The sequence below is a fragment of the Pseudescherichia sp. genome, from assembly GCF_032052675.1.
Classification (GTDB): Bacteria; Pseudomonadota; Gammaproteobacteria; order Enterobacterales; family Enterobacteriaceae; genus Pseudescherichia.
Window position 1 is genome coordinate 75648 of the sequence record NZ_DAMBWA010000006.1, and the last position, 115343, is coordinate 190990.

The 115343-nt window shown below is 58.2% G+C and carries 98 protein-coding genes and 1 tRNA gene (1 of these 99 only partly in view); 63 read left to right on the forward strand and 36 right to left on the reverse strand.

All coding sequences use genetic code 11. The annotated features are described in order from the left end of the window. Positions 1 to 109: 109 nt before the first annotated feature. The 5 genes from infA to trxB form a co-directional block, all read right to left on the reverse strand. Positions 110 to 328: a translation initiation factor IF-1 gene (gene infA / locus RTX96_RS10225; RefSeq protein WP_001040187.1), complete on the reverse strand. Its 219-nt coding sequence runs from the start codon at positions 326 to 328 to the stop codon at positions 110 to 112. A gap of 285 nt (positions 329 to 613) precedes the next feature. Continuing rightward, a complete protein-coding gene (gene aat, locus RTX96_RS10230; protein ID WP_312670900.1) occupies positions 614 to 1318 on the reverse strand; it encodes a leucyl/phenylalanyl-tRNA--protein transferase in 705 nt (234 codons plus the stop codon). A gap of 69 nt (positions 1319 to 1387) precedes the next feature. After that, positions 1388 to 3109 (reverse strand): heme ABC transporter ATP-binding protein/permease CydC, encoded by a 1722-nt coding sequence (cydC, locus tag RTX96_RS10235; protein WP_312670901.1) that lies wholly within the window; start codon positions 3107 to 3109, stop codon positions 1388 to 1390. After that, on the reverse strand, positions 3110 to 4876 hold the full coding sequence (cydD, locus tag RTX96_RS10240) for a heme ABC transporter permease/ATP-binding protein CydD (protein WP_312269021.1): 1767 nt from the start codon (positions 4874 to 4876) through the stop codon (positions 3110 to 3112). A 113-nt stretch (positions 4877 to 4989) separates the two neighbouring features. Further along, a complete protein-coding gene (gene trxB, locus RTX96_RS10245) occupies positions 4990 to 5958 on the reverse strand; it encodes a thioredoxin-disulfide reductase (protein WP_312670902.1) in 969 nt (322 codons plus the stop codon). A gap of 562 nt (positions 5959 to 6520) precedes the next feature. On the opposite strand from trxB, the gene lrp reads away from it, so the two are divergent. The 9 genes from lrp to RTX96_RS10290 all read left to right on the forward strand — a co-directional run bounded on the left by lrp (position 6521) and on the right by RTX96_RS10290 (position 19997). Next, on the forward strand, positions 6521 to 7015 hold the full coding sequence (gene lrp, locus RTX96_RS10250; RefSeq protein WP_000228469.1) for a leucine-responsive transcriptional regulator Lrp: 495 nt from the start codon (positions 6521 to 6523) through the stop codon (positions 7013 to 7015). 120 nt (positions 7016 to 7135) lie between these two features. Further along, on the forward strand, positions 7136 to 10966 hold the full coding sequence (gene ftsK, locus RTX96_RS10255) for a DNA translocase FtsK (RefSeq protein WP_312670903.1): 3831 nt from the start codon (positions 7136 to 7138) through the stop codon (positions 10964 to 10966). Positions 10967 to 11106: 140 nt separating this feature from the next. Continuing rightward, positions 11107 to 11718 (forward strand): outer membrane lipoprotein chaperone LolA, encoded by a 612-nt coding sequence (gene lolA, locus RTX96_RS10260; protein ID WP_103819661.1) that lies wholly within the window; start codon positions 11107 to 11109, stop codon positions 11716 to 11718. An 8-nt stretch (positions 11719 to 11726) separates the two neighbouring features. Continuing rightward, complete coding sequence (locus RTX96_RS10265; protein ID WP_312670904.1) at positions 11727 to 13070, forward strand: replication-associated recombination protein A; 1344 nt, start codon at positions 11727 to 11729, stop codon at positions 13068 to 13070. 91 nt (positions 13071 to 13161) lie between these two features. Next, positions 13162 to 14454, forward strand: coding sequence for a serine--tRNA ligase (gene serS / locus RTX96_RS10270; RefSeq protein WP_268108521.1), 1293 nt, complete (start codon positions 13162 to 13164; stop codon positions 14452 to 14454). Between the two features lie 209 nt (positions 14455 to 14663). Further along, on the forward strand, positions 14664 to 17102 hold the full coding sequence (dmsA, locus tag RTX96_RS10275; RefSeq protein WP_312670905.1) for a dimethylsulfoxide reductase subunit A: 2439 nt from the start codon (positions 14664 to 14666) through the stop codon (positions 17100 to 17102). Between the two features lie 10 nt (positions 17103 to 17112). Then, the gene (locus RTX96_RS10280; RefSeq protein ID WP_103819657.1) at positions 17113 to 17730 is read left to right on the forward strand and encodes a DMSO/selenate family reductase complex B subunit; all 618 of its coding nucleotides are present in this window, start codon (positions 17113 to 17115) and stop codon (positions 17728 to 17730) included. Position 17731: 1 nt separating this feature from the next. Continuing rightward, positions 17732 to 18595 (forward strand): dimethyl sulfoxide reductase anchor subunit family protein, encoded by an 864-nt coding sequence (locus tag RTX96_RS10285; RefSeq protein WP_312670906.1) that lies wholly within the window; start codon positions 17732 to 17734, stop codon positions 18593 to 18595. Between the two features lie 253 nt (positions 18596 to 18848). Further along, the gene (locus tag RTX96_RS10290; protein ID WP_312670907.1) at positions 18849 to 19997 is read left to right on the forward strand and encodes an MFS transporter; all 1149 of its coding nucleotides are present in this window, start codon (positions 18849 to 18851) and stop codon (positions 19995 to 19997) included. Positions 19998 to 20150: 153 nt separating this feature from the next. Here the strand turns inward: RTX96_RS10290 and pflA are convergent, their stop codons facing one another. From pflA to ycaO, 4 genes are all read right to left on the reverse strand, one after another. Continuing rightward, entirely contained in the window at positions 20151 to 20891 is a 741-nt protein-coding gene (gene pflA / locus RTX96_RS10295) for a pyruvate formate lyase 1-activating protein (RefSeq protein ID WP_103819654.1), read from the reverse strand. Positions 20892 to 21077: 186 nt separating this feature from the next. Next, positions 21078 to 23360 carry a formate C-acetyltransferase gene (gene pflB / locus RTX96_RS10300; RefSeq protein ID WP_103819653.1) on the reverse strand — a complete coding sequence of 761 codons (2283 nt, stop codon included), beginning with the start codon at positions 23358 to 23360 and terminating at the stop codon, positions 21078 to 21080. 51 nt (positions 23361 to 23411) lie between these two features. Continuing rightward, positions 23412 to 24269, reverse strand: a complete 858-nt coding sequence (focA, locus tag RTX96_RS10305; protein WP_141092946.1) for a formate transporter FocA — start codon at positions 24267 to 24269, stop codon at positions 23412 to 23414. 398 nt (positions 24270 to 24667) lie between these two features. Next, complete coding sequence (ycaO, locus tag RTX96_RS10310) at positions 24668 to 26434, reverse strand: 30S ribosomal protein S12 methylthiotransferase accessory factor YcaO (protein WP_312670908.1); 1767 nt, start codon at positions 26432 to 26434, stop codon at positions 24668 to 24670. Between the two features lie 138 nt (positions 26435 to 26572). Here ycaO and RTX96_RS10315 point away from each other — a divergent pair, with 138 nt between their 5' ends. The 13 genes from RTX96_RS10315 (at position 26573) to RTX96_RS10375 (ending at position 41445) form a co-directional block, all read left to right on the forward strand. Further along, the gene (locus RTX96_RS10315; RefSeq protein ID WP_103819651.1) at positions 26573 to 27265 is read left to right on the forward strand and encodes a DUF421 domain-containing protein; all 693 of its coding nucleotides are present in this window, start codon (positions 26573 to 26575) and stop codon (positions 27263 to 27265) included. 161 nt (positions 27266 to 27426) lie between these two features. Next, a complete protein-coding gene (serC, locus tag RTX96_RS10320; RefSeq protein ID WP_312670909.1) occupies positions 27427 to 28515 on the forward strand; it encodes a 3-phosphoserine/phosphohydroxythreonine transaminase in 1089 nt (362 codons plus the stop codon). 69 nt (positions 28516 to 28584) lie between these two features. After that, positions 28585 to 29868, forward strand: coding sequence for a 3-phosphoshikimate 1-carboxyvinyltransferase (aroA, locus tag RTX96_RS10325; protein ID WP_312670910.1), 1284 nt, complete (start codon positions 28585 to 28587; stop codon positions 29866 to 29868). Between the two features lie 197 nt (positions 29869 to 30065). After that, the gene (cmk, locus tag RTX96_RS10330; RefSeq protein ID WP_103819648.1) at positions 30066 to 30749 is read left to right on the forward strand and encodes a (d)CMP kinase; all 684 of its coding nucleotides are present in this window, start codon (positions 30066 to 30068) and stop codon (positions 30747 to 30749) included. A 125-nt stretch (positions 30750 to 30874) separates the two neighbouring features. Further along, positions 30875 to 32548, forward strand: a complete 1674-nt coding sequence (gene rpsA / locus RTX96_RS10335) for a 30S ribosomal protein S1 (RefSeq protein WP_103819647.1) — start codon at positions 30875 to 30877, stop codon at positions 32546 to 32548. A 125-nt stretch (positions 32549 to 32673) separates the two neighbouring features. Next, the gene (gene ihfB / locus RTX96_RS10340) at positions 32674 to 32961 is read left to right on the forward strand and encodes an integration host factor subunit beta (protein ID WP_103819646.1); all 288 of its coding nucleotides are present in this window, start codon (positions 32674 to 32676) and stop codon (positions 32959 to 32961) included. Between the two features lie 174 nt (positions 32962 to 33135). Further along, positions 33136 to 35400, forward strand: coding sequence for a ComEC family protein (locus RTX96_RS10345; protein ID WP_312670911.1), 2265 nt, complete (start codon positions 33136 to 33138; stop codon positions 35398 to 35400). A 36-nt stretch (positions 35401 to 35436) separates the two neighbouring features. Continuing rightward, positions 35437 to 37185, forward strand: coding sequence for a lipid A ABC transporter ATP-binding protein/permease MsbA (gene msbA, locus RTX96_RS10350; RefSeq protein WP_312670912.1), 1749 nt, complete (start codon positions 35437 to 35439; stop codon positions 37183 to 37185). After that, positions 37182 to 38159 (forward strand): tetraacyldisaccharide 4'-kinase, encoded by a 978-nt coding sequence (gene lpxK, locus RTX96_RS10355; RefSeq protein WP_312670913.1) that lies wholly within the window; start codon positions 37182 to 37184, stop codon positions 38157 to 38159. The genes msbA and lpxK overlap by 4 nt, the downstream gene beginning before the upstream one ends. Before the next feature lie 42 nt (positions 38160 to 38201). After that, on the forward strand, positions 38202 to 39434 hold the full coding sequence (locus tag RTX96_RS10360; protein WP_312670914.1) for a winged helix-turn-helix domain-containing protein: 1233 nt from the start codon (positions 38202 to 38204) through the stop codon (positions 39432 to 39434). A gap of 52 nt (positions 39435 to 39486) precedes the next feature. Further along, the gene (ycaR, locus tag RTX96_RS10365; RefSeq protein ID WP_103819641.1) at positions 39487 to 39669 is read left to right on the forward strand and encodes a protein YcaR; all 183 of its coding nucleotides are present in this window, start codon (positions 39487 to 39489) and stop codon (positions 39667 to 39669) included. Further along, a complete protein-coding gene (gene kdsB, locus RTX96_RS10370) occupies positions 39666 to 40412 on the forward strand; it encodes a 3-deoxy-manno-octulosonate cytidylyltransferase (RefSeq protein ID WP_312269005.1) in 747 nt (248 codons plus the stop codon). Before ycaR ends, kdsB begins: the two co-directional genes overlap by 4 nt. Positions 40413 to 40551: 139 nt before the next feature. After that, positions 40552 to 41445, forward strand: a complete 894-nt coding sequence (locus RTX96_RS10375) for a YcbJ family phosphotransferase (protein WP_103819639.1) — start codon at positions 40552 to 40554, stop codon at positions 41443 to 41445. Here the strand turns inward: RTX96_RS10375 and elyC are convergent. After that, positions 41422 to 42201 carry an envelope biogenesis factor ElyC gene (gene elyC / locus RTX96_RS10380; RefSeq protein ID WP_312670915.1) on the reverse strand — a complete coding sequence of 260 codons (780 nt, stop codon included), beginning with the start codon at positions 42199 to 42201 and terminating at the stop codon, positions 41422 to 41424. The two genes, RTX96_RS10375 and elyC, sit on opposite strands and share 24 nt — an antisense overlap. A gap of 118 nt (positions 42202 to 42319) precedes the next feature. Here elyC and cmoM point away from each other — a divergent pair, with 118 nt between their 5' ends. From cmoM to RTX96_RS10415, 7 genes are all read left to right on the forward strand, one after another. Then, entirely contained in the window at positions 42320 to 43114 is a 795-nt protein-coding gene (cmoM, locus tag RTX96_RS10385) for a tRNA uridine 5-oxyacetic acid(34) methyltransferase CmoM (protein WP_103819638.1), read from the forward strand. After that, entirely contained in the window at positions 43107 to 44429 is a 1323-nt protein-coding gene (gene mukF, locus RTX96_RS10390; RefSeq protein WP_312670916.1) for a chromosome partition protein MukF, read from the forward strand. Before cmoM ends, mukF begins: the two co-directional genes overlap by 8 nt. Further along, positions 44410 to 45114: a chromosome partition protein MukE gene (mukE, locus tag RTX96_RS10395; RefSeq protein WP_103819636.1), complete on the forward strand. Its 705-nt coding sequence runs from the start codon at positions 44410 to 44412 to the stop codon at positions 45112 to 45114. The genes mukF and mukE overlap by 20 nt, the downstream gene beginning before the upstream one ends. Then, on the forward strand, positions 45114 to 49568 hold the full coding sequence (gene mukB / locus RTX96_RS10400; RefSeq protein WP_312670917.1) for a chromosome partition protein MukB: 4455 nt from the start codon (positions 45114 to 45116) through the stop codon (positions 49566 to 49568). The genes mukE and mukB overlap by 1 nt, the downstream gene beginning before the upstream one ends. 178 nt (positions 49569 to 49746) lie before the next feature. Next, positions 49747 to 51525 carry a L,D-transpeptidase gene (gene ldtD / locus RTX96_RS10405; RefSeq protein WP_312670918.1) on the forward strand — a complete coding sequence of 593 codons (1779 nt, stop codon included), beginning with the start codon at positions 49747 to 49749 and terminating at the stop codon, positions 51523 to 51525. A gap of 183 nt (positions 51526 to 51708) precedes the next feature. Beyond that, complete coding sequence (locus tag RTX96_RS10410) at positions 51709 to 52257, forward strand: YcbK family protein (RefSeq protein ID WP_103819633.1); 549 nt, start codon at positions 51709 to 51711, stop codon at positions 52255 to 52257. Between the two features lie 24 nt (positions 52258 to 52281). Further along, positions 52282 to 52929, forward strand: coding sequence for an MBL fold metallo-hydrolase (locus RTX96_RS10415; protein WP_103819632.1), 648 nt, complete (start codon positions 52282 to 52284; stop codon positions 52927 to 52929). A gap of 99 nt (positions 52930 to 53028) precedes the next feature. Here RTX96_RS10415 and aspC read toward each other — a convergent pair whose 3' ends face one another. The 4 genes from aspC to pncB all read right to left on the reverse strand — a co-directional run bounded on the left by aspC (position 53029) and on the right by pncB (position 58901). After that, entirely contained in the window at positions 53029 to 54219 is a 1191-nt protein-coding gene (gene aspC, locus RTX96_RS10420; protein WP_268108492.1) for an aspartate transaminase, read from the reverse strand. 186 nt (positions 54220 to 54405) lie between these two features. Continuing rightward, positions 54406 to 55551, reverse strand: a complete 1146-nt coding sequence (locus RTX96_RS10425) for a porin (protein ID WP_312670919.1) — start codon at positions 55549 to 55551, stop codon at positions 54406 to 54408. Between the two features lie 582 nt (positions 55552 to 56133). Further along, positions 56134 to 57534 (reverse strand): asparagine--tRNA ligase, encoded by a 1401-nt coding sequence (gene asnS, locus RTX96_RS10430; RefSeq protein WP_312670920.1) that lies wholly within the window; start codon positions 57532 to 57534, stop codon positions 56134 to 56136. Positions 57535 to 57698: 164 nt separating this feature from the next. After that, positions 57699 to 58901 carry a nicotinate phosphoribosyltransferase gene (gene pncB, locus RTX96_RS10435; protein WP_312670921.1) on the reverse strand — a complete coding sequence of 401 codons (1203 nt, stop codon included), beginning with the start codon at positions 58899 to 58901 and terminating at the stop codon, positions 57699 to 57701. Positions 58902 to 59163: 262 nt separating this feature from the next. Here pncB and pepN point away from each other — a divergent pair, with 262 nt between their 5' ends. The 3 genes from pepN (at position 59164) to zapC (ending at position 63665) form a co-directional block, all read left to right on the forward strand. Next, on the forward strand, positions 59164 to 61776 hold the full coding sequence (gene pepN / locus RTX96_RS10440; protein WP_312670922.1) for an aminopeptidase N: 2613 nt from the start codon (positions 59164 to 59166) through the stop codon (positions 61774 to 61776). A 173-nt stretch (positions 61777 to 61949) separates the two neighbouring features. Beyond that, positions 61950 to 62960 carry a quinone-dependent dihydroorotate dehydrogenase gene (pyrD, locus tag RTX96_RS10445; protein WP_312670923.1) on the forward strand — a complete coding sequence of 337 codons (1011 nt, stop codon included), beginning with the start codon at positions 61950 to 61952 and terminating at the stop codon, positions 62958 to 62960. A gap of 168 nt (positions 62961 to 63128) precedes the next feature. Beyond that, positions 63129 to 63665, forward strand: a complete 537-nt coding sequence (gene zapC, locus RTX96_RS10450; RefSeq protein WP_103819620.1) for a cell division protein ZapC — start codon at positions 63129 to 63131, stop codon at positions 63663 to 63665. Here the strand turns inward: zapC and RTX96_RS10455 are convergent. Beyond that, positions 63662 to 64771, reverse strand: a complete 1110-nt coding sequence (locus RTX96_RS10455) for a YcbX family protein (RefSeq protein WP_312670924.1) — start codon at positions 64769 to 64771, stop codon at positions 63662 to 63664. The genes zapC and RTX96_RS10455 overlap by 4 nt on opposite strands. Positions 64772 to 64870: 99 nt before the next feature. On the opposite strand from RTX96_RS10455, the gene rlmKL reads away from it, so the two are divergent. The 6 genes from rlmKL to rmf all read left to right on the forward strand — a co-directional run bounded on the left by rlmKL (position 64871) and on the right by rmf (position 72831). Further along, positions 64871 to 66979, forward strand: coding sequence for a bifunctional 23S rRNA (guanine(2069)-N(7))-methyltransferase RlmK/23S rRNA (guanine(2445)-N(2))-methyltransferase RlmL (gene rlmKL, locus RTX96_RS10460; protein WP_312670925.1), 2109 nt, complete (start codon positions 64871 to 64873; stop codon positions 66977 to 66979). A gap of 15 nt (positions 66980 to 66994) precedes the next feature. Then, on the forward strand, positions 66995 to 68902 hold the full coding sequence (locus RTX96_RS10465) for an ABC transporter ATP-binding protein (RefSeq protein WP_103819617.1): 1908 nt from the start codon (positions 66995 to 66997) through the stop codon (positions 68900 to 68902). A gap of 14 nt (positions 68903 to 68916) precedes the next feature. Next, complete coding sequence (pqiA, locus tag RTX96_RS10470) at positions 68917 to 70170, forward strand: membrane integrity-associated transporter subunit PqiA (RefSeq protein WP_103819616.1); 1254 nt, start codon at positions 68917 to 68919, stop codon at positions 70168 to 70170. A gap of 3 nt (positions 70171 to 70173) precedes the next feature. Further along, positions 70174 to 71814 (forward strand): intermembrane transport protein PqiB, encoded by a 1641-nt coding sequence (gene pqiB / locus RTX96_RS10475; RefSeq protein WP_312670926.1) that lies wholly within the window; start codon positions 70174 to 70176, stop codon positions 71812 to 71814. Continuing rightward, positions 71811 to 72395: a membrane integrity-associated transporter subunit PqiC gene (pqiC, locus tag RTX96_RS10480; RefSeq protein ID WP_103819614.1), complete on the forward strand. Its 585-nt coding sequence runs from the start codon at positions 71811 to 71813 to the stop codon at positions 72393 to 72395. The genes pqiB and pqiC overlap by 4 nt, the downstream gene beginning before the upstream one ends. A gap of 268 nt (positions 72396 to 72663) precedes the next feature. Next, positions 72664 to 72831: a ribosome modulation factor gene (rmf, locus tag RTX96_RS10485; protein WP_103819613.1), complete on the forward strand. Its 168-nt coding sequence runs from the start codon at positions 72664 to 72666 to the stop codon at positions 72829 to 72831. A gap of 55 nt (positions 72832 to 72886) precedes the next feature. Here the strand turns inward: rmf and fabA are convergent, their stop codons facing one another. Together fabA and RTX96_RS10495 are read right to left on the reverse strand one after the other, a co-directional pair. Beyond that, on the reverse strand, positions 72887 to 73405 hold the full coding sequence (gene fabA, locus RTX96_RS10490; RefSeq protein ID WP_141092945.1) for a bifunctional 3-hydroxydecanoyl-ACP dehydratase/trans-2-decenoyl-ACP isomerase: 519 nt from the start codon (positions 73403 to 73405) through the stop codon (positions 72887 to 72889). 68 nt (positions 73406 to 73473) lie between these two features. Beyond that, entirely contained in the window at positions 73474 to 75234 is a 1761-nt protein-coding gene (locus tag RTX96_RS10495; RefSeq protein ID WP_312670927.1) for a Lon protease family protein, read from the reverse strand. A 185-nt stretch (positions 75235 to 75419) separates the two neighbouring features. Between RTX96_RS10495 and matP the strand changes: the two genes are divergently transcribed. Then, a complete protein-coding gene (gene matP, locus RTX96_RS10500) occupies positions 75420 to 75872 on the forward strand; it encodes a macrodomain Ter protein MatP (RefSeq protein ID WP_103819610.1) in 453 nt (150 codons plus the stop codon). Positions 75873 to 75940: 68 nt separating this feature from the next. Here the strand turns inward: matP and ompA are convergent, their stop codons facing one another. Further along, the gene (gene ompA / locus RTX96_RS10505) at positions 75941 to 76999 is read right to left on the reverse strand and encodes a porin OmpA (protein ID WP_312670928.1); all 1059 of its coding nucleotides are present in this window, start codon (positions 76997 to 76999) and stop codon (positions 75941 to 75943) included. A gap of 354 nt (positions 77000 to 77353) precedes the next feature. Next, positions 77354 to 77863 carry an SOS-induced cell division inhibitor SulA gene (gene sulA, locus RTX96_RS10510; RefSeq protein WP_103819608.1) on the reverse strand — a complete coding sequence of 170 codons (510 nt, stop codon included), beginning with the start codon at positions 77861 to 77863 and terminating at the stop codon, positions 77354 to 77356. 217 nt (positions 77864 to 78080) lie between these two features. Here sulA and RTX96_RS10515 point away from each other — a divergent pair, with 217 nt between their 5' ends. Continuing rightward, positions 78081 to 78710, forward strand: coding sequence for a TfoX/Sxy family DNA transformation protein (locus RTX96_RS10515; RefSeq protein ID WP_103819607.1), 630 nt, complete (start codon positions 78081 to 78083; stop codon positions 78708 to 78710). Here the strand turns inward: RTX96_RS10515 and yccS are convergent. Both yccS and RTX96_RS10525 read right to left on the reverse strand, forming a co-directional pair. Further along, on the reverse strand, positions 78695 to 80827 hold the full coding sequence (yccS, locus tag RTX96_RS10520; protein WP_103819606.1) for a YccS family putative transporter: 2133 nt from the start codon (positions 80825 to 80827) through the stop codon (positions 78695 to 78697). The two genes, RTX96_RS10515 and yccS, sit on opposite strands and share 16 nt — an antisense overlap. A 17-nt stretch (positions 80828 to 80844) precedes the next feature. Further along, a complete protein-coding gene (locus RTX96_RS10525; protein WP_312268985.1) occupies positions 80845 to 81291 on the reverse strand; it encodes a YccF domain-containing protein in 447 nt (148 codons plus the stop codon). A gap of 123 nt (positions 81292 to 81414) precedes the next feature. Here RTX96_RS10525 and helD point away from each other — a divergent pair, with 123 nt between their 5' ends. Beyond that, complete coding sequence (gene helD / locus RTX96_RS10530) at positions 81415 to 83469, forward strand: DNA helicase IV (RefSeq protein WP_312670929.1); 2055 nt, start codon at positions 81415 to 81417, stop codon at positions 83467 to 83469. An 81-nt stretch (positions 83470 to 83550) separates the two neighbouring features. Here helD and mgsA read toward each other — a convergent pair whose 3' ends face one another. Together mgsA and csgI are read right to left on the reverse strand one after the other, a co-directional pair. Then, on the reverse strand, positions 83551 to 84009 hold the full coding sequence (gene mgsA, locus RTX96_RS10535; protein WP_103819603.1) for a methylglyoxal synthase: 459 nt from the start codon (positions 84007 to 84009) through the stop codon (positions 83551 to 83553). A 110-nt stretch (positions 84010 to 84119) separates the two neighbouring features. Further along, on the reverse strand, positions 84120 to 84776 hold the full coding sequence (csgI, locus tag RTX96_RS10540; protein ID WP_103819602.1) for a curli synthesis inhibitor: 657 nt from the start codon (positions 84774 to 84776) through the stop codon (positions 84120 to 84122). Positions 84777 to 84942: 166 nt separating this feature from the next. Here csgI and RTX96_RS10545 point away from each other — a divergent pair, with 166 nt between their 5' ends. After that, on the forward strand, positions 84943 to 85356 hold the full coding sequence (locus RTX96_RS10545; RefSeq protein WP_103819601.1) for a CoA-binding protein: 414 nt from the start codon (positions 84943 to 84945) through the stop codon (positions 85354 to 85356). Positions 85357 to 85384: 28 nt separating this feature from the next. Here RTX96_RS10545 and hspQ read toward each other — a convergent pair whose 3' ends face one another. Both hspQ and rlmI read right to left on the reverse strand, forming a co-directional pair. Beyond that, a complete protein-coding gene (gene hspQ, locus RTX96_RS10550) occupies positions 85385 to 85702 on the reverse strand; it encodes a heat shock protein HspQ (protein ID WP_103819600.1) in 318 nt (105 codons plus the stop codon). A gap of 59 nt (positions 85703 to 85761) precedes the next feature. Then, positions 85762 to 86952, reverse strand: a complete 1191-nt coding sequence (rlmI, locus tag RTX96_RS10555; RefSeq protein WP_103819919.1) for a 23S rRNA (cytosine(1962)-C(5))-methyltransferase RlmI — start codon at positions 86950 to 86952, stop codon at positions 85762 to 85764. Positions 86953 to 87221: 269 nt separating this feature from the next. Here rlmI and RTX96_RS10560 point away from each other — a divergent pair, with 269 nt between their 5' ends. Beyond that, complete coding sequence (locus RTX96_RS10560; protein ID WP_312670930.1) at positions 87222 to 87887, forward strand: EAL domain-containing protein; 666 nt, start codon at positions 87222 to 87224, stop codon at positions 87885 to 87887. A 53-nt stretch (positions 87888 to 87940) separates the two neighbouring features. After that, the gene (gene yccX, locus RTX96_RS10565) at positions 87941 to 88249 is read left to right on the forward strand and encodes an acylphosphatase (protein ID WP_312670931.1); all 309 of its coding nucleotides are present in this window, start codon (positions 87941 to 87943) and stop codon (positions 88247 to 88249) included. Here the strand turns inward: yccX and tusE are convergent. Next, positions 88246 to 88575: a sulfurtransferase TusE gene (gene tusE / locus RTX96_RS10570; RefSeq protein WP_268108461.1), complete on the reverse strand. Its 330-nt coding sequence runs from the start codon at positions 88573 to 88575 to the stop codon at positions 88246 to 88248. The genes yccX and tusE overlap by 4 nt on opposite strands. Positions 88576 to 88662: 87 nt before the next feature. Continuing rightward, on the reverse strand, positions 88663 to 89322 hold the full coding sequence (gene yccA / locus RTX96_RS10575) for an FtsH protease modulator YccA (RefSeq protein WP_103819596.1): 660 nt from the start codon (positions 89320 to 89322) through the stop codon (positions 88663 to 88665). Between the two features lie 270 nt (positions 89323 to 89592). Between yccA and RTX96_RS10580 the strand changes: the two genes are divergently transcribed. The 6 genes from RTX96_RS10580 (at position 89593) to RTX96_RS10605 (ending at position 94305) form a co-directional block, all read left to right on the forward strand. Next, positions 89593 to 91221, forward strand: a complete 1629-nt coding sequence (locus RTX96_RS10580) for an ABC transporter substrate-binding protein (RefSeq protein ID WP_312670932.1) — start codon at positions 89593 to 89595, stop codon at positions 91219 to 91221. Positions 91222 to 91352: 131 nt separating this feature from the next. Next, positions 91353 to 91440 (forward strand) — tRNA-Ser (locus tag RTX96_RS10585). A 129-nt stretch (positions 91441 to 91569) separates the two neighbouring features. Further along, positions 91570 to 92430, forward strand: a complete 861-nt coding sequence (locus RTX96_RS10590; protein WP_312670933.1) for an aldo/keto reductase family oxidoreductase — start codon at positions 91570 to 91572, stop codon at positions 92428 to 92430. A gap of 24 nt (positions 92431 to 92454) precedes the next feature. Continuing rightward, positions 92455 to 93285, forward strand: a complete 831-nt coding sequence (locus RTX96_RS10595) for a DMT family transporter (RefSeq protein ID WP_312670934.1) — start codon at positions 92455 to 92457, stop codon at positions 93283 to 93285. A gap of 150 nt (positions 93286 to 93435) precedes the next feature. Then, complete coding sequence (locus tag RTX96_RS10600; protein WP_312670968.1) at positions 93436 to 93975, forward strand: hypothetical protein; 540 nt, start codon at positions 93436 to 93438, stop codon at positions 93973 to 93975. A 156-nt stretch (positions 93976 to 94131) separates the two neighbouring features. After that, positions 94132 to 94305 carry a hypothetical protein gene (locus RTX96_RS10605; protein ID WP_312670935.1) on the forward strand — a complete coding sequence of 58 codons (174 nt, stop codon included), beginning with the start codon at positions 94132 to 94134 and terminating at the stop codon, positions 94303 to 94305. 179 nt (positions 94306 to 94484) lie between these two features. Here the strand turns inward: RTX96_RS10605 and RTX96_RS10610 are convergent, their stop codons facing one another. From RTX96_RS10610 to hpxO, 3 genes are read right to left on the reverse strand one after another with little or no spacing between them, the layout of a single operon-like run. After that, the gene (locus tag RTX96_RS10610) at positions 94485 to 95453 is read right to left on the reverse strand and encodes a PDR/VanB family oxidoreductase (RefSeq protein WP_312670936.1); all 969 of its coding nucleotides are present in this window, start codon (positions 95451 to 95453) and stop codon (positions 94485 to 94487) included. 13 nt (positions 95454 to 95466) lie between these two features. Beyond that, a complete protein-coding gene (gene hpxD, locus RTX96_RS10615) occupies positions 95467 to 96504 on the reverse strand; it encodes a molybdenum cofactor-independent xanthine hydroxylase subunit HpxD (RefSeq protein WP_312670937.1) in 1038 nt (345 codons plus the stop codon). A 38-nt stretch (positions 96505 to 96542) separates the two neighbouring features. Next, positions 96543 to 97697, reverse strand: a complete 1155-nt coding sequence (hpxO, locus tag RTX96_RS10620; RefSeq protein ID WP_312670938.1) for an FAD-dependent urate hydroxylase HpxO — start codon at positions 97695 to 97697, stop codon at positions 96543 to 96545. Positions 97698 to 97977: 280 nt separating this feature from the next. Between hpxO and RTX96_RS10625 the strand changes: the two genes are divergently transcribed. From RTX96_RS10625 to uraH, 3 genes are read left to right on the forward strand one after another with little or no spacing between them, the layout of a single operon-like run. Further along, on the forward strand, positions 97978 to 99357 hold the full coding sequence (locus tag RTX96_RS10625) for a nucleobase:cation symporter-2 family protein (protein WP_312670939.1): 1380 nt from the start codon (positions 97978 to 97980) through the stop codon (positions 99355 to 99357). Further along, positions 99335 to 99835, forward strand: coding sequence for a 2-oxo-4-hydroxy-4-carboxy-5-ureidoimidazoline decarboxylase (gene uraD / locus RTX96_RS10630; protein WP_312670940.1), 501 nt, complete (start codon positions 99335 to 99337; stop codon positions 99833 to 99835). Before RTX96_RS10625 ends, uraD begins: the two co-directional genes overlap by 23 nt. Continuing rightward, positions 99832 to 100158 carry a hydroxyisourate hydrolase gene (gene uraH / locus RTX96_RS10635; RefSeq protein WP_312670941.1) on the forward strand — a complete coding sequence of 109 codons (327 nt, stop codon included), beginning with the start codon at positions 99832 to 99834 and terminating at the stop codon, positions 100156 to 100158. Before uraD ends, uraH begins: the two co-directional genes overlap by 4 nt. Here the strand turns inward: uraH and guaD are convergent. Then, positions 100138 to 101463 (reverse strand): guanine deaminase, encoded by a 1326-nt coding sequence (gene guaD, locus RTX96_RS10640; protein ID WP_312670942.1) that lies wholly within the window; start codon positions 101461 to 101463, stop codon positions 100138 to 100140. The two genes, uraH and guaD, sit on opposite strands and share 21 nt — an antisense overlap. Before the next feature lie 98 nt (positions 101464 to 101561). After that, entirely contained in the window at positions 101562 to 103058 is a 1497-nt protein-coding gene (locus RTX96_RS10645) for an NCS1 family nucleobase:cation symporter-1 (RefSeq protein ID WP_312670943.1), read from the reverse strand. A 144-nt stretch (positions 103059 to 103202) separates the two neighbouring features. On the opposite strand from RTX96_RS10645, the gene RTX96_RS10650 reads away from it, so the two are divergent. The 3 genes from RTX96_RS10650 to puuE are packed head-to-tail and all read left to right on the forward strand — an operon-like array spanning position 103203 to position 105609. After that, positions 103203 to 103919 (forward strand): GntR family transcriptional regulator, encoded by a 717-nt coding sequence (locus RTX96_RS10650; protein ID WP_312670944.1) that lies wholly within the window; start codon positions 103203 to 103205, stop codon positions 103917 to 103919. After that, the gene (gene hpxA, locus RTX96_RS10655; RefSeq protein ID WP_103819583.1) at positions 103919 to 104662 is read left to right on the forward strand and encodes an allantoin racemase; all 744 of its coding nucleotides are present in this window, start codon (positions 103919 to 103921) and stop codon (positions 104660 to 104662) included. The genes RTX96_RS10650 and hpxA overlap by 1 nt, the downstream gene beginning before the upstream one ends. Positions 104663 to 104676: 14 nt before the next feature. Beyond that, positions 104677 to 105609, forward strand: a complete 933-nt coding sequence (gene puuE / locus RTX96_RS10660; protein ID WP_103819582.1) for an allantoinase PuuE — start codon at positions 104677 to 104679, stop codon at positions 105607 to 105609. A gap of 71 nt (positions 105610 to 105680) precedes the next feature. Here the strand turns inward: puuE and hpxZ are convergent, their stop codons facing one another. From hpxZ to hpxW, 4 genes are read right to left on the reverse strand one after another with little or no spacing between them, the layout of a single operon-like run. Further along, positions 105681 to 106067, reverse strand: a complete 387-nt coding sequence (gene hpxZ, locus RTX96_RS10665; RefSeq protein WP_103819581.1) for an oxalurate catabolism protein HpxZ — start codon at positions 106065 to 106067, stop codon at positions 105681 to 105683. After that, complete coding sequence (locus RTX96_RS10670; protein ID WP_312670945.1) at positions 106064 to 107458, reverse strand: AtzE family amidohydrolase; 1395 nt, start codon at positions 107456 to 107458, stop codon at positions 106064 to 106066. Before RTX96_RS10670 ends, hpxZ begins: the two co-directional genes overlap by 4 nt. After that, complete coding sequence (hpxX, locus tag RTX96_RS10675; protein WP_312670946.1) at positions 107455 to 107643, reverse strand: oxalurate catabolism protein HpxX; 189 nt, start codon at positions 107641 to 107643, stop codon at positions 107455 to 107457. The genes RTX96_RS10670 and hpxX overlap by 4 nt, the downstream gene beginning before the upstream one ends. A gap of 10 nt (positions 107644 to 107653) precedes the next feature. Next, positions 107654 to 109210, reverse strand: a complete 1557-nt coding sequence (hpxW, locus tag RTX96_RS10680; RefSeq protein WP_312670969.1) for an oxamate amidohydrolase — start codon at positions 109208 to 109210, stop codon at positions 107654 to 107656. A 192-nt stretch (positions 109211 to 109402) separates the two neighbouring features. Here hpxW and hpxU point away from each other — a divergent pair, with 192 nt between their 5' ends. The 7 genes from hpxU to hpxK form a co-directional block, all read left to right on the forward strand. Continuing rightward, positions 109403 to 110242 (forward strand): MurR/RpiR family transcriptional regulator HpxU, encoded by an 840-nt coding sequence (hpxU, locus tag RTX96_RS10685; protein ID WP_103819577.1) that lies wholly within the window; start codon positions 109403 to 109405, stop codon positions 110240 to 110242. A gap of 180 nt (positions 110243 to 110422) precedes the next feature. Beyond that, entirely contained in the window at positions 110423 to 111208 is a 786-nt protein-coding gene (locus tag RTX96_RS10690; protein WP_103819576.1) for a transporter substrate-binding domain-containing protein, read from the forward strand. Positions 111209 to 111217: 9 nt separating this feature from the next. Further along, on the forward strand, positions 111218 to 111883 hold the full coding sequence (locus tag RTX96_RS10695; RefSeq protein ID WP_312670947.1) for an amino acid ABC transporter permease: 666 nt from the start codon (positions 111218 to 111220) through the stop codon (positions 111881 to 111883). Then, positions 111883 to 112539: an amino acid ABC transporter permease gene (locus tag RTX96_RS10700; RefSeq protein WP_312670970.1), complete on the forward strand. Its 657-nt coding sequence runs from the start codon at positions 111883 to 111885 to the stop codon at positions 112537 to 112539. The genes RTX96_RS10695 and RTX96_RS10700 overlap by 1 nt, the downstream gene beginning before the upstream one ends. After that, a complete protein-coding gene (locus tag RTX96_RS10705; RefSeq protein ID WP_312670948.1) occupies positions 112520 to 113257 on the forward strand; it encodes an amino acid ABC transporter ATP-binding protein in 738 nt (245 codons plus the stop codon). Before RTX96_RS10700 ends, RTX96_RS10705 begins: the two co-directional genes overlap by 20 nt. Positions 113258 to 113272: 15 nt before the next feature. After that, a complete protein-coding gene (locus RTX96_RS10710; protein WP_312670949.1) occupies positions 113273 to 114514 on the forward strand; it encodes an alanine--glyoxylate aminotransferase family protein in 1242 nt (413 codons plus the stop codon). Beyond that, positions 114511 to 115343, forward strand: the 5' portion of a protein-coding gene (hpxK, locus tag RTX96_RS10715) for an allantoate amidohydrolase (protein WP_312670950.1). The gene runs 409 nt beyond the window's last position; the window shows 833 of its 1242 coding nt (coding positions 1-833); the start codon lies at positions 114511 to 114513; the stop codon falls past the right edge of the window. The genes RTX96_RS10710 and hpxK overlap by 4 nt, the downstream gene beginning before the upstream one ends.

Sequence of the window (115343 nt, forward strand, 5' to 3'; positions counted from 1 at the left end):
CTACGAAGAACCATGTGCCACTGGATATAACGCCAATAAAAAAGGCCGGGATAATTCCCGGCCTTTTACTATTCATAATCTGTGCGATTAGCGCACAGCAGCGATGCGATTAGCGACTACGGAAGACAATGCGGCCTTTGCTCAGGTCGTACGGGGTCAGCTCAACAGTCACTTTGTCGCCCGTCAGAATGCGGATATAGTTTTTACGCATTTTACCGGAGATATGCGCAGTTACCACGTGACCGTTTTCCAGTTCTACGCGAAACATGGTATTAGGTAACGTTTCAAGAACGGTACCCTGCATTTCAATATTGTCTTCTTTGGCCATCTAGTCCTCGGGGGTATCACTACCAAAATTTTTGAACCGGCAAGATAATGCCGAAGTTCGTCTGTTAAGTAAAGATTTGTGCTGATAAAACGCAGCAAAGTAACCTTGGCGTATTACCCTCGCGCCAGCGAAGCGGCGCAAAAAAGCGCAAACCTAAAGGGGAGCGATAAGATAAACGATGGGCGTTACCTGATTCGAGCTATTCCCAAGCGGCGGCGGGGCAACAGGCAGAAGCTACTCTGCGCCGCTATTATAGCACTCTGAAAGAAAATATGCCGAAAACATTCATAGGGCTGGCGTAAATAAGGTACGCGGCAGCCAGCAACGCGGGGAGAGCGGCTGATGGCGGAGGCGCTCCAGATGCTGAAGGTATTCCCGGCGCGGCATTTCACCCACGCCCAGCGAGGCGGTATGCTCGTTCAACACCTGACAGTCGATCAGCTCGCCCCCCTGACGTAAAAACTCGGCGCAAAACACCAGCAAGGCAGTCTTAGAGGCGTTGACCCGGCGGCTAAACATCGATTCGCCGCAGAACAGCCCCCCCTGGGCGACGCCGTACATACCGCCAACCAGCTCGTCTCCCTCCCAAACTTCAATGGAGTGAGCATGGCCCAGCTCGTGCAGGCGATGGTAGGCCAGCATGACGGCCGGCGTGATCCAGGTGCCTTCATAGCGGTCGGTCGCGCAGCCTTTAATCACCTGGTCAAAATCATGATTTAACGTCACGCGATAGGGCGAGTTTTTATGGAAGCGTTTCAAGCTGCGGCTAACGTGAAAGCGGTCAGGCCACAGCACCGCCCGGGGATCGGGGGACCACCAGAGGATCGGATCGCCAGTTGAAAACCAGGGAAAGATGCCCTGCTGATAGGCCATCAGCAGGCGAGCCGGACTGAGATCGCCTCCCAGCGCCAGCAGTCCGTTGGGTTCACGCAGCGCTCCCTCAGGGGAGGGAAAAGCAAGAGAGTGATGAGATAGCTGAACCAGGCGCATGGCGACAACGCTCCGCAACGCAACAAATAGGGATCCATAAAACCAGGCACCTCGTGCCTGGCCACTCTTTTACAGCCGTTGCTTAAACTGGTAATAACGACCCTGTTTGGCCAGTAACGCTGTGTGATTACCTTGCTCAATTATTTGACCATTGTCCATCACAATAATGCGATCGAAGCGTGATAATCCACGCAGGCGGTGGGTGACCATCAGCACGGTTTTGCCCTGGGTAACACGTTCAAGTAAATCAAGGATTTGGCTCTCGGTCGTCGCATCCAGCCCTTCCGTAGGCTCGTCCAGCAGCAGCAGTGGGGCATCATGCAGCAGCGCCCGCGCCACCGCCAGCCGCCGCAGCTCGCCGCCGGAGAGCTGACGACCGCCTTCACCCAGCCAGCTGTTCAGCCCGCCCTCATCAAGCAGCTTCTCCAGCCCCACCTGCGTGAGTACCGCCGCCAGGGTGTCATCCGTCGCCGTCGGCGAGGCCAGCAGCAGGTTGTCGCGCAGGGTGGCGCTAAACAGATGCACCCGCTGGGGCACAACGCTAATCGTTGCCCGCAGGGCTGGCTCGCTCAGGGAGGCAAGCGGCTCGCCGTTAATGGCGATCTCCCCCGCAGCAGGATCCCAGGCGCGGGTCAGCAGCTGCAAAAGGGTAGATTTGCCGCAGCCGGTGCGGCCCAGAATAGCAACGTGCTCGCCGGCAGTAATCTGTAGTGAGATGCCGTCCAGCGCCTTCTGCGGCTGCTGGGGATAGCTAAAGCTGACGTTGTCGAGGGTCAGCGCCGCCTGCGCAGGCGGTGGCGTCTGATTGTCGTTAAAGCGCACCTCGGGCGGATACTGGGTAATTTGCGTGATCCGCACCGCCGAGGCGATGACCTGGCCCAGATGCTGGAAGGCCCCCGTCACCGGTGCCAGCGCCTCAAAGGCGGCCAGCGCACAGAAAACAAACAGGGCGATCAGTGCCCCCGGCTGGGTATCGCTACCCACGCCACCCGCCGCAAGCCACAGCATGGCGAGCACGGCAACCGCGTTGATCAGCAGCATTACCGCCTGCGACAGCGCGGTAAGCTCAGACTGACGGCGCTGCGCATCGTGCCAGCTCAGCTCGGTGTTCTCCATCTGCGCACGGTAGCGCTCGCTTGCGCCGAAGATCGTCAGCTCCGCCTGGCCCTGAAGCCAGCTGGTGACCTGCTGGCGATACTCACCGCGCAGGGTGGTGAGCTTCTCACCGGTGGGCTTACCGGCGCGATAGAACAGAGGAGGGAGCAGCAACAGCGTTAGCAGCATAATGCCGCCAAGAGTTAACGCCAGCGTGACATCGAGAATGCTCAGGCCGATGGTGACCACCACGATAGTGATCAGCGCCCCCACCAGCGGGGAGATCACCCGCAGGTAGAGGTGATCCAGGGTATCAACGTCCGCCACGATGCGGTTAAGCAGCTCTCCCTGACGAAAGCGCGCCAGCCCGGCGGGGGAGAGGGGCAGCAGCTTGCTGAAGGTCGAGACGCGCAGATGCTGCAGCACCCGGAAGGTGGCGTCATGGCTAACCAGCCGTTCAAAGTAGCGTCCCGCCGTACGGGTAATCGCTGCCCCGCGCACCCCGGCGGCGGGTAGCATGTAGTTAAAACTGTATAGCCCGCTCACGCCCACCACCGCCGAGGCGGAGAGGAACCAGCCCGAGAGCGTGATCAGACCAATGCTCGCCAGCAGGGTGACGATCGCCAGTACGACGCCCAGCGTCAGCAGCCAGAAATGGCGCTTGTAGAGGGCAAGAAAAGGGATAAGCGCACGCATTTAAATCTCCTCCTGACGATGAGCGAGCAGGGCGGCAAAGGCCCCGTTGGCGGCGGAAAGCTCGGTATACGTTCCCTGTTCGACGATAGATCCACTCTGCATCACCCAGACGGCGTCCCAGTCTGCAAGCCCTTCCAACTGGTGGGTAACCATCAGCGTGGTCTGGCGTAGGGAGGCGGCGTTCAACGCCTGCATCACGCGCTGTTCGCTGTGGGCGTCGAGGCTGGCGGCAGGTTCATCCAGCAGCAGCAGCTGGCAAGGGTTGAGCAGGGCACGCGCCACCGCCACCCGCTGGGCCTGGCCAACGGAGAGCCGTGCGGCCTGGTCGCCTACGGGCGTATCGATACCCTGCGGCAGCAGCGGCAGAAACTCACTGACCCAGGCGCTGTCCAGCGCGGCATTTAGCTCCGCTTCGCTGGCATCGGGACGCGCCAGCAGCACGTTTTCACGCAGCGTGGCTGCCGGAAGCTGCGGGTTTTGTCCCACCCAGCTCAGGCGCTGACGCCAGGCCTCCGGGTTGAGATCGCGCAGCTCGGTACCGTTAATCTGCAGCGAACCCCGGTAGGAGAGGAAGCCGGAGAGGGTATTAATCAGCGAGCTTTTACCTGAGCCGCTCTGACCCACCAGCACCACGCGTTGCCCGGCGGCAAGGGTAAAGTTGAGCGGACCCGCCAGCACGGCACCTTCCGGCGAGGTGATCCAGAGATCGCGAGCGCAGAGGCTAATGCCGTTGCTGTCATCAGGCACCGCTTCACCATGCTCTGGGTGAGCGAGCGGCGTCTCCAGGAAGGTTTTCAGGCTATCCGCCGCGCCGACGGCCTGCGCTTTCGCATGGTAGAAGGTGCCTAAATCGCGCAGCGGCTGGAAAAACTCCGGGGCCAGGATCAGGGCCAGGAAGCCGGCGAACAGCGTTACGCCGGTACCGTAGTGGCCGAAGTTGAGCTCGCCCAGGTAGGAGAAGCCAAAGTAGACCGCCACCAGTGCAATAGAGAGCGAGGTGAAAAATTCCAGCACGCCGGAGGAGAGAAAGGCGAGGCGTAGCACGTCCATCGTACGGCTGCGAAAATCTTCCGACGCTTTACGGATATTGTCCGTCTCAGCCGCGCCGCGGCCAAAAATGCGCAGCGTCTCCATCCCCCGCAGGCGATCGAGAAAGTGACCGCTCAGGCGGGCCAGCGCCTTGAAGTTGCGACGGTTAGCATCGGCGGCGCCCATGCCCACCATCGCCATAAAGGTGGGGATCAGTGGAGCCGTCGCCAGCAGGATCAGCGCGGCGGCCCAGTTAAAGGGGAAAATCACAATCACGATCAGCAGCGGCACGCTCACCGCCAGCGCCATCTGCGGCAGGTAACGGGCGTAGTAGTCGTGCATATCGTCAATCTGCTCAAGGATCAGCGTAGCCCAGCTGCCCGCTGGCCGCCCTTGAATCCACGCTGGCCCGGCCTGCTGCAGGCGGTCAAGCACCTGGCGGCGAATTTCATACCGAATGTGCAGGCCCGCGTGAAAGCCGACGCGCTCGCGCAGCCAGACTACCCAGGCGCGCAGCACAAACACCAGCACCAGCTGGACAAACGGCAGCAGCAGCGCCTCGCGCGGAATATTTTCCACGATCAGGTGGTTGAGTATGCGCGCCAGCAGCCAGGCCTGGGCGACAATCAGCAGACCGCTCGCCAGACCGAGCAGGCGTGACACCAGCAGCCAACGGCGGGAGAAAATACTTTGCTGTTTTAACCAGCGGGTTAATTCTTGTTGACGGGTTTTATTCATGGCGCGCTTAGCAGGTGGCTTGTCAGATTTTTGAGCTGCGCAATGTTACAACGGGACAAAAATAAAGGCGACTTATAGTCGCCTTTTTTACCTTTGTTACTGACTTGTAAAGATTATTTAGAAAGTTCAGCCAGTCCGTCAAGGTAGCGCTCTGCATCGAGCGCGGCCATGCAGCCAGTGCCCGCGGAGGTGATCGCCTGACGGTAGATATGATCCATAACGTCACCCGCAGCAAACACGCCTGGGATGCTGGTCTGGGTGGCATTGCCATGAATACCGGACTGCACCTTGATGTAGCCGTTTTCCAGCTCCAGCTGGCCGTCAAAAATCGCCGTGTTCGGGCTGTGGCCGATAGCCACGAACAGTCCCGCAACCTCTAACGACTCGACGTTGTCGGCATTCTGCGTATCACGCAGGCGCAGGCCGCTCACGCCCATCTGGTCGCCGGTCACCTCTTCCAGGGTACGATGGGTGTGCAGGACGATGTTGCCGCTGGCCACTTTGTCCATCAGACGTTTGATCAGGATCTTCTCCGCGCGGAAGGTGTCGCGACGGTGGATCAGGTGCACCTCAGAGGCGATGTTCGCCAGGTAGAGCGCTTCCTCAACCGCCGTGTTGCCGCCGCCGATGACCGCCACTTTCTGGTTACGGTAGAAGAAACCGTCGCAGGTGGCGCAGGCGGAGACGCCGCGGCCCTTAAACGCCTCTTCCGAAGGCAGGCCCAGGTAGCGGGCAGACGCGCCGGTCGCCACGATCAGCGCATCGCAGGTGTACTCGCCGCTGTCGCCGATCAGGCGGAACGGACGGTTCTGCAGATCGACCTTGCTGATGTGGTCAAACAGAATTTCGGTCTCAAACTTCGCGGCGTGCTCGTGCATACGCTCCATCAGCAGCGGACCGGTCAGGTCATGCGGGTCGCCCGGCCAGTTTTCCACTTCAGTAGTGGTAGTAAGCTGACCGCCCTTTTCCATACCGGTAATCAGTACCGGCTGAAGGTTAGCGCGTGCGGCATAGACCGCAGCGGTGTAGCCGGCAGGTCCAGAACCAAGAATAAGCAGCTTAGAATGTTTAGCTGTGCCCATGAGATCCCCATTGTTGGTGGCAGAGACTGCTGTTGGCAGACAATGGGCAGGATTGTAGGGAATTTACGGCGGTAAAAAAAGGGTATGGCAGTTTTGTTAACGATATGTGCAATAGGCGCGGCCAATAACGTAGACCCTTTTCCTCGCTGTGCCTATAACAAAATCTACTGAAATTGGTAGTGTTATAAGAAGATTCCATGAGGTTTAGGGAGGGTCGATGATGAATATCTGGCATGTTGTACTAAAAAACGATGTTTTACTTTGACAATCCGCTGCGCATTTGCGAAAACATTCGAGGAAGACAACGGCAGCGTTTCGCGCGTGGGACAACATCACGCATAAAGATGCCCCTCACAGGGCCAGTGAAATAGTACAGGGCGTGGACAGACACTCTTTGCAATCTTACTGGCTGCGCCTGGCAACCGTCTTCTTAATGCAGGCCCCGTTATGCTCCGCGCAAATAATGATAATGCGGAACGTATAGCGACGGGCAAAGACTCTGAACAGTGAAGTGCACAGGGTCAAGACAGGAGTAGGGAAGGAATACAGAGAGACAATAATAATGGTAGATAGCAAAAAGCGCCCTGGCAAAGATCTCGACCGCATCGATCGTAACATTCTGAATGAATTGCAGAAGGATGGGCGTATCTCTAACGTCGAGCTTTCAAAGCGAGTGGGACTTTCTCCGACGCCGTGCCTTGAGCGCGTGCGCCGACTGGAAAGACAGGGTTTCATTCAGGGCTATACAGCGCTGCTGAACCCGCATTATCTGGATGCATCACTTCTGGTATTTGTTGAGATTACTCTGAATCGCGGCGCGCCGGATGTGTTTGAGCAATTTAACGCCGCAGTACAGAAACTTGAAGAAATTCAAGAGTGTCATCTGGTTTCCGGTGATTTCGACTACCTGTTGAAAACCCGCGTGCCGGATATGTCGGCCTACCGCAAACTGCTGGGTGAAACCCTGCTGCGTCTGCCGGGCGTCAACGACACGCGTACCTACGTGGTGATGGAAGAGGTCAAACAGAGCAATCGTCTGGTGATTAAAACCCGCTAACACGGAACAGGTGCAAAATCGACGCAGTTTGATTACACTCCTGGTAATCCATACAGCAGCAGTGTCGGGGTAACCTGACACTGTTCTCCGTTTTAGCATCAAGGACCTGGAGAGCCTTTCTTGAGCCAGGAATATACTGAAGACAAAGAAGTCACATTAACCAAGTTAAGCAGCGGACGCCGGCTCCTTGAGGCGTTACTGATACTTGTCGCCCTTTTTGCAGTCTGGCTGATGGTCGCACTGCTCAGCTTCAACCCTTCCGATCCCAGCTGGTCACAAACCGCATGGCATGAGCCTATCCATAATCTGGGTGGCGCGCCGGGCGCGTGGCTTGCCGATACGCTATTTTTCATCTTTGGCGTCATGGCCTACACCATCCCGGTGATGATTGTGGGCGGCTGCTGGTTCGCCTGGCGGCACCGCGCTAATGAAGACTATATCGACTACTTCGCCGTCTCGCTGCGGCTGATTGGCGTGCTGGCCCTGATCCTCACCTCCTGCGGGCTAGCGGCCATCAACGCCGACGATATCTGGTACTTTGCCTCTGGCGGGGTGATCGGCAGCCTGCTGAGCACCACCATGATGCCGCTGCTGCACAGCAGCGGGGGCACCATTGCGCTACTCTGCGTCTGGGCTGCTGGACTCACGCTGTTCACCGGCTGGTCGTGGGTCAGCATCGCCGAGAAAATCGGCAGCGTGCTGCTCAACATTCTCACCTTCGCCAGCAACCGTACCCGTCGGGATGACACCTGGGTCGATGACGAAGAGTACGAAGACGAAGAGGAGTACGACGAGGAGCCCGCTGCGCAACGGCGTGAATCTCGCCGTACCCGCATTATGCGTGGCGTGCTGGCGCGTCGTAAGCGTGTGGCAGAGAAGTTTGCCAACCCGCTCGGCCGTAAAACCGATGAAGCGCTCTTCTCGGGGCGTCGCATGGACGATGAAGAAGAGGTGCAGTACAGCGCTCGTGGCGTCGCTGCCGATCCTAACGACGTGCTCTTCTCCGGCCACCGAGCCACCCAGGGCGAACAGTATGATGAGTACGATCCGCTGCTGAATGGCCCGAGCGTGGCTGAACCGCTTACCGCCGCCGCGCTGGCGACCGCCGATGCTCAGGCGCACGTTGCACCATCTCAGCCGGTTATGCCTACGCCGCCGGTGACCCAGACGGCCCCGATCCCGACCGCTGCAACGCTGTCTGAGCCTCTACCTGAAGCCCAGTGGCAGCCTGCCGCTCCTGAGCCGCAGCAGCACTATGTTCCGCCGATGCAGGCGCAGAATCCACCCGAGATGCACGTTGCCAGCGTTGCGCCACAGCCGGATCCGGTCTGGTCACCGGAGCCTGTCTGGCAGCAGGAGCCCGCCGCCGCTGCGCTAGTTGCTATGTCCGAGCCGGCTGTAACAGCGCCAGAGCCGGAGCCAGAGGAAGAGGTTAAGCATACCCGTCCGCCGCTCTACTATTTTGAAGAGGTTGAGGAGCGACGCGCCCGGGAGCGCGAGCAGCTTGCTGCCTGGTACCAGCCGGTTCCCGAACCCGCAGCGCCAGAGCCGGTGGCACCTGCACCTGCCGCGCCGGCAATGACGCCGCCGGTAGTAGAGCCGACCTTTGCGCCAGCCGTACCTGATGTTAAACAGGCTGCGGCGGTCGTGACTACCGTTGCCGCCTCCGCCGCTGCGGCACCCGCGTTCGGCCTGGCCGACGGCGGTGCGCCGCGTCCGCAGGTTAAAGAGGGCATTGGTCCTCAGCTGCCGCGCCCGAACCGGGTACGCGTGCCGACCCGCCGCGAGCTGGCCTCCTATGGTATTAAGCTCCCATCGCAGCGTATCGCTGAGGAGCGCGCCGCTCGTGAAGCGGAGCGTCAGCAGCCTGAGCCGTTTAGCGATGACGAGGCGGATACGCTGCATCAGGACGAACTGGCGCGCCAGTTTGCCGCCTCCCAGCAGTCGCGCTATGGAGAGGAGTATCAGCACGAAGCCCATACCGACACAGGACATGATAACGCTTGGCAGGACGAGGAAGACGATGCCGCTGAAGCGGAGCTGGCCCGCCAGTTCGCCGCCTCACAGCAGCAGCGCTATTCAACAGAGCAGCCGCCGTCGGCAAACCCGTTCTCGCTGGCCGACTTTGAGTTTTCGCCAATGAAAACGCTGGTGGACGACGGCCCGAGCGAGCCGCTCTTTACGCTACCGCCGGAAGAGCCTGCTCAACCGTCAGCTCCTGTACAGCAGCCACAGCAGCACTATCAGCAGCCCGCCGCGCCCGCGCCGGTGCAGCAGCACTACCAGCAGCCCGCCTCGCCTGCACCGGTACAGCAACAGCACCACCAGCAGCCTGCTGCGCCGGTGCAGCCACAGCAGCAGTATCAGCCCGCCGCCGCGCCCGTCGCGCCGCAGCCCGCTGTGCAGGAGAGCCTGATCCATCCGCTGCTGATGCGCAACGGCGACAGCCGTCCAGCACAGCGGCCGACAACGCCGCTGCCGTCGCTGGATCTGTTAACCCAGCCGCCGTCGGAAGTGGAGCCGGTAGACACCTTTGCCCTTGAGCAGATGGCGCGCCTGGTTGAGGCTCGTCTGAACGACTTCCGCATTAAGGCTGACGTGGTGAACTACTCTCCAGGTCCGGTGATCACCCGCTTTGAGCTTAATCTTGCGCCGGGCGTGAAAGCGGCGCGTATCTCTAACCTCTCCCGCGATCTGGCCCGTTCTCTGTCAACGGTGGCCGTCCGCGTGGTGGAGGTGATCCCCGGTAAGCCTTACGTGGGACTTGAGCTGCCGAATAAAAAGCGCCAGACCGTCTACCTGCGTGAGGTGCTGGACTGCGCCAAGTTCCGCGAAAGCCCGTCGCCGTTAACCGTGGTGCTGGGGAAAGATATCGCGGGCGATCCGATTATTGCCGATCTGGCTAAAATGCCGCACCTGCTGGTTGCCGGTACTACCGGATCGGGTAAATCGGTGGGGGTCAACGCCATGATCCTCAGCATGCTCTATAAAGCACGGCCGGAAGACGTGAGATTCATCATGATCGACCCGAAAATGCTGGAGCTATCGGTCTATGAGGGCATTCCACATCTGTTGACCGAGGTGGTGACCGACATGAAGGACGCTGCCAACGCCCTGCGCTGGAGCGTCAACGAGATGGAGCGTCGTTACAAGCTAATGTCCGCGCTCGGCGTGCGTAACCTTGCGGGCTACAACGAGAAGATCGCTGAAGCCGCACGTATGGGCCGCCCAATTCCGGATCCCTACTGGAAGCCGGGCGACAGCATGGACGCCACCCATCCGGTTCTGGAGAAGCTGCCGTATATCGTGGTGCTGGTAGACGAATTTGCTGACCTGATGATGACGGTAGGTAAAAAGGTCGAAGAGCTTATTGCCCGTCTGGCGCAGAAGGCGCGTGCTGCCGGTATCCACCTGGTGCTGGCTACCCAGCGTCCGTCGGTAGATGTCATCACCGGCCTGATCAAGGCCAACATCCCGACGCGTATCGCCTTCACCGTATCGAGCAAAATCGACTCCCGCACCATTCTCGATCAGGGCGGCGCCGAGTCGCTGCTGGGCATGGGGGATATGCTCTACTCCGGGCCTAACTCCTCCTCAGCGCCCGTACGCGTGCACGGTGCCTTTGTCCGTGATGAAGAGGTTCATGCCGTGGTGCAGGATTGGAAAGCGCGCGGTCGCCCGCAGTATGTCGATGGGATCACCTCCGACAGCGAAAGCGAAGGTGGCGGCGGTGGGCTGGAGTCCGGTGAAGAGCTGGATCCGCTGTTCGACCAGGCGGTCAACTTCGTTACCGAGAAGCGTAAGGCCTCGATCTCCGGCGTTCAGCGTCAGTTCCGCATCGGCTACAACCGCGCGGCGCGTATCATCGAGCAGATGGAAGCTCAGGGCATCGTCAGCGAGGCGGGCCACAACGGCAACCGTGAGGTGCTGGCTCCGCCGCCGTTCGAGTAGCGCGTCCAAGTGCAAATTTGGGTAAATTCGTCAAAAATCAGCTTTTTCCTCTTTCACTCTTTGCCGGTTTAGCCTGCAATGAGTGTCAGAGGTTCTCCCGGATCGGGAGCGACGTAACAGACGTAGCAAAAGGAATAACAATGAAAAAAATCGCAATGACCTGTGCATTACTCTCTTCACTGGTAGCGAGCAGCGTCTGGGCTGATGCCGCCAGCGATCTGAAAAGCCGCCTCGATAAAGTGAGCAGCTTCCACGCCAGCTTCACGCAAAAAGTGACCGACGGCAGCGGCGCGGCAGTGCAGGAAGGTCAGGGGGATTTATGGGTTAAGCGTCCGAACCTGTTCAACTGGCACATGACGCAGCCGGATGAAAGCATCCTGGTCTCCGACGGCAAAACCCTGTGGTTCTACAACCCGTTCGTTGAGCAGGCAACGGCGACCAATCTCAGCTCGGCGACCAGCAATACGCCGTTCATGCTGATTGCCCGTAACCAGACCAGCGACTGGCAGCAGTATAATATTAAGCAAACCGGTAACGACTTCGTGCTCACGCCGAAAAGCAAAAATGGTAACCTGAAGCAGTTCACCATTAACGTGAGTCAGAACGGCACCATTAACCAGTTCAGCGCCGTTGAGCAGGACGATCAGCGCAGTACATATCAGCTGCAGTCTCAGCAGAATGGCGCTGTTGATCCCTCTAAATTTACCTTTACCCCGCCGCAGGGCGTAACGGTGGACGATCAACGCAAGTAGAGGCCTGAGTGAGCAATCTGTCGCTCGATTTTTCAGACAACGCGTTTCAACCTCTGGCCGCCCGTATGCGGCCAGAAAACTTAGCGCAGTACATCGGCCAGCAGCATCTGCTGGCACCGGGTAAGCCGCTGCCGCGCGCGATCGAAGCCGGGCAGCTGCACTCGATGATCCTCTGGGGGCCACCCGGCACCGGCAAGACGACCCTTGCTGAAGTCATCGCTCATTACGCTAACGCCGATGTTGAACGCATCTCGGCGGTGACCTCCGGCGTGAAAGAGATCCGCGAGGCCATCGAGCGTGCCCGCCAGCGCCGCAATGCCGGTCGCCGCACCATTCTGTTTGTGGATGAGGTCCATCGCTTTAACAAAAGCCAGCAGGATGCTTTCCTGCCGCATATTGAAGACGGCACGATCACCTTCATCGGGGCCACCACCGAAAACCCATCGTTCGAGCTGAACTCGGCGCTGCTCTCCCGCGCCCGCGTCTATCTGCTGAAATCCCTCTCCGTTGAGGATATCGAGCAGGTGCTGGATCAGGCCATCAGCGACAAAACGCGCGGCTACGGCGGACAGAATATCGTCCTGCCGGACGAGACCCGGCTGGCCATCGCCCAGCTGGTCAATGGCGATGCCCGGCGCGCGCTCAACACGCTGGAGATGATGGCCGACATGGCCGAGGTCGACGAGAGCGGCAAGCGGGTGCTTAAGCCAGAGCTGCTCACCGAAATCGCCGGGGAGCGCAGCGCGCGTTTCGATAACAAAGGCGATCGCTTTTACGACCTCATCTCGGCTCTGCACAAATCCGTACGCGGCAGCTCGCCGGATGCGGCGCTCTACTGGTATGCGCGGATCATTACTGCCGGGGGCGACCCGCTGTATGTCGCGCGCCGCTGTCTGGCGATCGCCTCTGAAGACGTAGGCAACGCCGATCCTCGCGCGATGCAGGTGGCGCTTTCGGCCTGGGACTGCTTTACCCGCGTTGGGCCCGCAGAGGGGGAGCGCGCCATTGCTCAGGCGATTGTCTACCTTGCCTGTGCGCCAAAAAGCAACGCCGTCTATACCGCCTTTAAAGCGGCGATGGCCGACGCGCGTGACAAGCCGGACTATGACGTGCCGGATCATCTGCGTAATGCGCCAACCAAGCTGATGAAGGAGATGGGCTACGGTCAGCAGTATCGCTATGCCCACGACGAGCCTAACGCCTATGCGGCGGGCGAGGAGTACTTCCCCCCTGAAATAGCACAAACGCGCTATTATCATCCCACCAGCAGAGGTCTTGAGGGCAAGATTGGCGAAAAGCTCGCCTGGCTGGCCGATCAGGACAATAAAAGCCCCACAAAACGCTATCGCTAATTGAGGCGTTGCGGTAAGGTTACCTGTGAATTCTTGTGGCTGCGTCTGCGGCCACTCCCTCTAATATCAATTCGATAAGCACAGGATAAGCATGCTCGATCCCAATCTGCTGCGTACCGAGCCAGACGCAGTCGCAGAAAAACTGGCACGCCGGGGCTTTAAGCTGGATGTAGATAAACTGCGCGCTCTTGAAGAGCGTCGTAAAGTTTTGCAGGTCAACACTGAAAACCTGCAGGCGGAGCGTAACTCGCGATCGAAATCCATTGGCCAGGCGAAAGCGCGTGGGGAAGACATTGAGCCGTTACGTCTGGAAGTGAACAAGCTGGGCGAAGAGCTGGATGCAGCCAAAGCCGAGCTTGAGACGCTGCTGGCGGAGATCCGTGACATCGCGCTGACCCTGCCTAACCTGCCGGACGACTGTGTGCCGCTGGGTAAAGACGACAGCGAAAACGTGGAGGTGAGCCGCTGGGGCGAGCCACGTAAGTTTGATTTTGAAGTCCGCGATCACGTCACGCTGGGCGAAATGGCTAAAGGCCTCGACTTTGCCGCGGCGGTTAAGCTGACCGGCTCCCGCTTTGTGGTGATGCAGGGGCAGATCGCCCGCCTGCACCGCGCCCTGAGCCAGTTTATGATCGATCTGCATACCGAACAGCACGGCTATATCGAGAACTACGTGCCGTACCTGGTCAACCAGGACACGCTGTACGGCACCGGCCAGCTGCCTAAATTCGGTGGCGATCTCTTCCATACGCGCCCTCTGGACGAAGAGGCAGAGAGCAGCAACTACTCGCTGATCCCGACGGCGGAAGTGCCGCTGACCAATCTGGTGCGTGACGAGATCCTCGAAGAAGAGGCGCTGCCGTTGAAGATGACGGCCCATACGCCGTGCTTCCGCTCTGAAGCGGGCTCTTATGGACGTGACACCCGCGGCCTGATCCGTATGCACCAGTTTGATAAAGTTGAGATGGTGCAGATCGTGCGTCCGGAAGACTCTATGGACGCGCTGGAAGAGATGACCGGCCACGCTGAAAAGGTGCTGCAGCTGTTAGGCCTGCCGTACCGTAAAGTGCTGCTGTGCAGCGGCGATATGGGCTTTGGCGCGCGCAAAACCTACGACCTGGAAGTGTGGCTGCCGGCGCAGGATACCTACCGTGAGATCTCCTCCTGCTCCAACATGTGGGATTTCCAGGCGCGCCGCATGCAGGCTCGCTGCCGTAGCAAAGCCGACAAGAAAACCCGTCTGGTGCATACCCTGAACGGCTCTGGTCTGGCAGTAGGGCGTACGCTGGTGGCGGTGCTGGAGAACTACCAGCAGGCCGACGGTCGCATCGAGATCCCTGCGGTGCTGCGTCCGTACATGAAAGGTCTGGAGTACATCGGCTAATTCACGCCACACCCCCTCCTAAAAAAGCGCCTACGGGCGCTTTTTTTATGCATTTTTGACATCAAACAACAATTCATACCTCTTTCGGGGTAATACTGCCTTCGTATGAAGGTCAGAGTTTGCTACTGACATCACCAAAATTCTCTCTATAAAAAACTACATAACGGCAGTTTGCTTTTTATTTACTACAGGCAGCAAAGTGAGTCCCTATGAAAAAGAAGATCTCCGATGCAGTACTGGCAGCAGAGGTAAGCCGACGCAGTTTAGTCAAAACCACGGCATTGGGCGGGCTGGCCCTTGCCAGCACTACATTTACCGCGCCTTTTACCCGCATAGCGAATGCCGCTGAAAGCCTCAGCCCGAGCCGTGAAAAAATTATCTGGAGCGCCTGTACCGTCAACTGCGGCAGCCGCTGCCCGCTGCGTATGCACGTTGTCGACGGCGTGATCAAATATGTTGAGACCGATAATACCGGTGACGACAACTATGAAGGGTTTCACCAGGTACGCGCCTGCCTGCGCGGTCGCTCTATGCGCCGCCGCGTCTATAACCCGGATCGCCTGAAGTACCCGATGAAGCGCGTCGGCCTGCGCGGCGAGGGCAAGTTCGAACGCATCAGCTGGGATGAAGCCTTCGACATCGTCGCCGACAATATGAAACGCCTTATTAAAGATTACGGCAATGAATCTATCTACCTGAACTACGGCACAGGCACCCTCGGCGGTACCATGACGCGCTCATGGCCGCCGGGAAAGACACTGATTGCACGCCTGATGAACTGCTGTGGCGGCTACCTGAATCATTACGGAGACTACTCCTCGGCGCAAATTGCGGCGGGCCTGAACTACACCTACGGCGGCTGGGCCGATGGCAATAGCCCGTCAGATATTGAAAACAGCAAGCTGGTGGTGTTGTTTGGCAATAATCCAGGCGAAACGCGGATGAGCGGCGGCGGTGTAACCTACTATCTTGAGCAGGCCCGCGAGAAGTCAAACGCACGCATGATCATCATCGATCCACGCTATACCGATACCGGTGCGGGACGTGAGGATGAGTGGATCCCTATTAAGCCAGGGACGGATGCTGCGCTGGTCAACGGCCTGGCATGGGTGTTGATCACTGAAAATCTGGTCGATCAGCCATTTCTCGATCGGTACTGCATCGGCTACGATGAAAAAACCCTTCCCGCCAGCGCGCCAAAAAACGGTCACTATAAAGCCTATATTCTCGGCCAGGGAAGGGACGGGGTCGCGAAAACGCCCGCGTGGGCCGCGCAGATCACCGGTATTCCCGCCGATCGTATCATCAAGCTAGCCCGTGAAATTGCCAGCGCTAAACCCGCCTACATCAGCCAGGGCTGGGGGCCGCAGCGTCGCGCTAATGGTGAAATAACGACCCGAGCTATCTCAATGCTGGCCATTCTCACCGGCAACGTCGGCATTCACGGCGGCAACAGCGGGGCGCGTGAAGGCTCCTATGAGCTCCCCTTTGAGCGTATGCCGACCCTGGAGAACCCGGTCGCGACCAGTATCTCCATGTTCATGTGGACGGATGCCATAGAACGCGGGCCGGAGATGACCGCCCTGCGCGACGGGGTACGTGGAAAGGAGAAGCTTGACGTTCCTATCAAAATGATCTGGAACTATGCAGGTAACTGCCTGGTTAACCAGCATTCAGACATTAACCGCACCCATCAGATCCTACAGGATGATAAAAAGTGCGAGATGATCGTGGTTATCGACTGCCATATGACCTCTTCAGCAAAATATGCCGATATTTTGCTGCCGGACTGTACTGCATCGGAGCAGATGGACTTCGCGCTGGATGCCTCCTGCGGCAACATGTCCTACGTCATCTTCACCGAGCAGGCGGTCAAGCCGCGCTTTGAGTGCAAGACAATCTATGAGATGACCTCGCAGCTGGCAAAACGGATGGGCGTAGAACAGCAGTTTACCGAGGGGCGCACGCAGGAGGGGTGGCTGCGTTACCTCTATGAAGCGTCGCGAAAAGCCATACCTGAACTGCCAACCTTCGAGGCGTTTCGCCAGCAGGGGATCTTTAAAAAACGCGATCCTGACGGGCATCACGTCGCCTACCGGGCGTTTCGGGAAGATCCGCAGGCCAATCCGCTCTCTACTCCCTCCGGTAAAATTGAGATCTACTCCGAGGCCTTAGCAGAGATAGCAGCAACATGGGATTTGACGGATGGAGACGTTATCGATCCGCTGCCCATCTTTACCCCAGGGTTTGAAAGCTATGACGATCCGTTAATAGAAAAATATCCGCTCCAGCTCACCGGCTTTCACTATAAATCCCGCGTTCACTCTACCTACGGCGACGTTGATGTGTTGAAGGCCGCCTGTCGCCAGGAGATGTGGATCAACCCCATCGATGCGCAAAAACGACAAATTAGCAACGGAGACAAGGTGCGCATCTTTAACGGGCGCGGCGAGGTGCATATTGAGGCGAAGGTGACGCCGCGAATGATGCCCGGCGTCGTTGCGTTAGGTGAGGGGGCCTGGTACGACCCGGATGGCAAAGGCGTGGATCGGGGCGGATGCATTAATGTGCTGACTACCCAGCGTCCCTCTCCGCTTGCTAAGGGAAATCCCTCCCATACCAACCTCGTTCAGGTGGAAAAGGTTTAAGGAGTAACCGATGGCAACCCAGTATGGATTTTTTATTGATTCCAGCCGCTGCACCGGGTGCAAAACCTGTGAGCTGGCCTGTAAAGACTATAAAGATTTGACGCCGGAGGTGAGCTTCCGCCGTATCTATGAGTACGCAGGGGGCGATTGGCAGGAAGATAATGGCGTCTGGCACCAGAATGTCTTCGCCTACTATTTGTCCATTTCGTGCAACCACTGCGAAGATCCTGCCTGTACCAAGGTGTGTCCAAGCGGGGCGATGCATAAGCGTGAAGATGGTTTTGTCGTGGTCAACGAAGAGGTCTGCATCGGCTGCCGTTACTGCCATATGGCCTGTCCCTATGGCGCACCGCAGTACAATGCCAGTAAGGGCCATATGACCAAATGCGATGGCTGCTACGAGCGCGTTACGCAGGGGGAGAAGCCGATCTGCGTTGAATCCTGCCCACTGCGTGCGCTGGATTTCGGACCTATCGAGACGCTGCGTAAAAAGCACGGTGAGCTGGCCGCCGTTGCCCCATTGCCAGGCGCGCATTTCACGAAACCCAGCATCGTTATTAAACCCAATGCCAACTGCCGCCCGATTGGCGATACCACGGGCTATCTGGCAAATCCGGAGGAGGTGTGAGATGGGAAGCGGGTGGCATGAATGGCCGTTAATGATCTTTACGGTTTTCGGGCAGTGCGTGGTCGGGGGTTTTATCGTTCTGGCCTTTGCCTTGCTAAAAGGGGTGCTATCCCCTGAGTCGCAGCAGCGGATTATCGTCGGCATGCTGGGCCTGTGGGTGCTGATGGGAATTGGTTTTATCGCTTCTATGCTGCATCTGGGCTCGCCGATGCGCGCTTTTAACTCGCTTAACCGGGTAGGCGCGTCCCCCTTAAGCAATGAGATTGCCAGCGGGTCGATCTTCTTTGCCTTTGGCGGGATTGGCTGGCTGCTGGCGGTAGTACGTAAGCTGCCTTCAGGATTACGTAATGTCTGGCTAGTGGTCACGATGATACTGGGCGTAATGTTCGTCTGGATGATGGTGCGCGTTTATAACAGTATTGATACGGTGCCCACCTGGTACAGCATCTGGACCCCGCTGAGCTTCTTCCTGACCTTGCTGACAGGAGGGCCGCTATTGGGCTACCTGCTTCTGCGTACTGCCGGTATTCATGGCTGGGCGATGCGCCTGCTGCCAGCGGTGTCTGTACTGGCTCTGGTTGCCAGCGCTATCGTGGCCATGATGCAGGGTGCGGAGCTGGCAACGATCCATAGCGCCGTGCAGCAGGCGTCCGCTCTGATACCTGACTACGGCGCTCTGATGGCCTGGCGTACCGTCGTGCTGGCGGTGGCGCTAAGCTGCTGGATTGTGCCGCAGGTGGCAGGAAAAGTGCCTACGGTGCCGCTGCTCTCAATGGCATTCATGCTGCTGCTGGTGGGTGAGCTAATCGGTCGCGGCGTATTTTATGGTCTGCATATGACCGTGGGTATGGCGGTTGCTGGCTGAAGCTGAGGAAGCCGCAAAAAAGTGGCGGCTTCTACCATGAAATTTTTCTACTAAACGCAGGTGCGGGATATTTCATTATCTATAATATTATCATATATTTAACGATAATATCCCGCTGCGTTTTACCTTTGATAATCAGTATTTCAAATCGATCGTTAAAAAAGGGCGTAAGGCGGCCATTCAGGCCGATTGACAATGTTTTTGCCGGTGGCATGATGCGCTCGAAATCAGAACTTCCTCACGGTTTATATCCATGCCTATCTATACCCGCCCAGTGCTTCTGCTGCTCTGTGGCCTGTTGTTGTTGACCCTGTCGATCGCGACGCTAAATACGCTCGTGCCGCTTTGGCTCGCCCATGAAAACTTGCCAACATGGCAGGTAGGTATGGTTGGCTCCGCCTTTTTTACCGGTAACCTGCTGGGCACGCTGCTCTGCGGCCGCCTGATCAAACGCTTCGGTTTTAACCGCAGCTACTACATCGCCTCGCTGCTTTTTGCCGCTGGCTGTGTCGGGATGGGGCTGATGGTGGGTTTCTGGAGCTGGATGGTATGGCGTTTCATTGCTGGCGTCGGCTGTGCAATGATCTGGGTGGTGGTTGAGAGCGGCCTGATGTGCAGCGGCACCTCCCGCAACCGCGGCCGCCTGCTGGCTGCCTATATGATGATCTACTACGTCGGTACAGTGCTGGGCCAGCTGATGGTCAGCAAGCTGCCGACCGGGCTGATGCAGGTTCTGCCGTGGGTTACCGGCCTGATCCTGGCTGCAATCCTGCCGCTGCTCTTCACCCGTATCGTCAACGAGCATAGCGAGCATCAGGAGGCGACGACGATGTGGCCGATGCTGAGACTGCGCCAGGCGCGTCTGGGCATTAACGGCTGCGTCATCTCAGGGATTATTCTTGGCTCGCTGTATGGCCTGATGCCGCTGTGGCTGAACCATCACGGGGTCAGCGACGCCGGAATCGGTTTCTGGATGGCAGTGCTGATCAGCGCGGGTATTTTCGGTCAGTGGCCGGTGGGCAAGCTGGCAGATCGCTTTGGCCGCCTGCTGGTACTGCGCGTGCAGGTGTTTGTAGTGATCGTCGGCTGTCTGGCGATGCTCGGCAACGCCGCGATGGCACCAGCGCTGTTCGTGCTGGGGGCGGCGGGCTTCACGCTCTACCCGGTAGCGATGGCCTGGGCCTGTGAGAAAGTGGAGCCGCATCAGCTGGTGGCGATGAACCAGGCGCTGCTGCTCAGCTACACCGTGGGTAGCCTGCTGGGGCCAACGCTGACCTCAATGCTGATGCAGAGCTACTCTGATAATCTGCTCTTTGTCATGATCGCCAGCGTGTCGTTTATCTACCTGATGATGCTGCTGCGAAAAGCGGGCCAGCATCCGACCCCAGTGGCACATGCCTAAACTCTTTTGCCCGGCGGCGCTCTGCTTGCCGGGCCTACTAACCGCACCGTGCTTACCGTAGGCTGGGCAAACGTAGTGCCGCCCGGCATTGCAGCGTTATCATATTAACGCCCGGTGGCGCTACGCTTACCGGGCCTACATGGCATGACGGTGTTAATACATCACCTTGTGACCGTACTGCTCCAGGATGCCTTTCACGCGATCCATCGTCTCTTTTTTCGGCGGGTGAATGCCATCAAGCTTGTACTCTTCGCCCATCGCCACCCATTTGTGCTTGCCCAGCTCGTGATAGGGCAGTAGCTCAATCTTCTCAACGTTGCCCATATCGCGGGTAAATTCACCCAGGCGGTGCGCGGAGTCGTCGTCATCTGACCAGCCCGGTACCACCACGTAGCGGATCCAGACCTTAACATTCTTCTGCGACAGATACTGAGCAAACTCCAGCGTGCGGTGGTTCGAGACGCCGACCAGGTTCTGGTGGATCTCATCGTTCATCTGTTTGAGATCGAGCATCACCAGATCGGTGACCTCCAGCAGTTCGTCGATCACCGGATCGTAGCGGCGTACGAAGCCGTTGGTGTCCAGACAGGTGTGAATGCCCTCCTGATGGCAGGCGCGGAACCAGTCGCGCACAAACTCAGCCTGCAGGATAGCTTCCCCGCCGGACGCCGTTACGCCGCCGCCGGAGGCGTTCATAAAGTGGCGATAGGTCACGACCTCTTTCATCAGCTCCTCAACGGTGATCTCTTTGCCGCCGTGGGTATCCCAGGTGTCACGGTTGTGGCAGTAGAGGCAGCGCATCAGGCAGCCCTGAAAGAAGGTAATAAAGCGGATCCCCGGGCCATCAACTGTGCCACAGGATTCAAAGGAGTGAATGCGACCGATAACTGACATTGCGAGGTTCTCCGGATATGGCCCATCCCGGGCCTGTTTTTGCACAGCTTTCCGCTGTGTTTAAGTCTGTTTTGCCAGATGCCCGCAGGCAGGACAGTTGGCAAAGCAGGCTCGTAGGAGAGGGCGCGTTTACTAAAAAGGCCCCACGATCGTGGAGCCTTTATTGTACGCTTTTTCAGTCAACCATTACATGGTTTGCGTGAAGGTACGGGTGATAACGTCCTGCTGCTGTTCTTTGGTCAGGGAGTTAAAACGTACCGCGTAACCGGAAACACGGATGGTCAGCTGCGGATATTTTTCCGGGTGCTCCATCGCATCAAGCAGCATTTCACGGTTCATTACGTTGACGTTGAGGTGCTGACCGCCTTCGATGGAAGACTCGTGATGGAAGTAACCATCCATCAGGCCTGCCAGGTTGGTTTTACGCACTTCATCATCTTTACCCAGCGCGTTCGGCACGATAGAGAAGGTATAGGAGATACCATCTTTCGCGTAGGCGAACGGCAGTTTCGCAACGGAGGTCAGAGAGGCAACGGCACCTTTCTGGTCACGACCGTGCATCGGGTTAGCACCTGGGCCAAACGGCGCGCCAGCGCGACGACCGTCCGGGGTGTTACCGGTTTTCTTACCATACACGACGTTAGAGGTGATGGTCAGAACGGACTGGGTCGGGATAGCGTTACGGTAGGTGGTCAGTTTCTGAATTTTCTTCATGAAACGTTCAACCAGGTCAACCGCCAGGTCATCGACGCGTGAGTCGTTGTTACCAAACTGCGGGTATTCACCTTCGATTTCGAAGTCAGTCGCCAGACCGTCTTCGTCGCGAATCGGTTTAACTTTTGCATATTTGATAGCGGACAGGGAGTCAGCCGCAACGGACAGACCCGCGATACCACAGGCCATAGTGCGGATAACGTCACGGTCGTGCAGCGCCATCAGCGAGGCTTCGTAGCTGTACTTGTCATGCATGTAGTGGATGATGTTCAGCGCAGTCACATACTGCTTAGCCAGCCAGTCCATGAAGTGATCCATGCGATCCATCACTTCGTCGAAGTTCAGCACATCACCTTTGATCGGTTCAGACTTCGGACCCACCTGCATTTTCAGTTTTTCATCCACGCCGCCGTTGATTGCATACAGCATGGTTTTCGCCAGGTTAGCACGGGCACCGAAGAACTGCATTTGCTTACCAACAACCATCGGGCTTACGCAGCAAGCGATAGCGTAGTCGTCGTTGTTGAAGTCAGGACGCATCAGGTCATCGTTTTCATACTGCAGGGAAGAGGTGTCGATAGAGACCTTCGCTGCGTATTTTTTGAAGCCCAGCGGCAGTTTTTCAGACCACAGTACGGTGATGTTCGGCTCCGGAGACGGCCCCATAGTGTACAGGGTGTTCAGGAAGCGGAAGCTGTTTTTAGTGACCAGCGTACGGCCATCAACGCCCATACCGCCGATGGATTCAGTTGCCCAAATCGGGTCACCAGAGAAGAGCTCATCGTACTCAGGGGTACGCAGGAAGCGAACCATACGCAGTTTCATGACCAGGTGGTCAATCATCTCCTGCGCGTCCTGCTCGGTGATTTTACCGGCTTTCAGGTCACGTTCGATGTAAACGTCAAGGAAGGTAGAGACGCGGCCAAAGGACATGGCTGCACCGTTCTGGGATTTCACCGCGGCCAGGTAGCCGAAGTAGGTCCACTGAACCGCTTCCTGAGCAGTGGTCGCCGGACCGGAGATATCGCAGCCATATTTCGCTGCCATCTCTTTGATCTGGCCCAGTGCACGGTGCTGTTCGGAGATCTCTTCACGCAGACGGATGGTCGCTTCCAGATCTTCGCCGTTTTCCAGTTTCTCTTGCAGAGAGAGGAACTGCGCGTATTTATCTTTCATCAGGAAGTCGATACCGTACAGTGCAACGCGACGGTAGTCACCGATGATACGGCCACGGCCGTAGGCATCCGGCAGGCCGGTCAGCACGCCAGACTTACGGCAGTTCAGGATGTCTTTGGTGTAGACATCAAATACGCCCTGGTTATGGGTCTTGCGGTATTCAGTGAAGATCTTTTTCAGCATCGGGTCCAGCTCGCGGTTGTACGCTTTGCAGGAACCTTCAACCATTTTGATACCACCGAACGGGATAATCGCACGTTTCAGCGGCGCTTCAGTTTGCAGACCAACGATTTTCTCCAGCGCTTTATTGATGTAGCCAGCGTCGTGAGAGGTGATGGTGGAAGCAACAGAGGTGTCGAAATCAACTGGCGCATGGGTGCGGTTTTCCAGTTTGACGCCTTCCATCACTTTGTCCCACAGCGTGGTGGTAGCTTCAGTGGCACCGGCCAGGAAAGATTCGTCGCCCTCGTAAGGAGCGTAGTTTTTCTGGATGAAGTCACGGACGTTGACCGCTTTCTGCCAGTCACCTTCAACGAAACCTTCCCATGCTGTGGCTAACTTTTCATTAAGCTCGGACATGTTACACCTACCTTCTTAAGTGGATTTTTTATTTACTGCCTGGGATACCCATCAATGATGGTTATCGCCACGCAGGTAAATGACCCAGTATGTCAACCCAACCAGTAAACCCCCACCAATAATGTTCCCGATTGTTACGGGGATCAGATTATCGGTGATGAAGTTCATCACGGTCAGATGAGAAAAATTGTCTGGAGATGAACCGACTGCGGTCCAAAACTCCGGAGTAGCAAAATCACGGATTACGATACCCAGCGGGATCAAAAACATGTTTGCGATGCTGTGCTCAAAGCCGCTGGCAACAAACATGGCGACCGGCAGAACCATAATCATGGCTTTGTCCATCAGGCTGCGGCCTGAGTAGCTCATCCACACGGCCAGACAGACCATCAGGTTTGCCAGAATGCCAAGTGCGACGGCTTCAATAAAAGTATGGTGCATCTTGTGGTCAGCGGTTTGCAGGACGTTAAGCCCCCAGCCGCCGTTAGCGGTCATGTACTCACCGGAGAGCCACATCAGCAGGACAAAGAGCAGACAGCCAACCAGGTTGCCAACGTAAACGTTGATCCAGTTGCGCGCCAGCTGGCCCCAGGTGATTTTGCCGCTGGCCTTTGCCACTACGATAAGGACCGTCGAGGTAAAGAGATCCGCGCCGCAGATCACGCACAAAATCAGACCCAGTGAGAAGCAGATACCGCCGATCAGCTTGGCCACGCCGTACGGCATCGCGGCTGTGCCGGTGGTAGAGGTAATATAGAAAACAAAGGCGATGGAGATGAACACCCCGGCGGTAATTGCCAGGAAGAACGTCGTCATCGGACGCTTTGTGGCTTTATAGACACCCGCCTCTTCGGCAACTTTTGCCATCGCAGGGGGAAGTATCAAATCAAAAGGGTTGTCAGCTTTCACACTAACTCTCTCTTTATTAAGTCGGCGAGGAGATACTAACAAAGCATTATAGAAGAGAACTTGATATGGATCATATCTCGCCCGTCTTATAGGCCTTAAGACCCTGTGGTTTTAGCTGTTTTTATTGCTAACTTATTGATTACTGTTGAATAAATAAAGTTTAAAATTTATAAAATGTTTTGAATATTTTTTTGTTCACTCTGCTGGCGCGTTAATTACAATGGAGTAATTCTTCTAAAAAGTAACAATATGCCTGAGTATCAATAAAGAATATTACTTGTAAGTAACCTAATTATTACATTTATAGTTCATTGCATATCTATATAAAAAACGGGGCAATGAAATTGCCCCGTAATATAGCCTGGCTGTGCAAATACGCCTACAGCTTATAGTGTTATTTACGCTTCTTTTGGCCAAAAAGCCTGTTTCGCCCGCTGCAGCTTCTCGTAGGCCGCCAGCAGGGACTGGTGAGCAGGGAAGGCCGCCAGCGTGCCGTCAGCCGCCTGCAGGCCATAGAACGGCGCTTCGCCGCTCATTGCTGCACTGGCGGCTTCCACCGCTTCCGCGCCGTACATGCGGACAAAGGCGTTGAGATACTGCAGCGGCTGGCGATCCTCTTCCTGAGCCAGCAGCAGGAGGGTCTGCAGGCAGCGGTAGTAGTTCGCACGCGCTGGTGTAAAGACGGAGGCATTGAACTCCATTGTCCATTCGGTCCAGATCAGGGCCTGATCGAGATCGCCCCCGGCCAGGGCCAGCATCGCTTTCAGCTCGCCAATGCGCAGGGTATACCAGCCGTTGTCTTTACCGGTAGCAATGCCTAACAGCTCACGCACGCGGGTAAAGTCATCGTGACCCTCATCATCCAGCTGGGCGATGAGATCAAGGTAGGCCTCTTTCTCCCACTCGCTGCCCGGCAGAGCAAGAATGGTTTCACGCAGGTGGCTGCCCATGCTGTTGTTCGCCAGCCAGAGATCCTCTGCCGGATAGATATCCGACATGCCCGGCACGATAATGCGGCAGGCGTAGACGCTCAGGTGCTCGTAGTCGGCGATGTAGACCTCTTTGTCCTCGGCACGGAAGATCGCCATCAGGGTCGCGAACTCCTCTTCGGTGGTGCCGGCGAAGCTCCAGTCCACGAACGGGTAGTCGGCATCCTGCTTGAACATATCCCAGGAGATCAGGCCGCTGGAGTCGATAAAGTGAGTCTCCAGGTTGGCATGCTCGGCCACCTCTTCATCGTCAAAGGTCGGCGGGGTAAAGACGTCGAGATCCTTCAGGCCACGACCCTGCAGCAGCTCGGTCACGGTACGCTCCAGCGCCACGCCAAAGTCCGGATGCGCGCCGAAGGAGGCGAAGCAGGTGCCGTTCGCCGGGTTAAACAGCACGACGCAGATCACCGGGTATTTGCCGCCCAGCGAGGCGTCATAGGCAAAGATCGGGAAACCTTCCGCTTCCAGGGTAGCAATTGACTCCACCACGCCCGGGTAGCGGGCCAGCACCGCCTGCGGGATCTCCGGCAGGCTAATGCTTTCGGCAATGATGCGGTTCTTGATGTGGCGCTCAAACACCTCCGACAGGCCCTGCACCCGGGCTTCGTTGCGGGTGTTACCGGCGGACATGCCGTTAGAGACATACAGGTTGCCGACGATGTTCATCGGGATGTAGACCGTCTGCTGGTCGGACTGACGGGTAAACGGCAGGCCGCAGATGCCGCGCGCTTCGTTGCCGGACTGCAGGTCAATCAGCATGCCAGCAGCGAGTTCGCCTTCCGGATCGTAGAACGCGCGCAGGCGCGCGTCGAGAATACCTTCCGGCAGGGAGTCATCTTCCGGCAGCGGGAACCACTTCTCATTCGGATAGTGGACAAACGGGCCGTTAGCGATCTCATCGCCCAGCCAGAAGTCGGCAAAGAAGTAGTTGGTAGAGAGACGCTCAAAGTATTCGCCGAGGGCGGAGGCCAGCGCTGCTTTTTTGGTTGCGCCTTTACCGTTGGTAAAGCAGAGCGCACAGGCTTTATCGCGAATATGCACTGACCAGACGTTAGGGACCGGATTCAGCCAGGAGGCCTCTTCGATATCGAAGCCAAGATCGAGCAGTTTCTGCTGGAAGCGGGCGATGGAGTCTTCCAGAGCGGCATCTTTGCCGGGGATAAATGTTTGCGTCATGAGCGTCACTTTATTCGTACGGAAAGCGCGCAATGATACGGGTTTTAGGTGAACGACGCTATCTTCCTGCACCGGAGGACGAAAATAAAAGCGCGAGCTATGCTTGTAGAAAGTAACGTCCTGTTTAGGCAAAAGAAAATGAAAGCATTCGATTTGCATCGTATGATGCTGGACAAGGCGCCGCTCGACTTCCTGGGAGAGGTCGCGCTGCGGAGTCTCTACACCTTTATCCTCGTTTTTCTGTTCCTGAAGATCGCCGGACGTCGCGGCGTGCGGCAGATGTCGCTCTTCGAGGTACTGATCATTCTAACCCTCGGCTCGGCGGCGGGGGACGTTGCCTTCTATGACGACGTGCCGATGCTGCCGGTGCTGGTGGTGTTTATCTCGCTGGCGCTGTTCTACCGGCTGGTGATGTGGCTGATGGCCCACAGTGAACGGCTTGAGGATCTGCTTGAAGGCAAGCCGATTATCATTGTGGAGGAGGGCGAGCTGGCATGGGACAAGCTTAGAGCGGCCAACCTGACCGAGGTCGAGTTCTATATGGAGCTGCGGGTAAATGGCGTGGAGCAACTGGGGCAGATTCGGCTGGCCATCATGGAGACCAACGGGCAGATCAGTACCTACTACTACCGTGATGAGGACGTGCGCCCTGGGCTTTCACTGCTGCCGGCAGGACTTGTGCCGCGCTTTATCGTCGCGCCGGAGACGGGCGACTATGCCTGCGTAAAATGCAGCGAGGTGATCGCGATGCAGGCAGGAGATAAACAACCCTGTCCGCGCTGCAAAAATCCAGAATGGACGAAGGCCAGCCGGGCGATTCGCATCACCTGACAGGGTTTTCCGCCACCGTCACAGAACGCTACAAAATAATCTGCTATGTGACTGAGTGCACATTTCTTCCCGTCGTCGGAATACCCGTTGCGGCGCGTGACGCGCAATGGTACAACCGATGTCACAGGAATAACTTATTGCTTTCAGCGTGGTGAGAGGAAATGACACAGGTCTTTAATTTTAGTTCTGGTCCGGCGATGTTGCCGACAGAGGTGCTTAAACAGGCTCAGCAGGAGCTCTGCGATTGGCAGGGTCTTGGCACGTCGGTCATGGAGATTAGTCACCGCGGTAAGCCATTTATCCAGTGCGCAGAAGAGGCGGAGCAGGATTTTCGCGATCTGTTAAACATCCCTGAGAACTATAAAGTTCTGTTCTGCCACGGCGGCGGTCGCGGCCAGTTCGCGGGCATTCCGCTGAACCTGCTGGGCGACAAAACCACGGCGGATTATGTTGATGCCGGTTACTGGGCCGCCAGCGCGGTAAAAGAGGCGCATAAATACTGTACGCCGAACGTAATTGATGCCAAAACGACCGTTGACGGCCTGCGCGCTGTTAAGCCGATGAGCGACTGGCAGCTCTCCAGCGATGCAGCCTATCTGCACTACTGCCCGAACGAGACCATCGACGGTATCGCCATCCATGAAGAGCCGAACTTTGACGAGAGCGTCATCGTCACGGCGGATCTCTCCTCTACTATTCTCTCAGCGCCGCTTGACGTCAGCCGCTACGGCGTGATTTATGCCGGTGCGCAGAAAAACATTGGCCCGGCAGGCCTGACGCTGGTGATCGTTCGTGACGATCTGCTGGGTAAAGCCCACAAATCCTGCCCGTCGATTCTGGATTACAGCGTACTGAACGACAACGACTCCATGTTCAACACCCCGCCGACCTTCGCCTGGTACCTGTCAGGCCTGGTGTTCAAGTGGCTGAAGCAAAACGGCGGCGTTGCGGCAATGAATGCCATCAACCAGCAGAAAGCCGAGCTGCTGTACGGCGTTATCGACGGCAGCGACTTCTACCGTAACGACGTGGCGGTAGCGAACCGTTCGCGCATGAACGTACCGTTCCAGCTGGCTGACAGCAAGCTCGACAGCCTCTTCCTGGACGAATCCTTCGCCGCCGGTCTGCACGCGCTGAAAGGCCACCGCGTGGTAGGCGGGATGCGCGCCTCTATCTATAACGCCATGCCGCTGGCAGGCGTGAAAGCGCTGACCGATTTCATGGTCGACTTCGAACGCCGCCACGGTTAATCGCGCTGTTTTTCACCCCCGCACGCCTGCTGCGGGGTTTTTATTATGTTGAGTTGAGAGTTGAGTTTCATGGAATCCCTGACGTTACAACCTATTGCGCGCGTAGACGGCACCATTAATCTGCCTGGTTCTAAGAGTGTCTCGAACCGCGCTCTGCTGCTGGCAGCGCTGGCAAACGGCACCACCGTCCTCACTAACCTGCTGGACAGCGATGACGTGCGCCATATGCTCAATGCGCTGAAAGCGTTAGGCGTTCATTACACGCTCTCTGACGATCGTACCCGCTGTGAAGTGACCGGCAACGGCGGCGCGTTACGCTCTGCAGAAGAAGTTGAATTGTTCCTCGGCAATGCCGGTACGGCGATGCGTCCGTTAGCCGCCGCGCTGTGTCTCGGCAGCAGCAACATTGTGCTGACCGGCGAACCGCGCATGAAAGAGCGTCCGATTGGCCATTTGGTAGATGCGCTGCGTCAGGGCGGCGCCCGGATCGACTATCTTGAGCAAGAGAACTATCCGCCGCTGCGCCTGCGCGGTGGCTTTACCGGCGGTCAGGTGGCGGTAGACGGCAGCGTCTCCAGCCAGTTTCTTACCGCCCTGCTGATGACCGCGCCGCTGGCCTCCCAGGACACCGAAATCTCTATCAAAGGCGATCTGGTTTCGAAGCCCTATATCGATATCACCCTGCATCTGATGAAAACCTTTGGCGTTGAGGTAGAGAACCAGCACTACCAGCGCTTTGTGGTACGCGGCGGGCAGGAGTATCGCTCTCCGGGTCACTACCTGGTTGAGGGCGATGCCTCATCAGCCTCCTATTTCCTGGCGGCGGCGGCCATTAAAGGCGGCACGGTGAAGGTGACCGGTATCGGGCGCAACAGCGTGCAGGGCGATATTCGCTTTGCCGATGTACTGGAGAAGATGGGGGCAACCGTGACCTGGGGCGAGGATTACATCGCCTGCACCCGCGGCGAGCTGAACGCTATCGATATGGATATGAACCATATCCCCGATGCGGCGATGACAATTGCCACTGCCGCGCTCTTTGCCCGCGGAACCACCACGTTGCGCAACATCTATAACTGGCGGGTGAAAGAGACCGATCGCCTGTTTGCGATGGCCACCGAGCTGCGCAAGGTTGGCGCAGAGGTAGAGGAGGGCGAAGACTTTATTCGCGTCACGCCGCCTGCAGAACTGCAGTTTGCGGAAATTGGGACCTATAACGATCATCGGATGGCGATGTGCTTCTCGCTGGTGGCGCTGTCGGCTACGCCGGTCACCATCCTTGACCCGAAGTGTACCGCGAAAACCTTCCCGGACTACTTCGATCAGCTGGCGCGTATTAGCACCTTAGCATGATAAAGAGTATGATAAATCCCTGCCGCATCCTCTGATGCGGCATTTCCTTACGCTTTCTCACACTCATCTCTGACCATTTCTTCTACACTCTGTCTCATTAATTCCGTAATTTACACGCAAAGATAACAGTTGCGTACGTTGGCGCGTATAATGCGCGGCGTTTACGTTCATAGTAAGCCTTTAATAAGGAGAAAAAGATGGCGGCAACTGCCCCGGTAATCACCATTGATGGGCCAAGCGGTGCGGGCAAAGGGACGCTGTGCAAGGCGATGGCTGAAGCACTGCAGTGGCATCTTCTTGACTCGGGTGCGATCTATCGTGTGCTGGCGCTGGCCGCGCTGCATCACCATGTTGACGTTACCTCGGAAGAGATCCTGGTCCCGCTGGCTGCACATCTCGACGTACGCTTTGTATCGACCGATGGCAGGCTGGAGGTGATCCTTGAAGGCGAAGACGTAAGCGGTGAAATCCGCACCCAGGAGGTGGCGAATGCGGCATCCCAGGTGGCAGCATTTCCTCGCGTGCGTGAAGCGCTGCTGCGCCGTCAGCGTGGGTTCCGCGAGCTGCCCGGCCTGATTGCCGACGGTCGCGACATGGGGACCGTGGTGTTCCCGGACGCGCCGGTGAAGATTTTTCTTGACGCCTCCTCGGAAGAGCGCGCGCATCGCCGCATGCTGCAGTTGCAGGAGAAGGGCTTTAGTGTTAACTTTGAACGCCTTTTGGCCGAGATCAAAGAACGTGACGATCGCGATCGTAATCGCCCCGTCGCGCCGCTGGTCCCCGCTGCCGATGCATTAGTACTGGATTCCACCAGTTTAAGCATTGAGCAAGTGATTGAAAAAGCGTTACAATACGCGCGCCAAAAGTTGGCTCTCGCTTAAAGCGACCGAATTTGTAGTAACAAATTATGTAGTACCCCCGCTGCAACGGAGTGACAGCGGGTATGTGAAACAACCCCATCCGGCATGGAGCCAGGTGGACGTTAATATTAACCTGAAGATTAAACATGACTGAATCTTTTGCTCAACTCTTTGAAGAATCCTTAAAAGAAATCGAAACCCGCCCGGGTTCCATCGTTCGTGGTGTTGTTGTTGCTATCGACAAAGACGTCGTACTGGTTGACGCTGGTCTGAAATCTGAGTCTGCCATTCCGGCTGAGCAGTTCAAAAACGCCCAGGGCGAGCTGGAAATCCAGGTTGGTGACGAAGTTGACGTTGCTCTGGATGCAGTAGAAGACGGCTTCGGTGAAACCCTGCTGTCCCGTGAGAAAGCTAAGCGTCACGAAGCTTGGATCACGCTGGAAAAAGCATACGAAGACGCTGAAACTGTTACCGGTGTTATCAACGGCAAAGTTAAAGGTGGCTTCACTGTTGAGCTGAACGGTATTCGTGCGTTCCTGCCAGGTTCCCTGGTTGACGTGCGTCCGGTACGCGATACGCTGCACCTGGAAGGCAAAGAGCTTGAGTTCAAAGTGATCAAGCTTGACCAGAAACGCAACAACGTTGTTGTTTCCCGTCGTGCGGTTATCGAGTCTGAAAACAGCGCAGAACGCGATCAGCTGCTGGAAAACCTGCAGGAAGGCATGGAAGTTAAAGGTATCGTTAAGAACCTCACTGACTACGGTGCATTCGTTGATCTGGGCGGCGTTGACGGCCTGCTGCACATCACTGACATGGCATGGAAACGCGTTAAGCACCCAAGCGAAATCGTGAACGTTGGCGACGAAATCACTGTTAAAGTGCTGAAGTTCGACCGCGAGCGTACCCGTGTATCCCTCGGCCTGAAACAGCTGGGCGAAGATCCGTGGGTGGCTATCGCTAAACGTTACCCGGAAGGCACCAAGCTGACCGGTCGCGTAACCAACCTGACCGACTACGGCTGCTTCGTTGAGATCGAAGAAGGCGTTGAAGGCCTGGTGCACGTTTCCGAAATGGATTGGACCAACAAAAACATCCACCCGTCCAAAGTTGTTAACGTTGGCGACGTAGTGGAAGTGATGGTTCTGGATATCGACGAAGAACGTCGTCGTATCTCCCTGGGCCTGAAACAGTGCAAAAACAACCCGTGGCAGCAGTTCGCGGAAACCCACAACAAGGGCGACCGTGTTGAAGGTAAAATCAAGTCTATCACTGACTTCGGTATCTTCATCGGCCTGGACGGCGGCATCGACGGCCTGGTTCACCTGTCTGACATCTCCTGGAACGTTACAGGCGAAGAAGCAGTTCGTGAATACAAAAAAGGCGACGAAATCGCAGCAGTTGTTCTGCAGGTTGACGCAGAGCGCGAGCGCATCTCCCTGGGCGTTAAGCAGCTGGCAGAAGATCCGTTCAACAACTACGTTGCCCTGAACAAGAAAGGCGCAATCGTAACCGGTAAAGTGACTGCAGTTGACGCGAAAGGCGCAACCGTAGAGCTGGCCGACGGTGTTGAAGGCTACCTGCGCGCTTCTGAAGCTTCCCGTGACCGCGTTGAAGACGCAACTCTGGTTCTGAACGTTGGCGACGAAGTTGAAGCTAAGTTCACCGGTGTTGATCGTAAGAACCGCGCCATCAGCCTGTCTGTTCGTGCTAAAGACGAAGCTGACGAGAAAGATGCAATCGCTTCTGTTAACAACAAACAGGAAGAAGGCAACTTCTCTAACGCTATGGCTGAAGCATTTAAAGCAGCGAAAGGCGAATAAGTTACCCCCAGGTAACTTGACAGGGCGGCTTTTTAGTCCTGTAATCAATAACAAAGGGCGGCTACGGCCGCCCTTGTTTAATCTGCCGCTAGTGAATATTCCTGATTAAGGAAACCGGAGGAATCATGACCAAGTCAGAATTGATCGAAAGACTTGCAAGCCAACAATCTCACATTCCGGCCAAGTCTGTAGAAGACGCCGTGAAAGAGATGCTGGAGCATATGGCCTCGACCCTGGCCCAGGGTGAGCGCATTGAGATCCGCGGTTTCGGCAGTTTCTCTCTGCACTATCGGGCACCACGCACCGGACGTAACCCAAAAACGGGTGATAAAGTGGATCTGGAAGGCAAGTACGTGCCGCACTTTAAACCGGGTAAAGAGCTGCGCGATCGCGCCAACATTTACGAAGGGTAGGTTTTACGCCGCACCGGCGAAAACGTACTTCTCTGAAGAGAGCACCTGCGGGTGCTTTTTTCATTTCTCGCTCCCGCTATTTTCTCCCGCTTCTGAAGCCGCCTCGTAAAACCGAAAAGCACTGGCCGACAGCGCCGCCCGATGCCTGCATACTCGCGGCACAAGGAGGTGACTATGGGTCTGCCCGCCGTTGCGTTTTGTTTGATAACTGCCGTTCTGCCCCTGCTATGGCTTCCGGCCCTGCCGGAATTAAGCGGGATAGCAGCTATTGTCATTGCCGGGTGCCTGCTGGGTTTTGTACGTTATCCGCGTATCCGCTGGCTAGCGCTGTGGCTGCTCTTTTTCGCCTGGGGATTGCTGGCAGCGCAGGAGGCTCTCTGGCCGACAAAAGCGCTGCCGGGGGCGACCCAGCGGGCGGTAGTAAAGATCGTCGCCACCGACAATATGACCGTGCACCGGGGCATTATCGAGCAGTTGGACGGCAGGCGGCTCTACTCCACGCCGGGGATCAACCTGTACGGGCAGTATCTGCCGCAGCCTGGCTGTGCCGGACAGCGCTGGCAGATGACGTTGAAAGTTCGGCCAGTACACGGACAGCTTAACGAAGGCGGCTTCGATACTCAGCGCTATGCCCTGGCCCAGCATCGTCCCGTTAGCGGGCGTTTCATCCATGCTACGCCGATCGATCTGCGTTGTGACCTGCGCGCCCGCTATCTCTCCTCCCTCAGCGCGACGCTGGCCCCTTACGCCTGGCAGCCCGTTATGCTGGGGCTGGGCATGGGAGAGCGCGCCGCGCTCGGTGCCGATGTGAAAGCGCTTATGCGCGAGACCGGTACCGCACACCTGATGGCTATTTCGGGTCTGCATATTGCTCTGGCGGCGTCCCTGGGCTGGCTACTGATGCGCGGCATACAGTTTTTCCTCCCCGGCAACAGGATCAGCTGGCGGCTACCGCTGCTGTTTGGTCTTGCCTGCGCCGCTTACTATGCGTGGCTTACTGGCATGCAGCCTCCGGCCCTGCGTACCGTGGTGTCCCTCGCCGTTTGGGGCGTGCTGCGCCTCTCGGGCAGGCAGTGGTCGCCCTGGCAGGTATGGCTCTGCTGCGTGGCCGCGATCCTGTTTATCGATCCTGTCGCTATCCTCTCCCAAAGCCTGTGGCTCTCCGCGTTCGCCGTTGCTGCGCTGATCTTCTGGTATCAGTGGTTTCCGCTGCCGCGCCTGCCGGGAGGACGCAGCGTGCGCAGCGTCCTGAGCCTGGTGCATTTACAGATGGGCATGATGATCCTGCTTCTGCCCATCCAGGTGACCATCTTTCATGGCATCAGCCTGACCTCAATCGTTGCCAATCTGGTTGCCGTACCGCTGGTGACTTTTGTTACCGTGCCGCTAATTCTCACTGGCATGGTGCTACACCTGAGCGGGCCGGCGATGGTTGAGAGCGGCTGCTGGCTGCTGGCGGACAAAACCCTGGCGCTGCTGGTCTGGTTTTTACGCCAGCTGCCGGATGGCTGGTATGATATTGACCAGCGCTGGCTGGGGCTGGTCTGGCTTCCGTGGGCGGGGATTGTACTTTGGCGGCTGCGCATCTACACCAACGCGCCGTTCCTGAGTCTGGCCCTTGCCATACTACTGACGCTGCCGCGCGGACGGCCTGCCCGCGGCGATGAGTGGGCCGTGCATATGCTGGACGTCGGGCAGGGGCTGGCGATGGTAATTACCCGTAACCAGCGGGCCATGCTCTATGATACCGGGCTGGCGTGGCCAGGCGGGGATAGCGCCCAGCAGCTGATCGTGCCCTGGCTACGCTGGCACCATCTTCGGCCCGATGGCATCATCCTCAGTCATGAGCACCTCGATCACCGGGGCGGGTTGGAGACGCTGAAAAAGGCGTGGCCAGAGATGACCGTGCGCAGTCCGCTGGGGTGGGCCGGGCATCTGCCCTGTTATCGCGGCCAGCGTTGGCAGTGGCAGGGGCTAACCTTTACCGTCCACTGGCCGCTGGCGGGGGAGGTGGCGAAGGGCAATAATGGCTCCTGCGTGGTGAAGGTCGATGACGGTCGGCAGAGCATCCTGCTTACCGGCGACGTCGAAGCACCCGCCGAGCGGCGCATGCTGAGCCGTTACTGGCAGCATCTACAGGCTACACTTATCCAGGTCCCGCATCATGGCAGCAGTACCTCCTCGTCGCTGCCGCTGCTGCAGCGGGTTAACGGACAGGCGGCGCTGGCTTCCGCTTCCCGCTACAACGCCTGGCGGCTTCCCTCAACAAAGGTGATCCGCCGCTACCGACAGCAGGGCTACCGCTGGTATGACACGCCGCACGAGGGACAAACGAGCGTCTATTTTTCCACTAACGGCTGGAAGATCCTCGGCCTGCGCAAGCAACTTTTACCCCGCTGGTATCATCAGCGGTTTGGCGTCCCTGCAGATAACGGGTAGAATATGCGGCTATTTCAACAAGTGCTGGTTTTTTGAATGCATAACGACAAAGATCTCTCTACGTGGCAAACGTTCCGCCGCCTCTGGCCAATGATTGCACCTTTCAAAGCGGGTCTGTTCGTGGCGGGGGTCGCACTGATCCTCAACGCAGCCAGCGATACCTTTATGCTATCGCTTCTGAAACCGCTGCTCGATGAGGGTTTTGGCAAAACGGACCGTTCCGTACTGCTGTGGATGCCGCTGGTGATTATCGGCCTGATGATCCTGCGTGGGATCACCAGCTATATCTCAAGCTACTGTATCTCATGGGTCTCTGGCAAAGTGGTGATGGGGATGCGCCGTCGCCTGTTCAGCCACATGATGGGCATGCCCGTCGCCTTCTTCGACAAGCAGTCCACCGGGACGCTGCTCTCTCGTATCACCTATGACTCTGAGCAGGTTGCCTCCTCCTCATCCAACGCGCTGATTACCGTAGTGCGTGAAGGGGCGTCGATTATCGGCCTGTTTATCATGATGTTCTACTACAGCTGGCAGCTGTCGGTGATCCTGATCGTGCTGGCCCCGATCGTCTCAATTGCCATTCGCGTGGTATCGAAGCGTTTTCGTAATATCAGCAAGAACATGCAGAATACGATGGGGCAGGTGACCACCAGCGCGGAGCAGATGCTGAAGGGACACAAAGAGGTGCTGATGTTTGGCGGCCAGCAGGTTGAAACCGAGCGCTTTGACAAGGTGAGCAACAAGATGCGCCTGCAGGGGATGAAGCTGGTCTCCGCCTCCTCAATCTCGGATCCGATCATTCAGCTGATCGCCTCCCTGGCACTGGCCTTTGTGCTCTATGCGGCGAGCTTCCCCAGCGTAATGGAGACCCTGACCGCCGGGACCATCACCGTGGTCTTCTCCTCAATGATTGCCCTGATGCGCCCGCTGAAGTCGCTGACCAACGTTAACGCCCAATTCCAGCGCGGGATGGCGGCCTGTCAGACGCTGTTTGCCATTCTCGACAGCGAGCAGGAGAAGGACGAAGGCAAGCGCGAAGTTGAGCGTGCCAAAGGCGACGTTGAGTTTCGCAACGTCACCTTTACCTATCCTGGGCGTGAAACCCCGGCGCTGCGCGATATCAACCTGAGCATCGCCGCAGGAAAAACCGTGGCGCTGGTGGGGCGCTCTGGCTCCGGTAAATCGACGCTGGCCAGCCTGATCACCCGTTTCTACGATACCGACAGCGGCGAGATCCTGCTGGACGGCCACGATCTGCGCGAGTACAAGCTGCATTCGCTGCGTAATCAGGTGGCGCTGGTATCGCAAAACGTGCACCTGTTTAACGACACGGTGGCGAATAACATCGCCTACGCTCGGACGGAAGAGTACAGCCGGGAGCAGATCGAGACCGCCGCACGCATGGCCTATGCGATGGACTTTATCAGCAAGATGGATAACGGCCTCGATACCATTATCGGCGAGAACGGCGTGCTGCTCTCCGGCGGCCAGCGCCAGCGTATTGCTATCGCCCGTGCTCTGCTGCGTGACAGCCCGATCCTGATCCTCGACGAGGCCACCTCCGCGCTGGATACCGAATCTGAACGCGCTATCCAGGCCGCGCTGGACGAGCTGCAGAAAAACCGTACCTCGCTGGTGATCGCCCACCGCCTCTCTACCATTGAGAAGGCGGACGAGATCGTGGTCGTCGAAGACGGTCGCATCGTTGAGCGCGGTAGCCATAGCGAACTGCTGGCTCAGCAGGGTGTCTACGCCCAGCTGCATAAGATGCAGTTTGGCGCATGATAGCCCGCATCTGGTCAGGCGAATCACCGCTGTGGCTGCTGCTGCTTCCGCTCGCCTGGCTCTATGGCCTGGTGAGCGGGGCAATCCGTCTCTGCTACCGGCTGGGCATTAAAAAAGCCTGGCGTGCGCCGGTGCCGGTAGTGGTGGTGGGCAATCTCACGGCGGGCGGCAACGGCAAAACGCCGGTAGTGGTCTGGCTGGTTGAGCAGCTGAGCCAGCGCGGCGTGCGGGTTGGCGTGGTCTCTCGCGGCTATGGCGGCAAGGCGGAGCGCTATCCGCTGGTGCTTGACCCACAGACGACGACGGAGCAGGCGGGTGACGAGCCGGTGCTGATCTATCAGCGTACCGGCGCGCCGGTGGCGGTCTCCCCGGTGCGCAGCGACGCGGTGAAAGCGCTGCTGGCCGCGCACGATCTCCAACTCATTGTTACCGACGACGGCCTCCAGCACTACCGCCTTGCCCGCGATAAAGAGATTGTGGTGATCGATGGCGTACGCCGGTTTGGCAACGGCTGGTGGCTGCCTGCCGGACCGATGCGCGAGCGGGCCTCGCGTCTGCGCTCCGTCGATGCGGTGATTACCAACGGCGGCGAGGCGCGAACAGGAGAGATCCCGATGCGTTTGCAGCCTGGCCTTGCCGTGAACCTGAAGAGCGGCGAGCGCCGACCGGTTAGTGAGCTACCCGCCGTGGTGGCGATGGCCGGGATTGGACATCCGCCGCGCTTTTTCCAGACCCTGGCCGACTGCGGCGTGGCGACAGAGAAGACCGTTGCCCTTGCCGATCACCAGGCGCTCAGCTATCCGCAGGTCAGCGGGTTTATCCAACCCGGCCAGACGCTGGTGATGACCGAGAAGGATGCGGTGAAGTGCCGCGCCTTTGCCGACGATAGCTGGTGGTATCTGCCCGTCGATGCCCATCTTGAGGGCGACAAACCCGAACGCCTGCTACAGGATCTGCTCACTCTGGTGCGCTAGCGGCCCAGTGCCGACAGTGCCCTGTTAACCACGGGGATCCGTATGTCTGTGCCGCAACTCTCGCTGACCGCCGCCCGCCATCTCCATCTTGCCGCCCAGGGACTGCTGAAAAAGCCGCGCCGCCGCGCCAGGCCAGCCGATATTCTCTCTACCATTCAGCGCATGTCGCTCCTGCAGATCGATACCATTAATATCGTGGCCCGCAGCCCCTGGCTGGTGCTGTTTAGCCGCCTTGGTGACTACCCGCAGGCGTGGCTTGATGAGGCGCTGCGCCGGGGCGAGCTGATGGAGTACTGGGCGCACGAGGCCTGCTTTTTGCCGCGGGAGGACTTTGCCCTGGTGCGCCACCGGATGCTGGCCCCGGAGAATATGGGCTGGAAATACCGTGCGGCCTGGATGGATGAGCACGCGGCTGAGATTGAGCAGCTGATTGCCCATATCCACGAGAATGGCCCGGTGCGCTCGGCGGATTTCGAACATCCGCGCAAAGGTGCCAGCGGCTGGTGGGAGTGGAAGCCGCACAAGCGCCATCTTGAGGGACTGTTTACCGCCGGTAAGGTGATGGTAGTTGAGCGGCGCAATTTTCAGCGCGTCTACGATCTCACCCATCGCGTGATGCCCCACTGGGATGATGAGCGGGATCTGCTCCCCCAGGCGGTGGCGGAGGATAGGATGCTGGAGAAGAGCGCCCGCAGCTTAGGTATTTTTCGCCCCGCCTGGCTGGCGGACTACTACCGCCTGCGCCAGCCCGCGCTGCCAGCATTGATGGCGCGCTGGCAGGCTGAGCAGAAGGTGGTGCGCGTGGAGGTTGAAACCCTGGGGGAGGCATTTGTACACGCCGACCTGCTGCCGGAGCTTGAGCTGGCCCAGGCGGGCAGGCTGCACGCCACCCACAGCGCGGTACTCTCGCCCTTCGATCCGGTGGTTTGGGATCGCAAGCGCGCCGAGCAGCTCTTTAACTTTACCTACCGGCTGGAGTGCTACACCCCGGCATCGAAACGCCAGTATGGCTATTTTGTCCTGCCGCTGCTGCACTGCGGACAGCTGGTGGGCCGGATGGATGCCAAGATGCACCGCAAAACGGGCGTGCTGGAGATTATTGCCCTTTACCTGGAGCCGGATATCAAGCCGGGCCGCAGGCTGGAGCGCGGCCTCACAGCGGCAATAGCGGATTTTGCCCGCTGGCAGGGCGCACGGCAGGTGGTCTGCAAACGCCTTCCGGAGGGTCTCTTTACCGACAGGCAAGACGGATGGGAAATTGCCGCTGCGGATTAGGGGAATATGATAACATTTAAGATATACCCCTTTCGGTCCCTCAGGAGGAACTATGGATCACCGTCTACTCGAAATCATTGCCTGCCCGGTCTGCAACGGTAAGCTCTACTACAGCCAGGATAAACAAGAGCTGATCTGTAAAGTCGACAGCCTCGCTTTCCCGGTGCGGGAAGGTATTCCGGTACTGCTTGAAAACGAAGCCCGCTCGCTCGCAGCCGAAGAGAGCCGTCCATGAGTTTCGTTGTTATTATTCCTGCGCGTTATGCTTCAACCCGCCTGCCGGGTAAGCCGCTGGTGGATATCAACGGCAAGCCAATGGTCGTGCACGTCCTGGAGCGGGCACGCGAGTCCGGCGCAGCGCGAATTATCGTGGCGACCGATCACCCAGACGTAGCCCAGGCGGTTGAGGCGGCCGGGGGCGAAGTGTGCATGACCCGTGCCGATCACCAGTCCGGCACCGAGCGGCTGGCCGAGGTGGTAGAGAAGTGCGGCTTTAGCGATGACACGGTCATTGTGAACGTTCAGGGCGACGAGCCGATGATCCCGCCGGCGATTATCCGCCAGGTCGCAGAGAATCTGGCCCAGCGCCAGGTGGGGATGGCTACGCTGGCCGTGCCGATCCACAGCGCGGAAGAGGCGTTTAACCCCAACGCGGTAAAAGTGGTGATGGACAGCGAGGGCTATGCGCTCTACTTCTCCCGGGCAACCATTCCCTGGGATCGCGACCGCTTTGCCCAGTCGCGCGAGGCTATCGGCGATACCTTCCTGCGCCATATCGGTATCTACGGCTATCGGGCCGGGTTTATCCGCCGCTACGTCACCTGGCAGCCAAGCCAGCTGGAGCAGATCGAGATGCTTGAACAGCTGCGCGTGCTCTGGCACGGTGAAAAAATTCACGTTGATGTGGCACAGGCCATCCCGGGCACCGGCGTGGATACCGCCGAGGATCTCGCCCGCGTGCGCGCTGAACTCCGCTAGTTCCTCTCTCCCCTCCGGCCGGAGGGGAATTTCTTCACTTTCTACCGCTGTTTTGATCTTATCAGGGTGACATCTCTGTGACGGACGCCCATTATAATAGGTGTAGTCTGCGTAAGGGTATTCCTGAGGGGTAGCGTGAATGGAACAACTACGTGCCGAACTGAGCCACCTGCTGGGGGAAAAACTCAGCCGCGTGGAGTGTGTTAACGAGAAGGCGGATACCGCGCTGTGGTCACTCTACGACAGCCACGGCCACCCTATGCCGTTGCTGGCGAGAAGCTTTACCACGCCGGGTCTGGCGCGACAGCTGGCGTGGAAGATGTCGATGCTGGCGCGCAGCGGTACAGTCCGTATGCCGGTGGTGTACGGCGTGATGACCCATGACGAGCACCCCGGTCCGGACGTGCTGCTGATTGAGCGGCTGCGCGGCGTGCCCGTTGAAGCCCCGGCCCGCACGCCGGAGCGCTGGGAGCAGCTTAAGGATCAGATCGTTGAGGCGCTGCTCGCCTGGCACCGGCAGGACAGCCACGGCTGCGTCGGCGTGGTGGACAGTACCCAGGAGAACATCTGGCCCTCATGGTATCGTCAGCGGGTTGAGGTGCTGTGGAACACCCTCAATCAGTTTAAAAATACCGGCCTGACGATGCAGGACAAACGGATCCTGTTTCGCACCCGGGAGTGCCTGCCCAAACTCTTCGAAGGCTTTAACGACAACTGCGTGCTGGTGCACGGCAATTTCAACCTGCGCAGCATGTTAAAAGATGCCCGCACCGACCAGCTGGTGGCGGTAGTGGGGCCAGGGGTGATGCTTTGGGCGCCGCGCGAGTACGAGCTATTCCGTCTCTCCGACAGCGCGCTGGCGGAAGGGCTGCTGTGGCACTATCTTCAGCACGCCCCGGTGGCAGAGTCGTTTATCTGGCGACGCTGGCTCTATACCCTGTGGGACGAGGTCGCGCAGCTGGTGAATACCGGCCATTTCAGCCGCACTAATTTTGACCTCGCCTCTAAATCACTCCTGCCGTGGATCGCCTGACGAACCCTTAAGCCACTGCCAGATGCGACCCAGCGTCTCGTAGCCGACCCGGTCGCTGTGTATCAGCCACACCGGAGAGGGAATAATGCGCTCCCAAAGATTAAGCGGCGAGTCGATCGCCAGCTGGTTCGCGGGAGCAGGCAGGGGATTTAATCCCGCGTGACGGAAAAAGATCATCGCCCGAGGCAGATGCGATGCCGAAGTCACCAGTAGAAACGGCGTCTCACCGATGGCCTGCTTCACAGCTGCGGCCTCCTCTTCGGTATCCCTGGCGCTGTCAAGCGTCAGGATGTCGCTGCGCGGGATGCCCAGGGTTTCCGCCACGCGTGCTCCCGCCTCGGCGGTGCTGACCGGGTTCGTCGCTGCCGCCGCGCCGGTGAAGATCATTTTGGCGCCAGGATTAAGCCGCCACAGGCGTACCGCCTCTGTGAGACGCGGCAGGCTGTTGTTGATGAGGTTCGAACTGGGCGCCCACGTATCGTTCCAGGTGTAGCCGCCGCCAAGCACCACGATGTATTTTACCTGCTGGGTACCGCGCCAGGTGGGGTAGGTCTGCTCTATCGGCCTGAGCATGCCGTCTGCCACCGGCTGCAGGCTGATCAGCACCAGCGCCAGCCAGCCGGCGCTCATCAGCGCCTTACCGGACTTCTGATAGCGGGTAAACCAGACCAGCGCCAGGCCAATCCCCATCAGCAAAAGCAGCAGCGGCAGGGGCAGCAGCATCCCACCAATGTATTTCTTCAGCGTAAAAAGCATGGCTTCCGTTTCCTTTTTGACCATACAGCAGGTTATTCTGTGGATCTTACACCAGATAGGTTCCTTCTTAACGCGGGTGTGACAAAATAGCGGTTTTGCCAGGATCGCGGAGTAGCAGATGCAGGATCGCAATTTCGATGACATCGCGGAGAAGTTTTCCCGCAATATATATGGCACCACGAAAGGGCAGCTACGCCAGGCGATCCTGTGGCAGGATCTTGATGCCCTGCTCGCGACCTGTGGTCCACGACCGCTGCGCATTCTCGATGCCGGTGGCGGAGAGGGGCAGACGGCCATCCGGCTGGCGAAGCTCGGTCATCACGTCACCCTGTGCGATCTGTCGGGTGAGATGGTCGCCCGGGCCAGCGCGGCGGCAGAGGCGGAAGGTGTGATCGACAACATGCATTTTATCCACTGTGCCGCTCAGGACATTGCCCAGCATTTGGAATCGCCGGTCGATCTGATATTGTTCCATGCCGTGCTGGAGTGGGTCGCCGAGCCGGTTGCCGTGCTGCAAACCCTCTGGTCGGTGCTACGTCACGGCGGCGCGCTGTCGCTGATGTTTTACAATGCCAACGGCCTGCTGATGCGGAACGTGCTGGTGGGCAATTTTGGCTATGTACAGCAGGGCATGTACAAAAAGAAACGACGGACGCTTTCACCGGACTTTCCGCGCGATCCGCAGCAGGTCTACGGCTGGCTCGAAGAGATGGGCTGGCAGATCACCGGTAAAACCGGTATCAGGGTTTTTCACGACTATCTGCGCGATAAGCAAAAACAGCATGACTGTTTTGCTGCATTAGTGGAGTTAGAGACGCGTTACTGCCGCCAGGAGCCTTACCTGAGCCTTGGCCGCTATATACACGTTACCGCGCAGAAGCCGCAGGTAGATACAAGGATTAACGATGAGTGAATTTTCCCAGACAGTCCCCGAACTGGTTGCCTGGGCCAGAAAAAATGATTTCTCGATCTCGCTGCCGGTAGACAGGCTCTCCTTTTTGCTGGCCGTCGCCACGCTCAACGGCGAGCGGCTGGACGGTGAGATGAGCGAAGGGGAGCTGATTGACGCGTTTCGTCACGTCAGCGAGGCGTTTGAGCAGACCAGCGAAACCATCGGCGTGCGCGCCAACAACGCCATCAACGATATGGTGCGCCAGCGCCTGCTGAACCGCTTTACCAGCGAGCAGGCCGAGGGGAACGCCATCTACCGTTTAACGCCCCTCGGTATCGGCATCACGGACTACTACATTCGCCAGCGCGAATTCTCCACACTGCGCCTCTCGATGCAGCTCTCTATTGTGGCCAGCGAGCTGAAACGCGCCGCCGACGCCGCAGCCGAAGGTGGGGACGAGTTCCACTGGCATCGTCACGTCTATGCTCCGCTTAAGTACTCCGTCGCCGAGATTTTCGACAGCATCGATCTGACCCAGCGCATTATGGACGAGCAGCAGCAGCTGGTGAAAGATGACATCGCCCAGCTGCTGAACAAAGACTGGCGGGCGGCTATCTCGAGTTGTGAGCTTCTGCTGTCGGAGACCTCCGGGACCCTGCGCGAGTTACAGGATACGCTGGAGGCGGCGGGGGATAAGCTGCAAGCCAACCTGCTGCGCATCCAGGATGCCACCCTCGCCCATAACGATCTCGAGTTTGTCGACCGGCTGGTGTTCGATCTGCAAAGCAAGCTGGACCGCATTATCAGCTGGGGTCAGCAGGCTATCGATCTGTGGATTGGCTACGACCGCCACGTGCATAAGTTTATCCGTACCGCCATCGATATGGATAAAAACCGCGTCTTTGCCCAGCGTCTGCGCCAGTCAGTGCAGTCTTACTTTGATGCGCCGTGGGCATTGACCTACGCCAGCGCCGATCGTCTGCTGGATATGCGCGATGAAGAGATGACGCTGCGCGATGAAGAGGTCACCGGCGAACTGCCGCCGGATCTCGAGTTCGAAGAGTTTAACGAAATTCGCGAGCAGCTTGCCGCCATGATTGAAGCGCAGCTGGCGGTGTATAAAACCAGAGGCGTGCCACTGGATCTCGGTCTCGTGGTGCGCGAATATCTGGCGCAATATCCGCGGGCGCGTCACTTTGACGTTGCGCGAATTGTGGTTGATCAGGCGGTACGTCTCGGCGTAGCGCAGGGCGATTTCACCGGGCTGCCAGCAAAATGGCAGCCAATTAATGATTACGGAGCCAGGGTACAGGCGCATGTCATTGACAAATATTGAACAAGTGATGCCAGTCAAGCTGGCGCAGGCGTTGGCTAACCCGTTGTTCCCGGCGCTGGACAGTCAGCTGCGTGCCGGTCGCCACATTGGTCTTGATGAGCTGGATAATCACGCATTTTTGATGGACTTCCAGGAGTATCTGGAGGAGTTTTATGCCCGCTATAACGTGGAGCTGATCCGCGCGCCGGAAGGGTTTTTCTACCTGCGTCCGCGCTCCACAACGCTGATCCCGCGCTCGGTGCTCTCTGAGCTGGATATGATGGTTGGCAAGATCCTCTGCTACCTCTATCTCAGCCCTGAGCGTCTGGCCAACGAAGGTATCTTTACCCAGCAGGAGCTCTACGATGAGCTGCTGGCGCTGGCGGACGAAAGCAAGCTGCTGAAGCTGGTCAACAACCGCTCTACCGGCTCCGACGTCGACCGGCAGAAGCTTCAGGAAAAAGTGCGCTCCTCGCTGAACCGCCTGCGCCGCCTGGGCATGGTCTGGTTTATGGGCAACGACAGCAGCAAGTTTCGTATCACCGAGTCGGTGTTCCGCTTCGGCGCTGACGTGCGCGGCGGAGACGATCTGCGTGAAGCGCAGCTGCGCATGATCCGCGACGGCGAGGCCATGCCGGTAGAGAACCACCTGCAGCTCAATGATGAGCAAGACGAGAATCAGCCGGACAGTGCGGAGGAAGAGTAATGATTGATCGCGGTAAATTTCGCTCGCTAACGCTGATTAACTGGAACGGCTTTTTTGCCCGGACCTTTGACCTGGACGAGCTGGTCACTACGCTGTCAGGCGGTAACGGGGCCGGTAAATCCACCACGATGGCGGCCTTTGTCACGGCGCTGATCCCGGATTTGACCCTGCTTCACTTCCGAAACACCACCGAAGCGGGGGCCACCAGCGGCTCGCGTGATAAGGGCCTGCACGGCAAGCTGAAGGCGGGCGTCTGTTACTCGGTGCTGGACGTCATCAACTCGCGCAACCAGCGCGTAGTGGTCGGCGTGCGCCTGCAGCAGGTCGCCGGACGCGATCGCAAGGTAGATATTAAACCCTTTGCGATTCAGGGCCTGCCAACCAGCATCCAGCCGACAACGCTGCTGACCGAGACGCTCAACGAGCGCCAGGCGCGGGTGCTGACGCTGAACGAGCTGAAAGAGAAGCTGGACGAGATCGAAGGCGTTCAGTTCAAGCAGTTCAACTCGATCACTGATTACCATGCCCTGATGTTCGATCTGGGCATCGTGGCGCGTCGCCTGCGCTCCGCCTCAGATCGTAGCAAGTTCTACCGTCTGATCGAGGCCTCGCTCTACGGCGGGATCTCCAGCGCCATTACCCGCTCGCTGCGCGACTACCTGCTGCCGGAGAACGGCGGGGTGCGCAAGGCATTCCAGGATATGGAAGCCGCGCTGCGCGAGAACCGCATGACGCTCGAGGCGATCCGCGTCACCCAGTCGGACAGGGATCTCTTTAAGCACCTGATCAGCGAAGCCACCAACTACGTGGCCTCGGACTACATGCGCCACGCTAACGAGCGCCGGGTGCATCTCGATCAGGCTCTGGCCTTCCGCCGGGATCTCTTTACCTCCCGGTCGCAGCTGGCCGCCGAGCAGTATAAGCACGTCGACATGGCGCGAGAGCTGCATGAGCATACCGGTGCGGAGGGGGATCTCGAAGCGGATCACCAGGCCGCCAGCGACCATCTGAACCTGGTCCAAACTGCGCTGCGTCAGCAAGAGAAAATTGAGCGCTACGAAGCGGATCTCGACGAGCTGCAAATCCGTCTGGAGGAGCAGAACGAGGTGGTAGCGGAGGCTGCCGACCGCCAGGAGGAGAACGAGGCCCGGGCAGAAGCCGCTGAGCTGGAGGTGGATGAGCTGAAGAGTCAGCTTGCCAACTATCAGCAGGCCCTCGACGTGCAGCAGACCCGCGCTATTCAGTATAACCAGGGCCTGGCCGCGCTGGAGCGCGCCCAGGCCCTGTGCCACATTCCGGATCTGACGCCGGAAAGCGCCCAGCAGTGGCAGGAGACCTTCCAGGCCAAAGAGCAGGAAGCGACCGAAAAACTGCTCTCGCTGGAGCAGAAGATGAGCGTGGCTCAGACCGCGCACAGCCAGTTTGAGCAGGCTTACCAGCTGGTAGCGGCCATTAACGGTCCGCTGTCGCGGGATGAAGCCTGGAGCGTGGCCCGGGAGCTGCTGCGCGACGCCGTTAACCAGCGCCATCTGGCGGAGCAGGTGCAGCCTCTGCGGATGCGTCTTAACGAGCTGGAGCAGCGTCTGCGCGAGCAGCAGGATGCCGAGCGCCTGCTGGCCGAATTCTGCAAGCGTCACAACAAGCGCGTCGACGCCGACGAGCTGGAGGCCCTGCACCAGCAGCTGGAGGCGCAGATTGCCGCCCTCTCTGAGACCGTTGCCAACGCCGGTGAGCAGCGCATGGCCCTGCGCCAGGAGCTGGAGCAGCTGCAGGCGCGTATTCAGCGCCTGCTGAAGCGCGCCCCGGTCTGGCTGGCCGCGCAGAATAGCCTCAACCAGCTCTGTGAGCAGAGCGGGCAAGAGTTTGAATCGAGCCAGGACGTAACCGAGTATCTGCAACAGCTGCTGGAGCGCGAGCGCGAAGCGATTGTTGAGCGGGATGAGATCGGCGCTCGCAAACAGGCGGTGGACGATGAGATTGAGCGTCTGAGCCAGCCGGGCGGCGCGGAAGATGCCCGCCTCAACGCCCTGGCGGAACGCTTCGGCGGGGTACTGCTCTCTGAAATCTATGATGACGTTAGCCTTGACGATGCGCCTTACTACTCGGCGCTGTATGGTCCGTCGCGTCACGCCATCGTGGTGCCGGATCTCTCCCTGATCGCCGACCAGCTGGAAGGATTAACCGACTGTCCGGAAGATCTCTATCTGATCGAGGGGGATCCGCAATCCTTTGACGACAGCGTCTTTGCCGTCGACGAACTGGAGAAAGCGGTGATCGTTAAGGTAGCCGATCGCCAGTGGCGCTACTCGCGCTTCCCATCGCTGCCGCTGTTTGGCCGCGCCGCGCGCGAAAACCGTATTGAGAGCCTGCACGCCGAGCGCGAAACCCTGGCGGAGCGTTTTGCCACGCTGTCGTTTGACGTCCAGAAAACCCAGCGTCTGCACCAGGCCTTCAGCCGCTTTATCGGCAGCCATCTGGCGGTCGCCTTTGAGGACGATCCGGAAGCGGAGATCCGTACCCTGACCACTCGCCGGGGCGAGCTTGAGCGGGCCATCAGCGCCCATGAGAGCGATAACCAGCAGAGCCGCGTCCAGTACGATCAGGCGAAGGAGGGCGTCAGCGCCCTGAACCGCCTGCTGCCCCGCGTTAACCTGCTGAGCGACGATACCCTGGCCGACCGCGTGGATGAGATCCGCGAGCGCCTTGACGAGGCCCAGGAAGCAGCCCGCTTTATCCAGCAGTACGGCAATCAGCTGGCGAAGCTGGAGCCAATGGTTTCCGTTCTGCAGAGCGATCCAGAGCAGTTTGAACAGTTAAAAGAGGACTACGCTTACTCACAGCAGGTGCAGCGTGAAGCGCGCCAGCAGGCGTTTGCCCTCACCGAGGTGGTGCAGCGTCGCGCCCACTTCAGCTACAGCGACTCTGCCGAGATGCTTACCGGCAACAGCGATCTCAACGAGAAGCTGCGCCAGCGCCTGGAGCAGGCGGAGAGCGAACGCGCCCGCGCCCGTGAGGCGTTGCGCAGCCACGCCGCCCAGCTCAGCCAGTACGGCCAGGTACAGGCGTCGCTGAAAAGTTCTTACGACACCAAGAAAGAGCTGCTGAACGATCTGCATAAAGAGCTGCAGGAGATTGGCGTCCGGGCCGATAGCGGCTCGGAAGAGCGGGCGCGCATCCGTCGCGATGAGCTTTATGCCCAGCTCTCCAGCAACCGCGCGCGCCGCAACCAGCTGGAGAAAGCCCTGACCTTCTGCGAAGCGGAGATGGATAACCTGACCCGCAAGCTCAAGCGTCTTGAGCGTGATTACTACGAGAAGCGCGAGCAGGTGGTGACGGCCAAAGCGGGCTGGTGCGCAGTAATGCGGATGGTGAAAGATAACGGCGTTGAGCGCCGCCTGCACCGTCGCGAGCTGGCCTACCTCTCCGCCGACGAGCTGCGATCCATGTCGGATAAGGCGCTGGGTGCGCTGCGTCTGGCGGTGGCGGATAATGAACACCTGCGCGACGTGCTGCGCATGTCGGAAGATCCGAAGCGTCCTGAACGTAAGATCCAGTTCTTTGTCGCGGTCTACCAGCATCTGCGCGAGCGTATCCGTCAGGACATCATTCGCACTGACGATCCGGTTGAAGCGATTGAGCAGATGGAGATCGAGCTGGGCCGTCTGACGGAAGAGCTGACCTCCCGCGAGCAGAAGCTGGCGATCAGCTCCCGCAGCGCGGCAAACATCATTCGCAAAACCATCCAGCGCGAGCAGAACCGTATCCGCCAGCTCAACCAGGGGCTGCAGAGCGTCTCCTTTGGCCAGGTGAACAGCGTGCGCCTGAACGTGAACGTGCGCGAGACCCACGCTACGCTGCTGGACGTGCTCTCTGAGCAGCATGAGCAGCATCAGGATCTGTTCAACAGCAACCGCCTGACCTTCTCGGAAGCGCTGGCGAAGCTCTACCAGCGCCTGAACCCGCAGATTGATATGGGTCAGCGTACGCCGCAGACCATTGGTGAAGAGCTGCTCGACTACCGCAACTATCTGGAGATGGAGGTTGAAGTTAACCGCGGCTCCGACGGCTGGCTGCGTGCCGAGTCCGGCGCACTCTCTACCGGGGAAGCGATCGGGACCGGGATGTCGATTCTGGTGATGGTGGTGCAGAGCTGGGAAGACGAAGCGCGTCGCCTGCGCGGGAAAGATATCTCTCCGTGCCGCCTGCTGTTCCTTGATGAGGCCGCCCGTCTTGATGCCCGCTCTATCGCCACGCTGTTTGAGCTGTGCGAACGACTGGAGATGCAGCTGATTATCGCTGCCCCTGAAAACATCAGTCCAGAGAAAGGTACCACCTACAAGCTGGTGCGTAAGGTGTTCAACAATCAAGAACACGTGCACGTGGTGGGTCTGCGCGGCTTTGCTCCACAGCTGCCCGAGCCGCTGCCCGGCACGGCGGATGCCAGCGTAACCTGACGGACAGTAGAGCTAAAGGGCGGCAGCGTAGCCGCCCTTTTTTATGGCTTGCTGGCCCAACCAGAGCCAGATCAATCTTTAATCTTCTTTACATTTTGCCGGGCAAATGTATTTTTGTCTTTATATACTCATAGAACCAGACGGATTAATCGATTCGTTTTTAAACAGGGGGCAAGGGATGTTGCTGAAGAAGAAAGAGAGTCGTCGGGTGTCCGCATTGAGTTTGTGCGTGGCCCTCACGTTTGCTCCGCTGTTTAGTGCGATGGCCGATGAGCCAGAAGTTGTGCCTACCGATAGTTCTGCCAGCATGGGCGTACAGCCTACGGCGCTGGCCGAGCCGCTGGCGCAGTCCCACGCCACCGCAGTGTTGGCGGGCGTTGAGGCGCTGGCCGATGCTGGCCTGATGGCCAAAACCCGTACCGAAATCCAGTCTCAGCTACCGGCTGGCTATACCCCGGTCTACATGAATCAGCTCGTTGCGCTCTATGCTGCTCGGGAGCAGAAGGCGATGTGGGACGATCGCGAAGCGGTTAAAGCGTTTCAGCAGCAGCTTGCCGAAGTGGCTATCGCTGGTTTTCAGCCGCAGTTTACAAAATGGGTTGAATTGTTAACCGATCCTGCCGTCACCGGCCAGGCCCGGGACGTGGTGCTCTCCGACGCCATGCTGGGCTATCTGCACTTTATCGCTGGCATTCCCGTCAAGGGCAACAGCTGGCTCTATAGCGCCAAACCCTATCCGCTGGCGACCCCGCCGCTGACGGTGATCAACCAGTGGCAGATGGCGCTGGATAACGGCCAGCTGACGCACTTTGTCGCCAGCCTTGCGCCGCAGCATGCCCAGTACGCAATGATGCATCAGTCGCTGCTGAAGCTGCTGGGTGACACGCGGCCCTGGCCGGTACTCAAGAGTACCGCCACGCTGCGTCCCGGACAGTGGAGCAACGATATTCCGGCTCTGCGGGAGATCCTCTCTCGCACCGGCATGCTGGATAGCGCTGAGAACATCGTTCTGCCGGGAGATAAGCCTAAAAAGGCGAAGCCTGCCCGCGGCGGTTACTACGATCGCGACCTGGTCGCGGCGGTAAAACGTTTCCAGACCTGGCAGGGATTGGGAAGCGATGGCTCAATCGGCCAGTCTACTCGCGACTGGCTGAACGTTACGCCCGCCCAGCGTGCAGGCGTGCTGGCCCTTAATATTCAGCGTCTGCGTCTGCTGCCTGATACGGTCTCTACCGGCATCATGGTGAATATTCCGGCCTACTCGCTGGTCTACTATCAGCAGGGCAACGAGGTGCTGGCCTCCCGAGTGATCGTGGGCCGTCCGGATCGCAAGACGCCGATGATGAGCAGCGCGCTCAATAACGTCGTAGTCAATCCACCGTGGAACGTGCCGCCGACGCTGGCGCGCAAGGATATTCTGCCTAAAGTGTGGAACGATCCGGGCTATCTCGAGCGGCATAACTATGTTGTACTGCGCGGCTGGAACAGCAAAGAGACTATCGATCCGTGGCGGGTCGACTGGGGTACTATCACGCCGTCTAATCTGCCGTTCCGCTTCCAGCAGGCGCCCGGGGCGCACAACTCGCTGGGCCGCTACAAGTTCAATATGCCCAGCTCGGATGCCATCTACCTGCACGATACGCCAAACCATAATCTGTTCCAGAAGAACGAGCGCGCGCTCAGCTCCGGCTGCGTTCGCGTGAACAAAGCGTCTGAGCTGGCCAGCATGCTGCTGCAGGACGCGGGCTGGAACGACACGCGTATCTCTGACGCGCTGCAGGAGGGGAATACGCGCTACGTGAATATTCGGCAGAATATTCCGGTGAACCTCTACTACCTGACCGCTTTCGTAGGCAGCGATGGGCGTACCCAGTATCGTACAGATATTTACAATTACGATCTGACCGCTCGTTCAGGTGCCGACGTCCTGCCGAAGGCGGAACAATTAATCAGATAAATGAAGTAGTTCAGATTAATCCATTCTCTAAATCACTGGTAAAAACGGGCCATCCAGGCTACGCTGCCCCGCTTTACCAGGCTTGACCTTCCTTGACGTAAGAAATTTTGCCCGGTAATGTGCTTTTTCACGCGCCAGAAGTGCATTAATTAAGCAAACTTTTTACCTGTAGACCTGATTATCATGGATAAATTTGACGCTAATCGCCGCAAACTGCTGGCGTTAGGTGGCGTTGCACTTGGTGCAGCCATCCTGCCAACGCCTGCGTTCGCGACCCTCTCTACGCCACGCCCACGGATCCTGACTCTCAATAATTTACATACCGGGGAGTCAATCAAAGCCGAATTTTTTGACGGCAAGGGCTATATTCAGGATGAATTAGCTAAACTTAACCACTTTTTCCGCGATTTTCGCGCCAATAAAGTGACGTCCATTGACCCTAAGCTTTTCGACCAGATCTACCGCCTGCAGGGCCTGCTCGGCACGCGTAAACCGGTTCAGCTTATCTCTGGCTATCGCTCTGTCGATACCAACAATGAGCTTCGCGCCCACAGCAGCGGCGTCGCGAAGCACAGCTATCACACCAAAGGCCAGGCAATGGATTTCCATATTGAAGGCCTCGCATTAAGCAATATTCGCAAAGCTGCGTTATCTATGGGTGCAGGTGGTGTAGGATATTACCCGCGCAGCAACTTTGTACATATTGATACCGGGCCGGTTCGGCACTGGTAACAAGGCTTAATGAAAAGGAGCAGTATGAACTATCGTCTTATTCCGGTTACCGCGTTCTCCCAGAACTGTTCGTTGATCTGGTGTGAAGAGACGCGTCAGGCCGCGCTGGTGGATCCCGGCGGCGACGCCGAGCGTATCAAAGAGGTGGTTGCCGCCTCTGACGTCACGCTGACGCAGATTTTGCTCACCCACGGTCATCTCGATCACGTGGGGGCCGCCGCCGAGCTGGCGCAGCACTACGGTGTGCCGATTGTTGGCCCGGAAAAAGAGGATGAGTTCTGGCTGACCGGGCTTCCTGCCCAGAGCCGTATGTTTGGCCTTGAGGAGTGTCAGCCTCTGACGCCCGATCGCTGGCTGGACGAAGGCGAGAGTGTGACCGTCGGCAAGGTCACGCTCGAGGTACTGCACTGCCCGGGCCATACGCCGGGACACATTGTCTTCTTCGATGCGCAGTCGCGCCTGCTGGTGTCGGGAGATGTGATCTTTAAGGGTGGGGTAGGGCGCAGCGATTTCCCGCGCGGCGACCACGGTCAGCTGATCGACTCCATCAAGCGCAAATTGCTGCCGCTGGGCGACGACGTGACCTTTATTCCCGGTCACGGGCCCATGTCGACCCTGGGAGAAGAGCGCCTGCACAACCCGTTTTTGCAGGATGAGCAGCCGATCTGGTAATACCGATCTGGTAATAGATTGTGTCGGGTGGCGCTACGCTGACCCGACCTACCTAATCTGTAAGCCCGGTAAGCATAGCGCTACCGGGCTTTTCTTTACTTACAGTACCGCGACGATGGCTTCACACAGCGGAGCCATATTGTCCGGGGTCATACCTGCAACGTTAACGCGACCGGATGCCACCGCATAGACGCCAAACTCCTCGCGCAGGCGCTGAACCTGCTCTTTGGTCAGGCCGCTGAATGAGAACATGCCGTTCTGCTTGATGATAAAGCTGAAGTCACGGTTAGCCCCTTTCTCCTGCAGCGTATTCACAAACAGCAGACGCATGCGCTGAATGCGCTGGCGCATATCGGTCAGCTCCTGCTCCCAGATGGCGCGCAGGGCATCATTGCTGAGGATGGTTGCCACCACGGAGGCACCGTGCGCCGGCGGGTTGGAGTAGTTGGCACGGATCACGGACTTCAGCTGGCTAAAGGCACGATCGGCGGTATCCGCATCGGCGGTCACCAGGGTGCAGGCCCCAACGCGCTCGTTATAGAGACCAAAGTTTTTCGAGTAGGAGCTGGCAACGATCAGCTCTTTATGCAGCGCAGCAAAGGCGCGCAGCCCCTCTGCATCCTCCTCCAGACCACGGGCAAAGCCCTGATAGGCAAAGTCAAACAGCGGCAGCCAGCCCTTCTCAACGGAGAGCTGCGCCAGGGTCTGCCACTGATCCAGCGTCGGATCGATACCGGTTGGGTTATGGCAGCAGCCGTGGAACAATACTACGTCGCCCGCCTGGGCTTCGTTCAGGCTCGCCAGCAGACCGTCAAAGTCCAGAGTATGGTTGGCCGCGTCGTAGTAGGCATACTCGCGTACTTCCAGTCCGGCAGCGTTGAAGACGCCTTTATGGTTCGGCCAGCTCGGATTGCTCACCCAGACGCGTTTAACGTCGGTGTTTTTCGCCAGGAAGTCCGCCGCCACGCGCAGCGCGCCGGTGCCGCCCGGGGTCTGCGCCGTACGGGCGCGTTGGTCGTTAATCACCGCGCTGCCTTTGCCAAACAGCAGCTCCTGGGTGCAGCGACCAAATTCCGGGATCCCGTCAATGCCGAGATAGTTCTTCGTCGTCTCGTTCTCCAGCAGATACTGCTCGGCTTTCTTCACGCTGGTCAGCACCGGCGTTTTACCGGTTTCATCTTTATAGACGCCGATGCCAAGGTTAATTTTTGTCGGACGTTGGTCGGCACGAAACAGATCGGCTAACCCCAGAATAGGGTCAGCAGGGGCTGCGGTAATATTCTCAAACATGACGAGGTTCCATTTTGATGACAGAAGGGCGTTGCGTATCAGGTTAACGGGAGATTTATCAATTGCCAACCGTTTGCGACAAAAAGAAACAGAGTGTGACCGCAAGCGGGGTTGGACGGCTTTACAGGCATAAAAAAACAGGGCCGTAGCCCTGTTTTATCAGCATATAACGAGGAGGTCGTGCAATTAGAACTGGTAAGTTACCGCTACAGCAACCTGGTCGTCTTTGCCGTTGACGATGCCAACGTTGCGGCTGTAGTCGCTGTCGTCGATCAGGTTCAGCTGGTAGTCAACCCAGATGTTGAAGTTTTTGTTGAAGTAGTAAGTTGCACCGATTTCAACAAACTTCTGCAGGTCTTCGCTGCCGCCGCCGAATGCGCCGTCAGAGGTAGCTGCCAGGTCTTTACCGCGAGACTGAACGTAGGCCAGGGACGGACGCAGACCGAAGTCGAACTGGTACTGAGCGATGGCTTCGAAGTTCTGCGTTTTGTTAGCAAAGGTGCCGTCCGCTTCACGGGTGGTGTTGCGGGTTTCAGCGTAGGTGGTCGCCAGGTAGATGTTGTTGGCGTCATATTTCACACCCACACCCCAGGTTTCCGCACGGCCGCCACGGGCGCTGCCACGGGTGGTCAGAGCGCCAGCATCGTTGGTGTAAACGCGGGTCAGCGTTTCCTGATTGTTAGTACGGTCAGCGTTGGAGTAAGCACCGATCACGCTGAAGCCTTCAGCGAAGTCATAGCCCAGAGAGTAACCTACGCCGTCACCGTTGGAGGTCAGCGGGTTAGCACGGTCGTTTTTACCCTGGTACTGCAGGCCGAAGTTCAGGCCATCAGCCAGACCGAAGAAGTTGGAGTTACGGTAGGTCGCAACGCCAGAGGTACGGCCGGTCATGAAGTTGTCAGCGTAGTTCGCCCAGGTCATACCGGAGAAGGACGGGGCCATATCGGTGTAAGCGTCAACGTCGTACGCGATACCGTAGTTACGGCCGTAGTCGATGGAGCCTGCGTCAGCAATTTTCAGGCCGGCAAATGCCAGACGAGTACGCTGAGACTGGCCGCCGCTCTCTTCGCCGCTTGCCAGGGCACGGTATTCCCACTGGCCGTAACCGGTCAGCTGGTCGTTGATCTGAGTTTCGCCTTTGAAGCCAATCTGAGCATAGGTGTTATCGTTGCTACCGGTGTCATCACCAGAGGTTACGAAGTCATGCTCACCTACAACTTTACCGTACAGATCTAATTTGTTACCGGCTTTGTTATAGATTTCTGCAGCGTTCGCTGCACCGGCTACCAGCAGAGCAGGGATAACCACTGCCAGAATATTGCGCTTCATCATTATTTATTACCCTCATTAGGTTTTTTATAACACCTGCCACTGCCGTCAATAAATCTTTACGGAACTATTGATGAGAGTTTGGTGTCTTTTTGTGTCTGAGAAGCATCTTTCCATTCATATAAACGTTTCGCTACCTTGAAAGTGCTACAAATGTCTTAAAGAGGTAACAAAAAGAAATAATATGTAAGAATTTGTGTATTTAAGGGAACTTTGTGAACCACTTCATGTTTCCAATAGAGTTGCCGATAAAAGCAACGTTTCCATTGCTATATATATGAATTACTTATGTTTAATTTCGCTAAAGCGTGAGCTTATTCAGAAAAGGCGTGAGTGAGACATTTTCTCATTCCCGCGTTTAGACATCTGGATAGCTGTGCAGCTTTTATCCAAATGTGCTAAAGCCAAAAGAGATATTTTTGTGCAAGTTTTAGGCAGTATGATTTTTGTACGAAATTATTTCAGAAAAATACGCTTACAGACGCTAATGTGAAAGGGGTTGATTTGAGACATAGCTAACGATTTGTTAACAAAGGTTGACAAGGGGATATGAAAAAGGGCCAGCGAAGGCTGGCCCTGAAGGCGTTAGAACGTAGCGTTACGCGGCGTGCGCGGGAACGGGATCACATCGCGAACGTTTTGAACGCCAGTCACGTAGGCAATCAGACGTTCAAAACCGAGACCAAAACCGGCGTGCGGTACGGTGCCGTAGCGACGCAGGTCGCGGTACCACCAGTAGTCCTCTTTGTTGAGGCCCATCTCAGCCATACGCGCATCCAGCACGTCCAGACGCTCTTCACGCTGGGAGCCACCGATAATCTCACCGATGCCCGGCGCCAGCACGTCCATTGCGGCAACGGTTTTACCGTCGTCGTTGAGGCGCATATAGAACGCTTTGATCTCTTTCGGGTAGTTTTTAACGACGACCGGCGCTTTGAAGTGCTCTTCAGCCAGGTAGCGCTCGTGCTCAGAGGAGAGATCCACACCCCAATAAACTGGGTTTTCAAACTGCTTGCCGCAGTTTTCCAGAATGGTTACCGCGTCAGTGTAGTCTACCTGGGCGAAGTCCGCCTCAATGAAGCGCTCCAGGCGGGACACGGCGTCTTTATCTACGCGCTCGGCAAAGAACTTCATGTCGTCTGCACGTTCGGTGAGCACCGCTTTAAAGGCATACTTCAGCATCGCTTCCGCCAGCGCGGCGTTATCTTCCAGATCGGCAAAGGCGATCTCAGGCTCCAGCATCCAGAACTCGGCCAGGTGGCGGCTGGTGTTGGAGTTTTCCGCGCGGAAGGTCGGACCGAAGGTGTAGATTTTCGACAGGGCGCAGGCGTAGGTCTCACCGTTCAGCTGGCCGGAAACGGTCAGGAAGGACTCTTTGCCAAAGAAATCTTTGTCAAAATCAACCTTGCCCTGATCGTTGCGCGGCAGGTTTTCCAGATCCAGGGTGGAGACGCGGAACATCTCGCCAGCGCCTTCGGTATCGGAGGCGGTAATCAGCGGGGTAGAGACCCAGAAGAAGCCCTGCTCGTCAAAGAAGCGGTGCAGGGCCTGCGCTAGGGTATGACGTACGCGGGCGACAGCGCCGATGAGGTTAGTGCGCGGACGCAGGTGCGCCACTTCACGCAGGTACTCGATGCTGTGGCGCTTGGCCGCCATCGGGTAGGTGTCTGGATCTTCCACCCAGCCGGTCACTTCGACGTGGCTTGCCTGGATCTCAAAGCTCTGGCCCTGGCCTGGCGAGGCAACAACCGTGCCGGTCACCACCACGGAACAGCCGGTGGTCAGGTGCAGGACTTCACTATTGTAATTGGGCAGAGAATTATTAATAACGGCCTGTACAGGATCAAAGCAGGAACCGTCATAGACGGCCAGGAAGGAGATGCCAGCTTTTGAATCTCGGCGGGTACGTACCCATCCGCGCACGGTGACTTCTTGGTCAACGGCGACGCGGCCCTGGAGTACGTCGGCTACAGGCACAACGCTCATAATATTCTCTCTGTTAATTATCCGAAAAATACGCTTTCCACCCAAAGAGGCGGTTTGCCTATGTTACCTGGCGCGCGCCATCAGACAAGCAGAATTAACAGTAAGAAGGGAAGAAATAAGAAATTAATAACGGAAAAGGGAGCCGAAGCGGCTCCCTGCATGGATCAGCTAGCCTTTTTCACCTGGGGCAGATCGAACGCTTTACGCAGCGCCCGCACAAAGGCTTTGTCGTGACAGATGGTTTTGCCCGGACTGTCAGAGAGTTTTGCCACCGGCTTGCCGTTACACTCCACCAGCTTGATAACGATATTCAGCGGCTTCACCTGCGGAATATCGCAGGTCAGGCGCGTGCCGATACCAAAGCTCAGGTTGACCCGCACCGAGAAGTGGCGGTAGAGATCCAGCGCTTTCTTCAGGTCAAGGTTGTCTGAGAACACCAGCACCTTGCTGAGCGGATCGATACCCAGCTTTTGATAGTGGGCGATCGCTTTTTCGCCCCACTCAACCGGATCGCCGGAGTCATGGCGCAGGCCCTGGTAACGGGTGGCGAACTCCGGACCGAAGTCGCGCAGGAACGCGTCCATAGTAATGCAGTCGGTAAGCGCAATGCCCAGCTGGTCTGGATATTCGGTCAGCCAGGCGGCAAGGGCGGCGCGCTGGCTGGTGGCCAGTTCAGGGCTGATCTGCTGGTGTGCCTGGAACCACTCGTGCGCCTGGGTACCCATCGGGGTTAAGTTCAGGCGGCGGGCGAGATCGTAATTGCTGGTGCCAACAAACCACGGCTCCTGCTGCAGGCGCTCAACGATGGCCTGCTGCACGTCGCGGGAGAAGCGGCGGCGGGTACCGAAATCCATCAGGCGGAAGCGGGACATATCCAGGCCAGCGGTCAGCTGAGAGAAATTCGCCAGCTTCTCTTCGAGGGTGGCCAGCGCTTGCGTGACGCCAGCATCCGGCGAGCGGTAGCGGTGTACCACTTCGCTGATCACCGCCAGCAGCGGCACCTCCCACATGATCACCTCGCGCCACGGGCCAGCGAGACGAATAGAGAGCTTGCCCTGGTCGTTGGTAATCACTACCTGGCTCGGGTCATAGCGGAACGCCCGCAGCCAGTCGAGATAGTCGGCACGGAAGAAGGGCAGGCCAGAGAGCCACTGGTACTCATCATCCTGCAGGCGCAGGTGCTGCATAGCCTCTACCTGCTCGCGGATGGCATCGGCATAGATGCCCAGCAGGTCGTCGCCCCGGCAGCGAAACTCAGCCGACACGTGGACATCATGATATTGATGAAACACCGCCTGCTGCATATGCAGCTTATAGGCATCGGTATCCAGCAGCGTTTGCAGAATAGGGGTAGCGAGTTGTGTCATGGTGCGCCGTAGCATCCTCTCACTGGAGCGTTTCCATCAAAGCCAAAGCAGATAAAGACGCAGGAGTATACCCTGATTATCGGTTTAATGAACCTGGATCACAACATAACAAGATGAGATGGTCGAGGGCAATTTGTGCCTCTGTTATCAAAATGTAGCAAACAGGGCTTTTTGCCTTGAAAAGAGTCTGTTTGCGCATGGCGCGAAAGAGGCAACAGGAATAGACTGAGTCGTTACCCTAATGAGATGCTAAAGGTTTTTTATGACTCAACAGCCCCAAGCCAAATACCGCCACGACTACCGTGCGCCAGATTACCTGATTAGCGATATTGACCTGACTTTCGATCTTGATGCTGTAAAAACCGTTGTCACAGCTGAAAGCAACATTTCCCGCCAGGGTGCAGCGGCCGAGCCTTTACGTCTTAATGGCGAAGATTTGACCCTCGTCTCCCTTCAGGTGGATGGGCTGGCGTGGTCAGATTACCAGATTGCCGAAAATACGCTGGTGATTAATAACCTGCCGGATCGTTTTACCCTGCGCATCGTTAACGAAATCAGCCCGGCCGCTAACACCGCGCTGGAAGGGCTCTACCAGTCAGGCGAAGCGCTCTGCACCCAGTGCGAGGCCGAGGGTTTCCGCCATATCACCTGGTACCTTGATCGCCCGGACGTGCTTGCACGCTTTACAACTAAAATCATTGCCGATAAAAGCAAATATCCGTTCCTGCTCTCCAACGGCAACCGCGTGGGCGAAGGCGAGCTGGATAATGGTCGTCACTGGGTACAGTGGCAGGATCCGTTCCCGAAACCCTGCTACCTGTTTGCGCTGGTGGCCGGTGATTTCGACGTGCTGCGCGATACCTATACCACCCGCTCCGGCCGCGAAGTGGCGCTGGAGCTGTTTGTCGATCGCGGCAATCTTGACCGCGCGCCGTGGGCGATGACCTCCCTGCAAAACTCCATGAAGTGGGATGAAGATCGTTTTGGTCTCGAGTATGACCTCGACATCTATATGATCGTTGCCGTGGATTTCTTCAACATGGGGGCGATGGAGAACAAAGGCCTTAACGTCTTTAACTCCAAATATGTGCTGGCCCGCACCGACACCGCCACCGATAAAGATTATCTCGATATTGAGCGGGTAATCGGTCACGAATACTTCCATAACTGGACCGGCAACCGCGTCACCTGCCGCGACTGGTTCCAGCTGAGCCTGAAAGAGGGGCTGACCGTGTTCCGCGATCAGGAGTTCAGCTCCGATCTTGGCTCCCGTGCGGTGAACCGCATCAGCAACGTACGCACCATGCGCGGCCTGCAGTTTGCGGAAGATGCCAGCCCGATGGCGCACCCGATCCGTCCGGACAAAGTGATCGAGATGAACAACTTCTATACCCTGACGGTGTACGAGAAGGGGTCTGAGGTGATCCGCATGCTGCACACCCTGCTGGGGGAAGAGAACTTCCAGCGCGGGATGCAGCTCTACTTTGAGCGCCACGACGGCAGTGCCGCCACCTGCGACGATTTTGTCCAGGCGATGGAAGACGCCTCTAACGTCGATCTCTCCCATTTCCGTCGCTGGTACAGCCAGTCCGGTACGCCAATTGTGAGCGTGCGCGATGACTACAACCCAGAGACCGAGCAGTACACCCTGACCATCAGCCAGCGTACGCCGCCGACGCCGGATCAGGAGGAGAAGCTGCCCCTGCATATTCCGTTTGATATCGAGCTGTACGACAACGAGGGGCAGGTCATCCCGCTGCAAAAAGAGGGTCACCCGGTACACAACGTCCTCAACGTTACCCAGGAGGAGCAGACCTTCGTCTTTGATAAGGTCTACTTCCAGCCGGTGCCGTCCCTGCTGCGCGAGTTCTCCGCGCCGGTGAAGCTGGAGTATAAGTGGAGCGATCAGCAGCTGACGTTCCTGATGCGTCATGCCCGCAACGACTTCTCCCGCTGGGATGCAGCCCAGAGCCTGCTGACGACCTACATCAAGCTGAACGTGGCTCGCCACCAGCAGGGCCAGCCGCTGTCGCTGCCGCTGCACGTGGCCGACGCCTTCCGGGCGATCCTGCTGGATGCGGATATCGATCCGGCGCTGGCGGCGGAGATCCTGACCCTGCCTTCTGCAGGCGAGATGGCCGAGCTGTTCGATATTATCGATCCGGTGGCGATCGTTGCCGTCCGCGAGGCGCTGACCCGCACCCTGGCGACCGAGCTTTCCGACGAGTTCCTTGCGGTCTACAATGCGCATAAGCTCGACGCCTATCGGGTTGAACATGCGGATATCGGCAAGCGTTCGCTGCGCAACACCTGCCTGCGCTACCTGGCGTTTGGCGACGTGAAGCTCGGCGATGCCCTGGTGACCCAGCAGTATCACACTGCGGATAACATGACCGATGCGCTGGCGGCGCTCTCTGCCGCCGTGGCGGCGCAGCTGCCGTGCCGCGATGCGCTGATGCAGGAGTACGACGATAAGTGGCATCAGGACGGCCTGGTGATGGACAAGTGGTTTATCCTGCAGGCCACCAGCCCGGCCAGCAACGTGCTGGAGACCGTGCGCGGCCTGCTTAACCACCGCTCCTTTACCCTCAGCAACCCGAACCGCGTCCGCTCGCTGATTGGCGCGTTCGCCGGCAGCAACCCGGCGGCGTTCCATGCGGAAGACGGCAGCGGCTACCGTTTCATGGTAGAGATGCTGACCGAGCTTAACAGCCGTAACCCGCAGGTGGCGTCGCGTCTGATTGAGCCGCTGATCCGCCTGAAACGTTACGACGAAGGACGCCAAACGCAAATGCGTGCGGCGCTGGAGCAGCTGAAAGGCCTGGAAAACCTCTCCGGGGATCTCTACGAGAAGATTGCCAAGGCGCTGGCCTGATACCTCGCCGGGCGGCCTTGCGCTGCCCGGTTCACTATTTTCCCACGTTTGCCCCCCTTTTCAGGAAAATGTTTGCGTTTTATCTGGATTATTTGCCTCAGGTCAATTCCCTTTCGTCTCGCAATCGCAGATAATACGCCCCCGGTTTGCACACCGGGAATCCAGGAGAGTTCATGTACTACCCCTTCGTTCGTAAAGCCCTTTTCCAGCTCGACCCTGAGCGCGCTCATGAATTGACGTTTCAGCAATTACGCCGTATTTCCGGCACCCCTTTAGCCGCGCTAGTGCGCCAGACTGTGCCGCAAAAACCGGTCTCCTGCATGGGGCTGACCTTTAAGAATCCGCTGGGCCTGGCGGCGGGTCTGGATAAAAACGGCGAGTGCATTGACGCGCTGGGCGCAATGGGCTTTGGCTCGATTGAGATTGGCACCGTGACGCCGCGCCCGCAGCCGGGCAACGATAAGCCGCGTATCTTCCGCCTGGTCGAGGCCGAGGGGTTAATTAACCGCATGGGGTTCAATAACCTTGGCGTAGATAATCTGGTAGAGAACGTCAAAAAAGCCCATTTTGACGGCGTGCTGGGCATTAATATCGGCAAGAATAAAGATACGCCGGTAGAGCAGGGCAAAGATGACTATCTGATTTGTATGGATAAAGTCTACCCCTACGCGGGCTATATTGCGATTAACATCTCCTCGCCAAACACCCCGGGCCTGCGCTCGCTGCAATACGGTGAGGCGCTGGACGATCTGCTCTCCGCCATCAAAAATAAGCAGCGCGAGCTGCAGAATAGTCATCACAAATATGTCCCTGTGGCGGTGAAAATTGCTCCCGATCTCACCGTTGAGGAGTTAATTCAGGTGGCTGACAGCCTGGTTTGCCATAATATCGATGGCGTAATCGCTACCAATACCACACTCGAAAGAGGGCTGGTGCAGGGAATGAAGCACGGTGATGAGACCGGAGGCTTAAGCGGCCGCCCGTTGCAGCTAAAAAGCACCGAAATTATTCGCCGCCTGGCGCAGGAGCTGAAGGGTCAGCTGCCGATTATCGGCGTCGGCGGAATCGACTCCGTTATCGCCGCACGGGAGAAGATCGCTGCCGGTGCGACGCTGGTGCAGATCTATTCCGGCTTTATATTTAAAGGCCCGCCGCTGATTAAAGAGATCGTTACCCATATCTAATCCTTTGCGTCTAAATGTTAACCAGGGCTTTATTTCCGGCCCTGGTTGTTTTATATTCCCCTCGTTGTTGTTTATTTAAACGTTCTCATTATTGACATTTTATGATAAGCGGAACGGTAACAACGGACACGCAAGCAGCAGGACGCTTAAGGGGGAGCGGAGAGGAAAATGCGAATCAAACCTGACGATAACTGGCGCTGGTATTACGACGAAGAGCACGATCGGATGATGCTCGATCTCGCCAATGGGATGCTATTTCGCTCCCGTTACGCCCGTCGGATGCTGACGCCGGACGCGTTCGCACCCTCCGGCTTCTGTGTGGATGATGCCGCGCTCTACTTCTCTTTTGAGGAGCGTTGCCGCGAGTTTGAGCTCTCCCGGGAGCAGCGGGCCGAGCTGGTGCTGAACGCGCTGGTCGCTATTCGCTTTCTTAAGCCGCAGATGCCAAAAAGCTGGCATTTCCAATCTTACGGTGACAGCTGGCAGCCCGATCTGGGTGAAGCCGCCAGCGTCTGGCTCAGCGATACCGCAGAGCAGGTGAATTTGCTGGTGGTCGAGCCGGGTGATAACGCCACGCTCTGCCTGCTGGCACAGCCCGGCGTGGTGATTGCCGGGCGTACAATGCAGCTTGGCGATGCGATTAAAGTGATGAACGATCGTATGCGGCCGCTGCCCCAGCTCTACAGCCTGGAGCAGGCGGTTTAAGGCTCCAGCACCAGCGGCGTTTTGGGAATACAGCTGCAGCTCAGGATGGTGCCGTCGTCGCCGATGGCGGACTGCTTCAGGGCGCTGACTTCTCCCTCTATCAGGCGTATGCGGCAGCAGCCGCAGATCCCAGCCCGGCAGGAGTAGGGCACACGGATCCCCTGGCTCTCCAGCTGCTCAAGCAGTACCTGCTGGTTATTCCCCGTAAAGGTCTCTCCCTGCCAGCCAATGGTCACCGTCGAGGCAGCCTGCTTCTCAATTTCCAGCGTCTCAACCGGCTCGCCCGCGCCATAGACTCTCGCCGGACCGCTGGCCAACACGCTTACCTCATCGCCGACGCGGATCACGCCGCTGTTACGGGCAATCAGGTTCTGGCCGAAATCGACGTCGCCGTTATCTACCGCGGTGCGAAACTGTTGCAGGGTGTGCAGCGGCTCGCCCGCCGGGTGTTTCTGTCCGCGCTCGGGGCTGATGGTGGTAAATACGCAGCGGCTGCAGGGTTTAACCACGTCAAAGATCACCTCGCCGATGCGCACGGTTTTCCAGGTATCCTCCTCCCACGCCTGCGCCCCGGTGACCACCAGGTTTGGACGAAACTGCTCCATCTGGATGCTGGCCGGGCAGCGGCTCTGCAGATCGCGCAGCGAGGCCTCATTGGTAAGCAGGTAGGGGAAGCCGTCGGCAAAGGAGAGCGGCACGCTCTCAAAGCGCTTCACGCGGCGGGTGGGCTCCTGGCCGACCCAGCGCAGCTGGACCTCGCGATTAAAAAAGCCGCTCAGCCACTGGTTGATCGCCGTGGGGGCAATTAATGCGGTAAAATGGTTTCCCCATACCTCCGTCGGTGCGGCGTCGCGGATGAAATCGGCAAAGCGGACCAGCGCGCTGCTGCCGTCGGGCGCGGTGAGATGGAGACCGTCATGCAGCGGCGACGGGATAAAACGCACCAGCTGCGGATACTGGCGGGCGGTAATAAACGTACCGTCGGGTTCAGTAACCATAAAGATGCGGTCAAAGGCCAGGCCGCTGATGTCGGCCAGGGCGTGCGTGAGGCCAATTCCGCGCATCGATTTGACCGGATGTATATAAAGCCGCGACAGGGTAGCCACTGCGCCCTCCATGCGTGTGAAAATAAGCCCTCAACTTTATGACATCGGGTTGAGTTTAGCTATAATGCGCAACAATTTTATTAGAGTAAAAGTGACGATATGAATTCTCTGTTTGCCAGTACGGCCCGCGGGCTGGAAGAGCTGTTAAAAACTGAACTGGAAAACCTCGGGGCGCAGCACGTCCAGGTCGTTCAGGGCGGTGTCCATTTTGAGGGGGACACCCGGCTCATTTACCAGAGCCTGATGTGGAGTCGCCTGGCTTCGCGCATTATGCTGCCGCTGAACGAGTGCAAGGTCTACAGCGACCTCGATCTCTATATGGGCGTGCAGGCGATTGACTGGACGGAGATTTTCAACCCCGGCGCGACCTTCGCCGTGCACTTCAGCGGGCTGAATGAGGAGATCCGCAACAGCCAGTACGGCGCCATGCGGGTAAAAGACGCCATCGTCGACAGCTTCACGCGTAAGAATATGGAACGCCCGAACGTCGATCGCGAGCAGCCGGATATGCGCATCAACGTCTGGCTGAATAAAGAGACGGCGCATATCGCCCTCGATCTCAGCGGTGACGGCCTGCACCTGCGCGGCTATCGCGATCGGGCCGGGCTTGCGCCGATGAAAGAGACGCTGGCGGCAGCCGTCGTGATGCGCTCCGGCTGGCAGCCGGGTACGCCGCTGCTCGATCCGCTCTGCGGCTCCGGCACCCTGCTGATTGAGGCGGCGATGCTGGCCACCGATCGCGCACCGGGCCTGCATCGTGGGCACTGGGGCTTTAGCGGCTGGGCGCAGCACGACGAGGCGCTGTGGAAAGAGGTGAAAGCCGAGGCCCAGACCCGCGCCCGTCGTGGGCTGGCAGACTACGGCTCACGCTTCTACGGCTCCGACAGCGATGCCCGGGTTATCGATATTGCCCGCAGCAACGCCCGTCGCGCAGGCGTCGGCGAGCTGATCGATTTTAACGTCAAAGACGTCGCCCAGCTGACCAACCCGCTGCCGGAGGGGCCGCACGGTACCGTGCTGAGCAACCCGCCGTACGGTGAGCGTCTGGAGAGTGAACCGGCGCTGATCGCCCTGCATAGCCTGCTGGGCCGCACGCTGAAAAACAGTTTCGGCGGCTGGAATGTCTCCCTGTTCAGCGCTTCGCCGGAGCTGCTCAATTGCCTGCAGCTGCGCGCCGACCGCCAGTTTAAGGCCAAAAACGGCCCGCTGGACTGCGTACAGAAAAACTACTCCATTGCGGAAAGTTTCGGTGATATCAAAGGCAGCGGCATGGCGGAAGATTACGCCAACCGCCTGCGCAAGAACGTCAAAAAGCTGGAGAAGTGGGCGCGTCAGGAGGGGATCGAGTGCTATCGCCTCTACGATGCCGATCTGCCAGACTATAACGTGGCGGTAGACCGCTACGCCGACTGGGTGGTGGTGCAGGAGTACGCGCCGCCGAAAACCGTCGATGCGCAGAAGGCGCGTCAGCGCCTGCTGGACGTTATTGCCGCCACCATCACGGTGCTGGGGATCGCGCCTAACAAACTGGTGCTGAAGACCCGCGAGCGGCAGAAAGGCAAGAACCAGTACCAGAAGATGAACGAGAAGGGCGAATTCATGGAGGTGAGCGAATATAACGCCCGCCTGTGGGTCAACCTGACCGACTACCTGGATACCGGCCTGTTCCTCGATCACCGTATCGCCCGCCGGATGCTCGGCCAGATGAGCAAAGGCAAAGATTTCCTCAACCTCTTCTCCTACACCGGCAGCGCCAGCGTGCATGCGGGTCTGGGCGGGGCGGCGTCCACCACCACCGTCGACATGTCACGCACCTACCTGGAGTGGGCCGAGCGCAACCTGCGTCTGAACGGTCTCACCGGCCGCCAGCATCGCCTGATGCAGGCCGACGTGATGGGCTGGCTGCGGGATACCGACGAGCAGTTCGATCTGATCTTTATCGATCCGCCGACCTTCTCTAACTCCAAGCGAATGGAAGAGGCGTTTGACGTTCAGCGCGACCACCTGAGCTTGATGAAAGATTTAAAACGAATGCTGCGTAAAGGCGGCACGATCATGTTCTCAAACAACAAACGCGGTTTCCGCATGGACCACGACGGGCTGGCTGAACTGGGTCTGAAAGCACAAGACATTACCCAAAAAACGCAGTCGCAGGATTTCGCCCGCAACCGTCAGATCCATAACTGCTGGCTGATTACCGCAGCCTGAGAGGAATAGAACACAATGTCATTAATCAGTATGCACGGTGCCTGGCTGTCGTTTAGCGACTCGCCGCTTCTGGACAACGCCGAGCTTCATATCGAAGACAACGAGCGCGTCTGCCTGGTCGGACGTAACGGCGCGGGTAAATCCACCCTGATGAAGATCCTCAACCGCGAGCAGGGCCTGGACGATGGCCGCATCGTCTATGAGCAGGATCTGGTTGTGGCGCGCCTGCAGCAGGATCCGCCGCGTAACGTCGCCGGCAGCGTCTACGATTTTGTCGCCGAGGGCATCTCAGAGCAGGCGGAGTATCTCAAGGGTTACCATGAGATCTCCCATCTGGTAATGAGCGATCCCAGCGAAAAAAATCTTAACGAGATGGCGCGCCTGCAGGAGCTGCTGGATCACTACGGCCTCTGGCAGATGGAGAACCGTATCAACGAAGTGCTGGCCCAGCTGGGGCTGGAGGCCGATATGGCGCTGGCCTCGCTCTCCGGCGGCTGGCTGCGTAAGGCGGCGCTGGGACGTGCGCTGGTGAGTAACCCGCGCGTGCTGCTGCTGGACGAGCCGACCAACCACCTGGATATCGAAACCATCGACTGGCTGGAAGGGTTCCTCAAAACCTTCAACGGCACGATTATCTTTATCTCCCACGACCGTTCGTTTATCCGCAACATGGCGACGCGCATTGTCGATCTCGACCGTGGCAAGCTGGTCACCTATCCAGGCAACTACGATCAGTATCTGGTAGAGAAAGAGGAGGCGTTGCGGGTTGAAGAGCTGCAGAACGCTGAGTTTGACCGCAAGCTGGCCCAGGAAGAGGTGTGGATCCGCCAGGGCATTAAGGCGCGCCGCACCCGTAACGAAGGCCGCGTCCGCGCCCTGAAGGCGATGCGTCGCGAGCGCAGCGAACGCCGTGAGGTGATGGGCAGCGCGAAGATGCAGGTTGAAGAGGCCGCCCGCTCCGGCAAAATCGTTATTGAGATGGAGAACGTCCACTACGGCGTGGAGGGCAAAAAGCTGGTCACCGATTTCTCCGCCCAGGTACAGCGCGGGGATAAAATTGCCCTGATCGGCCCGAACGGCTGCGGGAAAACCACGCTGCTGAAGCTGATGCTCGGCCAGTTACAGGCTGACAGCGGGCGTATTCATATCGGAACCAAGCTGGAAGTGGCCTACTTTGACCAGCACCGTGCGGAGCTGGATCCGGATCGAACGGTGATGGATAACCTCGCCGAAGGCAAGCAGGAGGTGATGGTTAACGGTAAGCCGCGCCATGTGCTGGGCTACCTGCAGGACTTCCTGTTCCATCCGAAGCGGGCAATGACGCCGGTGCGTGCGCTCTCCGGTGGGGAGCGTAACCGCCTCCTGCTGGCGCGCCTGTTCCTGAAGCCCAGCAACCTGATGATCCTCGATGAACCCACCAACGACCTCGACGTCGAGACCCTCGAGCTGCTGGAGGAGCTGATCGACGGCTACCAGGGCACGGTTCTGCTGGTGAGCCACGATCGTCAGTTTGTTGATAATACCGTTACCGAGTGCTGGATCTTTGAAGGCCAGGGGCGGATTGGCCGCTACGTGGGTGGCTATCAGGACGCGCGAGGCCAGCAGGCTGCTTCTTTGGCGCAAAAACAGACCGTTAGCAAAAAAGTGACCGACGCCCCGGCAGCAAAAGCAGAAACTGTCAAACGCGGCGGGAGCAAACTAAGCTATAACCTGCAGCGGGAACTTGAACAGCTACCTCAACGGCTTGAAGAGCTGGAGGCGAACCTCACCGCACTGCAGGCACAGGTTGCCGACGGGGCCTTTTTCAGCCAGCCTCACGAGCAGACGCAAAAGGTGTTAGACGAGATGGCCGCCGCTGAGCAGGCGCTGGAAGAGGCCTTTGAGCGGTGGGAGCAGCTCGAGGCGCTTAAAAACGCGACGTAAATCAGGGAGTGCGCATGTGCGAACAACATGATGAAGCCCGGCACATTTTGTGTTCGCAGTGCGATCTGCTGGTAGCGCTGCCGCCGCTGGTGCACGGGCATAAAGCAGCCTGTCCGCGCTGCGGCAATACGCTGACCACCCGCTGGGATGCGCCCCGGCAGCGCCCGCTGGCCTACGCGGTGGTCGCGTTGTTTATGCTGGCGCTGGCTAACCTCTTCCCCTTCGTCAATATGAAGGTGGCAGGGGTCACCAGTGAAGTGACGCTGATGGAGATCCCGCGCGTCATGTTCTCCGAAGACTATGCCAGCCTCGGCACCTTCTTCTTACTCTTTGTCCAGTTCGTACCGGCCTTCTGCCTGGTCACCGTTATCCTGCTGGTGAACCAGGTGCCGCTACCCGATCCGCTGAAGCGCAGGCTGGCCCGCATCTTTTTCATGCTGAAAAATTGGGGGATGGCGGAGATCTTTCTCGCCGGGGTGCTGGTCAGCTTCGTTAAGCTGATGGCCTATGGCGATATCGGCGTCGGTAGCAGCTTCATCCCCTGGTGCCTGTTCTGTATTCTGCATCTGCGCGCTTTCCAGTGCGTCGATAAACGCTGGCTATGGGACGACATCGCCCCGCCGCCAACGATTGTGCAGCCGCTGCGGGTCGGCGTGCCGGGCATTCGCCAGGGGCTGCGCTCCTGCGCCTGCTGCACGGCGGTGCTTCCCGTTGACCAGACGGTATGTCCTCGCTGCCATAGCCACGGACACGCCCGGCGCAGAAACAGCATCCAGCTGACGATGGCGCTGCTGGTCACCTCTATTCTGCTCTATCTGCCCGCTAATATTCTGCCCATCATGATCACCGATCTGCTCGGAGATAAGATGCCCTCGACCATTCTGGCCGGGGTGATCCTGCTCTGGAGCGAAGGCTCTTATCCGGTAGCGCTGGTGATCTTTATCGCGAGTATCATGGTCCCCACCCTGAAGATGATCGCCATCGCCTGGCTCTGCTGGGATGCGAAGGGGCACGGCAAGCGCGACAGCGAGCGGATGCATCTGATTTATGAGGTGGTCGAATTTGTTGGCCGCTGGTCAATGATTGACGTCTTTGTTATCGCCGTACTCTCTGCCCTGGTAAGAATGGGCGGATTAATGAATATTTACCCCGCAATGGGCGCGCTGATGTTTGCGCTGGTTGTCATCATGACGATGTTTGCGGCCATGACCTTCGACCCACGCCTGCTGTGGGATCGTGAGCCAGAATCAAGCCAGGAGGAGTCGTAAAACATGGAGACTAAAGGTGGGGAAGCCAAAGTGCAGAAGGTGAAGAACTGGTCACCCGTATGGATCTTCCCGATTGTCACGGCGCTGATCGGGGCCTGGATCCTCTTTTATCACTACAGTCATCAAGGGCCGGAAGTCACGCTGATCACCGCCAATGCCGAGGGTATTGAGGCGGGTAAAACCACCATCAAAAGCCGCAGCATTGACGTCGGCGTGGTGGAGGCGGCAACGCTAACCGACGATTTGACTCACGTTGAGATCAAAGCGCGCCTTAATGCGGGCATGGAGAAGCTGCTGCACGGCGACTCTGTATTTTGGGTTGTAAAGCCGCAGGTCGGTAGGGAAGGGATCAGCGGGCTGGGCACGCTGCTCTCCGGGGCCTACATTGAGCTGCAGCCGGGAACCAAGGGCGGGGTGCGGGATGATTACCAGCTGCTCGATTCGCCGCCGCTGGCACCGCCGGATGCAAAAGGTATTCGCGTGGTGCTCGACAGTAAAAAAGCGGGCCAGCTCACCCCTGGGGACCCGGTACTCTTCCGGGGCTATCGCGTCGGCTCGGTAGAGACCAGCGTGTTTGACCCGCAGAAGCGCACCATGAGCTATCAGCTCTTCATCAACGCGCCTAACGATCGGCTGGTGACCAGCAACGTTCGCTTCTGGAAAGACAGCGGTATTGCTGTGGATCTCACCTCAGCGGGTATGCGCGTCGAGATGGGGGCGCTGACCACCCTGTTTGGCGGCGGCGTCAGCTTTGACGTGCCTGACGGCATCGATTTAGGCCAGCCGGTGGCAGAAAAGACCGAGTTTGATCTCTACGACAACCAGCGCAGCATTCAGGAGTCGCTCTATACCGAGCACAAAGATTTCCTGATGTTCTTCAAAGATTCCATTCGTGGCCTACAGCCTGGTGCACCGGTGGAGTTCCGCGGCATGCGTCTCGGGACCGTCAGCAAGGTGCCGTTCTTTATGCCAGGCCTGCGTCAGGCGCTGAACGAGGACTACCGCATTCCGGTGCTGATCCGTATTGAGCCGGAGCGGATCGCCAGCCAGATGGGGGAAAGTCCGGATATTCTGACCAACCTGCCTGAGCTGCTGAAGCAGGGGCTGCGCGGTTCGCTGAAAACGGGTAACCTGGTGACCGGCGCGCTCTACGTGGATATGGATTTCGTCTCGAAACCGCCGCCGATCACCGGCATCCGCGAGTTTGGCGGCTACAGCATTATTCCGACCGTCAGCAGCGGCCTGGCGCAGATCCAGCAGCGCCTGATGGATACGCTGGATAAGATCAACAATCTGCCGCTGAACCCGATGCTTGAGCAGGCCACCGGCACGCTCGCCGAGAGCCAGCGCACCATGCGTCGCCTGCAAACCACGCTGGATAACCTGAACAAGCTGACGGCCAGCCAGTCGGTGCAGCAGCTGCCGCAGGATATGCAGAAAACGTTGCGCGAGCTGAACCGTAGCATGCAAGGCTTCCAGCCTGGATCGGCTGCGTATAACAAGATGGTAGCGGATATGCAGCGCCTGGATCAGGTTCTGCGCGAGCTGCAGCCGGTACTGCAGACGCTTAACCAGAAGAGTAACGCCCTGGTCTTTGAAGCGAAGGGCAAGAAAGATCCTGAGCCGAAGGGGGTAAAACAGTGAGAAAAGGGATAATAGCTATCGCGGTGCTGCTGCTCAGCGCCTGCAGCAGCAGTGAGGAGACTCACTATTATCAGCTACCGAACACGCCAGTACCGGCGGTAGCCACGTCGCCGAGTATGACGGCAGCCAACCCCGGCCAGGGGCAGCGCCAGCTGTGGATTGAGCAGGTCTCGGTGCCAGACTATCTGGCGGGCAACGGCGTGGTCTACCAGACCAGCGACGTGCAGTACGTTATCGCCAGCAACAATCTGTGGGCCAGCCCGCTCGATCAGCAGCTGCGGACCTCGCTGGTAGCCAACCTCAGCCGCGATCTTCCGGGCTGGGTGGTGGCCTCTCAGCCTATGGGCAGCGAGCAAGACACTCTTAACGTCACCGTCACTGGCTTTCATGGTCGCTATGATGGGCACGTGATTGTGAGCGGTGAGTGGCTGCTTAATCACCAGGGCACGCTGATCAAGCGTCCGTTCTATGTCGAGATGACGCAGTCGCAGGATGGCTATGATGCGATGGTGAAAGCGCTGGGCGTGGCGTGGGCGCAGCAGGCCAGCAATATTGCCCGGGAGATAAATCGTTTACCCTAGGCTGCAATAAACGCCTGCAACTAATCTTAAAAAACCACGCTATCGGTAACGGCGGCGTGGTTTTTTTTCGTCTATAGAGCGGAATAAAATCTGTGCCTGCTCACACTTTTTGTACAAATGAAGTTCTGTATATCTCACATTTATGACGTTGGTATGAATTTTGTGCATTGACTGCACGCGGCGATCGCGCTATTTGTTAGGCGTGGTTGCACACTTTGTAGCCACTGTTTTCTTTTCCACCAGACTCAAATAATGAGGGAAACGAGGCATGAAGAGACAAAAACGAGATCGCCTGGAACGGGCACATCAACGTGGTTACCAGGCCGGCATTGCCGGACGCTCAAAAGAGTTGTGTCCTTACCAGACGCTGAATCAGAGATCATACTGGCTTGGAGGTTGGCGAGAGGCCATGGAGGACAGGGCAGTTATCGCCTGATTCTGTCTCTTTAAATGAAACCTCCGCCTTGCGGAGGTTTCGCCTGTCAGGGGGATCAGAACGCAGAGGTATCCTTGAACAGACCCACTTTCAGATCGGTTGCGGTGTAGATCTGACGACCATCAACCAGCACTTCACCATCCGCGATGCCCATAATCAGCTTACGGTTGATAACGCGTTTGAAATGAATACGGTAGGTGACTTTAGAGGCAGTCGGTAAAATCTGGCCAGCCAGTTTCACTTCGCCTACGCCGAGGGCGCGGCCTTTACCTTCGCCGCCAAGCCAGCCGAGGTAAAAACCAACCAGCTGCCACATAGCATCAAGGCCCAGGCAGCCAGGCATTACCGGATCGCCAATGAAGTGGCAACCGAAGAACCACAGATCGGGAGTGATATCCAGTTCTGCTTCAACATAGCCTTTATCGAAATTGCCGCCCGTCTCGCTCATCTTGACCACACGGTCCATCATCAGCATGTTAGGGGCCGGTAACTGCGGGCCGTTAGCGCCAAACAGTTCACCACGACCAGAGGCAAGAAGGTCTTCTTTCGTATAGGATTCGCGTTTATCTACCATGTTCTCAGTAAGCCTTATTTTAGTGAAGCACGCAGGATAGCTAACACGTGTACGCTCAACAACTCCGATCAGTTGGGCGTAAACCAACTGAGCCAGCGTAGCGGCCACGGGTAACGATGGCGCGCTTCCTGCTGCGTCGCCTGCGCAATACGTTCCTGAATAGTCTGGATCAGCGTGGTTTGCCCTTCGCCATCCCACACCAGGTCTGTCAGTAAGGGTAGTGCATCGGTCACGTCATCAATGGCCCAGATGGAAAATTGTTCTGCCTGTACCGCGTCCAGCAGCTCCTGATGCAGGCAGAGATGGCGCACGTTGGCAGCCGGAACGATCACGCCCTGTTTGCCGGTCAAGCCGCGGTGCTGGCAAATCGCAAAAAAGCCTTCGATCTTCTCGTTCAGACCACCAACCGGCTGCGCCCGACCAAACTGATCCACCGAGCCGGTAATAGCGATATGCTGATGCAGCGGGACATCGGCCAGGGCGCTGATCAGCGCGCACAGCTCGGCCATCGAGGCACTGTCGCCGTCCACTTCGCTGTAGGACTGCTCAAAGGTCAACGATGCCGTGAAGGGCATCTGCTGCTCCAGCTCCAGCTCGGCCATCAGGAAGGATTGCATGATCATCATGCCCTTCGCATGGATGTTGCCTCCCAGCTCGGCTTTACGCTCGATGTCATGAAACTCACCGTCGCCGATATGTACCACGCAGCTAATACGCGACGGCTCGCCATAGGGGCGGGGATGACCAGGGAATTCAACCACCGACAGCGCGTTGATCTGCCCAACGCGTTCACCTTCGGTCTCAATCAGGATCTGTTCAAGCAGGATCTCATCCAGCATACGCTCCGGCAGATAGCCCTCACGCCACTCGCGCTGGCTCAGCATGGTGCGCAACTGCTCCGCGTCAAAGGTGCTCCCCTCGGTAAAGGCAGAGACCTCACGCAGCTGGCGCGCCAGCCACAGCGGACAGAGCGGCAGCGTCTCCTGATCGTCGGTGTAGCGTGCTGCGGCACGGATTAGCACCGGCCAGGCATCCTCTGCGGGGATCGGCAGTCCGGCCTGCTCGGCGCTCAGAATGACCCACTGCCGCCAGGTGGCAAGCGCGTCTACATCGGTAATCTGGATATTTTCTTCGTATTCGCTGTAGATAGACTGAGCGGCCAGATCTGGCTCCATCTCCTGAAAATCAGCCAGCGACTCGCGCTCGCCGACCAGGATAACCTTCAGCGTGAGCGGCATAGCCGGCACGCTGACGGGCAGGGGGCGAGACTCATCGAAGGAGACCCAGTCGAAGCGCTGGCGAGTCACGATTGATTTCAGTCGCATCCAGAGCAGCGGCTGGCTCAGTAGGGTGCGCAGCGAGACCACCAGCACCCCGCCATTAGCCTGGTGTACCAGACCAGGCTCAAGGGTAATTTCATTATTGAACTGGCGCAGGCAGCCAAAAAGCTGCTCAGCTTCCACCCAGTCGGCAATCACTACGTCGCTCTGCCCGGCAAAGTTTGCCTGCACGCTGGCGGCGGGCTTCATGCTCACCGTGCGGCCGGCAACGCTGTACTCAACGCCGACAACCGGCGACACCGCGGGTTGGAGTTCACGGGCAGCGGCGGCGATCAGGGCCAGATACTCCGGCTCTTCCGGCGCTTTGGCCAGTAAAAAGCGTGACGATGCAGACGGATGCAGCAGCTGCTCCAGCGCGTACTGCAAACGAGGTTGCGTGTCACCAAGAGAAAGCTCAGACTCAAGGTCAACGTCAGACGGTGTAAACACCTCCTGATAGCTGTCGGTATCAGGAACAAGGTCTTGCCAGGCTAGTTTAGTAATGGTCAATGTCGAGGTTTTATCGTCAGCTGTAAAGGGCGGAATTATAGCGTAAGCGGCAATTCAGCACACGTGGAATAGATGCTTTTACCCCTTTCCCGGTACCGCTTAGCTCACAGGATATGATTTCTTTTCAGCAGATTGGCAAAAAACTGATATTCTGAACTAAGTTACACGGTAACACTGAGATCGCAATGAAATATCAACAACTGGAAAATCTCGAAAGCGGCTGGAAATGGAAGTACCTGGTGAAAAAGCACCGTGAAGGTGAACTCATCACGCGCTATTTAGAAACCAGTGCGGCTAAAGAGGCCGTCGATCTGTTGCTGAAGCTCGAGTACGAACCGGTTCGCGTTAACGACTGGATTGCGCAGCACATGAATACCGCGTTAACGAACCGCATGAAGCAGACCATTCGCGCCCGGCGTAAACGGCACTTTAATGCCGAGCACCAGCACACGCGTAAGAAATCAATCGATCTGGAGTTTATGGTCTGGCAACGTCTGGCCGGCCTCGCCCAGCGGCGGGGGAAAACCCTGTCGGAGACAATTGTGCAACTGATTGAAGATGCCGAGCATAAAGAGAAGTATGCCAGCAAAATGAGCACCCTGAAGCAGGATCTGCAGGCGCTGCTGGGCAAGGAGTAACGCGCTTTTCAGCAGAGAGCAGGCAATAAAAAACCCCGCAGAGCGGGGTTTTTTTATAAGACGTAAACTTAAGCCTGCGGCTGAGTTACAACGTCTTTGATACCTTTAACTTCGATCTCTACGCGACGATCCGGAGCCAGGCAGTCGATCAGCGCCGGACGCGCTTTCACGTTGTCACAGGTGTTGCCGGTAACCGGGTTAGATTCGCCCATACCACGTGCGGAGATCTTGTTGGACGGGATACCTTTAGAGATCAGGTAGTCAACAACAGACTGAGCACGTTTCTCGGACAGACCCTGGTTGTAAGCGTCAGAACCGATGCGGTCGGTGAAGCCCAGAACAACAACGGAACCGTCTTTCGGATCCAGGTTGCTCAGCTGGGTGTACATCTGATCCAGAGCCTGCTGGCCTTCTGGTTTCAGAGTCGCTTTGTTGAAGTTGAACAGTACGTCAGACTTCAGAGTGAAGTGCTTGGTAGAAACCTGCGGAGCCGGAGCCGGAGCCGGTGCAACAACCGGAGCTACGTCTTCCTGCTGGCCGAAGCGGTAGGAAACACCTACGCTCAGCATACCGTTGTCTTGACGGGTGCCCAGAGTTTTAGCATCGCCAATGTTGTTAACCCACTGGTATTCCAGACGGGTAGCGATGTCACGGGTCATTGCCCACTCTACGCCACCAGCGAATACTGGGGAAACACCGGTATCGTGGTCTTTGAAAGATGCGCCAGTGCCAGGAACCTGAGCTTTAGCATCTGCACGCCATACCATACCACCCAGGCGGGTGTAGATATCAACGTCATCAGTGATTGGGTAGCCCAGTTTAGCGGTCAGCTGAACGCCCTGAGATTTGAAAGCACCGTTTACGTTGTCGCCTTTGTACGGCTCACGACCTAACCAGTCGTAGCCCAGTTCGAAACCAACGTACGGGTTAACCTGGTAGCCGCCGTATGCGCCAGCGCCCAGCTGGTCTTCACGAGTCGGGCCATCATTAGGAATGAAGCCGTTGTCGTGGTACTGGGACCAGCCCAGTTTAGCACCAGTGTACCAGGTATTATCTTTCGGAGCGGCCTGCGCTACGGTAGCGAAGCCAGCCAGTGCCACTGCAATCGCGATAGCTGTCTTTTTCATTTTTGCGCCTCGTTATCATCCAAAAATCGCCATGAAGTTCTCGCCAGAGAAAACACGGTTAAATCCTTCACCGGGGGCATTGCTCAATATTAACTCTACCGATATCTTCGGCTTATGCCGAGCACCCCTGGCGATGTAAAGTCTACAACGTAGTTGGAAACTTACAAGTGTGAACTCCGTCAGGCATATGAAAAAAAAAGAGTTGTAGACACAATATTTAACATTTATGACGATAAATTCGCCATCGAAATATCGCAGTTACCGCGCCAGACAGGCTTCGCGAGAGAATTTAGCTTAATGACCAAAGGCCTGGAACCGACGCAAAAAAGATCCCAGGAATTATCTTAAACTTACTTAATGAAACAAATTCGAGTGAATTTTTAAGCCGGAAGACTGTCCTGAAGCCTGCGGATCGAAGCGAACCGGCCGCATGATAAACCCCATTGCGTTTCCCTCCTGAGCGGCCTCAACGAGACGGCGATGCTCATCTTCTGACAGCTCTTGCGTATGCCAGCCGATCACTACGCTGTAGTTGCCCGTCTGCAATGCTTTGATCATGGAGTCCAGGGTATTATCCGGCGAGAGCTGGCTAATGTGCATGAGCTTGCTTAAGGGCAGGCCAGCAGACTGCACCCACGCACGGCTCAATTTTTGCTGTGGCGTCAGCCAGAGCTGCCAGCGGGACTGCTGTCCAAGCTGCTGTAGCAACGGCAGCAGCAGCAGCTGGGTCATCATCGGCTGATCTTCACGATAGACCACTTCACTGATAAGACCCGTGGCCGCAGCGGGCGTATTCACCTGTGCGCGGCTGCCGGCGAAAGAAGCGTATTGAGACGAGCGGTTAGCATAGCCTGAAGTGTACATAGTCATTCCAGCCCTGAGAGTTACTGTATATCTATACAGTACCCGGTAAGCGTTTAAAGATCAACCTCATTTTCTGGAAGCGTCTCGCAAATATGGGCTGAATATGCCGCGAGGAGAAAAATCAACTTGCTGAGGCCGGGCAACTTCCCTATGTTCCTTTTCAACAGATGGCTTAAAAATAAAAGATATTTTACGCCTTGATTTTAAAGGAATAATCATGAAAAACGTATCGTATCAAAGGATCTATCAATCTCGGGAATATCTATCACCGCTGGGGCATATCCATCACCGTGCGCTCTTTGGTGGTTACAGTCTCGCCATTGAGGATACGGTGTTTGCGATGGTAGCCGAAGGGGCTCTCTACCTACGTGCCTGTGAGGAGAGCGCACCCTACTGTATGAATACGAAAGCCCCCTTACTGACTTTTGTGAAGCGGGGTAGGCCCGTCCTGCTCAACTATTTCCGGGTCGATGATGGATTATGGCAGGATCGTGAAACGCTGCTGACGCTCTGCCAATACTCGCTGGCGGCCGCGCAGCGGGAAAAGGTCGCGAGGCGTGCGCAAAAGCGGCTCAGGGATCTTCCCAATCTGAATTTCCAGCTGGAGACTCTGCTCTGGGAAGTGGGAATCAAAGATGAGCCTAGCCTGAAACAGCTAGGGGCAAAAGCGTGCTGGCTCAGGTTAAAGGAGCGCAGCCCGCAGTTGAGTATCAAGGTGCTGTTTGCCCTGGAAGGGGCTATCGCGGGGCTGCATGAGGCGGCACTCCCGGCAGAGACGCGCCGGGAGTTAACCATCTGGTTTAAAGAGCTGGAGGCGGAGAGCAGTTTACATCAGCGGGGAACCTGACGCTGAAGCTGGCAGATCTCCGGCAGCAGCCCAATCAGCAGCCCAACCTGCTGCAGAACCAGCGGGGCCTTGCTGGTAGGGTCGGGTTCAAGCTGGCGGATCCGCCCGGAGAGCGTCTCCAGTTGCTGTCCGACCCGGACTTCATCGGCAGGCTGATGGTGCAGGGCATCATCCACGTAGCAGACGGCATCATCCAACAGCTGCAGGATCTCCGGCTGCTGAAGCTGCTCACGGTGCGCCCCCAGCGTGGAGATATAGCTGGTAAACGTGTGGTTCAGGCAGAGCAGGCGGAAGGCGACGTCGCGCATCTGTGGCGTGGCGTTCGGCTCGGTCGACATGTTTGAGACCACTGACGCCAGATCCGCATCACCGTTATGGGCATAGCGCCGGGCAATACGGTACGCCAGACGGTTATCGCGCCCCTGGTGATACTGTTCCAGAATGGCATCCAGATAGCGGCAGTTGGCATCAAGCGCCCGCTCCAGCACGCGCGGAAGGTTGCGAAAGCGCCAGTCCGGCCAGATAAAGCTCACCGCCGCCCAGGCGATGGCGCAGCCGATCAGCGTATCGATGATACGGGGGATCGCCACCTCAAAGCCCTCTCCGAGCAGGTTGAAGCAGAGCAGCACCAGCAGGGTAATAAACATAGTGGCATGGGCGTACTGGACGTTGCGGAAGGCAAAGAAGAGCACCCCGGCGATAACAATAAGCACCAGCTGCCCCTCCAGCGAAGGGACGAACAGCAAAATGGGCAGGCCCACCGCCACGCCGACCAGCGTGCCGATAATACGCAGCGTCAGGCGGTGGCGGGTGGCGTTATAGTTTGGCTGGCAGACAAACAGGCTGGTGAGCAGGATCCAGTAGCCGTGCTGGAGTCCGGTGAGCTGAATGAAGGCGTAGCCCAGGCAGAGCACCACTGACATCCTCACCGCATGGCGAAACAGGGCCGATTCCGGCGTCAGGTTGCGCTTCAGACGCTGCCAGATATCGTCCAGGCCGGTCAGGCTGTCATCGGCAAGCTCGTTCTCGGTACCCTGCGGCGGCTGCATTAGCGCCTGCTCAGACTCGATGGTCGCCAGCTGAGCGTCGATAGCCCGCAGGTTATCCCGTACAAAACCCAACGACTCAATATAGTCGGCGGAGATGCCCTGGCCGCGGGCGTGCTCAAGGGCGGCATCAAGGTGGGTAAAGGCGCGCTCAAAGTTGGGGTCATGCTGATAGGGCTCGCGCAGCAGAATAGCCCGAGAGAGCCGGGCGCAGGCCTGCGCCTGCATAGAGAGCATGCGCTGAAAGCGAAACATCAGGGAACTATGGCGAAAATGCTCGCGCAGGGCATGGTATTGAATATGCGACGAGCTGGCGCGCTCGTGAATATCCTGCGCCACGAAATAGTAGTGCAGCGTGCGCCGGGTACCGCGCTGGCCGCGATCCCCCCGCAGCCTCGTCAGCAGCGACGCTTTGGTCTGGTTGAGCGTGGTCACCAGCTGGCCGTTGGCCTGGGCCAGATCGTAGAGCGGTACCTCGCTCTCACTCTCATCATCATAATCGGGATCGAAAAGACGCGATTTCTGCTCGAGATAGTTTGCCAGCTGTGCATAGCAGCGCGCGAGGTTATCCTGCAGCGGGCGCACCGGAAACACCAGATGCCCCACCAGCGTTAGCAGGCTAAACCACACCGCCCCTGCCAGCAGGAGCAGCGGCTGCTGGTACCACTGGTCAAAGAGCGAGATCCCCAGCATGGTATAGATAGCAATCAGCAGCGCGCCAAAGGCGATGGTTGCGTAGCGCTGCCCAAGGCCGCCCAGCAAGATAAACCCGCAGGTGGAGACGATAAGCCCGAGGGCAAACAGCCACGGCCAGGGGAAGAGCAGCTCTACCGAGGCCGAGGCAATAAAGAACGACACCAGGGTGATAACCAGGTTGCGCAGCCGCCCGGTGAGCCGGTCGTCCAGGTCGGCCAGCGCAGCGGCCACCACGCCTAACGTCAGCGGGATCGTGAGCTTCACCTCGCCCAGCCACCAGGGCAGGGCAACCGTACCGCTCAGGGCGATAAAAATCCTGACGTTATAGAGCCAGGCACTGTTCCATGTGTAACGGCGAAGCAGAGGGCTTAGCATGAGTTACGCGTCCTTTCTCAGTAAAAACGGGCCCGGGCGTTGGCTTCACGGGCGGCCTGCGCCGTCTCCACCGATACCACCCGCCGTCCCACCGGCCACAGGGCAATGGCTGCGATTTTAAAGTTGGCGATGCCCACCGGGATACCGATGATAGTCAGGCACTGGGTGATGCCGGCGAGAATATGCATCACGCACAGCCACCAGCCGAAGAGCACCAGCCAGACAATATTCAGCAGCGTACCGCCGGTATTCATAATGACGTTGCGGCGGGAGGGATCGAGCTCATCCACATGTACCGCCTCGTTGCCATACGGCACCAGCGACAGCTTCGCGATCTCCCAGCATGAGCGGGTCAGCGGCAGCGTGATGATAAAGACAATGCTCATTACCGTTGCCAGGATCCAGGCCAGCGTGGTAACGAAGCCGCCCAGAAAGAAGTTAAGAATATTCAGTACAGTACGCATAGATCCTCGGAGTTATCTGCCATACGAAAAGGCTTGCTAAGTGTAACGTCTTTTTACGCTGGAGCGTAAATTCTCTGGCGGGTACACTGACGGGCAACGTTATGACCAGAGAAACGGCACATCATGGAACTGAAAGCGACTTCACTCGGAAAACGTCTGGCCCAGCACCCCTACGATCGGGCGGTCATGCTCCACGCGGGCGTGAAGGTTTCCGGCGATCGCCATGAGTATCTTATTCCCTATAATCAACTGCTGGCGATAGTCTGCAAGCGCGGGCTGGTTTGGGGTGAGCTGGAGTTCGTGCTATCAGATGCCAAAGTCGTGCGCCTGCACGGCACCGAGTGGGCGCAGACCCAGCAGTTCTGGCAGCATCTTAACGCCCACTGGCAGGCATGGAGCAGCCAGATGAGCGAGGTGGCCGCGGGCGTTCTGCAGGAGACGGTGGAGACCCTCTCCAGCGGCATGAAGGCCAACAGGTGGCTAACCCGCCAGCAGACCACGGGCCTGCAGGATCGGATCCGTAACGCCTTTGCGGCGCTGCCATTGCCGCTGGCCCGTCTCGACGAGTTCGATAACTGCCGCGAGGCGTGGCAGCAGTGTCAGGGCTGGCTGGTGGACGTGGAAGCCAGCCGGGCGGCACATAACCGGGAGTACACCCGCAAAATGCTGGTGCAGTATGCGCCTTTCTTTGCCAGCGTTGAATCTTCACCGCTTAACCCCGCCCAGGCGGAAGCGGTGGTGAACGGCGAGCAGTCGCTGCTGGTGCTGGCCGGGGCAGGCAGCGGCAAAACTTCAGTGCTGGTGGCCCGTGCGGGCTGGCTGCTGATGCGCGGTGAAGCGGCAGCGGATCAGATCCTGCTTCTGGCCTTTGGCCGGAAAGCGGCCCAGGAGATGGACGCGCGAATTCGCGAGCGGCTGAACACCGATGAGATCGCCGCCCAGACCTTCCATGCCCTGGCGCTCGCTATTATTCAGCACGGCAGCAAAAAAGTGCCCACCATCAGCGCGCTGGAGAACGATACCGACGCCCGTCAGGCGCTGTTTATCGAGGCCTGGCAGCAGCAGTGCAGCGAGAAAAAAGCTCAGGCCAAGGGCTGGCGGCAGTGGCTGGAGGAGGAGCTGGCGTGGGAGGTGCCTGAAGGTCATTTCTGGGACGATACCGCATTGCAGCGTCGCCTTGCCGGACGGCTCGACCGCTGGGTCAGCCTGATGCGGATGCACGGCGGCGCGCAGGCGGAGATGATCGCCTCGGCGCCGGAAGAGGTACGTAACCTGTTCTCAAAGCGGGTGAAGCTGATGGCCCCGCTGCTCAAGGCGTGGAAAACGGCGCTAAAGGCGGAAAACGCCGTCGACTTCTCCGGGCTGATTCACCAGGCAATCCATATTCTGGAGAAGGGGCGTTTTATCAGCCCGTGGAAGCATATTCTGGTGGATGAGTTCCAGGATATCTCTCCCCAACGCGCGGCGCTGCTGGCTGCACTGCGCAAGCAGAATTCAAACACCACGCTCTTTGCCGTCGGCGACGACTGGCAGGCCATCTACCGCTTTAGCGGGGCGCAGCTCTCTTTGACCACTGCCTTTCATCACTACTTTGGCGAGGGGGAGAGCTGCGTGCTGGATACCACCTACCGCTTTACCCATCGCATTGGCGACGTGGCTAACCGCTTTATCCAGCAGAACCCGCACCAGCTCAGAAAACCGCTGAACAGCCTGGCGGCAGGAGAGAAGAATGCCGTGACGCTGCTGGCCGAGGATCGGCTCGATGCCCTGCTGGATAAGCTCAGCGGCTACGCGAAGCCTGACGAGCGGATCCTGCTGCTGGCGCGCTATCACTATCTGAAACCCGCCGTGCTGGAGAAGGCCGCGACCCGCTGGCCGGAGTTAACGCTCGACTTTATGACGATCCACGCCAGCAAGGGTCAGCAGGCTGACTATGTGATTGTGCTGGGTCTGCAGGAGGGGAAGGAGGGCTTCCCGGCCCCCGCAAGGGAGTCCATTATGGAGCAGGCGCTGCTGCCCCCACCGGAGGATTACCCGGACGCGGAGGAGCGTCGCATGCTCTACGTCGCCCTGACTCGCGCCCGCAAGCGCGTCTGGCTGCTGTTCAGCAAAGAGGCACCGTCGCCGTTTGTGGAAGATTTAAAGCAGCTGGGTGTGACCGTAGTGCGCAAACCGTGATCTTGCCCGGCGGCGCTGCGCTTGCACGGGCCTACAAAATCCCGTAGGCCGGGTAAGCGTATGCGCCACCCGGCGGTTGCACTACTTCAGGCGATCGGCCAGATAGCGCTGATAGTCCGGGATCTGAATAGCAAAGCTTTCACCGAAGTGCGCTGACTCAATAATAAAGTCGGCGGTCGAGACGTTGGTGGCGACCGGGATATTCCACACCGTGGCCAGGCGCAGCAGGGCTTTCACGTCCGGATCGTGCGGCACGGCGTTGAGCGGATCCCAGAAGAAGATCAGCACGTCAATTTTACTCTCGGAGATCAACGCTCCCACCTGCTGGTCGCCGCCCATCGGCCCGCTCAGCATCGCGTTTACCGGCAGGCCGGTGGCGCGCTGGATCAGGTTGCCCGTTGTTCCGGTGGCGTACAGCTCGTGCTGGGCCAGTAGGGTATGGTGGCGCTCTACCCAGTTCATCAGCATTGTTTTGCAGTGATCGTGAGCCACCAGCGCAATATGTTTCCGCGCCGGAAGCGTACGTGTCGTCAGTTCCATAATCCGTTTCCATTATTGAATTTGCTACAGATTACTGGAAGCGTTTGATGCTGCAAGAGAAAGGCGTAAAAAAAGCGCGGCGGGAAAAGGGAATGTGATTTAACGCACTCTCAGGAGGGAGGCTGCTGTTTCACCCACTCCATAAAGCGAAGGCGGGTTTGCGTATCGGCCTGCTGATACCAGTACTTGAGCCGCTGCTCGGTCAGATCCTGGGAAGGCGGCACGTCCAGCTCCGATACGCTGGAGAGCAGCGTTCTGTCATCCGCCATTTTAGTCGCGAACTGCGGCAGCGAAGCGTGCTGCCCCTGTTTGTTATAGCGTTGGGTATCCCGCTCATAGTCTATCCCTTCCGACGTCTCCGTTACCGGCAGAATATCTATCCTGGCGGGAATAGAGACGGCATGGCCATCGAGCAGCGAGATCTGCGGCGAGGCGTCAAACATCTCTGACTCTCTCTGCGTCTCCAGCCGGGGCAGCGTCACGTTAACCAGATTAATAGAGCGGGTATTAAAGCTGACGATCAGCGGCGGGGAGATCCACATCCGCTGCTCGCGATTAGGCATGCGAATGCTTTTCTCCACGCGAAACACCAGCTGGTGCGGACCATTCTCCAGCTCAATACTGCCCGCACCGCGCAGCAGCGAGCTGGAGACCTTTTTGCCATCGAGGATCAGCAGGTCGATCTCCGTTGCCAGGCGCAGGGTCGTTGCAAAAGCGGTAACCGGCATTAAGCAGACAATCAGTGCGGTGGCAAAGCCGGCTCTCATAAAATCTCCGCTGTTTTTAAGGGTTAAAAGCGTGTCTGAACATGTCTAAAAGTATGTTTAGTAACATATAGAGTTATGCTTCTGATTACCCTCATGCAGAGGTATGGGATAGATGGTCGAGGGGCGGGGTTTGGCTTACACTTGAGAAAATAGCCTGGAGATGATTATGAAAGAGACCGATATTGCTGGCATTCTGAAATCAACCCACACCATTGCGCTGGTGGGGGCAAGCGACAAGCCTGACCGCCCTAGCTACCGGGTAATGAAATACCTGCTCGATCAGGGCTATCACGTGATCCCGGTGTCGCCGAAGGTGGCGGGGAAGACGCTGCTGGGGCAGCAGGGCTACGCGACGCTGGCTGACATTCCTGAGAAGGTCGATATGGTTGACGTGTTCCGTCAGTCAGAGGCGGCCTGGGGTGTAGCGCAGGAGGCGATTGCCATTGGGGCGCAAACCCTGTGGCTACAGCTGGGCGTCATCAACGAGCAGGCGGCGGTGCTGGCGCGGGAGGCGGGTCTGAATGTGGTCATGGATCGCTGCCCGGCGATTGAGATCCCACGCCTGGGGCTTTCCCGCTAAAAAAAGACCCCGCGCTGGCGGGGTCTTATCAGTTGCGCAGTCGGGGCGCCTGGAGCTGTTTGCGGATGGAGCGTGCCAGCTCATCCATAGAGGGTTGTTCCGGATGTTCATCCTGCACTTCGCTGCTGAGCTGGGCTTCGGCCAGGTAGGTATGTACCGGCTGTCCGTCATCATCTTCCATCACAACGTGATACCACGGGGCAACGCGCAGATCCGGGTTAACGGCCAGCTCGTCAGCTGAGGGTTCATCAAGAGAGTATTCCGGGTCGATATCCACCACCACGCCCAAAAATCCCAGCAGGGAGTGGCGCACCTGCTGGCCAATGCCGAATTTGCTGGCAATCATAGTCACCTCCAGGAAACAGTACTTACCCCCAATATGGGGATAAGGTTCCAGAACTCAAGCTACATGACGCGACAGGCAAACCCTTTAAGATACAGCCCTTCCGGGTAGGGAGCGATCACCGGGTGATCTGCGGCCTGACGGAACTGCTCTATAAATTGTACATCACGACCCGCATCTATTGCGGCATCAGCGATGATTTTCTGAAATAAATCGGTGGTCATCAGGCCGGAGCAGGAGAAGGTCAACAGCACGCCGCCAGGGTTCAGCAGCTGGATCGCCAGCATATTGATGTCCTTATAGCCACGGCATGCGCCCATCAGCTGGCTTTTGTTCTCCACAAACTTCGGCGGATCCATCACGATAACGTCAAACTTCTCGCCGTTATCACGATATTTACGCAGCAGCTTAAAGACGTCATCGCGCACAAACTCCGCTTTGCTCAGATCGAGCTTGTTAAGCTCTACGTTTTGCTTTGCCACGTCCAGCGCCTCCTGGGAGGTATCGACGCTTACAACGTGAGCACAGCCGCCGATCAGCGCGGAGACCGCAAAGCCGCCGGTGTAGGAGAAGCAGTTCAGCACGCGCTTATCCGCCACGTACTGGCGAGTTGCCAGACGGCTGTCGCGCTGGTCGAGGTAGTAACCGGTCTTGTGTCCGGCCTGGATATCCACCAGCAGCTTCATGCCGTTCTCTTCGATCGGCAGCAGCGGCGGCGGCAGCTCACCGCTCACCGGCCCCTGGGTCAGCTCCATGCCCTCTTTTTTACGCACCGCAACGTCGCTGCGATCGTAAATCGCACACTCCGGGTAGCGCTCCTGCAGGGCCGCCACCAGCGCCGGGCGCTGATACTCGGCTCCTGCGCTCAGCAGCTGCAACACCAGGAAGTTGCCGAAACGATCGATGGTCACGCCGGGCAGGCCGTCAGACTCGCCGGCGATCAGGCGATAGCTGTCGAGGCCATCGCGCTTCGCCAGCCAGTCGCGCCACTGCTGGGCCTGCGCCAGGCGGCGGTTAAAGAAGGCGATATCCACGCTTTCGTTTTTATCGAACGTCCAGACGCGGGCGCGGATCTGCGAGGCTGGCGAGTACGCGCCGCGGGCTAACCATTTTCCCTGATGGTCAACGATATCAACGGTTTCACCGAGGCTGGCTTTGCCCTCCATGCGGGCAACCGCACCAGAGAAGACCCAGGGATGGCGGCGCAGCAGAGACTTCTCGCGCCCTTTGGCTAACACTAAACGTACGCTCATATTAAATTTGACTGTCTTAATGAAGAAAATGGCCGCCATTTTCCTGGGTTAGGGCGGGAAAAGCAATTCAGCAATCGGCAGATAAAAAAATGCCAGTACCATCAGGGTACTGGCAAGACAGACAGGCAATGAGAGTTAATACATTCAGTGTGGTACAGCACAGCGAAGCGGTATGTAGGGAAAAATCTGATAGTGGCATTCTGGAGTGACACAACCTGTCGCACGCCGCCATACCATTGTTGTATACCCCAATAACAATGGATGAAAAGATGGCGAAGGAAGAGTATCACTACCAGTTTATGGCAGAGCCTGTGACCTCTGTAGCGGGCCAGCTGCTGGGCGTTGAGATGAAAACGCTGTTGGAGAGTAAAGGCCTGCGCACACAGCATCCTGAACTCATCATCAACATGTGGGATGCCCAGGCAAAACGCAAATTTCTCTATGAGCAGCTTTCAACTATAGCGAAACAGGCGGCCTGGATCCGCCAGCGCGGCATCTTTGTCTCGCTGCCTCTCTATGATGAAGAGTCAGCGGTGCTGCTCAGCTATGACAATGCCCTACGCGCAGCGCTGTCGGCGCTGCCCTTCGTTAAGCTAGCCCTCCCTGAGAAGATCTGTTCGGTACGGGATGAGATGACGGGAACGTCTAATGCCATCTGGCTGGACGATCTGGGTAAGGGTAGCGCTGATGTATCGGGCCTGGTCGCCTGTCATTACGAGGCCGTAAAGCTGGAAACCACCTTTTTTAATGATGAAGTTGTTAAGCCAACCTTTACCATACTGATTAAAAACCTGAAGAAATATTGCGATAGGATCGTTGTTCAGGGGCTGGAGAACAGACGTTATATTCCTGTGCTTCAGGAAGCGGGTATCTGGGGAGTGCAGGGAACATTTTGTCGTCCGGTTTCTTTCCCAAAAGTACACACCTTAATGTAAGAAAAATTCCGCTGGCAGCACTACCCTTAGTGAATCAGAGAAGGAGTGTCACCATGAGTGAAGAGAACAGAACCAACGTAAAACCGTCTGCCTGCGTTAAATGCTGGGTTCACGGCAGCGTTCAGGGGGTTGGCTTTCGCTACAGTACCCAGCGTGAGGCACATCGTCTTGGCTTGACCGGCTATGCACGCAATATGGATGACGGCAGCGTTGAGGTCCTTGCCTGCGGCGACGAAGAGAAGTTAGCCGAGCTGATCGAGTGGCTGAAAGCAGGGGGGCCGCGCAGCGCCCGGGTCGACAACGTCTTAACCGAGCCGCATCAGCCCACCAGAGAGTGGACCAACTTTGGGATCCGCTACTAAATGCACTTCACCGGCTTAGGCAGGCCAGCAATTTTGGTAGCCTGCTTGGCCGGGCCTTTAGGAAAGAGGCGGTAGAGGTAGCGGCTGTTGCCTTTCTCCTCGCCAAATTTGTTTGCCATCGCCTTTACCAGCATACGTATTGCTGGCGAGGTATTAAATTCCAGATAGAAGTCGCGCACGAAGCGCACCACTTCCCAGTGCTCAGGCGAGAGGGTAATGGCCTCCTGCGCCGCAATGACCTCCGCGAGGCCTTCGCTCCACTGGCTGCTCTCTTTTAGATAACCGTCGTTATCGGTCTCTATCTCTTTACCTTCAAAACTCAACATAGTCATTCACGAATCAGCTAAAAACCGCTGCAGTGTAGCAAAAAACAAAGCCCCGCATAAGCGGGGCTTGAGGGGAGGCGTGAGCGGTTAGTTGCGGCTCGAGAAGCCCAGGATGCTCAGCAGGCTGACAAAAATATTGTACAGCGAGACGTAGAGGCTAACGGTGGCGCGAATGTAGTTGGTTTCGCCGCCGTGAATGATGTTGCTGGTCTCATAGAGGATTGCACCGGTAGAGATCAGGATAAACACCGCGCTGATGGCCAGATGCAGAGCCGGCAGCTGCAGGAAAATGTTTGCCACCATCCCAATCAGCACCACCACGATCCCCGCCATCAGCATCCCGCCGAGGAAGGACATATCTTTGCGGGTAGTCAGCACGTAGGCCGAACAGCAGAAGAAGGTAAGTGCAGTACCGCCCAGCGCCAGACCAATCAGATCGCCCATTCCCGCGGAGAGGTAGGCGTTAAGCATCGGCCCAAGGATGTAGCCCAGGAAGCCGGTAAAGGCGAAGGCAGCCAGAATACCAGCAGGTTTATCCGCCAGCTTGTAGGTCAGGAACATTAAGCCGTACATGCCTACCAGGGTCAGGATCAGCCCCGGCGAGGGCAGGCCCAGCACCGTGCTGGCGGTCGCGGTAATCGCAGAGAACGCCAGCGTCAGGCTGAGCATAAAATAGGTGTTTCGCAGCACTTTATGCGTGCTGAGCAGCGATGTACGCCCGCGTGAAGCGCTAACAATACGATCCATGAGTCACTCTCTTATGACAGATGTAATTAAGGATGAAGGATAGGTAAACAGAGCGGCAGCTGAAAGCGGTTTTACCCATCTTTACCCAAACAACAATAACTTACCGACAGCATAGTCTCCTTTAAATTGCGCTTTGGCTAGTGCAATCGCGCTTTTGCACCCTCTAAACAGATCAACCTCTTATAGGTGCCTGAAAAATATTGCCTTCCTGCCTGACGGACGCTAAGAGTGTCAAGGGTATCGTTAATCAGTACATTATTAAGGCATAATATGAAACCACAGACAGGTCACCGTTTTGCCCTCTCACTGCTGGCAACGGGCATAATAAGCATAAGCACCGCTACGCTGGCGGCACAGGTTCCGGCGGGAACGACCCTTGCGGAGCAGCAAACGCTGGTGCGCAACAACGGCAGCGAGCCTGCGTCTCTCGATCCGCATAAGGTAGAAAGCAACGTCGAATTCGATATTATCAGCGACTTATTCGATGGGCTGATTGCCATCAGAAAAGACGGCAGCGTAGAGCCGCGTCTGGCAGAGAAGTGGGATAACCAGGACAACACCGTCTGGACCTTCCATTTGCGACCGGGCATCACCTGGTCGGACGGGACGGCCATCACCGCCCAGGATGTGGTCTGGAGCTGGCAGCGTCTGGTGGATCCGGCTACCGGCTCCCCGTATGCCACCTATCCAGGCAATATGCATATCGTCAACGCAGCGGATATTGCCCAGGGGAAAAAGGCCCCGGATACGCTGGGCGTGAAGGCGCTGAACGATACCACCCTACAGGTTACCCTTAATCAGCCTACGGCCTCGTTCCTCCCTATGCTGGCGCACCCGTCGCTGGTGCCGGTTGATAAGGTACTTATTGGCCGCTATGCCGAGAAGTGGACTAAGCCGGAGCACTTCGTTGGCAGCGGGCCGTACAAAATCACTGACTGGGTGGTGAATGAGAAGATTGTCGCGGTGCGCAACCCCCGATATTGGGATGATAAGTATACCGTCATCAACACCGTTACCTATCTGCCAATCAGCTCCGAGACTGCCGACGTCAACCGCTACAAGGCGGGCGAGATCGACATGACCAACACCATTCCGGTTAACCAGTTTGCTCAGTTGAAAAAGACCCTGGGCGCAGAGGTACATATCACGCCGCAGCTGGCGACCTACTACTACGAGTTCAATACCACGAAGCCACCTTTTAACGACGCACGGGTGCGCCGGGCGCTGAATATGGCGCTGGATAAAGATATCATTGCCGATAAAGTGATGGGGCAGGGGCAGCGCCCGGCATGGGTCATCAGCCAGCCGGAGATCGGCGGCGTAACCATTGCCTCACCGGACTACGCCTCCTGGCCACGGGAGAAGCGCATTGCCGAGGCGAAAAAGCTGCTGGCGGAAGCCGGGTTCGACGCGGCGCATCCTTTAACCTTTAACCTGCTCTATAACACGATGGAGACCCACCAGCGCATCGCCATCGCCGCCAGCTCAATGTGGCAGAAAAACCTTGGCGTGACGGCGAAGCTGCAAAATCAGGAGTGGAAAACCATGCTTGATACCATGCACACCGGCAACTTCGACGCCGTGCGCTATGCGTGGATAGCGGATTACGACGATGCGGCAACCTTTCTGAATACGTTCCGCACCGGCGACAGCGAGAACACCTCCCTGTACAGCAACCCGGCCTATGACGAGCTGATGCACAGCGCGGCGAAGGCGCAGGACGTAGGCGAACGCGGCAAGTTCTACCAGCAGGCGGAGGCGATTCTGGCGCAGGACGTGCCGGCGATCCCGGTTTATCACTATGTCAGGGCGCGTTTGGTGAAACCGTGGGTAGGCGGGTTCGATCCCAACAACCTTGGCTACGTCTATACAAAAGATCTCTACATCACCAAACACTGAGCATTGTGCTGATTTAATGGTCAATATGCTGTTCTTTCAGCCGATTAGCAGCATATTGCTTGTTTTTCAGGCAAACGGATAACGCAGGGGTTTACACGGCGCATGGAGGTGTTTATAGTGCGCCTCATTCCGGAAGTGTGGCCGAGCGGTTGAAGGCACCGGTCTTGAAAACCGGCGACCCGAAAGGGTTCCAGAGTTCGAATCTCTGCGCTTCCGCCAAATACGGAATAGCCCTGCGATAGCAATATCGCAGGGCTTTTTTGTTTTGCGGTCTTTTACCCTGCGGTTAGATTACGACAAGGCGTTCCTGGGGTGTACAATCAATGCACACTCACACAGGAGATCACCATGTCAAAACCCATTATGCGTTACCGCCTCGGCGATCGTGAAGTGAACCGTTTAGGCTATGGTGCTATGCAGTTGGCGGGTCCGGGGGTTTTTGGGCCTGTTAAAGATGAAGCACGGGCCATTCAGGTCCTGCGTGACGCCGTCGCTTCTGGCGTTAACCATATTGATACCAGCGATTTTTACGGCCCGCATGAAACTAACCGGCTGATTAAAAAAGCGCTACATCCTTATCCTGACGATCTCTGCATCGTGACGAAAGTTGGCGCCCGCCGCGATGAGAAAGGCGGATGGCTCCCGGCATTCACTCCGGATGAGCTGACGCGTGCGGTAGAAAGTAACCTGGAAAACCTGGGGCTGGACGTTATCCCCGTCGTCAATCTGCGCAGCATGTTTAATGTTCATCATCCCGAGGAAGGTTCGCTGGAAAGGGAGCTGGAAACGCTGATTAAGCTCAAAGAGCGCGGACTGATCCAGCATATTGGTCTAAGTCATGTCACCGCCAAACAGGTCGCCGACGCACAAAAAATGACGCCCATTGTCTGCGTTCAGAATATGTATAACCTTGCCAACCGGCAGGATGATGCGCTGATCGATGGGTTGGCCGCACAGGGCATCGCATACGTACCGTTCTTCCCGCTCGGTGGTTTCTCGCCTTTACAGTCCGCACAGCTTAATGATGTCGCCGCCGAATTACAGGCCACGCCGATGCAGGTTGCGCTCGCCTGGTTACTCAAACGTTCACCCAACATTCTGTTAATCCCCGGCACGTCGTCGCCGCAGCATTTGCAGGAGAATCTGGCAAGCGCGCAATTAACCCTGTCGGACGCGGTGATGGAAAAATTGAACGGGGTAAGTATCTAAGCAGCCGCCGGCGAAGGGAAACTGATGAAAAAATTTTTGCTTATCGCTTTTACCCTGATGGCCTTCGCCGCAAACTCTGTTCTGTGCCGTATCGCGTTGCGCGAAGGGCATGCCGATCCTGAAACCTTCAGCGCTCTACGCCTGCTGGCAGGGGCGGTCGTGCTGCTGCTTCTCCAGCTGGCTTCACGTGGATGGGGTGGCATCCGCTGGAACGTGGTCAACGCGGGCCTGCTTACCGCGTATGTTTTTCTCTTCTCGCTGGCCTATGTTCACCTTGATACCGCCACCGGCGCGCTGCTGCTTTTCGGTGCCGTTCAGATCTGTATGGTGCTGTGGGGAGTAGGGCAAGGGGAAAAAACGGGGCCGCGTAAACTGGGTGGTATTGCTGTCGCCGTGGCGGGCATCGCGATTTTACTCCTGCCGGGCGCCAGCATGCCCTCTACGGTGCCTGCTATTATGATGATCGCCTCCGGGCTGGCATGGGGTGCTTACTCAGTGAGAGGCAAAAGAGTAACTGACCCAATCGGCGCCACCGCCGGCAACTTTCTTCTGAGCGTGCCGATTATCGCCACGCTGTTTCTGCTCTCATCGGATCACGCCTTAGCGGATAAGTGGGGCATCCTGCTGGCCCTCGTTTCCGGGGGGATTACGTCCGGGATGGCCTATGTCCTCTGGTATGTCATTGTCCGCGACATCTCATCCTCAACGGCCAGCACCCTGCAACTGAGCGTACCCTGTCTGGCCGCGCTGGGCGGCACGCTGTTCCTGGGAGAGGTCCCGAGCATCCGGATGCTTATTGCCGCCGTGCTGGTGCTGGCCGGAATAGTGATAGTGATTGCTGCCGATCGGCCTTGAATGCGTATATGGCGCTCTTATTTTTATATGAATGGGCGAGCCAAAATGCGAGGCGCTGAGAGATTATTAACTTTTACCAAGACGGAACGGCCTTTGCCCTGAGGAAGAGAGTACAATTAGCCTCTTGCTACCACGGAAGATGAGGTGCTGATGCTAACCCTGGATGAGATCGGGCAATCTGTCCGTAGCAACACCCAACTCGTTATCGATCATGCTGGTTTACCGTTAGTGATAGGTCCAATCAGCGATGAGGACTATCGTGTTTTATGTGGCGGGTATGGTCAGCTTGAGTGGGACGATGCCTTAAACACCTGGGGCAACGATCCTGAAAAATTCGAATTTTGTATTAAATTAGTTATGCAAGGCGCTGTTCAGGGAATACCTGCGGGCGCTGCAATATGTATTTATAGGGTTAAAGAGAAGCTCTTCCAAATTCACCTTATAGAAAGGTTTACGCGTGACGATGAAGAGCATCCGCTAAACGGGCGAATGGTATTGATTACGCTTATGAGCACTTACATTTTCTGTAAAGCAGTTGAATGTGAAATTGTTCATATAGTAGAGCCTGTACCCGAACTTCATGAATTCTATGCCTCTTTCGGTTTTGCAATTGAAGGCTGCGGCTACATAATGTCAAATTCAGTATCTGCACTCGAAAACGTATTTACCAAATTTGCTCAATTAGGGTAGACGGGATCCCGCCAGGAACGATAGGATTGAATATGTGTTTATCTGATTGGTAACATGCAGATGTTACCAATCAGTAGAGTCAATTGGTAAAGGTTACCATTACCGGCTACCTTTCAATTAAAGAAGTTACGAGACATACTGGTCTCCGAGGTAACCATGAAAACTCAAAAAGCAACCAAGCCACAGGCAACGTTCGACACGATGAAAGCATTCGCAGGTATGGGTGCTGCAGTTGAAGTTCTGATGAAGGCTGCACCTGGCGCGTTCACTCACGCTACTGTTTCGGGTAAAGAACAGCAAGGTAAGCAGCGTCGTTGTAAAGCAGCATAAACATAGCTGGTGCTTTTTGAAAAACCCGCCACTGAGCGGGTTTTTTATGCACAAGAGAAAAGCTCAGCGCACCTCGCTGAACCTCAAACCTTGTTTAGGTCCCAGCATCGCCTCAGGCTGTTTCTTATCTGGCATGCCAAACTGTTCATAAAAACCACTTTCTATAAGCCAGAGCCAATCTACAAATCAATCACTAAATTCCCCGACGTGCTCCGGGAGCAGCAGAGCGCAATCTGCTGCCTGGCGGCGCTTTTCTCCGCGTCGGACTGCACCGTATCCCGGTGATCGACAACGCCGTCAATCACCGGCGTCAGGCAGGCACCGCAGATCCCCATCTCACAGGAGAGCGGAACCGCGACGCCGTTATCCATTAATACCTGAGCTATGCTTTTATTCGCCGGGACCGGCCAGCTTTCACCTGATGATGCCAGGGTAACGGTAAAGGTTTCTGTTTCTTCATGAGCAGCAGGCCTAACCACCGGCTGGAAGGCTTCGGTATGGATCTGCGTCTCCGGCCAGCCCGTGGCCAAAGCCGCCTCGCGTACCGCCGTCATAAACCCTGCCGGCCCGCAGGCGTACAAGCGCGAAATACCTTCGGGTGCGGTAATCGCGTCGGCCAGGGTCCGGCGTGCGCTCCCCCCGGCATCGGAACGGTGGATAACGCACACGCCGTGGTTCAGCGGCTGCGTCAGTTCGCGGATAAATGCTGCATCTTCACGGCTTTTCACATAGTAGTGCAACTCAAACGGTCTGCCTGCCGCCTCCAAATGCAGCGCCATCGCATAGAGCGGCGTGATACCAATTCCGGCCGCGAGCAGCAGCACCCGATCCGCCTCCTGCAATGGAAAGAGATTGCGCGGCGGCGAGATCAGCAGCCGCTGTCCCGGACGCAGAGTCTCATGGATATAGCGCGAACCGCCCCGGGAAGCGATCTCCCGCGCCACGCAGATAAGGTAGCTCTCCGCTGTTGTGCAGGCCCCGGTCAGGGAGTACTGACGGATAATTCCGCAGGGCAGATGCACGTCAATATGCGCCCCCGGCTGCCAGTCGGGCAGCGGTGCGCCATCCTCCGCCATTAGCCTGACCGCCAGGCTCCTCTCTCCCTGACGCCAGATCCCATCGACAATTACTTCCAGTACGTCGCTCATTATTATCCTCCCGCTACACCAGGAAAAACTCACCAAAACCCATCTTCTTCAGGCCGCGCCGATAGGCGATCGAGCTACGATCCGCCGGTATATGCGCCTCCAGGGTTAAATCCAGCGGCAGCCGCTCCGGGCGCTGGGTCTCCACCATCTGGCGATCCTCTTCAAACACGCGCAGGTTAAAGGCGTGGACCTCCTCAACCGGAATATGCAGGTCAAAATTGCGGGCGATAGGGGCAAACATACGCGTAATCCGGGACGATACCGGCGAGGCGGCATTCATGATCGCCAGACGATCTTCGCCAGGAAAATGGATTGTCAGCGTGGCGGTAAAGGGCAGATGCATCTCAAACCGGCGCAGCCACTGGAATCCTTCAGGTGCGCGGTCGCGTGCGCTGGGCGCATAGTTGCTTACCGAACTCCAGTAGTCGGCAACAAAGCCGAACGGCGTCTCCTGGGGTATGTAGTCCGGCACCAGCTGATTATTGGCATCGGCAAAGGTATCGGTGTGCACCCAGGCGAAGTGGGCCACGTCGAGAAAGCCCTCTACCTGACGACCGGCAAAGCCGTTGACCTGAAAAGCTGGACAGTTGATCTGCTGAAAGCCAGCGTCATCCCAGTGCGGCATGGTCGGCAGCGGCATCGGGTTATCCGGGTCAAAATCCAGGCAGGTCCAGATCAAGCCGTAGCGCTCCTCTACCGCATAGCAGGTGAGGTTAAGCTTCGCCGGTACGGCCTGGCCCGGACTGGAGGGGATACGGTTGCAGCGGCCATCCTCCCCGAAGCGCAGCCCATGATAGGGGCAGACGATCCCCTCCTCGTCGTGAAAGCCGAGAGTCAGCGGGACGCCGCGATGGGGACAGACGTCGCGGGCGACCACTACCTGATTTTTGATGCGATAGATCACCAGCTGCTCATCCAGCAGCGTAGCCTTTACTGGCGCGGGGCCGACGTCGCAGGCGCGGGCAACGGGATGCCAGCATTTAGCCAGGCGTAACCAGTCCTCTGGCTCAAAGGTGCAGTGGGCGGGTGGCGTGGGGCGTTCTCTTGTCATATTTTTCTTCCTGCTCATAAAGGGTCTGGAGCAGAGCGTTAGCCTAACGGCCCGCCCTGAATGGTGTCGCACATGCCGTTGATGATGCGCTCACCGGTCTCCTCCTTCAGCTCGGCATACCAGGCCTGAGTCAGCGCCATATCTTTGCCGTGGGTGATATCGCACCGCTTGCGGGCCTTCAACACCAGGTCACGTACCCGATCGCAACGACGGGCTTCGTACTGGCGCAGCGCAGTAGGGATGTCGTTGGTTTCACGGAACATCTCTCCCAGCACGACCGCATCCTCCATCGCCGCGCAGCCGCCCTGGCCAATATCCGGCGTGGTGCTGTGTCCGGCATCGCCCAGCAGCGCGACTCTGCCGCGCACCAGCGTGTCGAACGGTTCGATATCATGGATCTCAATACGGTTGGTGGTGTTGGGATCGAGAGCAGCAATAAGCGCCTGCACCTGCGGTGCCCAGCCGGTAAAGTAGCGGGTGAGATCCGCGCGCAGGGTGCGGCGGTCCTCCGCCAGTCCGGCGGGCAGGGGAACGTCAAAGAAGAAGTAGAAGCGTCCGCCGGAGACCGGCATCAGCGAAACGCGCTTGCCTTCGCCAACGAAGGTCGTCCACTGGTCCGCCGGGGCAAGATTTTCATCTATCTCTACCAGCCCATTCCAGTTGACGTAGCCCGCGTAGCGGCGCTCGGGGGTATAGCCCAGCACATAAGGACGCAGCGCCGAGTGACTACCATCGGCGGCAATAAGAAAGTCACCGTTGGCGGTGGTGCCATCGGTAAACCAGACGGTCACGCCCGCATCGCTCTCCTCGGCGCGAACCACCCGCTTGCCAAACTGCACGCTATCGCGCCCCCAGAAATCAAGCATCTCGCGCTGTAGCTCAGCGCGGGAGACGGGGCAGGGGCGGCTGCCGGTCCGCGCAATCAGTGGGGCAAGGCTAAACTGGGTTAGGGTCTCGCCCTGACGGTAATCTTTATAGGCCATAAAGCGCAGCGGGCCGCCCCAGGTTTCCATGATCTCGCCCATGCCGAGATGGTTCATGCACTTCACGCCGTTAGGCCAGACGGAGATAGCCGCGCCGACCGGCTTGATCTCTTTTACCGCCTCAAATACCTCGCAGGCAATACCGGCGTTTTTTAGCGCCACGGCTGCGCTCAGGCCACCGATTCCTGCGCCGATCACTAATGCTTTCATTCTCGTCTCCTTTTGCAAGCGTGTTAAAGCTGGAGCAATTTGCGTACCAGGTTGCGCAACCGCCTGAGACAGGCGCTGCAGAGAGAGAAGGGTGAAAGGCTGCACATTTGTGGTGCGTTATTGCGCAATGCTTGCCTTGTTGTGAATCAAAAATTTCCAATGTGGCTACTAAGAATCGTAAGTTTCATTGCGCAACGTCGGGATTGGTTGGATGAAGAGGACTCTGGCCTGCTTTGTGCATAGAAGGTGTAACGCTTATTCACAACGGGATGGAACGATCATGTCTGATGAAAAGAACGGCACCCTGCTTTATGGACTGGAGCAGCGGATCCCGCCGCTTCCGGCTTTTTTCAGTGCTCTACAGCACGTGCTGGCTGGGCTGGTGGGGATCATCACCCCGCCGCTGATTATCGGCGCGACTCTTGGGCTGGGAGAGTGGATGCCCTATCTGATTAGCATGTCTCTGCTGGCGTCCGGTATCGGCACCTTTCTCCAGGCCAACCGCGTCTGGGGCGTTGGGGCAGGGATGATCTGCATGCAGGGAACCAGCTTTGCTTTTCTCGGCGTGGCGATTGCTGGCGGGATGTGGGTCAAGGGGCAGGGCGGCAGCGCCCAGGACGTAATGGCCATGCTGTTTGGCGTTAACTTTGTTGCCGCGCTGGTGCCGGTTATCGTCAGCCGTTTTATTGAGCCGCTGAAAAAGATCTTTACGCCGGTGATCACCGGCAGCGTGATCGCCCTGATTGGAATTAGCCTGATCAAGGTCAGCGTTATCAACTGGTGCGGCGGTGAGGGGGCAAAAGATTTCGCCAGCATGAGCAATATCGCCCTTGGCGCGGGGACGCTAGGGATCATTGTTCTGCTGAGCTGCGCAAAAAATCGCTGGCTGCGGCTCTCCTCGGTGGTAATTGGTATCGCCGCAGGCTGCGTGGGGGCGGCGCTGAGCGGTAATTTTCACCTTAGCGGCATTGGCGAGACCTGGTTCCGCGTTCCGTCGCTGTTCCCGTTTGGCTTTCAGTTTAACAGCGCTATCTTTTTGCCCATCGCCCTGGTCTCACTGGTCTGTATTCTCGAGGCGGTAGGGGACCTGACCGCCAACTGCCTCATTTCACGGCAGTCCATTGATGATAGAGCGTTCCGTTCCCGGCTCAAAGGTGGGATCCTGGCCGACGGCATCAGCTGCATGGTTGCCGCGATGCTGTGTGCCTTCCCCAATACCACCTTTGCGCAGAACAACGGCGTGATCCAGATGACCGGCGTCGCCAGCCGCTACGTCGGGCGCTATATCGGCGTTATCCTGATCCTGCTGGGGCTGTTTCCGCCCTTCGGTGAGATCCTGCGTCAGATCCCAACCCCGGTGCTGGGCGGAGCGACAATGGTGATGTTTGGCTGCGTGGTGGCCGCGGGGATCCGTATTATTACCCAGACGCCGCTGACACGCCGGGATATGCTGATTGTCGGCCTGGCGTTTGGCTTCGGGCTGGGCGTGGAGGCGGTACCGACGTTTCTCACCCATTTCCCGCCAATTATCGGCAACCTGTTTGGCTCGGCAGCGACCAGCGGCGGACTGGTCGCCATTGTGTTGAACCTGATTATTCCAGAAGAGAAACTGACCGCTGCGGCGGCAAGGAGCAGTGATGATCGCCCTCAAGCACTTTAATCAGCTGGATAACGATGCGGCGGCGGCCCTGATAGCGCCATGTGTGGCCATCCCGACGTGGACGGCGGCGCTGGTGCAGGGGCGTCCCTATGCGGATCGCCCTGCGCTGCTCGGCGCAGCGCGGGAGCTCGCGCAGGCGTGGGGCGAGGCGGAGCTGGTGCAGGCGCTCAGCGCCCACCCCCGGATCGGCGAGAAGCCTGGCGGCCAGCAGGCGCATGCTGCGCTGTCACGCCAGGAGCAGGGCTCGGTCGACGCCAGCGACGCTCGCCTCGCGCAGGCGTTAAGGGAGGGCAACGCCCGCTATGAAGCGCGTTTTGGCCGGGTATTCCTGATCCGTGCTAAAGGGCGCAGCGGCGAGGCGATCCTGGCCGCCCTTGAGCAGCGCCTGAAAAACAGCGATGCGCAGGAGGTTGCCGAGTCGCTGGCGCAGCTGCGTGAAATCACCGTATTACGACTGGAAGGAGCGATTAGCGAATGAGCACCCTGAGCACCCATATTCTGGATATCTCTACCGGCAAACCGGCGGCGGGCGTCACGGTTCGCTTAGTTCGTGATGAAAAGATTATCGCCAGCCAGACAACCGACGGCAACGGCCGCATCGGCGAGTTTACCCCGGCGGCGCTGCCCCCGGGCCGCTACCGGCTGGTGGCTGAGACGGGAGCGTGGTTTGCCGCAGGCGGGCGGGAGACGATCTTCCCCTGCGCGCAGATCGATTTTGTGATTGCCGGGACGGCAGAGGCACATTTCCACCTGCCGTTTCTCATCGCCCCCGGCGGCTGGTCAACCTACCGAGGAAGCTGAGGCCTGCCATACCCGCTCCCCGTTGACCCAGGTCTCGCGAATATTGCGCTCGTCCCCCAGCGTCATCAGCACAAACAGCTGCTCGTAGATATCCTTGCAGCGGCTTACTCGCAGCTGCTGGAGCGGCGTCACCGCCGGGTCAATCACTACAAAGTCAGCTTCCTTGCCCGGTTGGAAGTTGCCTATCTTCTCGTCCAGACGCAGGGCGTGCGCTCCGCCGAGGGTGGCGTGGTAGAAGGCTTCGCTGGCGCGCAGACGATAGCTTTGCAGCTGGCCCACCTTGTACGCTTCCCCCAGCGTGCGCAGCATACTGAAGGTGGTACCTGCGCCGACGTCGGTTCCGATACCCATCCGCACCCGGTGTTGCCAGCAGGCGGGCAGGCGGAACAGGCCGCTGCCGAGGAACAGGTTGGAGGTGGGGCAGAAGGCAACCGCTGAACCCGTCTCATGCAGGCACTGCCACTCGCGATCTTCCAGATGTATGCCGTGAGCAAAAAGGCTGCGCTCGCCGGTCAGGCCGTAGTGATGATAGACATCCAGATAGCGCTCGTGCTCCGGCCAGAGATCTTTAACCCACGCCACCTCGTTCGGGTTTTCACTCAGGTGGGTCTGTAGCCACGTATCCGGAAATGCCTGGCGCAGCTGGCGCACCGCCGACAGCAGCTCCGGCGTTGAGGTAGGGGCAAAGCGCGGCGTAATGGCGTAGCCGAGCCGCCCCTGCTGGTGCCAGCGCTCGATCAGCGCCCGGGTCTGCTGATAGCTCTCTTCGGCGGTTTCGGTCAGATAGTCGGGCGTATGGCGATCCATCATCACCTTGCCAGCGATAAGCCGCATGTTGAGGCGCAGCGCTTCAGTAAACAGGGCGTTGACCGACTCAGGGTGCAGGGTGCAAAACACCAGTGCGGTCGTGGTACCGTGACTCAGCAACTGCCCCAGAAAGAATTCGGCGATCTCTTTGGCATAGGCCTCGTCAGAAAACTGGCTCTCGACCGGAAAGGTATAGGTGGTCAGCCACTCCAGCAACTGCTCGCCGAAGGCACCGATCATCTCGGTCTGCGGGTAGTGCACGTGGGCGTCGATAAAGCCGGGTAGCAGCAGCTTGCCGCTCTGGTCGGTATAGCCTTTGTGTGGATCGAGATACTGTTCACCCTCCTGCCACGGCAGCAGCGCCTGAATATGGCCCTCGGCAATAAACAGCAGCCCGTCTGGAAGATAGCGCGCGTGGCGGGCAATGTCGTCGGGGCTATCGGCTACCTGGGCAATATCAAAAAACGCGCCGCGAATCGCCGTATGGTAAGCAATCATAAGCTCTGCCTTCTTGGTTTTTATCGTTGGTGTAATGAATCAGCAAAATTAGTGCCAGGTCGGGGAGGGCTGCGGCAGAGCCGCAGCCGGATGGAGGGTTACTCTTTTTGGGCCACAACGCCCGTGCTGAATCCCGTTGCGGGTGCCACGGCAACCTCTTCGCGGGCCAGCCAGCGGTACGCCACCGCACCCAGGAAGACGCCGATAAACCAGCTAAAGTTGGCGACCTCATGCAGCGCCGGGATAAAGCTGATCACCAGACCGATCGCCACCGAAGGCACCAGCGCGGCGATGGCTTTTGGATTAAAGCCGTTGCGGTACCAGTATTTGCCGTTCGGCGTATCATCAAAAAGATCGTCAACCGAGACCTGCCCACGCTTGATGAGGTAGAAGTCGGCGATCAGAATGCCAAACAGCGGGCCAATAAAGGCACCCAGCACGTCCAGGGTGTAGTGGATCAGCTCCGGGGAGTTAAACAGGTTCCACGGGGTGAGCAGAATCGAGCCGACGGCGGCGATCATCCCGCCGGTACGGAAGCTGATTTTCTGCGGCGAGCAGTTTGAGAAGTCAAAGGCCGGAGAGACAAAGTTAGCCACAATGTTGATCCCGATGGTGGCGGTGATCATAGTCAGCAGGCCAATGGCGACCGCCAGATCGTTGCCGACGCGGCTCACGGTCTCAATCGGATCGGTGATCATGCGGCCAAACAGCGACTGAGTGCCGGAGACAATCACCACCGTCACTATGGAGAAGAGCAGGAAGTTAAACGGCAGGCCCCAGCGGTTGCCGCGGCGGATCTCACCCATGCTTTTACCGTAGCGCGAAAAGTCACCGAAGTTGAGCAGCGGCCCGGAGAAGTAGGAGACCACCAGCGCGGTAGCGGTGATCATCTGCCAGGTCTGCTCTCCGACGGTCAGGGATTTGCTGGCAAGGGTAAAGGAGATGCCATCGAAGCCGGTCTTGTATACAATCCAGCCCGCCAGCGCCAGCATCACCACATAAACAGCCGGTCCGGCGATATCGATAAAGCGCTTGATGGCGCTCATGCCGTGCCAGAAGACCATCGCCTGCAACACCCACATAATGGCAAAGCAGATCCAACCAAGATGCGACAAACCGAGGAACGAACCTGTGGTCAGGGCAGAGAGCGACGGCCAGAACTTCAGTGCCACCAGCATCAGCGCGTTAGCGGCAAGGTAGGTCTGAATACCGTACCAGGCAAAGGCGATCAGACCGCGGATCACCGCCGGAATGTTTGCCCCAAAGACGCCAAACGCCTGGCGGCAGATCACCGCATAGGGCACGCCCGCCATCTGGCTGGGTTTCGCCACCAGGTTAGCGCACAGCTGCACAATGCAGATCCCCACCAGCAGGCAGAGCAGCACCTGCCAGCTCGCCAGTCCCAGAGTAAAGAAGCTCGCAGCCACCACATAGCCCCCCATGCTATGCACGTCTGACATCCAGAAAGAGAAGATGTTGTACCAGCTCCAGTTTTGATCTCGCGTCGGGGCCAAATCCTCATTACAAAGGCGTGGGCTGTAGCCCGCGGTGGAGTCAGCGGCCTTAATCGATTGCACATTTTGTCTATTTGGCATGAAACCTGCTCCTGTAAATAAAAGCGTTTTGAGATGGACTGTGGAGGGTGTTGCAGGATTTAGGCCAGAATGTTTATTTTTGTATACGAGATTTTATTTTTATGTATACGATTCGCTATCAAAAGGTTAATCCGGAGTGGAGTAATGCATAACGAAAACGGGCTGCAGGCCGCGTCAGCCCAGCAGGAGCGGGACGAATCAATCTACCAGGCGCTGATGACCACCATCGTCGAACATCAGCTCCCGCCGGGTAGCAAACTGCCAGAGGAGGCGCTGGCGGAGGTATTTGGCGTGAGCCGGACCGGGATCCGCAAGGTGCTGCAACGACTCGCCGCTGTGCAAATGGTCACCCTGACGCCCAAACGTGGTGCACAGGTTGCCAGCCCAACGGTAGAGGAGTCACAGGATATCTTCCGTACCCGCGCCCTGCTGGAGGTCGCTAACCTACCCGACGTGCTGGCCCGCTGCCAGCCGCCCCATCTCGCGGCGCTGGAGGCCATCATTCGTCTGGAGCAGCAGGCACATGAGGCTTACGACGGCCCGGCGGCGATCCGTTACTCCGCCGAGTTTCATATTCAATTGCAGGCGATCTCCGGTAACCAGGTGCTGACCGAAACGGTGACCCGCCTCAGCCAGCGCTCTTCATTAGTGATTGCGGCCTGGGGCGCACCGTGGCGCCAGGGCTGCCGCTGTGACGATCATGAGCAGCTAGTCGAGCTGCTGCGGAAGAGGGCGCTTGCGCCGTTAAGCGCTGCCCTGACGCACCACTTTGAACATATTGTCGCCAGCCTGCGCTTTGAGCGTGCTGGCGTCGCCCTGCCGGATTTTGCCCGGCTGTTTGCCCAGTTTAAGGAGCAGTAATGTCGGCTATACGCATCCAGGTCATCAATCCCAACACCAGCCAGGCGATGACCGAGACTATTGGTGCCGCTGCCAGGGCGGTAGCCGCGCCGGGTACCGAGATTGTGGCGGTCTGCCCGAGTGAGGGGGTGCCCTCTATCGAAGGCCATTTTGATGAAGCCATTGCCGCCGTGGGCGTGCTGGAGCAGATCAAAGCCGGTCGCCAGCAGGGAGTGGATGGTCATGTTATCGCCTGCTTTGGCGATCCAGGCCTGCTGGCAGCCCGTGAGCTGGCCCAGGGGCCGGTGATTGGCATTGCCGAGGCGGCGATGCATATGGCGACGCTGGTTGCCACCCGCTTCTCTATTGTCACCACGCTGCCGCGGACGCTGATCATCGCCCGCCATCTGCTGCATCAGTATGGTTTCCACCACCACTGCGCCGCCCTGCACGCTATCGATCTGCCGGTTCTGGCGCTGGAAGATGGCAGCGGACAGGCGCAGGAGCGAGTACGCGAAGGCTGCATCCGGGCGCTGAAAGAGGATGGCTGCGGTGCGATTGTGCTGGGCTGCGGCGGGATGGCGACGCTGGCCCAGGAGCTGACCCGCGAGCTGCAGGTACCGGTAATCGACGGCGTTAGCGCGGCGGTGAAGATGGTGGAGTCGCTGGTGGCGCTGGGCCTCTCTACCAGCAAGCAGGGCGATCTCGCCTTTCCGGAAGCCAAGGCGCTGAGCGGTAAATTTCAGGCACTGAATCCATTTTAATTGAGGGACTCGCAATGACCTTTTTAGACGATGACTACCCCCGCGACCTGCGCGGATACGCCGGTAATCCGCCCCACGCGCAGTGGCCACAGCGGGCGCGCATTGCCGTTCAGTTCGTGCTGAACTACGAGGAGGGGGCGGAGAACCACGTCCTGCACGGCGATGCCGGGTCCGAGCAGTTTCTCTCTGATATTATTGGGGCCGCCAGCTATCCGGACCGGCATATGTCGATGGACTCGCTCTATGAGTACGGCAGCCGCGCTGGATTCTGGCGCATCCATAATGAGTTCAGTCGGCGGGGCCTGCCGCTCACCGTCTTTGGCGTGGCGATGGCGCTGGCCCGTCACCCGGACATTGTTGCGGCGATCAAGGCGGCGGACTATGACGTCGTCAGCCACGGCTGGCGCTGGATCCACTATCAAAGTATGGATATTAACCAGGAGCGCGAGCATCTGCACAATGCGGTGCAGGTATTGACCGATCTGTTTGGTAAAGCGCCCACCGGCTGGTATACCGGCCGCGACAGCCCCAATACCCGTCAGCTGGTGGCCGAGCACGGCGGCTTTGACTACGACAGCGACTATTACGGTGACGATCTGCCTTTCTGGACCGAGGTCGCGTGCAGCGACGGTTCACACAGGCCGCACCTGATTATTCCCTATACTCTCGACGCCAACGATATGCGCTTTGCCACCGCCCAGGGGTTTAACACCGCCGAGCAGTTTTATACCTATTTAAAGGACAGCTTCGACGTGCTGTACGAGGAGGGGGAGAGCGCGCCGAAGATGATGTCTATCGGTATGCACTGCCGTCTGCTGGGCCGTCCGGGTCGCTTCCGCGCCCTGCAACGTTTCCTGGACTATATCCAGCAGCATGACCGCGTCTGGGTCTGCACCCGCCAGCAGATTGCCGATCACTGGCGGGCGGTACATCCGTTCAGGTGCTAATACATCATTGCCCGGTGGCGCTTCGCTTACCGGGCCTACAAACCGCACCGTGCCCACCGTAGGCGTCACAATTAGCTCATCACGCTCACCTGCGCGGCAACGATGCGCCAGCCGTAGGGGAAGCGCACCCACGTTTGCTGCTGACGGCCGATACGATCGCTGCCTTCGCGGGTAAATTCGGTGCTGCATACCGCATAATCTTCGCCAAAGGTGGTGATCACCGTGTTGCGTAATTCACGCTGTAGCCCCGCGGCAGAGCGGGCCGCACGAAAGGCGCGGATCTCTTCAATACCGTAGAGGTTCTCTCCGGCACCCAGCCGCACGGTGCGCGCATCGTGCCAGAACAGCTCATCCAGCACCTCGACGTCATTGCTTACCAGCGCCTCTTCGTAACGGTAGAAGGCGGCGGTGACTTCAACAAGTACCAGCGGGCGGTTAATATTTTCCAGATGTATCATATGAGCTCCACAGCACGGGCATCGGCGATACCCAGTTGTTCCAGCACCCGCGCAGCGCGCAGGCAGGCCTGTTCATTGAAAGGCGCGGCAATCAGCTGTAAACCTGTCGGCAGTCCGCTGCGGCTGCGCAGCGGTACGGTGGTTACCGGCAAGCCTAAAAACGAGATCGGCTGAGTCAGCATCCCCATGCTGGCGCGGATGGGCAGCGGCTGGCCGTTAATCATCATGCACTCCTCACCGATCGGCGTGGCGCTGCGCGGGGTAGCCGGGGCGATCAGCACGTCGGCGTGGTTGAACAGCGCCCGGAACGCCTGTTGGGCGTGGCGGCGAAAACGCTGGGCCTGTATGTACCAGGCGGAGGGGATCATCGCCCCGGCCAGCAGACGCTCCCGGGAGTGCGGTTCAAAGCGCGCCGGCTCGCGACGCAGAGCGGGAAGATAGTGATTGCCTCCTTCGGAGGCGCTGATGATAAACGCCGCCGAGCGCGACAGCTCTGCCTCCGGGAAAATCAGCTCTTCATGGGCGTCAAGGGCGCGTGCGGCACGGCTTAGCGCCTCCCGGGCGTCATCATCGCACCAGGTCGTAAAGTAGCCACCGAGCACCGCGCAGCGCAGCCCCTCCAGGCCACGATCCAACAGCGGCGCTGTCTGCTCGCTGGTGCAGTCGCGCTGAAAATCGTCATCAGGGTCGCGCCCCTGCAGCGCATCGTAGACCGCCGCCAGGTCGTCAACGCGACGGGCAAAGGGGCCGATATGATCAAGGCTGGCAACGAAGGGATGCGTGCCCGCACGGGAGAGGCGGCCAAAGGTCGGCTTTAGCCCAAAGATGCCGCACAGGGAGGCGGGGACGCGGATCGAGCCGTTGGTATCGCTGCCAAGCGAGAAGTGCACCAGCCCGGCGGCCACCGCTGCCGCCGACCCGCCAGAGGAGCCGCCCGCAATGCGCGTCAGGTCGTGCGGATTGCGCGTCGCGCCGTAGTGGCTGTTCTCGGTAGTGAAGCCGTAGGCGTAAGCGTCCATGTTCAGCATCCCGGAGAGCAACCCCCCGGCGCGCTTAAGCTGGCGTACCGCAAAGCCGTCTTGCGCAGCGGCGGGGCGATCGCTGAACAGCTGCGCTCCGGCAAGGGTAGCGTGCCCGGCGACGTCAAACAGATTTTTCACCGCGTAGGGGACACCCGCCAGGGGAGGCAGAGGCTGCCCCTCCCGGCGCAGGGTATCGATACGCTCCGCTTCCGCCAGCATCCGTGCTTCGGTTACCGCCGTCCAGGCGTTGATCTGTGGATTAACCCGGGCAATGTCATCCAGCGTCTGGCGGGCGATCTCCCGGGCGCTCACGGCCCCGCTGGCCAGCGCCTGCTGGATATCGTTAATACTCATCTCGTTAAGCATCATGCCTTATAGACTCCTGCAATCTCCAGGCGATCGTCGAGGGGAAAGGCCATCAGCGGCTCGGCCATCGCGGCGATACGGTTGAACTGGATCGCCAGCTCGGCGCGGCGGGCGTCGTCCAGCTCAATGTCGAAGATCTGTGTCATCTGCGTCAGGTAAGCGATATAGTCGGACGGTACGTTATTCATCATTTTCTCCTTAAAAACCGGCGGCCGAGCCGTTGCTGCGCGGATCGGCTGCGCCCTCAAACAGGCCGTTGGGATGGCGAACGATAGCCCCGGCGTGGCCCATCGCCTCGCTGTAATCAGGCAGCACCTCCACCTCGTGGCCCAGCGCGCGCAGGCGAGCGATGCTCTCGGATGAAAAGCGGCCTTCAAGCTTCAGCGAATCCGAAGTCTGCCCCCAGGTGCGCCCCAGCAGCCAGCGCGGTTGGGAGATGCTCTCCTGCAGCGGCACGCCCTGCAAAATGTAGCGGGTAAAAATCGCTGCCTGGGTCTGCGGCTGGCCATCGCCGCCCATCGAACCGTAAACCATCACCCTGCCGTCGCTGAGGCGTGCAGCGGCGGGGTTGAGGGTGTGAAACGGCTGCTTGCCCGGGGCCAGCGCCAGCAGGTGCGCCGGATCGAGGCTGAACGCGGCGCCACGGTTTTGCCAGACTATCCCGGTGTCGGGAAGCACCACGCCGCTGCCGAACTCATGGTAGAGGCTCTGAATAAAGGAGACCGCCAGCCCGCTCTTATCCATCGTCCCCATCCACACGGTGTCGCCCGGGCCTTTACCCGTTCCCCAGGGCGCGGCACGGCTGTCGTCTATTCGATCGGCCAGCGGCTGTAGCGCGGCGGGATCGAGCAGGCTCTGAATGTCTGTGTCGAGATGGCGGGGATCGGTGATGTGCGCATCGCGCAGGCGAAAGGCTAGCTTGGTCGCCTCGGCGATGCGGTGCACGGTTTGAGCCTCATCGGCCTCGGCCATATTTAAGCGGTCAGTGATGCCGAGGATCGCCAGCGACACCAGCCCCTGGGTGGGCGGGGCCAGGTTCCACAGCTCACCGTGCTGGTGCTGCAGCCTGAGCGGCTGCGGACGCCGGGCGTGATGCCGCTGCAGATCGTCAAGGGTAACAGGGAGGCCGTATCTGGCCATGCCGTCGGCCATCTGTTCCGCCAGCGGACCGCGATAAAAGCTCTCCAGCCCCTCCTCAACCAGCCGTTGCAGGGTAGAGGCGAGGGCGGGCTGGTGAAAGCGGCTGCTGGCCATCGGCGGCTCACCGTTCACCAGATAGGTCTCCGCAAAGCCGGGCAGGTGGCGCAGCTCCTCTAACTTACTGGCGGTCGCATTGGCCTGAGATTGCGTGACCGGGATCCCCTCCGTGGCATAGCCGATGGCGTCAGCCAGCAGACGCGCGAGCGGCAGCGCTTTACCTGTCAGCGTCTGGGAGATATTGAGCGCCTCCTCCCAGCCGCTGACGGTACCGGCGACGGTCAGCGCCGCACGCGGGCCTCGGTGTGGGATCTGCGTGAGATCGCTGTAGGCCGCAGGGGTGGCGAGCGAACCTGCCGCGCCGCTGGCATCAATGGCAATAGGATCCCCCTCCGGTGGGACGATAAGCCAGAAGCCATCGCCGCCGAGGCCATTCATATGCGGGTAGACCACGGCGATGGTTGCGGCAGCGGCCACCATCGCCTCAATGGCGCTGCCGCCTTCGCGTAGTACGGCAAGCGCACTCTGGCTTGCCAGATGGTGGGGGGCCACCGCCATTCCATGAGCGGAAAGATGACTCTGCACGGGCTGTCCTCATGATCTGAAGTGTGTCCGTAAACTTGCAAAAGCTGTTCCACTTTCGGGCGAAAAGTTTCACTCATAAGAGCGACAGCGTTTTTATCGCATCTGGCATGCATTGTGAAAGGGGTTAGCGGTATAGTTTGCTGAAACAAAAGTTACAGAGGCCCTATGGAACAGCTTGATGAACGCCTGAAAGGGCAATATGCGTCGCTATCGCCCCAGGAGCAGCGGGTGGCAAACTTTATTTTCGATCACTTTGACGATCTGATCGGCTACAACAGCGCCGAGCTGGCGCAGCTTAGCGGGGTATCGAAGGCGACGGTGAGCCGCCTGTTTAAGCGCCTGGGCTACGAAAAGTATAAGGATATGCGTGACGAGCTGCGCACCCTGCGCCAGAGCGGCATGCCGCTCACCGATCAGCGCGATGCGGTGCAGGGCAACACGCTGCTGGCCCGCCACTATAAGCAGGAGATGGCGAACCTGACGCAGTGGGTCAATGCCCTTGACCCACAGCAGTTTGCCGAGGTGATTACCGCCATGATGACCGCCCGGCGGATTGTGATTATCGGCATGCGTAACGCGTACCCGGCGGCGCTGCACCTGCGCCAGCAGCTGTTGCAGGCGCGTGGCCAGGTCCTGGTGCTGCCGCAGCCGGGGCAGAGCCTGAGCGAAGAGCTGGTGGATCTCACCGCCGACGATCTGGTCATTGCAATGGCGTTTCGCCGCCGACCGCGGATTATCCGTCCGCTGCTCCAGCAGCTGCAGGCCGACGGCGTTCCGGTGGTGCTTATGTGCGAGCCGCAGGCGCATGGCCTGCTGCCGCTGGCGCGCTGGCAGCTCTGCACTCCGCTGGATAGCGTCTCCGCCTACGATAGCTATGCAGCGGTAAATAGCCTGATCAACCTGCTGGCTAATGCCTTCTTGCATGAAATTCTTGATAAGGGACGGCCGCGCATTCATCACATCGCCACCCTCTATCAGCAGCTGGACGAGCTGGAGCAGCGATAATGGGGCACCACGCTGGTGTTTGGCACTATTTTGGTGCAGAAAAGCGCAGCTTATTTTCTCATTTCTGATGGCTATTTAGGCGGTTAACGCTGATTTACCGTTTATCCGTACCTGGCACATTAGTTGCAAAAGTCTATTTATAGAATCTTTTGTTTCATGCTAACGTAACGGGTAAACACCATGAAAAAAATCTTGATCGCACTGGCCGGGGCCGCTGTTCTGTTAACTCACCTGTCGGCAGCGAAGGCCGACCAGCTGCAGGATATTGAGAAACGCGGCACGCTTCGGGTCGCCGTCCCGCAGGACTTCCCCCCCTTTGGCTCGGTAGGGACCGATCTCCAGCCGCAGGGTTACGACATCGATATGGCGCGCTACCTTGCCAAAGAGATGAAGCTCAAGCTGCAGCTGGTCCCGGTGACCAGCGCCAACCGGGTGCCCTATCTGCAAACGGACAAGGTGGACCTGGTCATCTCCAGCCTCGGTAAAAACGCCGAGCGTGAGAAGGTGATTGATTTTAGCCGCGCCTACGCACCGTTCTTCCTGGGCGTCTTTGGTCCGAAGGGGGCAGAGCTGAAGGACGCAGCGGGGCTGAGCGGTAAAACCATCGGCGTCACCCGTGGCGCGGTGGAGGACATGGTGCTGACCGGCATTGCGCCGAAAGAGGCGCAGGTGAAGCGTTACGAGGATAACAACACCACCCTGTCGGCCTATCTGTCGGGTCAGGTGCAGTACGTTGCTACCGGTAACCTCGTCGTGGCGGCCATCTCCCGGCAGAACGCCGACAAAGCGCCGGTGCCGAGCTTTATGCTGAAAGATTCACCCTGCTTTATCGGCCTGAAGAAGAACGAGCCAGCGCTGAAGGCGAAGGTGGATACGCTGATCGAGCAGGGCGTGAAGGATGGCACCCTGAACAAACTCTCTGAGCAGTGGATGAAAGCCCCGCTGCCAGCCAGCCTTGGCGTGTAAGGCCGGTGAATGACTGAACAACTTCACTTTTCTGAGCTCTGGCCGCACTGGCCGGAGCTGCTGGCGGGAGTGTGGATCACCGTTCAGCTCACGGTGATGGCGACGGCGGGCGGCCTGGCGCTGGGCATTCTCGGGGCCGCTATTCGCAGCGGACGTCCGTCGTGGCTCAGCCGCATCTGGGGCGCGTACGTGGAGCTGATCCGCAACACGCCCTTTGTCGTACAGCTGTTCTTTATTGTCTTTGGCCTGCCCAACATGGGCCTCAAAATGACGGCGGGGGAGGCCGCGCTGCTGGCGATGATCGTGAATCTGGGGGCCTACAGCACTGAGATCGTACGCGCCGGGATCCAGGTTACGCCGAAGGGGCAGTGGGAGGCCGGGCGAGTGCTGGGCCTGACCCGCGCCCAGACCTTTATCCGCATCGTGCTGCCGCCCGCGCTCCAGCGTATCTACCCGGCGCTGGTCAGTCAGTGCATCATCGTCATGCTCGGATCGTCGGTGGTATCGCAGGTCTCTTACGAGGAGCTGACCTTTGCCGCCAACCTGATCCAGTCCCGGACCTTTCTCAGCTTCGAGGTCTATCTGGTGACGGCTGGGATCTACTTAATTCTGTCGATCGCCATGCGTCAGCTGCTGCTGGCGGCGGGGCGGAGATGGCTGGGAGTGCAGGCATGATGAACACCTTTACCGACTGGGACATTATTCGCAACCTGCTGCTGGCCGGGCGCTGGACGGTACTGCTCTCGCTGGTGGCTTTCAGCGGCGGCGCGCTGGTGACGCTGCCGCTCCTGCTGCTGCGCCTGACCGGCGGGCGGCAGGTGCAGCGCCTGATCCGCGGCTATATCGAGCTGTTCCAGGGGACGCCGCTGTTGATGCAGCTCTTTCTGGCCTTCTTTGGCGTGGCGATGTTGGGTATCGACGTCTCACCCTGGACGGCGGCCTCGCTGGCGCTGACCCTCTATACCAGCGCCTTTTTACTCGATATCTGGTTCGGCAGCATTCGTGCCCTGCCGAAAGGGCAGTGGGAGGCGTCGCGCTGCCTGGGGCTGAGCTTTGGCCAGACCCTCTGGCGGGTGGTCGCCCCGCAGGCGCTACGCATCGCCATTGCGCCAACGGTGGGCTTTGCCGTGCAGGTGATCAAAGGCACGGCGCTGGCGTCGATCATCGGCTTCGTCGATCTGACCAAGGCCGGGACGATGCTGACCAACGTCACCTATCAGCCTTTTAAAGTCTTTGCGCTGGTGGCGCTGGGCTATTTCATTCTGTGCTACCCGCTGTCTCGCTACAGCCGCTATCTGGAGAATAAATTCAATGCCTCTCATCACCATTAATCAGATGCAGAAGTACTACGGTGATAACCACGTGCTTAAGGGCGTCGATCTGGATATCGATATGGGCGAGGTGATCTCTATTATCGGTCGCAGCGGATCGGGTAAAAGCACGCTGCTGCGCTGCATCAACGGCCTGGAGGGTTACCAGGAGGGGAGCATCAAGCTGGGCGGCATGACCATCACCGACCGGGATTCGCAGGCGCGGGAGATCAGCCGCTCCATCGGCATGGTGTTCCAGAACTTCAACCTGTTCCCCCACATGACGGCGCTGGAGAACGTCATGCTGGCCCCGCGCCGGGTGCTGAAAAAGAGCGCCGCCGAGTGCCGCGAGCTGGCGCAAAAGATGCTGGAGAAGGTGGGGCTGGGCGATCGGCTGGACTACTACCCCTCCAGTCTCTCCGGCGGCCAGCAGCAGCGCGTGGCGATTGCCCGTGCGCTGGCGATGTCACCCAAAGTATTACTCTGCGACGAGATCACCTCGGCGCTCGATCCGGAGCTGGTGGGCGAGGTGCTTAAGGTGCTGGAGCAGCTGGCGGCAGAGGGGATGACGCTGATCCTTGTCACCCATGAAATGAACTTTGCCCGCGAAGTGGGCGACCGCGTGGTGTTTATGCATCAGGGGAGAGTGTGGGAGCAGGGCGACAGCAAAATGCTGTTCGCCAACCCGCAGACCAGTGAACTGAAGCAGTTTATCTCCTCCGTACGCGGGCTGGATTAATTTAAGGAACCTAACATGGATATCGCGCAATTTTCACAAATCAACCCGCCTCAGCGCCTGCTGATGGGGCCGGGGCCTATCAACGCCGATCCGCGTGTGCTGCGTGCGATGTCGAGCCAGCTTATCGGTCAGTACGATCCGGCGATGACCCACTACATGAACGAGGTGATGGCCCTCTATCGCGGCGTGTTCCGCACCGAAAACCGCTGGACGATGCTGGTAGACGGTACCTCGCGAGCGGGAATTGAGGCTATTCTGGTGTCGGCTATCCGTCCCGGTGACAGGGTGCTGGTGCCGGTATTTGGCCGCTTTGGTCATCTGCTGTGTGAAATTGCCCGTCGTTGTCGGGCGGAGGTGCACACCATTGAGGTGCCGTGGGGCGAGGTCTTTACTCCCGACCAGATCGAAGACGCCATCAAGCGGGTGCGCCCGCGCCTGCTGCTGACGGTGCAGGGGGATACCTCCACCACCATGCTCCAGCCTCTCGACGAGCTGGGGGATATCTGCCGCCGCCACGACGTGCTGTTCTACACCGACGCCACCGCCTCGCTGGGGGGCAACGCCCTGGAGTGCGATGCCTGGGGGCTGGACGCGGTCTCGGCGGGGATGCAGAAGTGCCTCGGCGGCCCGTCCGGAACCTCACCTATCACCCTCAGTCCGCGCATGGAGGAGGTCATCCGTCGCCGCAAATGCGTCGAGGAGGGGATCCGCACGGCTGACCATCGCGACGGTGAAGAGGAGATGATCTACTCCAACTACTTCGACCTCGGCATGGTGATGGACTACTGGGGACCGGAGCGGCTGAACCACCACACCGAAGCGACGTCGGCACTGTTTGCCGCCCGGGAGTGCGCGCGTCTGATCCTTCAGGAGGGGCTGGATAACGGCATCGCCCGCCATAAGCTACACGGCGAGGCGCTGCTGGCGGGCATCCAGGCGATGGGGCTGGAGACCTTCGGTGACCTGAAGCACAAGATGAACAATGTGCTTGGCGTGGTGATCCCGCAGGGGATCAACGGCGACCTGGTGCGCAAGCTGATGCTGGAGGATTTCGGCATTGAGATCGGCACCTCCTTTGGCCCGCTGCACGGCAAGGTATGGCGCATCGGCACGATGGGCTATAACGCCCGCAAAGATTGCGTGATGACTACCCTGAGCGCGTTGGAGTCGGTGCTGAACTATCTTAAATTCCCCACCGTCCAGGGCGCGGCGATGCAGGCCGCGTGGGATCGCTATCACAGCGAGCGTCCGCTATGAGCCAGCCAGCACGCCAGCAGGCGGAGCGGGTGATAGCCCGTGCGGATGAGCTGGCCGCCATCAGCGAAACGCCGGACGCCCTGACCCGGGTCTACCTCTCCCCGCAGCATCTGCAGGCTAACCAGCGGGTGGCGCAGTGGATGGCAGAGGCAGGAATGATCGTCTGGCAGGATAGCGTGGGCAACGTCTGCGGCCGCTACGAGGGCGAGCAGAAGGGCGCTCCGGCAGTTCTGTTAGGCTCGCATCTGGATACCGTGCGCAACGCCGGACGCTACGACGGCATGCTGGGGGTGCTGACGGCCATTGAGGTGGTACAGAGCCTGCATCAGCAGGGGCAGCGGCTGGCGAAGGCGATTGAGATCGTGGGCTTCTGCGACGAGGAGGGGACGCGGTTTGGCATTACCCTGCTCGGCAGCCGTGGCCTGACGGGGAGATGGCCGGCGCAGTGGCTGATGCAGACCGATGCCAGCGGCGTCAGCGTGGCGCAGGCGATGGTGCTGGCCGGGCTGGATCCGGCCCGCGTTGCGCAGGCGGCTCGTCGTACGGAAGAGATCGCCGCCTATCTGGAGCTGCATATCGAGCAGGGCCCCTGCCTGGAGCAGGCGGGGCTGGCGCTGGGGGTCGTTGAGGCGATCAACGGCGCGCGCCGCCTGAACTGTCGCTTTACCGGCGAGGCGGGCCATGCCGGCACCGTGCCGATGGCTCAGCGTAAAGATGCCCTGGCCGCTGCTGCCGAGTGGATGGTGGCTGTAGAAAGCACCACCCATGAACGGGGCGGCAACCTGGTTGCCACGGTAGGCGAGCTGCGCTGCCTGCCGGGGGCGGTTAA

Bases quoted from the DNA above. Each gene is read 5' to 3' on its own strand.
- RTX96_RS10425 (WP_312670919.1), bottom strand. From the start codon at position 55,551: ATGATGAAGCGCAATATTCTGGCAGTGGTTATCCCTGCTCTGCTGGTA.
- kdsB (WP_312269005.1), top strand. From the start codon at position 39,666: ATGAGTTTCGTTGTTATTATTCCTGCGCGTTATGCTTCAACCCGCCTG.
- rlmKL (WP_312670925.1), top strand. From the start codon at position 64,871: ATGAATTCTCTGTTTGCCAGTACGGCCCGCGGGCTGGAAGAGCTGTTA.
- RTX96_RS10360 (WP_312670914.1), top strand. From the start codon at position 38,202: ATGTCTGTGCCGCAACTCTCGCTGACCGCCGCCCGCCATCTCCATCTT.
- cmoM (WP_103819638.1), top strand. From the start codon at position 42,320: ATGCAGGATCGCAATTTCGATGACATCGCGGAGAAGTTTTCCCGCAAT.
- RTX96_RS10590 (WP_312670933.1), top strand. From the start codon at position 91,570: ATGTCAAAACCCATTATGCGTTACCGCCTCGGCGATCGTGAAGTGAAC.
- yccS (WP_103819606.1), bottom strand. From the start codon at position 80,827: ATGCTAAGCCCTCTGCTTCGCCGTTACACATGGAACAGTGCCTGGCTC.
- RTX96_RS10285 (WP_312670906.1), top strand. From the start codon at position 17,732: ATGGGAAGCGGGTGGCATGAATGGCCGTTAATGATCTTTACGGTTTTC.
- ihfB (WP_103819646.1), top strand. From the start codon at position 32,674: ATGACCAAGTCAGAATTGATCGAAAGACTTGCAAGCCAACAATCTCAC.
- sulA (WP_103819608.1), bottom strand. From the start codon at position 77,863: ATGTACACTTCAGGCTATGCTAACCGCTCGTCTCAATACGCTTCTTTC.
- aspC (WP_268108492.1), bottom strand. From the start codon at position 54,219: ATGTTTGAGAATATTACCGCAGCCCCTGCTGACCCTATTCTGGGGTTA.
- RTX96_RS10700 (WP_312670970.1), top strand. From the start codon at position 111,883: ATGAACACCTTTACCGACTGGGACATTATTCGCAACCTGCTGCTGGCC.
- pncB (WP_312670921.1), bottom strand. From the start codon at position 58,901: ATGACACAACTCGCTACCCCTATTCTGCAAACGCTGCTGGATACCGAT.
- mukB (WP_312670917.1), top strand. From the start codon at position 45,114: ATGATTGATCGCGGTAAATTTCGCTCGCTAACGCTGATTAACTGGAAC.
- pflA (WP_103819654.1), bottom strand. From the start codon at position 20,891: ATGTCAGTTATCGGTCGCATTCACTCCTTTGAATCCTGTGGCACAGTT.
- pqiB (WP_312670926.1), top strand. From the start codon at position 70,174: ATGGAGACTAAAGGTGGGGAAGCCAAAGTGCAGAAGGTGAAGAACTGG.
- hpxW (WP_312670969.1), bottom strand. From the start codon at position 109,210: ATGGCGGTGGCCCCCCACCATCTGGCAAGCCAGAGTGCGCTTGCCGTA.
- cydC (WP_312670901.1), bottom strand. From the start codon at position 3,109: ATGCGTGCGCTTATCCCTTTTCTTGCCCTCTACAAGCGCCATTTCTGG.
- pqiA (WP_103819616.1), top strand. From the start codon at position 68,917: ATGTGCGAACAACATGATGAAGCCCGGCACATTTTGTGTTCGCAGTGC.
- RTX96_RS10690 (WP_103819576.1), top strand. From the start codon at position 110,423: ATGAAAAAAATCTTGATCGCACTGGCCGGGGCCGCTGTTCTGTTAACT.
- mukF (WP_312670916.1), top strand. From the start codon at position 43,107: ATGAGTGAATTTTCCCAGACAGTCCCCGAACTGGTTGCCTGGGCCAGA.
- puuE (WP_103819582.1), top strand. From the start codon at position 104,677: ATGACCTTTTTAGACGATGACTACCCCCGCGACCTGCGCGGATACGCC.
- lrp (WP_000228469.1), top strand. From the start codon at position 6,521: ATGGTAGATAGCAAAAAGCGCCCTGGCAAAGATCTCGACCGCATCGAT.
- aat (WP_312670900.1), bottom strand. From the start codon at position 1,318: ATGCGCCTGGTTCAGCTATCTCATCACTCTCTTGCTTTTCCCTCCCCT.
- RTX96_RS10610 (WP_312670936.1), bottom strand. From the start codon at position 95,453: ATGAGCGACGTACTGGAAGTAATTGTCGATGGGATCTGGCGTCAGGGA.
- lpxK (WP_312670913.1), top strand. From the start codon at position 37,182: ATGATAGCCCGCATCTGGTCAGGCGAATCACCGCTGTGGCTGCTGCTG.
- uraH (WP_312670941.1), top strand. From the start codon at position 99,832: ATGAGCACCCTGAGCACCCATATTCTGGATATCTCTACCGGCAAACCG.
- infA (WP_001040187.1), bottom strand. From the start codon at position 328: ATGGCCAAAGAAGACAATATTGAAATGCAGGGTACCGTTCTTGAAACG.
- hpxA (WP_103819583.1), top strand. From the start codon at position 103,919: ATGTCGGCTATACGCATCCAGGTCATCAATCCCAACACCAGCCAGGCG.
- hpxZ (WP_103819581.1), bottom strand. From the start codon at position 106,067: ATGATACATCTGGAAAATATTAACCGCCCGCTGGTACTTGTTGAAGTC.
- RTX96_RS10315 (WP_103819651.1), top strand. From the start codon at position 26,573: ATGAAAGCATTCGATTTGCATCGTATGATGCTGGACAAGGCGCCGCTC.
- lolA (WP_103819661.1), top strand. From the start codon at position 11,107: ATGAAAAAAATCGCAATGACCTGTGCATTACTCTCTTCACTGGTAGCG.
- ycaR (WP_103819641.1), top strand. From the start codon at position 39,487: ATGGATCACCGTCTACTCGAAATCATTGCCTGCCCGGTCTGCAACGGT.
- asnS (WP_312670920.1), bottom strand. From the start codon at position 57,534: ATGAGCGTTGTGCCTGTAGCCGACGTACTCCAGGGCCGCGTCGCCGTT.
- cydD (WP_312269021.1), bottom strand. From the start codon at position 4,876: ATGAATAAAACCCGTCAACAAGAATTAACCCGCTGGTTAAAACAGCAA.
- ompA (WP_312670928.1), bottom strand. From the start codon at position 76,999: ATGAAAAAGACAGCTATCGCGATTGCAGTGGCACTGGCTGGCTTCGCT.
- aroA (WP_312670910.1), top strand. From the start codon at position 28,585: ATGGAATCCCTGACGTTACAACCTATTGCGCGCGTAGACGGCACCATT.
- dmsA (WP_312670905.1), top strand. From the start codon at position 14,664: ATGAAAAAGAAGATCTCCGATGCAGTACTGGCAGCAGAGGTAAGCCGA.
- mukE (WP_103819636.1), top strand. From the start codon at position 44,410: ATGTCATTGACAAATATTGAACAAGTGATGCCAGTCAAGCTGGCGCAG.
- helD (WP_312670929.1), top strand. From the start codon at position 81,415: ATGGAACTGAAAGCGACTTCACTCGGAAAACGTCTGGCCCAGCACCCC.
- RTX96_RS10560 (WP_312670930.1), top strand. From the start codon at position 87,222: ATGGCGAAGGAAGAGTATCACTACCAGTTTATGGCAGAGCCTGTGACC.
- RTX96_RS10465 (WP_103819617.1), top strand. From the start codon at position 66,995: ATGTCATTAATCAGTATGCACGGTGCCTGGCTGTCGTTTAGCGACTCG.
- RTX96_RS10605 (WP_312670935.1), top strand. From the start codon at position 94,132: ATGAAAACTCAAAAAGCAACCAAGCCACAGGCAACGTTCGACACGATG.
- csgI (WP_103819602.1), bottom strand. From the start codon at position 84,776: ATGAGAGCCGGCTTTGCCACCGCACTGATTGTCTGCTTAATGCCGGTT.
- ycaO (WP_312670908.1), bottom strand. From the start codon at position 26,434: ATGACGCAAACATTTATCCCCGGCAAAGATGCCGCTCTGGAAGACTCC.
- RTX96_RS10670 (WP_312670945.1), bottom strand. From the start codon at position 107,458: ATGATGCTTAACGAGATGAGTATTAACGATATCCAGCAGGCGCTGGCC.
- RTX96_RS10545 (WP_103819601.1), top strand. From the start codon at position 84,943: ATGAAAGAGACCGATATTGCTGGCATTCTGAAATCAACCCACACCATT.
- RTX96_RS10695 (WP_312670947.1), top strand. From the start codon at position 111,218: ATGACTGAACAACTTCACTTTTCTGAGCTCTGGCCGCACTGGCCGGAG.
- RTX96_RS10345 (WP_312670911.1), top strand. From the start codon at position 33,136: ATGGGTCTGCCCGCCGTTGCGTTTTGTTTGATAACTGCCGTTCTGCCC.
- uraD (WP_312670940.1), top strand. From the start codon at position 99,335: ATGATCGCCCTCAAGCACTTTAATCAGCTGGATAACGATGCGGCGGCG.
- RTX96_RS10625 (WP_312670939.1), top strand. From the start codon at position 97,978: ATGTCTGATGAAAAGAACGGCACCCTGCTTTATGGACTGGAGCAGCGG.
- guaD (WP_312670942.1), bottom strand. From the start codon at position 101,463: ATGATTGCTTACCATACGGCGATTCGCGGCGCGTTTTTTGATATTGCC.
- RTX96_RS10645 (WP_312670943.1), bottom strand. From the start codon at position 103,058: ATGCCAAATAGACAAAATGTGCAATCGATTAAGGCCGCTGACTCCACC.
- RTX96_RS10705 (WP_312670948.1), top strand. From the start codon at position 112,520: ATGCCTCTCATCACCATTAATCAGATGCAGAAGTACTACGGTGATAAC.
- RTX96_RS10290 (WP_312670907.1), top strand. From the start codon at position 18,849: ATGCCTATCTATACCCGCCCAGTGCTTCTGCTGCTCTGTGGCCTGTTG.
- yccA (WP_103819596.1), bottom strand. From the start codon at position 89,322: ATGGATCGTATTGTTAGCGCTTCACGCGGGCGTACATCGCTGCTCAGC.
- pyrD (WP_312670923.1), top strand. From the start codon at position 61,950: ATGTACTACCCCTTCGTTCGTAAAGCCCTTTTCCAGCTCGACCCTGAG.
- hpxU (WP_103819577.1), top strand. From the start codon at position 109,403: ATGGAACAGCTTGATGAACGCCTGAAAGGGCAATATGCGTCGCTATCG.
- pflB (WP_103819653.1), bottom strand. From the start codon at position 23,360: ATGTCCGAGCTTAATGAAAAGTTAGCCACAGCATGGGAAGGTTTCGTT.
- RTX96_RS10375 (WP_103819639.1), top strand. From the start codon at position 40,552: ATGGAACAACTACGTGCCGAACTGAGCCACCTGCTGGGGGAAAAACTC.
- RTX96_RS10415 (WP_103819632.1), top strand. From the start codon at position 52,282: ATGAACTATCGTCTTATTCCGGTTACCGCGTTCTCCCAGAACTGTTCG.
- zapC (WP_103819620.1), top strand. From the start codon at position 63,129: ATGCGAATCAAACCTGACGATAACTGGCGCTGGTATTACGACGAAGAG.
- matP (WP_103819610.1), top strand. From the start codon at position 75,420: ATGAAATATCAACAACTGGAAAATCTCGAAAGCGGCTGGAAATGGAAG.
- RTX96_RS10650 (WP_312670944.1), top strand. From the start codon at position 103,203: ATGCATAACGAAAACGGGCTGCAGGCCGCGTCAGCCCAGCAGGAGCGG.
- RTX96_RS10410 (WP_103819633.1), top strand. From the start codon at position 51,709: ATGGATAAATTTGACGCTAATCGCCGCAAACTGCTGGCGTTAGGTGGC.
- rmf (WP_103819613.1), top strand. From the start codon at position 72,664: ATGAAGAGACAAAAACGAGATCGCCTGGAACGGGCACATCAACGTGGT.
- fabA (WP_141092945.1), bottom strand. From the start codon at position 73,405: ATGGTAGATAAACGCGAATCCTATACGAAAGAAGACCTTCTTGCCTCT.
- rlmI (WP_103819919.1), bottom strand. From the start codon at position 86,952: ATGAGCGTACGTTTAGTGTTAGCCAAAGGGCGCGAGAAGTCTCTGCTG.
- yccX (WP_312670931.1), top strand. From the start codon at position 87,941: ATGAGTGAAGAGAACAGAACCAACGTAAAACCGTCTGCCTGCGTTAAA.
- serS (WP_268108521.1), top strand. From the start codon at position 13,162: ATGCTCGATCCCAATCTGCTGCGTACCGAGCCAGACGCAGTCGCAGAA.
- elyC (WP_312670915.1), bottom strand. From the start codon at position 42,201: ATGCTTTTTACGCTGAAGAAATACATTGGTGGGATGCTGCTGCCCCTG.
- mgsA (WP_103819603.1), bottom strand. From the start codon at position 84,009: ATGGAACTGACGACACGTACGCTTCCGGCGCGGAAACATATTGCGCTG.
- RTX96_RS10600 (WP_312670968.1), top strand. From the start codon at position 93,436: ATGCTAACCCTGGATGAGATCGGGCAATCTGTCCGTAGCAACACCCAA.
- trxB (WP_312670902.1), bottom strand. From the start codon at position 5,958: ATGGGCACAGCTAAACATTCTAAGCTGCTTATTCTTGGTTCTGGACCT.
- RTX96_RS10710 (WP_312670949.1), top strand. From the start codon at position 113,273: ATGGATATCGCGCAATTTTCACAAATCAACCCGCCTCAGCGCCTGCTG.
- hpxO (WP_312670938.1), bottom strand. From the start codon at position 97,697: ATGAAAGCATTAGTGATCGGCGCAGGAATCGGTGGCCTGAGCGCAGCC.
- hpxD (WP_312670937.1), bottom strand. From the start codon at position 96,504: ATGACAAGAGAACGCCCCACGCCACCCGCCCACTGCACCTTTGAGCCA.
- hpxX (WP_312670946.1), bottom strand. From the start codon at position 107,643: ATGAATAACGTACCGTCCGACTATATCGCTTACCTGACGCAGATGACA.
- RTX96_RS10280 (WP_103819657.1), top strand. From the start codon at position 17,113: ATGGCAACCCAGTATGGATTTTTTATTGATTCCAGCCGCTGCACCGGG.
- msbA (WP_312670912.1), top strand. From the start codon at position 35,437: ATGCATAACGACAAAGATCTCTCTACGTGGCAAACGTTCCGCCGCCTC.
- RTX96_RS10515 (WP_103819607.1), top strand. From the start codon at position 78,081: ATGAAAAACGTATCGTATCAAAGGATCTATCAATCTCGGGAATATCTA.
- pepN (WP_312670922.1), top strand. From the start codon at position 59,164: ATGACTCAACAGCCCCAAGCCAAATACCGCCACGACTACCGTGCGCCA.
- hspQ (WP_103819600.1), bottom strand. From the start codon at position 85,702: ATGATTGCCAGCAAATTCGGCATTGGCCAGCAGGTGCGCCACTCCCTG.
- RTX96_RS10595 (WP_312670934.1), top strand. From the start codon at position 92,455: ATGAAAAAATTTTTGCTTATCGCTTTTACCCTGATGGCCTTCGCCGCA.
- rpsA (WP_103819647.1), top strand. From the start codon at position 30,875: ATGACTGAATCTTTTGCTCAACTCTTTGAAGAATCCTTAAAAGAAATC.
- tusE (WP_268108461.1), bottom strand. From the start codon at position 88,575: ATGTTGAGTTTTGAAGGTAAAGAGATAGAGACCGATAACGACGGTTAT.
- ldtD (WP_312670918.1), top strand. From the start codon at position 49,747: ATGTTGCTGAAGAAGAAAGAGAGTCGTCGGGTGTCCGCATTGAGTTTG.
- RTX96_RS10525 (WP_312268985.1), bottom strand. From the start codon at position 81,291: ATGCGTACTGTACTGAATATTCTTAACTTCTTTCTGGGCGGCTTCGTT.
- RTX96_RS10580 (WP_312670932.1), top strand. From the start codon at position 89,593: ATGAAACCACAGACAGGTCACCGTTTTGCCCTCTCACTGCTGGCAACG.
- serC (WP_312670909.1), top strand. From the start codon at position 27,427: ATGACACAGGTCTTTAATTTTAGTTCTGGTCCGGCGATGTTGCCGACA.
- cmk (WP_103819648.1), top strand. From the start codon at position 30,066: ATGGCGGCAACTGCCCCGGTAATCACCATTGATGGGCCAAGCGGTGCG.